The following is a 115,343-nucleotide window of genomic DNA, read 5'->3' as shown; positions in this document are numbered from 1 at the left end:
CAAGGCGTGGGCGCACTACACCGACGACGAGATGCTGCACGACCGGCTGTTCGCCGCCGACCTCGCCAAGGTCGGCGTCACCAAGGACCAGATCTACTCCACGGAACCACTGCTCTCCACCAAACTGCTGACCGGATACCTCCAGTACGGCATGGAGTTCGAGGACAGCCCGCTGGCGCTGATCACCAGCGTGTACTTCGTGGAGTACGTCACCACGCGCACCCAGCCCGAGTGGCTGGACAACCTGGGCGAGGTCCTCGGCGAGGACAACGTCAAGGGGGCCCGCGCCCACGTCAACACCGACCTCGACGACGACCACGACGACTTCGTGTGGCGGGTGCTGTCCACGCTGATCACGTCGGACGCCGAGGAGCAGAAGGTCGTCGAGCACCTCAACCACATCTACTGGCTGTGGAAGCTGTACTTCGTGGAGCTGCACCAGCTCACCGTGATCGGCAGGAGCGACGCGCAGATACCGCTGCCCACCGCGGCCGAGGCCTGAGCGGGGCCGCGGTGGCCGACGACGACCGCGGTAGGCGGTCCGAAGGGCGGCGGGTTGAGGTGCTGGCCCTGCCGCCCGGCCGGGAGCTGCCGACCGAGACCGAGAAGTGGATCGTGGACGGCCTGGTCCTCGCCATGCCGGGCCTGCACACCCGTCAGCTGTTCACGCTCCGGCGGGACATGCTGACCGAGGCCGATCATGTGATCGTCGGGGTGGACCGGGAGCGGGATCGTGTCGTCGCGCTGCTCACCTCGCGGTGGGCGGAGATCCCCTCGGGGCGGCCCTGCCTGCACATCATGATCCAGTTCGTGGGGGACGCGTACCGCAACGGCTCGGTCTTCAAGGAGAGCTGGGCCCTGCACTTCGACCGGCTGCTGGCCGCGGGCCGCCCGTTCCCCGAGGTGATCGCGCTCAAGACGTACAACCCCGTGGTGCACTGCGCGATGGCGGCGTTCAGCGGTCACCCGGACATCACCATGTACCCGGATCTCGCGGGCAAGGACGACAGCGGGGCGGCCCTGGCGGCGGAGGTGGCCGGGGCGCTCGCCCCCGGAGCCGCCTTCGACCCCGCACGGGGAGTGGTCCCCGGCATCGGCCGCCCGGTCGACCTGTACCGGGAGCGGCCCCTGAGCCACGCACCCGACGCCAACCGGTACTTCGCCGAGCACACGCGACCGGGGGACCGGGTGCTGTGCCTGCTGCACGTGCCGACACAGGCGGGGGCGGACTCGATCCTCACCGCCCTCGGGCTGCCGGCGCCCTCCGCCCGCCGCTGACACTCCCGGCCCACCGGGCCCGGCGCCCTCACAAGGCGCCGGGCCCGCCCCTCGTCCCGTGCCGCTGGTGTCGGGCGCCTGTCCGTGCCGCCGGTGTCGGACGTCCGTTCGTGCGGCCGGCTTCGGGCGCGTGTTCGCGTGGCGGTGCGGCCGCCGCCGCGTCGGCGCGCGGTCCCGGGCGGCCGTACCTCAGCCGTACGTCACCCGTACGCCATCCCACCCGGCACTCCAGCGATCGCGAGGCACCATGTCGGACGCATTTCCGCACGACTACTCCCGGGCACGCGCGGACTTCCTGGGCGCCGCGCAGGCGGCGGGCGCACGGCTGAGGACCTTCGTCCTGCCCGGGCACCGGGGGCCCGACGGCGGCGAACTCGCCGTCGACACCGCCTACCTGGGTCCGCCCGATCCGGTGAAGCTCCTGGTGACGGTGTCCGGGACCCACGGCATCGAGGGCTTCTGCGGTTCGGCCTGCCAGACCGGGATCCTGCTCCGCGAAGGCCTCGCCGAGGCCGCCGCCGGACCCACCACCGGCGTCCTGCTCGTCCATGCCCTCAACCCGTACGGCTTCGCCTATCTGCGGCGGGTCAACGAGGACAACGTCGACCTCAACCGGAACTTCGTCGACCACGATGCCCCGCCGCACAACGATGCCTACGACGCCGTGCACCGCACGCTGATCCCGCCGGACGCCGCCGCGTTCGACCCCGGCGAGCTGGTCGCGAACCTCACCGCGCTGCGCGACGAACTCGGCCCGGGGCGCCTCCAGGAGGCCGTGACCCGCGGTCAGTACCGCCACCCCGACGGCCTCTTCCACGGCGGGAGCGCACCGACCTGGTCCCGGCGGGTGTTCGAGACGGTGGTGGCCGAGCAGATCGCCGGCGCCGCCCACATCGGCTACATCGACCTGCACACCGGGCTCGGCGAGCGAGGCGTCGGCGAACCCATCTTCCGCGGCGGCCGTGACGCAGACGCCCACCAGCGGGCCCGCCGCTGGTACGGCGACGCGCTCACCGCCTCGGAGCACGGCACGTCGTCCTCCACACCCATCGTCGGCAACACGGCGACCGCGGTGGCCGACGGGATCGGCGCGGACAGTCGGCTGACCGCGATCACCCTGGAGTTCGGCACCCGGCCCGGCCCCGAGGTGCTGCTGGCCCTGTGCGCCGACACATGGCTGCACCGGCACCACACGCCGGCTGACGCCGTCCGCTCCGACCTCAAGCGGCTGATCCGGGACGCCTTCTGCCCCGCCGACGACGCCCGCTGGCGCGAACAGGTCCTCCGACGGGCGCGGGAGGTGTTCGACCAGGCCCTCACCGGCCTCGCCGACGCCAAGCCCGGCGACCACGGCTGACGCGTCGAGCACCGCGGCTACGCCGAACCTCCCGCAGTCCGCCGACGACTGCGGGAGGTTCGGCGTTTCGGCGGTGCCCTACGGGTCGAGCGGCTCGATCTCCACCTTGGCCTCGATCTCACGCACCCGCTGGGTGTCCTCGTCGAGGACGTCCTGGTCGGGAGTGGAGAGCAGGACCCAGCCGAGCGTGGTGAACAGGTCCTCCGTCTTCGGGACCCGGGAGCCGTTCGGGTAGCGGCAGCCCAGCTTCTGGAACGAGGCGAGGTCCCGCATCGAGTCCAGGACCTCCGCGTTGCGCATGATCCCGCTGTTCGCCGCGGAGAGCCAGGCCACCCGGGTGGGCTGCACGATCTCGTAGCCGGGGCTGAACGCCGAGTCCAAATGGTGCCGCACGGTGCGGTCGATCTGGGAGTCCCCCGTCGCGAGCCGCGCGGCCTGCTGCGCACAGCCGCCGTCGAGGCGCGCCGCGATCTCGATCAGACGGGGCCCCTGGTCCGTCAGCATGATCTCGGTGTGGGTGCACCCCGTTCGAATGCCGACGGCCTCGGCGACCTGGCGCGTGTACGCCTCCAGCACCTTGACCAGCGGGTCCTCGGGAAGGAGGTAGTCCTCGGCGTCGTAGACCCCGATGCGGGCGCCGCGGGCCGACTTGCTGTACCGGACCACCGCCACCAGCCCCAGTTCCCCGTCGACGGAGTAGGTGTCGACGACGAACTCGGTTCCCGACGCGAACTCCTGGACGAGGATGCTGTCGTTGGTCAGGTCGAACATGTTGACCGAGCCCAGCAGCCGCCTGAACGAAGGCCGCCAGTCCTCGCCCGCCTCCACCTTGTGCACGCCGTCCGTGCCGCCGCTGCACCGGGGCTTGAGCACCAGCGCCCGCCCCTCCAGGCCGGTCTCCCGAAGCCAGTCGGCCGCTTCCTCCTCGGTCGCGGCGGCGAACGTCCGCAGATGGGGGATGCCCGCGTTCGCCACGGCCTGGGCCATGGGCCACTTGTCGCGGCGGGCGGCGGAGAGTTCGGGCACGTTGCCCGTGCCGGGGAACAGTTCCTCGACGAGGGCGTCCACGAGCCTGACCGCGTGCTCGTTGCCGGGGATGACGGCGACGGGGTCATAGCCGCGCACGGTTTCCACCAGCTTCGCGAAGTCGCCGTCATGGAAATGGGTCGCGCTGAAGGACTCCGGCTTCCAGCCGTGCAAGTAGGACTTGAGGGGTGCCGGTGTGCTCAGGACGGCCACCGACGCGACCCCCCGCGCCCGGAAGGCGTTGGCGAACTCGGCGGCCTCGGAATAGGGATCGACCAGGATTACATGGCGTTGCATCTAATTGCTTCCCCTTCTGCGAATTTCCCGATGCTTGCGCGATCGCCGTTCCGCTCCTGTGGCTCCGCAGTAGGTTCCCGCCCTCCTGCGGAGCCGTCCTAGGTTCCTGTCCGGATCTCCGCGTCGGCTGTTCCGGAATCGCCGATCCCTTTCACCTCGTTCTCGGTGCGGTCCTCGTTCTTCTCCGTGGCCAGGGGTGGGCGCACACCGGCCCACGCGGCCGCCGCGGCGAGCAGACCCACCACACCGCAGCCGAGCCACAGGCCTTCCTCGTAGCGATTCCAGATCATCACTCCGATGAACGGGCCGACGGCACTGCCGAGTCCGTACAACGCGTTCGACGCGCCGAGATAACGTCCTCGGAGTGCGGGCGGGCCCGCTTGTGCGGGATAGGCGAAGAACAGCGACGGATAGCCGATGATTTCGCCGAGGGACCAGACGAGGGTGGCGATCACCAGTGCGGCCAGCCCCAGCGGCAGGGCGTAGAGGCTCATGCCGACGCCGGTCAGCAGCACCCCGATGATCACGGCCGTCCGGATCTGCCAGCGCTGCACCACCTTGGCGACGAGGAGTTCGCACGTGATCACGAGAAGACCGTTCAGCGCGATCATCGCCGCGTAGACCTCGATTCCCATACCCAGGTGTTTCACGGCCAGCGGCAGGGCCGAGATGTGCTGGATGTAGATCACCGAGCTCACGAACATCGCCAGCAGGAACATCAGATAGCGGCGGTCGGTCAGTACCGCCAGATACGAGGCCTTCGGCGCCGCCGCCTTCCCGTCGGCGCCCGTGGCGCCGGCCGCCGCCCCGCCGTCCTCCGTTTTTGTCGTGTCCGCCGTGTCCGCCGTCATGCGGTGCGGCAGGGTGACCGCGGCCACGGCGGAGAAGACCACCACGGCAAGCGCCTCGCCCCAGAACAGGAAGTCCCAGGAGACCTTGACGAGCGCCGCGCCCAGCAAGGGCGCGGCCGTCGTGCCCAGATTGATCGCCAACCGCCCCATGGCGAAGATCATCACGTGGCGTTCGACCGGCGTGAGAAGGCTGATCATGCTGGTGGACGCGGGCTGGTAGGCCAGGCTCGCCGCGCCGCTGATGGCGATGACCACGAGGATGGCCCAGTAATTGTCCAGGTAGAGGACGCAGGGGAGGAGCGCGGCCGAGCCCAGCAGGGTGCTCACGATCGTCAGCCGCGGGCCGAGCCGGTCGGACATCCAGCCTCCGACGAGCGTCCCCAGGACGGCTCCCGCGCCGTACACGCCGAGCGCCGCACCCGCCTGGCCGTCGGAGAACCCGCGTTCGGTCAGATACAGCACCATGAAGACCTGTACGAACCCGCCCAGGCGAATGATCATGGTGCCGGCCAGCAGGGACTTCACCGCCGTGGGGGACTCGCGCCAGACCTGCCGTACCCCCGCGTGCTGCTTGACCGCCCCGTCCGACGCTCTCGTCGCGTTGTCCTGTGCCATGCGTCTCACTGTGCGGAACCGGTCGGCACGGCAACAGGGCCCGCACTGACGATCACCATCGAATTACTGCCATCGCAGCCGTACCGTTCCTGATCGGCGAGGGCGGTGAAAACAGGGTGCGCGACCGGTTGCCGTCCTGCCGGAGCAGGAATTTCACCAGTACTGGCTCAAAGGTGCTGACCGATCCGGCCATAGGACTTCGGACCTATGGCGGGGCCGAAACCTACTGGCTAGTGTGGCCACCGATCGACAGGGCCATGGGACCCTGGTCCTATGGCAGCAGCGAAATCGACTGACTAGTGTGGCCCTCACCCGGTCGAAATTCCGCGTGAACGGCGACATCACCGTGCCGAGCGGCCACATCATCTGACCGTGCGTCATCCTTCGCGACAACTGTTTCGTGTTCGCGAAAAGTTTCGCGATCGAAGCCACCGAGATCGATCTGAAGACGGGGGTGGACTGTGGAGTCGTATGCGTATGGCGGAAATGGTCCAGAGCGGGAACGAATAATCAGCTGGCAGGCACCACCGATGAAATTCGGTGTCGGTGCCACCCGGGAGATCGGCCATGAACTGCGGAAAGCCGGCATCTCATCTGTGCTGCTGGTGACCGATCCCATTCTGGCCGAACTCGGTCTGCCCGCCCGTGTCGCCAAACAGATCGAACAGGAGGGGATCTCGGTCGCGGTGTTCGACCGCGCCCGGGTGGAACCCACCGACGAGAGCTGCGCCGAAGCGGCCCGTGAACTGCGGTCCCTCCAGGTGGACGGTTACGTCGGTCTCGGCGGCGGCAGTTCCATCGACACCGCCAAGATGCTGAACCTGCTGCTCACCCATCCCGGCCGCCCGGTCCGCGACTACCTGAACGCACCCATCGGCGCCGGATCCCCGATCCCCGGCCCGCTCAAGCCACTGGTGGCGGTCCCCACCACAGCCGGCAGCGGCAGCGAGTGCACCGCCATGGTCGCCCTTGGCGTCACGGGTCTGAACGTGAAGACCGGGATCAGTGACCTGCGGCTGCTGCCCTCCCTCGCACTGGTCGACCCGGTCAACACGCTGACCCTGCCGCCGGCGGTCACCGCGTCCTCGGGCTACGACGTCCTGACCCACGCCTGCGAGTCGTACACGGCCCGCGCCTACGACCGGCGCCCGCCCTACCCCACCCCCGGGGACCGGCCGCTGTACATCGGCGCCAATCCGATCAGCGACGTCTGGGCGGAGCAGGCGCTGGAACTGGTCGGCCGCTACCTGAGGCGCGCCGTCCTCAACCCGGACGACCTGGAGGCCCGGACGGGGATGAGTCGGGCGGCGAGCTTCGCGGGGATGGGGTTCGGCAACGCCGGAACCCACATCCCGCATGCCTGCGCGTACCCCATAGCCGGGCTGGTCCGCGACCACCGACCGGACGGATACCAGGTCGACCACGCCATGGTGCCCCACGGAGCGGCGGTCGTCTCCACCGCCGCGGCGGCCTTCGAGTTCACGTACCCGACCTCCCCCGAACGCCATCTGCGGGCCGCCGAACTGCTCGGGGCCAACCTCGCCGGCGTGACCGAGGCCAACGGCGCGGACGTGCTGCCGACGACCCTGCTCAGCATCGTCGCGGACACCGGAGGGCCCGCCGGACTGTCGGACTTCGGCTACTCCACGAAGGACCTTCCCGACCTCGTCGAGGGCGCGCTCAAACAGCAGCGGCTGCTGGTCTGTTGCCCCCGCGACGTCGCCCCACGCGATCTCAAGAGGATCATCGCCGGTTCGATGGCCGCCTGACCTTCCGACCGTCCGGCCGTCCGACCATGAAGCAATGCGGCCATCCCCCCAGGCCAAGGAGCTGGATGCACCCGTGAGTGAAGCAGTAATACCGGAATACACGGCTGTCATCGCGGGAAAGCAGGTTCCCACCACGCGGTGGATCGACGTCCTCGATCCGTCGAACGCCCGCCCCTTCGCACGAGTCGCCCGCTGCGGCGCGGCCGAGGTCCAGTCGGCCGTGCAGGCGGCCCGGCACACGTACGAGACGGTCTGGCGCTTCACGACGCCGGTCGAGCGCTCGCGGATCTGCCACCGCATCGCCGACGGGCTGCGCGCCGAACGCGAGGATCTGGCACGGCTGGAGACCCTCGACACCGGCAAGCCACTCGGCCAGGCCCGCGTGGACGCCGACATCGCCGCCCGCTACTTCGACTTCTACGCCAACGCCGTCGAAGCCCTGGGCGGGGACACGATCCAGCAGCAGCCGGGCCGACTGGCCTTCACCCTGCGCGAACCCTACGGCGTGTGCGGCCACATCATCCCGTGGAACTATCCGCTGCAGATCGCCGCAAGGACCGTGGCCCCCGCCCTCGCCGCCGGGAACTGCTGCGTCCTCAAACCGGCCGAGGACGCGCCGCTGACCTCGCTGCGCCTCGCCGACATCGTCGAACAGGCGGGACTTCCGCCCGGGGCCCTCAACGTCGTACCGGGCCTCGGGGAGGAAGCGGGCGCCGCGCTCGCCGCCCACCCCGATGTGGACCGCCTCGCCTTCACCGGCTCGCGGGAGGTCGGCGAGGCAGTGATGGCCGCGGCTGCGCGGAACATCGTGCCGGTCACTCTGGAACTCGGCGGCAAGTCGCCGCACCTGGTCCTGCCCGACTTCGATGTCGCACGCGCGGTGCCGCAGATCGTGGAGTCGATCACCGAGCACGCCGGACAGAACTGCTCGGCCGGCAGCAGGCTGCTCGTCCACCGCTCCGTGCACGACGAGTTGGTCGCCGCCCTCGCCGAGGAGTTCCGCTCCCTGCGCATCGGGCCGGGGATCGACGATCCCGACCTCGGCCCGCTCATCTCCGACCGCCAGCGCGACAGAGTGCTCGGACATCTCGCCGACGGCCGGCGCACCACCGAGGTCGTCGTCGGCGGGGGAGTACCACGCGGGGACCTGTACGACGAGGGCTTCTACGTGGAACCCACCATCCTCGACCGGGTGACCCCGGACCACCGGGTCTTCAACGAGGAGATATTCGGACCCGTCCTGTGCGTCTCGGTCTTCGACACGCTGGACGAGGCGGTCGCCCTCGCGGAACACACCACCTACGGACTGGCCGCCGGAATCTGGACGTCGGACGTGACGACGGCCCACTGGCTCGCCCAGCGTCTGCGGGTGGGGCAGGTGTTCGTCAACAACTACAGCGCGGCCGGTGGAGTCGAGTTGCCGTTCGGCGGCTACCGGCGATCGGGAATCGGAGTGGAGAAAGGCCTGGAGGCATTGCGCGAATACACGCGTTGCAAGACGGTGGCGATCCACGCGCAGCTTTCTTCCTGACCCGGTGCCCGAACTCACCCCCGCAGCCCCCGAATCCTATGGAGAAGCGCGTCTCATTTCATTCATATCGATGGAGGGAGTTCATGAATGTCACGTGTTGTGCGAGAGCCCGCCACCGAGTCGAGAGCCCGACGGTGCTGCGTGTTGTGCGGGGCGCCGGCGCAGCCCGTGGCGGCACTGGCCGAGGTCGTCGCCAACGTGCACAAGGCGCTGGACGAGGCGCAAGGTGCTCTGGAAGCCCAGGAGCAGGTGATCGAGGACTTACGGGCCGACGCCGACGCCGACGGCGGCCGCCGGACCGCCGTCGAACCGTCGCGTTCCGAGGAGGTCCTCGCGGCCCGGACCTCGCTCGACCTGCTGACGGCCCGTGAGCGCGAGATCCTGGTGCTCATCTCCCGGGGAAATTCGAATCGTCGCGTGGCCAAAGCACTCGGAATATCGGAGAAGACGGTGAAGAACCACTTGTCCGCCGTGTTCACGAAGGTCGGCGCATCCGATCGCACACAGGCCGTGGTAATGGGAATCCGCAGTGGGATCGTCTCCATTGGTGAGCCCTTCGACGATGCGCCTCCGCCCATGAACGCGAGTGAGTGACTCCCATCGCTCCAGGGCCCATGCCGAGAGTATGCGGGCCGATCCGGCCAGGCGACAGCGCAGGGACTGTCAGAAGACCACGCATTACTGCCACATTGGTTCCCATGCTGAAGAACGTAGCCGCGGTCCTGCTCGACAACGTCCATCCATTCGAACTCGGTGTCGTGTGCGAAGTATTCGGGATCGACCGCAGCGAGGAGGGGCTGCCCGCGTACGACTTCGCTCTCGTCGCCGCGGAAGCCTCGTCGGTGCGGGCGGTGCCCGGGTTCACCATCAGCACGCCCTACGGGCTCGACCGGCTGGAGGAAGCCGATCTCATCGCCATCCCGGTGGGGGACGACTTCCACACCAGGGACTTCCCGCCCGCTCTTCTGGAGGCACTGCGGCAGGCGGTGGCCCGCGGCGCCCGGGTCGTGAGCGTCTGTGTGGGCGCTTTCGTCCTGGGCGCCGCGGGACTGCTCGACGGACGGCGCTGCACGACCCATTGGCGGTACGCCGCCGCGCTCACCGAGCGCTACCCCAAGGCCCAGGTCGAACCGGGCGTCCTCTATGTCGACGAGGACCCGATCCTCACCTCCGCCGGCACGTCCGCGGGCATCGACGCCTGCCTCCACCTGGTGCGCAAGATCCAGGGCAGCGACGTCGCCAACGCCATCGCCCGGCGCATGGTGGTGCCCCCGCACCGGGAGGGCGGCCAGGCCCAGTACATCGAACGACCGGTCGCGCACGTCGGGGAGGACGGTGTGCGCGAGGTCCTGGCCTGGGCCGAGCGGCACCTGGACCAGGAGATCAGCGTCGAGCAGCTGTCGGCGCGGGCCTGCATGTCGCCGCGCACGTTCGCCCGCCGCTTCCGGATGGAGACGGGGACCACCCCCTACCGCTGGCTGCTGGCCCAGCGGGTGCTGAGCGCCCAGCGGCTGCTGGAGAACACCGACGACACCATGGAGATGGTCGCGGCACGGACGGGCTTCGCCAACGCGGCGGCCCTCCGGTACCAGTTCGTGCGCTCCCTCAACACCACCCCCAATGCCTATCGGCGTGCCTTCCGGGGCCGCTTACCCGACACGACCACGCACTGAGCCCCACACGGGGGGCCGACAGGAGGAACCGAATGCTGCGCATCGCGGTAGTGGGCGCCACCGGAGCGGTGGGCCGGGAGTGCCTGGCCCTGCTCGACGGCGGGATCGTGCCCGTGGAGCAGGTGACACCCGTCGGCTCGGCGCGCAGTGTCGGTCGTGATCTGGCCGCCGAACTGGCGCTCTCCCTGCCCATGACGGACGTGGTCACCCTCGACGATCTGGACCCGAGGGGTCTGGATGTCGCCATTTTCTCCGCGGGCGCGGAGGTGAGCGCCCGAGAGGCGGAGCGGCTCGCCTCGGCCGGGGTGCTGGTCGTCGACAACAGTTCTGCCTTCCGGATGCGCCCCGATGTCCCCCTCGTGGTGCCGCAGGTCAACCCCGGCGCCCTCGACGACCGCCCGGTGAGCGGCCTCGTGGCCAATCCCAACTGCTCGACCATCCAACTGGTGCGCGCCCTGCACCCGTTGCACGAACTGGCGGGCCTGGAGAGCGTCGTGGTGGCGACTTACCAGGCGGCGTCCGGCGGCGGAGTACGCGGTCTGCGGGAGCTGGCGGAGGGCTCCAGGACCATTTTGGACGAGCCCCGCGCGCAGGGTGCCCCCGGCGGGCGCTTCGGGCAGCCGCTGTCCTTCAACCTCGTCCCCGAGATAGGGCTGCGGGACGACACCGGGCTCACGCACGAGGAACGCAAACTCGTCCGTGAACCGCGCAAGATCCTCGGCCTGCCGGAGCTGCGGGTGAGCGCCACCGCGGTACGCGTCCCGGTCTTCGACTGCCACTCCGAGGCCGTGCACCTCCGGCTGAAGGAGCCGGTCACCACCGTGTCCGTCGAGGAGGCCCTGGCCGCCACGCCCGGCCTCCGTGCCTACCGCCGGTCGGACGATCCCTCCTACCCCATGCCTCGCACCGTCTTCGCCCGCCCCGAGGACCGGGCCCTGGTCCATGTCGGCCGTATTCGCGTCGAGCCCGAGGACGACCGGGCGGTGGCTCTGTGGGTGGTCGCCGACAACCTGTGGGTGGGAGCGGCACTGAACGCCCTGCAGATCGTGGAACTCGCCACCAAGAACGGGTGGCTCGGATGACCCCCCGCCGCGCCCCCGGCAGCCGTCCGCTGGTGCTGAAGTTCGGCGGCTCCGCCTTCGCCGACCTGGACGGCTATCACCGCGTCGCCCGGTACGCGGTGCGCCGCAGCGCCGAGGAGGAGCGCCCACTGGTCGCCGTGGTGAGCGCGATGTCCGGGACGACCGGCAGACTCCAGCAGACCTTGGACGCCCTCGCCGGCGACCCACCGGCCTCGGTCGCCGCGATGCTCCTGACCACCGGTGAGACCGTCAGCGTCGCCCTGCTCACGGCCGCGCTCGACGCCCAGGGCGTGGCCGCGCATCCGGTTCCCGCGGCGGGCACCGGTCTCCTCGCCGAGGGCCCGCCGGACCGGGCGACGGTGACCTCGGCCGACGCCACGGCGCTGTCCCGCGCCCTGGCCGACGGCGGGATCGCGGTCGTCCCCGGCGGCCAGGCGGTCGACGCGCACGGGCGGACCGTCATGCTCGGCCGCAACAGCTCGGACCTCTCCGCGGTGGCGACGGCGGCGATGGTGGGCGCCGACACCTGCGAACTCTTCTCCGACGTGCCCGGCGTCTGCACCGCCGACCCCTATCTCGTCCCGGAGGCCCGCACCCTCTCCCGGATCAGCTACGAGGGGGTGCGGCGGATGTCCCGCCACGGGGCCAAGGTCGTCCACGAGGGCGCTGTGCAGTGGGCGGAGCGCGCGGGGGTGAGGGTGTGGTGCCGTCCCTTCCCCTGGGGTGAGGGGGCGGCGGGCGACACCGGGGTGGGGGAGCGGTTGGGGGGCGAGCCGGAGGAGGGGGGCGTGGCCGGGGAAGGGGCCCTGGTGCGGGACCGGGCTGGTGTTGTGGGTGACGGGGTCGTGGTCGGCGAGCAGCGGGCCGTCGGCACCGTCGTGGGGGTGGGGCCGGAGGCGGCTGCCGTGGTGGTGCACCAGGGCAGCGATGTGTGGTCGTTCCGGTCCGGCCGCGAACGTCGGGCGGTGGCTGGGCGGTTGCGGGCCGAGGGCCTGCCGGTCACCGAGTTCGACACCGCGGGCGAGATCTGCCTGACGGTTCCGACAGGGGCACGGGGCGCGGCCCGGCACCTGAGCGGCGCGCGCCGCCTCGACGACCTGTGCCTGGTCACCGCCCTCCGGGCGGACGGCCGGGCGGATCACATCGCGGTGCCGCGCTCGGAAGCCGTCGCCGAGGCCCGCCGTCGGCACGCCGCGCTCTATCCGTCCCCCGTCGGACCCACGGCACCGCCCGCCGCCCCGCCGGTCAAGGCCCGTTCCCCGCACAGTGACGTCCTGGTTGGCTCGGGGCCGGCCCCCGCCCCCGACGACCAGCGGGTGGACTGAGCCGGATGCGGGCGGATGGTGGGGATCCGGGGTGGGCAGGTTCGGCAGGTTCGCGTCGTTCATGGCCCCATGCAAGCCGATGCCTCGGACATCGCGCCGACGAGCGGTGCGGACCTGTGGACAACCTCTGACGTGGCCATGGTCGGACTTATCCACAGGTCAAAGCGGAATTCCAAGATCCGCGAGATGGTCGCCGCATGACGAATCACAGCGAAGCGGCCGGGACCTCCGGCAACGGTGACATCAGCGGGCAGAACGGCTGGAGCGGGCGTGGGGAGACCACCGCCTACGAGGACCGCGAGCGGCGACCTCTCCCGGACCGTGACGACTGGGAGCCGCGGCCTCGGTCGGAGCGTGACGACTGGGGGCCACGACATCAGCCCGGGCACGACGAGTCCGCGGGGCACGGGGCGGTACCCGAGAGGGCGGTGCCGCTAGTGGGGCATGCGCCGGCACCCGAAGGGACTGTCCCGCTCATGGGTCACGGTGAATGCGGGGCGTACGCGGGGCACGGCGCGGCCGTCGGCCCCGGCGGCGAGCAACAGGTCACCCTGCGGACCCCGGCCGAGCTGGCCGACGCCCTGCCGTATCTGCTCGGCTATCGCCCCGAGGACAGCATCGTTCTCGTCGCACTGCACGACGGGGAGGCGAAGGGGCGGTTCGGCGGGCGTGCCCGGCTCGGGATCCCGGCCCACACGGACGACTGGCCGTCCGTGGCGCAGCAACTGGCCCACGGGCTGGTGACCGGCAGCGAGCGCCGGGGCGCCAAACCGGAGAGCATGGTCGCCTTCCTGTGCCAGGACCCGGCGGGCGGCGAGTCGGCGCGCGACGTCATGGAGCGCCTGCGGCCACTGGCCCAACTCCTGCGCAGGGCCTGCGGCGCCCTCGACGTCCCGGTGGTCGAGGCCCTGTGCATCTCCGACGGCCGCTTCTGGTCGTACTGCTGCCCGGGCAACGGATGCTGTTCCCCGGACGGCGAGGCGATGGGGCTGCCCGGCACTTCCGTGCTCGCCGCTGCCGCGACCTACGCGGGCCTTCAGGTGCGCGGCACGCTACGGGAGTTGCGGGCACGGCTGATGCCCTGGGAGACCGCGGCGGCTCTGCAGCAGGAGGCCGCGCTCGACGCCGCCCAGGCTGCCCTCGTCCCGCGCATCCTGGAAGCGGAGAGCCGCGCTGACGTGGCGGAGGAGACGCTCGCGGTGGTCCGGCGCGCCATGGAGCGCCTCGCGGCCGTACCGACCGTGTCCGGCACCCTCGACGCGGACCTGCGGGACGACGAGCTGATCGGTCATGACGACGCCGCGACCATGATTCTGGGCCTCCAGGACAGGGCGACCCGGGACCGGGCCGCGGAGTGGATGGAGGGTGACGAGGCGAGTCCCGCGCTCCGACTCTGGCGCGCTCTCGCCCGCCGCTGCGTGGGCCCCTATGGAGAACACGCCGCAGCTCCTCTCACACTGGCCGGCTGGGTGGCGTGGTCCACGGGCGACGAGCTGGAGGCCCGCGAAGCCCTGGCCATGGCCCTCGCCGCCGACCGCGACTACCTCTTCGCCCGCCTCCTCCACCAGGCCTGCAACGAAGGCCTCGACCCCGAGTCGATCCGCCGCTGCCTCCGCGCGGAACGCAGGGGGCGAGCGCTTCCGAGGACCACGACGGAGGCAGGCGCCGAGGCCGCACCGGACGTCGCGGAGCAGCCGAGCGAGGCGACAACGGCGGTCGAGCCGTCACCCGGTCGCGTGGCATCCGCGGACAAGGCATGCGGCACCGGCTCTCGGCGCCGGCGCCGGTCACGACCGGAGCGGAGCCCGGACACCCACGCCGGCCGGCGTTCACCCCGCGGTCCGGCCCAGCCACGTCGTCCGCGTTCCACCGACGGCGCCTCATCCGGAGGCCGACGCTCGGCACGCGCCGCCGACGGCCCCAGCGGCCGAGCACGGGCCCGCCGGGCCGTCGACGGCCAAGGTGCGAAGCCGGAGGGGACGCAGGCCGATGAACAGCCGTGACGTGGAAGGGACGCAGGCCCCGACGCACGGCCAGGAAGGGCGGTACGCCGATGAGCGGCTGTGCCCCGGAAAGGGACGCATGCCGATGAGCGGCCGTGCCCCGAAAGGCACGCAGGCCGATGAGTGGCCGTGCCTCAGAAGGGACGTACGCCGATGAGTGGCCGTGCCCCAGAAGGGACGTACGCCGATGAACGGCTGCACCGTGACCCGGAGTGGAGCCGTTCCGTTCACCTGAGTGGCGGTATCCGTGGCTTGTCCTCGCCGCCACCCCGTCCCGTCACACCGCCACCACTGTTCTCCACCAGGTGCCGAGCGCACCCACCGCGCGCCGAACGCAGAAGAAGCCACTCCATGTCCCTGCCCTCCTTGCCCGACGCCTACGACGACATCCCGTCGTTCGGCAGGCTCCGCCAGCCCACCCCCCGCACCCGCAGGGGGGACGGCATCCCGGCCCCACGCCCGGAGATCCGCAACCCGTCATCGCCCGCCATCGGCGTGCGCCCGAGGACCCCGAGCGGCCCCAAGCTCCCCACAACCGGCCCGGGCACCCCCACCCCACCGACCGCCACGCCTGGCGGAAACCAGGCGCGTACCTCACCGTCGCTTCCGGGCCCCCGACGCCCCACGGAGCTGCCCCCCGCCCACACCACGTTGACCTGCGTCGCTCTGCCGGGCCTCGCGATCTCCGGCGAACACGGCCAGCTGACCGGTGAGGGGCTGGAAGGCTTCTACCGCGGGGGACGGCGCATGCTCTCGCGCTGCCAGATCCGTGTGGCCGGACGGGAGCCCCTTCCGGTCCAGGCGCGGATGGTCACGGCCGACCGGGCCCGCATCGTGGGAACGCTGCGCGTCTCCGCCGACGCCGGTCCCGACCCGGACGTGATCGTCGAACGCACCCGCCACGCCGACGGCACCGAGCGGATCACCCTGCACAGTACGGCCCGCCGGCCACTGCGCCTGCCCGTCGAGGTGTCCCTGGGCACGGACCTCGCGGAACTGGGCGCCGTCGCCTCCGGCAGCGCCGGGCCGGAGCTGCCCGCCAGCGTCCGTGACGCGGGCCTGCGCTGGTCCTGCGCCACCGGTCATTCGACCGTCACCGCCTCCCCGCCACCCGCCGACGCCCTGGCCTCGGCCGGGCTGCTGCGCTGGGAGTTGGAACTGCCCCCCGGTGGCTCGCGCAGCGTGGAGCTACGGGTACGACCGGACGGGGCGGGCCCCATCAGACCGGTGGGACGCGGAGCCACGAGCCCCCTCGCCCAGGCGGACGCCGCAGGCGACGACCCGCGGGCCGGGGCGCTGCTGCACACATGCCTGGAAGACCTGGAATCTCTACTGCTGCGCGACCCCGCCCACCCGTCCGACATCCACCTCGCGGCGGGCGCGCCCTGGCGCTGCGGCATGGCCCCGGCCGACGCCCTGATCGCGGCCCGTATGACGCTGCCCCTAGGTACGCGTCTCGCCGCGGGCACCCTGCGCACCCTGGCCCGCACTCAACTCGCCGGCCCGATGGCCCGGTCGGGAATGATCCCCGGCCCACGGAGGGACGCGGGCCCTCATCTGCCGCCGGGCTGCACCGGCACCGAAGCCACCCTCCTCTTCCCCGCGCTCCTCGCCGAGGCCAGACGCTGGGGGCTGCCCGAGCAGGAGACCGAGGAGCTGCTGCCGGCCGCCGAGCGCTGTCTGCGGTGGCTGCGGGCCACCGTCGGAGCCGGGACCTATCTGCCCGACCCCGGCCCCGGCGGCCCGCTGCGCTGCGAGACCCAGGCACACGCCCACCGGGCCGCGCTGCTGGGCGCCGACCTGCTCGACGCGTACGGCCGACCCGGCGCGGACGAGCTGAGGGAGTGGGCGATACGGCTGCGCACCCGATTCCAGGCGGACTTCTGGGTGGAGGACCGCGGCGGCGGCCGGCCCGCCGCCGCACGCACCCTCGACGGGCGCCTCGTCCCACATCTGGGCGCGGCCACAGCCCACCTCCTCGACACAGGACTGCTCGGCGGGGGCCGCCAGGCTCCGGGCCTGCTCGACAAGGTGCAGACCGAGCAGCTCGCGCGGCTGCTCGGAGGACCTGCCATGGATTCCGGGTGGGGGCTGCGCAGCCTCGGTGCCAAGGAGGCGGCGTACAACCCGTTCGGGCATCGCAGCGGTGCCGTGCGCGTGCAGGAGACGGCGATCGCGGTCGCCGGGCTCGCGGCGGCGGGCTACGAGAAGGAGGCGAGCGCTCTGATGCGGGGAGTGCTGGCGGCGGCCGAGAGCTTCGGCCACCGGCTGCCGGAGATGTATGCGGGGGAGCAGCGCACGGCGGGCGGCGCGCCCCTGCCGCATCCGGCCGCGTGCAGACCGGCCGCGACCGCGGCGGCCTCGGGTGTGCTGCTGCTCGCCACCCTCGTGGGTATCCGGCCGGACACCCCGGCCGGCACGGTGACGCTGCGTCCGGTGAGCAGCGCGCCGCTGGGCGAGATCGGCCTGACCGGCCTGCGCGTGGCCGGCGCCCCCTTCGCCGTGCGCGTCAGCAGACTGGGGCTCGCCATGGTCGAGGAAGCGGCCGACGGTCTGCAGCTGGGAGGGTGACCTCGGCGGACGCATGATCGACCTCGCTCTGTGCGGATCTCGCGAAGGCACCGGGTGGATCATGAGTCAGGTGTCGGAGAGAAGCGGATCAAGAACGGAAGCGACCACTGAAGGGAGTGTTTATCGTCAGGAAGACGACTATGATCGCGGCATGCCCTACGACCCGTCGGACTACCCGCCCTTCGCCGTCACCGTCGACCTGGTCGTGCTGACCGTCCGCCGTCACGCGCTGTGCGCGCTGACCGTGCGGCGGGGCGAACAGCCCTTCCAGGGGCGGTGGGCGCTGCCCGGCGGCTTCGTACGGCCCGACGAGGATCTGGCACAGGCCGCCGCACGGGAACTGTCCGAGGAGACCGGGCTGACCGCCCACGACCCGTCCGCCCCGGCACAGGACAACGGTGCGCACCTGGAGCAGTTGGCGACCTACGGCGACCCGAAGCGAGACCCGCGGATGAGGGTCGTCAGCGTCGCCCACCTCGCGCTCGCCCCCGACCTGCCGGCACCCCGGCCGGGCGGCGACGCGAACAGCGCGCGCTGGGCGCCCGTCGAGGAGTTGCTGGCTGAAGGGGGCTACGGGCGCGACGGCGAGCCGGTGGCGCCGCTGGCCTTCGACCACGCGCAGATCCTTGCGGACGGCGTGGAGCGTGCTCGCTCGAAGATCGAGTACTCCTCGCTGGCGACCGCCTTCTGCCCGCCGGAGTTCACCGTCGGTGAGCTGCGCCGCGTCTACGAGGCGGTGTGGGCCGTGGCGCTCGACCCGCGCAATTTCCACCGCAAGGTGACGGGTACGCCCGGCTTCCTGGTGCCGACCGGTGGCACCACCACTCGGCAGGGCGGCCGCCCCGCCCAGCTCTTCCGTGCCGGTGGCGCCACCCTCCTCAACCCGCCGATGCTCCGCCCCGAGGTCTGACGGGACGAGGTCCAGGGAGCCGAGGTCTGTCCGGCGGCGTCGTCCGGCGCCGCCCGCTGCCTCGAAGCGAGCCGCGAGGTGCCCGGAAAACCGTACATATCGCGCTATCTTGCTTCGGGTGATCCAGGCCATCGGATTGACCAGCACCCCTCGCAAGGAGCTTCCGCGCGCCGTCGACGACGTGTCGTTCGAGGCGCACTCCGGCCGTGTCACCGCACTCCTCGGAACGTCGGGTGCGGGCAGGACGACCGTGCTCAGGCTGATGCTCGAACTCCAAAAGGGCCGCGGAATCACCTACTTCAGAGGCCGCCCCCTGCACCGCATCGCGCACCCCAACCGCGAAGTGGGTGCTCTGCTCGGCGAAGTACCGGGGCACCCGGCCCGCACGGTCCGCGGTCATCTACGGATGCTGTGCGCGGCCGCGGGACTGCCCGTGCGGCGGGCCGACGAAGTCCTGGAGGTGGTGGGTCTGGTCAGTCTGCGCGAGGCCCGGTTGAGCACTCTCTCGCGGGGCATGGACCGCCGACTCGGACTGGCCTGTGCGCTGCTGTCCGACCCGCACGCCCTCGTCCTCGACGAGCCCACCCACGGGTTGTCCGTGCGCGAAGGGCGTTGGCTGCACGGGATCATGCGGGCGCACGCGACCCAGGGCGGCGCCGTCCTGTTCACCACCGGCGACCCCAAGGAGGCCGCACGGATCGCCGACCGGGTACTCACCCTCGAACAGGGCCGACTCGTCGCCGACCAGGACGTCGCCGACTTCTCCCGCACCCGCCTCCGCCCCCGGGTGGCCGTCCGCACCCCGCACGCCGCCCGTCTCGGCGCCCTGCTGACCAAGGAGGCCCGGACCGCACGACGTTCCGTGGAGATCGTCCGCGAGGGCGGCAACCGGCTCTCCGTGTACGGCAGTACGTGCGCCGAGGTAGGTGAGACCGCGTTCCGGCACGGCATTCTCGTACACCAACTCGCCGACGAGATCGGTGACATGGGGCCGATGGCCGCCGCGACGTCGACACCGTCGCGACCTGGTGAAGGGGAACCGGGGGAGGAGGATTCCGGTGACTCCGCCGAGGAGGCTCATGGGGTGGACGGTGCCCCCGACCACTCCAGCCCCAGCAGCCACACAAATCACATCAACACCACCGATGCTTCACGGCACCTCACTCCTCGCCCGCCCCACCTGCCCCGCTCGGTCGAAGCCGGCACGCTGCCCCCGCTCCCGCCCCCCATCACCGTTCGCCCGGCGTCCAACCCCCTGCGTCCCGTGCTGTACGAGTTGCGCCGGGCCACGGGGGTCGCGACCGGTTATGTGACCGCCGTCGTCGTGATCGTCGTCTCCGCGTTCCTGGCCGCGGTGCTGGCCGCGATGGGGCACACTCCGCAGCCACGGCTGCTGGCCGCGTGGCCGCGGGAGCTTCCGCTGCCGCCCGCTGCCGTCGGGGCCGGGCTGCTCGGCGCGATCGCCTTCGGGGACGAGTTCCGGTACCCGGCGTTGGCCGTGGACCGTGGCCCCGTTCCCCGCCGTCTGGGCCTGCTCGCGGCGAAACTCCTCGTCTCGGCCGCCGCCGGGCTGCTGCTGGCCCTGTTCACCGTCGGCTGCGACCTGGAGGTGCTCTACCTGCTCCATGGACCGGAACTCACCTCGGTCCCCGGTGACTGGCTGCCGCTCGGTGCGAGTTGGCTCGGCCTCGTCGTGGGGTGCGCCTGGGCGGGAGTCCTCGCGGCGGGGGTCTTCCGTTCCACCAGTGCGGGGCTCGCGGCCGTGGTCGCCGTCCCCCTCCTCGTCGTCCCCCTGGTGCAGAAGGCGCTGGAGGGGCCGGCTGTGCGACATGCGATCGGATTTCCGATGCGGCTGCGCGAGCTCGTGCTGACGCAGTGGCCGTTCGGCGGTGAGCGCTATGTGGAGGCTGCGGCGCAGGTGATCGTCCAACCCGAGGGAGGCGCGCTGCTGTTGTCGCTGACCGCTTTGCTGGGGGCCTATCTGCTCACGACGGTACGCAGCGGGGTCCGATGATGATCGCCCTCACCCTTTCGTGCTCACCCTCCGTGCTCTTCCGTCGCCGCAATGTGCACAACTCCTCGTAGAACGCCCATTTCTTTCCGATAAGGCGTCAATTGCGACGGGGTGAGCGATCACCCTTTCGTGTGCTTTTCACCAAAGACCTCAAGGGAGTTGAGAACGCAGCCGACAAAGGATGCGTGAGTACCCTTGCGCACACCATGATGACCGCCGCCCGCTCCGCCGATTCCGGCCTCGCAGGACCGGGCGAACTCGACCGCTACCCCTACGCCGAGCACCCCGGCGTCGACCGTGTCGGCCTCCCCTCCTGGGACGGCGCGGACCCCGAGCTGGGGCGCGTGGGCCGTCGCGCCGCCGGGAGCCGTGGACGCGGGCTCCACGGCCAACTCGTCCAGCAGCTCGGCCAGATGATCGTCTCCGGCGACCTGGGGGCCGACCGCCCGCTCGTCCCCGAGGAGATCGGCCAGCGCTTCGAGGTCTCCCGCACCGTCGTCCGTGAGTCCCTCCGCGTCCTGGAGGCGAAGGGCCTGGTCAGCGCCCGCCCGAACGTCGGCACGCGGGTCCGCCCGGTCAGCGACTGGAACCTGCTCGACCCGGACATCATCGAGTGGCGGGCCTTCGGCCCCCAGCGCGACGACCAGCGCCGCGAGCTCAGCGAGCTGCGCTGGACGATCGAGCCGCTCGCCGCCCGCCTCGCCGCCGGGCACGGCCGCGACGACGTCCAGCAGCGGCTCGGCGACATGGTCGAGCTCATGGGGCACGCCATGGCCCAGGGTGACGCGCTGACCTTCTCCCGCGCGGACGCCGAGTTCCACTCGCTGCTCATCCAGGTCGCGGGCAACCGCATGCTGGAGCACCTCTCCGGCATCGTCTCGGCGGCGCTCCAGGTCTCCGGCGGCCCCGCCACCGGCTGCGACCGGCCGGGCGAGTCGACCCTCGTGCACCACGCCCGGATCGTCGACGCCCTCGCCGCGGGCGACGGAGGGGCGGCCGAGGCGGCCATGCGACAGCTGCTGACGGTCCACCCCGAGGTGGAACGTGTGGTGCCCGCGCCGCGCGAGCACTGAGGGCACGCAGAGCGCGACAGCGGCACGGTCGCGGTGTGAGCTCTCGACGACCCTGATCGGCCGGCGAACCGTGTGCCGGCGAACCGTGTGCCGCCGGACCCCATCGGATCCTTCCGGGATTCGGCGGGGCCCGGCGGCGCGACGGGCCGACGCGCCGCCGGGCCGACGGCCGGGGTGCCGCCGCCCGTGGGCCCCGGTGCGGGATCGCCGCGCCCCCGGGCGGGTCCTCCCCGGGTGGGCGAGACCCGTGCCGGACCCCGGTTCCCGTCGCCCCGGTTCCCATCGGCCCCCGGAACGGGACCGTAACGCTCCGCAAATCTGGCGGACCCCCGCCGGGTAGTTCGTTCGGGAATCGTGTGGGTACACGATGCATGAGCACCGGCTGTGGCCCTGCTCGACTACCTCTGGCCATATCTGACCGCTTTTGAGCGCTTACGGGGTGTGACTCGGGCCACGCAGATTGGGCGTAACGCTCGCGGGAACCACGCGATGACCTAAGAGGTGACAGCCGCGGAGGGAATACGGACGCCGTTCAGGGCGCTGTGCATCTTCCCGGCCCCCGCCCGCACCGTCGGCCCATCCCCAAGCCGGTGGTCGGCTCCTGTCCACAGTGGACGGGGCCGGAAGCCGTTTTCCAACGTTCCGAGAGGTTGTTCGTGTCGGCCAGCACATCCCGTACGCTCCCGCCGGAGATCGCCGAGTCCGTCTCTGTCATGGCGCTCATTGAGCGGGGAAAGGCTGAGGGGCAGATCGCCGGCGACGATGTGCGTCGGGCCTTCGAAGCTGACCAGATCCCGGCCACTCAGTGGAAAAACGTACTGCGCAGCCTCAACCAGATCCTCGAGGAAGAGGGTGTGACGCTGATGGTCAGTGCCGCGGAGCCAAAGCGCACCCGAAAGAGCGTCGCAGCGAAGAGTCCGGCCAAGCGCACCGCCACCAAGACGGTCGCGGCGAAGACGGTGACCACCAAGAAGGCCACCGCCGCCGCGCCGGCGGCACCCGCGGCCGAAGCCTCCGCCGAGGACGCCCCCGCCAAGAAGGCCGTCGCCAAGAAGGCGACTGCCAAGAAGGCGGCCCCCGCCAAGAAGACCGTCGCCACCAAGAAGACGGCGGCGAAGAAGACCACCTCCAAGAAGGACGACGTCGAGCTCATCGAGGAAGAAGTCCTCGAGGAGACCCCCGGCGGCAAGCCCGGTGACGAGCCCGAGGGCGCCGAGAGCGCCGGTTTCGTCCTCTCCGACGAGGACGAGGACGACGCGCCGGCCCAGCAGGTCGCCGCCGCCGGTGCCACCGCCGACCCCGTCAAGGACTACCTCAAGCAGATCGGCAAGGTCCCCCTGCTCAACGCCGAGCAGGAGGTCGAGCTCGCCAAGCGCATCGAGGCCGGTCTGTTCGCCGAGGACAAGCTGTCCAACGCCGACAAGCTCGCCCCCAAGCTCAAGCGCGAGCTGGAGATCATCGCCGAGGACGGCCGCCGCGCCAAGAACCACCTCCTGGAGGCCAACCTCCGTCTGGTGGTCTCCCTGGCCAAGCGCTACACCGGCCGCGGCATGCTCTTCCTGGACCTCATCCAGGAGGGCAACCTCGGTCTGATCCGCGCCGTCGAGAAGTTCGACTACACCAAGGGCTACAAGTTCTCCACGTACGCCACCTGGTGGATCCGTCAGGCGATCACCCGAGCGATGGCCGACCAGGCCCGCACCATCCGTATCCCGGTGCACATGGTCGAGGTCATCAACAAGCTCGCGCGCGTCCAGCGCCAGATGCTCCAGGACCTGGGCCGCGAGCCCACCCCGGAGGAGCTGGCCAAGGAACTCGACATGACCCCGGAGAAGGTCATCGAGGTCCAGAAGTACGGCCGCGAGCCGATCTCCCTGCACACCCCGCTGGGCGAGGACGGCGACAGCGAGTTCGGTGACCTCATCGAGGACTCCGAGGCCGTCGTCCCGGCCGACGCGGTCAGCTTCACGCTCCTCCAGGAGCAGCTGCACTCCGTCCTCGACACGCTCTCCGAGCGCGAGGCGGGCGTCGTCTCCATGCGCTTCGGTCTCACCGACGGTCAGCCGAAGACCCTCGACGAGATCGGCAAGGTGTACGGCGTCACGCGTGAGCGCATTCGTCAGATCGAGTCGAAGACGATGTCGAAGCTGCGCCACCCGTCCCGCTCGCAGGTCCTGCGCGACTACCTCGACTGAGCCCGTCGAGGCACCGTCCGCGCGGCAGGCCGAGACAGGCATCGAAGGCCCGGTTCCCCCGAAGGAGCCGGGCCTTCGGCGTGGGCGCGGCATGCGGGCGCCCGCCACGTGGATAACTCTGGGTGTGCCATTCATCTCCCGGAGTCAGGAGCGCGCATGCGTCCCACCATCGCCCGACTGCTGGCCCTCGCGGCCACCACGGCCGTCATACCGCTGGCCGCACCTCCGACCGCGACTGCCGATGTCGTCATCGGCGGTCATCCCGTCGAGATCTCCCAGGCGCCCTGGACGGTGGCACTGTCCAGCCGTGACCGGTTCGGGGGTACGAGAGCCGGGCAGTTCTGCGGCGGCGTCGTGGTGGGTCCCTCCACGGTCATGACGGCCGCCCACTGCCTCAGCGAGGACGTGCTGGGCGGGCCCCCGGCACGGCTCCCCGACCTGAAGGTCATCACGGGCCGCGCCGATCTGCAGTCGAACGAGGGTCAGGAGATCCCGGTGAGCGACACCTGGGTCAATCCGCGGTACGACGCCTCTACGAACGCGGGGGATTTCGCCGTGGTCACACTGGCGACACCGCTCCCCGAGAGTTCCGTCCTCCCGTTGGCGGAAGCCGGCGATCCGGCGTACGAGGCGGACACGGCCGCGGCCGTCTACGGCTGGGGCGACACCACGGGCGCCGGGGACTACGCGCTGAGCCTGCGGGCCGCATCGGTGCGGGTGCTGGCCGACTCCGTGTGCGAGAGGGCCTACCCGGGCGGCGCGGAGGGCCGGTATCGGGCCGACTTCATGGTGTGCGCGGGAGAGCTGAACGGCGGCCGGGACGCCTGCCAGGGGGACAGCGGAGGGCCGCTCGTCGCCCAGGGGAAGCTGATCGGACTCGTGTCATGGGGCAGCGGCTGCGGGCTGGCCGGGAGCCCGGGGGTGTACACCAGGGGCTCCTACGCGGCCCAGGTGCTCGCGGAGAGCCTCTGAGAGGTCGTTGAACGCCGTACCGGCGCTTGATGCCGCGTCCCCGACGGCGGCACCGCCACGGTGCCGTACAGGGCCACGGAACGAGTGCTTGTGCGGAACGAGAGCGGTCGTGGAGGAACGAGAGCGGCCGCGGAACGAGAGCGGGCGGCCACCCCGTGTGTGCGGGAGTGGCCGCCCGGTCACCGGCCTCGAGCCGGTGTCGGCTCGTCGTTGGTGCGAAGCGTCAGCGTTCGTCGGTTTCCGCGGTGGCGGGAACGGACGTCAGCCGCTCCGTCTCGTCCTGTATCTCCGCGGCGATCTTCTTGAGCTCAGGCTCGAACTTACGCCCGTGGTGGGCGCAGAACAGCAGCTCTCCACCGCTCAGCAGGACGACGCGCAGATAGGCCTGGGCGCCGCAGCGGTCGCATCGGTCAGCGGCCGTCAGCGGGGTCGCGGGGGTCAGAACAGTAGTCACGTCGCCTCTTCTCTAGCTCGACGAGCTGTCGTACCAGGGTCAACATCCAACCAGGCCGAAAACGTTCCCGCTCGCGGCTTTTCCTCGAAAAAATCTTTCCAGGCCGGCTGTCTGTTGCCGGTTGGCGGCGAATGAGCCGTAGTGCGTGTCTTCGTGTCGTACGGGTTCGCGCTGTCTGTCGGTGGTTCTGGCGGTTGCTCTCTCGGTTGTACGGTCCTCCCGGCTGGGTTGCCGGTTGTTCATGAGGACGTGCCCGGAGCCTAAATGGTTCATGCCTCGAAGGGAACGTGATATGTACTTCACCCCATCGAGGGATCGAACACGCATGCGAGCCTGGACTACCCTGAGTTTCCAGCGAGGGTGGCGTTACAACGGCTCTACCAGGGCTCGGTACCCTCGGACCGGCAACCGAGCCGGGCCCCTTACCCAAAAGGGCCTCACCTGAAATTCAGCGAGGAGCGAACCGCGTGACCGCCGAGACGTCCGTGCCGTCCACAGCGCTGCTGACCGGAGCAGACCGGGACGGTTCCAACTACACCGCGCGGCACCTGCTCGTCCTCGAGGGGCTCGAGGCCGTGCGGAAGCGCCCCGGAATGTACATCGGCTCGACCGACAGTCGAGGCCTGATGCACTGCCTCTGGGAGATCATCGACAACTCCGTGGACGAGGCCCTCGGAGGCTACTGCGACCACATCGAGGTGATCCTCCACGACGACGCCTCCGTGGAGGTCCGGGACAACGGCCGCGGCATCCCCGTGGACGTCGAGCCCAAGACCGGCCTGTCCGGCGTCGAGGTCGTCATGACCAAGCTGCACGCAGGCGGCAAGTTCGGCGGCGGCTCCTACGCGGCCTCCGGCGGTCTGCACGGCGTGGGCGCCTCCGTGGTGAACGCGCTCTCCGCCCGCCTGGACGTCGAGGTGGACCGCAACGGCGGCACCCACGCCATCAGCTTCCGGCGCGGTGTGCCCGGCGCCTTCGCGGGCAACGGCCCGGACGCGAAGTTCGAGGCCGCGGGCGGGCTGCGCAAGACCAAGCGGATCCCGAAGACGCGTACCGGCACGCGTGTGCGCTACTGGGCCGACCGCCAGATCTTCCTCAAGGACGCCAAGCTCTCGCTGGAGAACCTCCACCAGCGTGCCCGCCAGACCGCGTTCCTGGTGCCCGGCCTGACCATCGTCGTCCGTGACGAGTACGGGCTCGGTGAGGGCGGGAGCAAGGGCGAGGAGTCCTTCCGCTTCGACGGCGGCATCAGCGAGTTCTGCGAGTATCTGGCCACCGACAAGGCTGTCTGCGACATCCTCCGCTTCACCGGTGAGGGCACCTTCAGGGAGACGGTCCCCGTGCTGGACGAGCACGGCCAGATGACCCCCACCCAGGTCACCCGGGAACTCGGCGTCGACGTCGCGCTGCGCTGGGGCACCGGGTACGACTCGACCCTCAAGTCGTTCGTGAACATCATCGCCACGCCCAAGGGCGGCACCCATGTCGCCGGCTTCGAGCAGGCCGTGGCGAGCACGATGAACGAGGTGCTGCGCGCCAAGAAGATGCTCCGGGTCGCCGAGGACGACGTCGTCAAGGACGACGCCCTGGAGGGTCTGACCGCCGTCGTCACCGTGCGTCTGGCCGAGCCGCAGTTCGAGGGCCAGACCAAGGAGGTCCTCGGCACGTCCGCGGCCCGCCGGATCGTTGCGCAGGTGATCTCCAAGGAGCTCAAGGCGTTCCTGACCTCCACCAAGCGGGACGCCGCCGCGCAGGCGCGGGTCGTCATGGAGAAGGTGGTCGCGGCCGCGCGGACGCGTATCGCCGCACGTCAGCACAAGGACGCGCAGCGGCGGAAGACCGCCCTGGAGTCGTCGACGCTGCCCGCCAAGCTCGCCGACTGCCGCAGCGACGACGTCGACCGCAGCGAGCTGTTCATCGTCGAGGGCGACTCCGCGCTCGGCACGGCGAAGCTCGCCCGCAACTCCGAGTTCCAGGCGCTGCTGCCGATCCGCGGCAAGATCCTCAACGTCCAGAAGTCGTCCGTGACGGACATGCTCAAGAACGCCGAGTGCGGCGCGATCATCCAGGTCATAGGGGCCGGGTCCGGGCGCACGTTCGATATCGACGCGGCTCGGTACGGCAAGATCATCATGATGACCGACGCCGACGTGGACGGGTCCCACATCCGGTGCCTGCTGCTGACGCTGTTCCAGCGGTACATGCGGCCGATGGTCGAGGCGGGCCGTGTCTTCGCCGCGGTGCCGCCGCTGCACCGGATCGAGCTGGTGCAGCCGAAGAAGGGCCAGGACAAGTACGTCTACACGTACTCCGACCGGGAGCTGCGGGACAAGCTGCTGGAGTTCCAGAGCAAGAACATCCGCTACAAGGACTCCATCCAGCGGTACAAGGGCCTCGGTGAGATGGACGCGGACCAGCTCGCGGAGACGACGATGGACCCGCGGCACCGGACGCTGCGGCGGATCAACCTCTCGGACCTGGAGGCGGCGGAACAGGTCTTCGACCTGCTGATGGGGAACGACGTCGCGCCGCGCAAGGAGTTCATCTCCAGCTCGGCGGCCACGTTGGACCGGTCCCGTATCGACGCGTGAGCACCGCGCCCGCCCGGCTGTCGGTCGGGCGGGCGCGCCGTCTCAGGCGCGAAGTCGGCCCGCGCTTCACCTGATGGGGTGAACAATGGCGAAGGGGGTCGGCGGGGATCAGTGCGGTCTGTCCATGCTTGGGCATGCAGTCAAGTACCGGCCGGTCCCGCCGTCGCGCGGGTGGTTCCGAGAGTGCGGTCGAGGGGCAAGGGGCGGCCCCGGCGGACGTGCGGTTCGATGATCCCTGGTATGACGCGCTGGCCTCCGGCTGGGCAGGGGTGGACGGCGCGGGAGGGGTGCCGCCCGTCGTGCCGGCCGCTCGGGAGGAGGGGCGGGCCGCGGGCGACGTGTATGTGGAGGTGCAGCGCAGCGCCGCCTTTCAGGAGGTCCGTCGCCGGTACCGGAGATTCGTGATCCCGGGAGTCGCCGTCTTCTTCAGCTGGTACGTCGGATACGTGGTCACGGCCACCACCGCGCCGGGGCTGATGGCGCGGCCCGTGGCGGGCGCGGTCAACGTGGCGATGCTGGCGGGGCTCGGACAGTTCCTCACGACGTTCCTGTTCACCTGGGCCTACGCGCGCCACGCGCGGCTGCGGCGGGACCGGGCGGCCCTCGATCTGCGGTGGGACACACAGGAGTTGACGCGCGGCGTCGCAGGGGGCGAGCGGTGACCGGGAACCATCAGACACTTGCCCTGCTGCTGTTCAGCGTGTTCATCGCGATCACCCTGGGCATCACGACCTGGGTCAGTCGCAACCGGCATGGTTCGGCGGAGGAGTTCTACGCCGGCGGCCGTTTGTTCTCGCCGATGGAGAATGGTTTTGCCATTGCGGGCGACTACATGTCCGCCGCGTCCTTCCTCGGTATCTCAGGCCTCATCGCGCTCTTCGGGTACGACGGACTGCTGTACTCGGTGGGCTTCCTGGTGGCCTGGCTCGTAGTGCTGTTCCTGGTGGCCGAACTGGTGCGCAACTGCGGGCGGTTCACGCTCGCCGACGTGGTCGCGGCACGGATGAGCGAGCGGCCGGTCAGGGTCGCGGCGGGAACCTCCTCGGTCACCGTGTCCGTTCTGTACCTGGTGGCGCAGATGGTGGGCGCGGGCACCCTCGTCGCGCTGCTGCTGGGCGGCGAGGGCGAGGCAGCGCGGGCCTGGACGGTCATCGCAGTCGGCGCGCTCATGGTCGTCTATGTGTCGCTGGGAGGGATGCGGGCCACCACCTGGATTCAGATCGTGAAGGCGGTCCTGCTGATGGGCGGGGCGATCGCGCTGACCGTGCTCGTCCTGATGAGGTTCCACGGAGACTTCGACCACCTGCTGCGGACGGCCGCGGAGCGCAGCGGGCACGGGGCGGCCTTCCTCGCGCCGGGGTTGAAGTACGGCGGCGACTGGACCGACCGCCTCGACTTCATCAGCCTCGGGCTCGCCCTGGTCCTGGGCACGGCCGGGCTCCCGCACATCCTGTCCCGCTTCTACACGGTGCCGACCGCCCGCGCCGCGCGCCGCTCGGTCGTGTGGTCGATCGGCCTCATCGGTGGCTTCTACCTGATGACGATCGTGCTGGGCTTCGGCGCGGCCGCGATCGTCGGACCCGCGGCCGTTCGAGCCTCGAACGCGGCCGGCAACACGGCCGTTCCGCTCCTCGCCCTCGATCTGGGCGGCGGAGCGGGCTCCACCGGTGGAACGGTTCTGTTCGCGATCGTCGCCGCCATCGCCTTCGCGACGATCCTCGCGGTCGTCGCCGGTATCACCCTCGCCTCGTCCGCGTCGGTCGCCCACGACCTGTACGCCTCACTGAAGCGCCGACGCTCGAAGCCGTACAGCGAGGTGGCCGTGGCGCGTACCTCCGCCGTCGGGATCGGGGCCGTGGCCATCGCGCTCGGGCTGCTCGCCCGCGACCTCAATGTGGCCTTCCTCGTCGGGCTGGCCTTCGCCGTCGCCGCCTCGGCCAATCTGCCCGTGCTGCTGTATTCCCTGTTCTGGCGCGGCTTCACCACCCGCGGTGCCGTGTGGTCCGTGTACGGCGGACTCGTCCCGGCGGTGGTGCTGGTGCTGCTGTCGCCGGTGGTGTCCGGCAGCCCCGAATCCCTGTTCCCCGGCGTCGACTTCCAGTACTTCCCGCTGCGGAACCCGGGCCTCGTCTCGGTGCCCCTGGGCTTCCTCGCCGGCTGGCTGGGCACGGTCACCTCCGCCGAACCGGCCGACGAGGCGAAGCACGCCGAGACCGAGGTGCGGTCCCTGACGGGCGCCGGGGCGGTCTGACGGCCCTCCGGGGGCGCCCGTCGGCGGCGCTTGCCGCGCGCGTCTCCCGGGGGACGCCCAGGGGCGGGCGAGGCCAGGGGCGGGGCGACGTCCGGGGCGGGTGACGTCAGGGGCGGGTCGCCCACTCGTAGCGGTGCTCAGGGCGGCCCGCGTCGCCGTACTTGAGGGTCAGACGGGCGCGTCCGGTCCGCTCCAGGAGCTTCAGATAGCGCTGGGCGGTCTGGCGGCTCAGGCCGGTCCGATCGGCGATCTCCTGGGCCGACAGCGGGCCCTCGGCCGTCATCAGGGCCCGCCGCACGACCTCGGTGGTGGTGGCCGAGTGCCCCTTGGGCAGGTCCGGCTCGCCGCCCGCCGACAGCGCGCCGAAGATCCGGTCGACCTCCGCCTGCTCGGCCTCGCCACCGCCGTCCAGGGTGCGCCGCAGCTCCGCGTACGCCTCCAACTTGGCCCGCAGCCCCGCGAACGCGAACGGCTTCACCAGGTACTGCAGGGCGCCCTGCCGCATCGCCGCCTGGACCGTCGAGACGTCACGCGCCGCCGTCACCATGATCACATCGGTCTGGTGGCCGCGTCGGCGCATCTCCTGGACGACCATGAGGCCCGTGTCGTCCGGGAGGTAGTGGTCCAGGAGGACGAGGTCCACCCGGGGCAGCTTCTCCAACTGCTCCAGCGCGTCGGCCGCGTTGTGCGCCACGCCCGCCACCCGGAAGCCGGGGACCTTCTCCACGTAGGCGGTGTTCACCCGGGCGACCCGCAGGTCGTCGTCCACGACCAGGACCTCGATCATCGCGACTCCTTCTCGGCGGCTGGGACGGCGTCCTCCGGCTCGTGCGCCGTGCCCGGTCGCGCGTCACGGCCCGCCGTCGGCTCGTCGTGCGGGCCGGCTCCCTCGTCGGGTGCCGTAGACGTAAGCGCCGGCGCCGACGATTGCGTCACCGGTCCCGGCTCCGCCAGCGCCTCCGGCAGGACGACCGTGAACTCCGCGCCGCCGCCCTCCGCCTCGGTGGCCCGGGCGCTGCCTCCCTGCCGTTCGGCGAGCCGGCGCACCAGGGAGAGCCCGATACCGCGCTCACGGTGGGCCGGGGGCGTCTTGGTGGACCAGCCCTCCGTGAAGATCAACTCACGGTGTTCGGGCAGGACTCCGGGCCCGGTGTCGCGAACCCGGAGGATCGCCGTGCGTCCCTCGGCCCGCAACTCGACCTCCACGCGCGCGTGCGGGGTGCCCGCGACGGCGTCGAGGGCGTTGTCGACGAGGTTGCCGACGATGGTGACCAGTCCACGCGGATCGATCAACCTGTCCGGCAGCGGGGTCCCGCCGGTGACCGTCAGGGCCACGCCGCGTTCGGCCGCGACGGTCGCCTTGCCGACCAGTACCGCGGCGAGCAGCGGATCGTGGATCTTCTCGGTGACCTGCTCGGCGGTCGCGCGATGGTCACCGACCACTTCACCGACGAAGTCCACTGCCTCGTCGTACATCTCCAGTTCGAGCAGGCCGAGGAGGGTGTGCATCCGGTTGGCGTGCTCGTGGTCCTGGGCGCGCAGGGCGTCGATCAGGCCGCGCGTGGAGTCCAGTTCGCGGCCCAGCTGCTCCAGCTCGGTGCGGTCCCGCAGGGTGGCCACGGCGCCGCCGTCGTCGGTGGGCATCCGGTTGGCGACCAGGACGCGCCGGCCGCGGACGGTGAGCAGATCGGTGCCGGTGACCCGGCCGGCCAGCACATCGGTCGTACGACCCGCGCCGAGTGCCTCGTCGAGCGACCGGCCGACCACCTCGTCGCCGAGGCCCAGGAGGCGCTGCGCTTCGTCGTTCAGGAGGCGCACGCGGCCCGCGCGGTCCAGGGCGACCACACCCTCCCGGATGCCGTGCAGCATCGCCTCGCGCTCCGCGAGGAGCCCCGCGATGTCGGAGAAGGCCAGGTCACGGGTCTGCCGATGAACCCGTCGCGAGATCAGATACGCCGCCAGCGCGCCGACGGCCATGGCGCCGCCCGCGTACGCGAGGAGGCCGGGGATCGCGTGGATCAGCCGGGCGCGCACATTGTCGTACTCGATACCGACCGAGACGGCCCCGACGATCCTCCCGTCGGCGTCGCGCAGCGGCACCTTGCCCCGGGCCGACCGCCCCAGGGTGCCCGAGTCGATCTCCATGACCTCGTTCCCCGCGAGGGCGCGGCGCGGGTCGGTCGAGACGAGGCCGCCGATCTCGGTGGGGTCCGGGTGGGACCAGCGCACCCCGCGGTCGTCCATCACCACCACGTACTCGGCGCCGCTGGCCCTGCGGATCCGCTCGGCCTCCACCTGCACCGGCCCCTTCACGGACGGCTCGGTCGTGACCAGGTCCTCGGCGATCTGCGGCTGGGCCGCCGTGGTCTGGGCGATCGCGAGGGCGCGGCGCATCGCCTGGTCGTCCAGCTGGTCGCTGAGCGGTGCGAGGAACAGCCCGGTCGCGAGGACGGCGACACCGGCGGCGATCGCCACCTGCATCAGCAGGACCTGCGAGAACACCCGCCGCGGCATCCCGAGACGCAGGCGACGTGCGGGGGGAGTGGGGCTCATACCCTGACGGTACGTGGACGGCGTGCGCCGGACGTAGAGGGGTGTGGCGGGTATCTCAGGCGGGGCGCGGGGCGCCGGGCGCCGGGCGCGGGACGGGAGGCGTGAGGCGTGGCTGGGGCGCGCAGGGCGGACCCGGCGCGGGCCGGGCCCTAACCGGCGAGCGCCGTCGGTACCAGTGCGCGTACGGCCGTCACGTCCATGCGGGCCGGCGAGCCCAGGGGAGAGCCGCAGCTCTCGGGGCGGGGCGGCTGGGCCGCGCCCTGGGAGACGGTGACGTTCCAGCGGCGGCCGTCGATGTGGGCGACGGTGACCTCCCAGCGCGGGGCGGCGCCGTCCGTGCGCAGGACGGTGAGGGCGTCGGCCGCGTCCTCGCCCGACGCCGCGCGCACCGCCAGCTCCGCCGCCTGCCCGGGACGTTCCCAGGCGGAGTTCCCGCGGCAGCCCTCGGTGACGACTCGCCCCTCCCGCACGGCGTGGAGGACCTCCTTGACGTGGTGGGCCTCGGCGCGGCCGTACACGTAGCCGGAGGGCAGGACGAGGAGCGTGGGCGAGAAGCGGTGCCCACCCAGATGGGTGACCTCCCAGGTGCCCTCGACGCCGGAGGCGGCCAGCTCGGCGGCGAGCGGTCGGCCGAGGAGGGCACAGCAGCGGTCGCGTTTGCCGTTGGTGCACACGAGCGCGAGGGGCCGGCCGGTGTGGGGCCGACTGTGAAGGGCCGCCTCGAAGGAGCTGGGGTCGCCGTCGCCGAGCGCGGCGAAGTCGAGGTCGAGCAGGCGCTCCGGGGCGGTCGTGGTGGCGTGGTGCAGCCAGACGTTCCCGGGGACCGTGTGCGCCACGTACACCTGGCGCTCATGGACCTCGCGGCAGTCGGCGTGACGTCCCGGCCGCCGGATGAGCGCGACGCGCACGCCGGTGCCCTCGGCGGCGGCTTCGAGGGCGCGGCCGAGCGCGGGGTCCAGGTGGCTCGACGTGAGCGCCTGGGCGCCCCAGGGGCCCGGCTGTTCCAGCAGCAGCCATGTCCTCGCCGTGGCGGCGGTCCCCGCGAGAGGCTCGGCGAGGTGTCGGGACGCGGATGTGCACGTACTCACAGAGGTGAGCCTAACCTGACTTCGGTCCGCGCGGCCTCCGGGCGGGCCGAAGGGGTGGAGACCGGTGTGGCGAGCGGTGCGCTCGGCCCGCCTCGGCCGCGGCCACTCCGACGGGTCGCTACGGCAGGTCACTCCGGCAGTGGTTGCGGTGGTCGCACCCCCACGTACTGGCCGCTGGGGCGCATCCGCAGGGGGCGCTCTCCGTACTCCTCCAGTGCGTGGGCGATCCAGCCCGCCGTGCGGGCGACGGCGAAGATCGTCTCGCCGGCGGTGGGGGGCATGCCGCAGGAGGCCGTGAGGACCGCCAGGGCCAGGTCGACGTTGGCGTGCAGGGGAGTGTGCCGGGCGGCGGTCGACACGATGTCGCGGGCGGCCGCGAGCGCGGGGGCCGCGCGGGGCATGTCGGCCAGGAGCGCGAACAGGGCACGCGCGCGTGGGTCCTCGCCCGTGTAGAGACGATGGCCGAGGCCGGGGATGCCGCGGCCGGAGCGCAGTTCCTCCGCGATCACCGGGACGGCGCTGCCCTGGTCCAGCACATCGGTGAGCAGTCGGTGGGCGAGGGCGCTGGCCGAACCGTGCAGCGGGCCCTCCAGGGCGCCCAGCCCCGCGGAGACGGCCGCGTACGCGTGCGCGCGGGCCGAGGCGGCGACGCGGACCGCCAGGGTGGAGGCGGCGAGGTCGTGGTCGGCGAGCAGCCCGAGCGCGGTGTCCAGCGCCCGCAGGGCGGCTTCGTCGGGCGCGCGTCCGCTGAGCCGCGCCCAGAGGCGGTGGGCGAGCGGACCGGTGTCGCGATGGCCGCGGGAGGACAGGGGGAGGGCGGCCACGAGGGTGGGGATGAGGGTGCGCGCGGTGCCGAGCACCGCCTCCTCGGAGAGGTCGAAGCGCAGGGGGTCGGCGGCCGCCGCCGCGACGGCCGCGACCCGCAGCCGGTCGACGGGGCCGCTGTGCTCCGGCAGCGCGTCGACCGCGCGGCGGGCGGCGGTCACGGATGTCTTCGGCGCGGTGAAGGTCGCGCCGGGGCGCGGTTCACCGGTCCACAGCCACTCGGCGACCTCTTCGTAGGAGTGGCGCGCGGCCAGTTCCGCCGCGTCGACGCCGCGGAAGTAGTAGTGGTCGTGCTCGATGAGGGTCAGCCGGGTGCGGACGGACAGCTCGCCCCCGCCGGACGAGGTCGTGCCGCTCTCCCGCCGGTTGCGGCGCGCGAGTGCCGCGACTTCCTCGGCGTCGAAGGTGCTGCCCCGGCCCGCCGCGTCCCGGCGGCTGCTGAGCTGCCCGCGGCTCACATAGGCGTACACGGTCTCCGGCTTCACGCCGAGCAGTTCGGCGGTCTCCCTCGTGCTGAGCCGCCGCCCCGGGTGGGCGGAGGTGTTCGCCGGGTTCGTCGATGCGCGCGCGCCTTGCTCCGTCATGGGCGTCACCGTATCCGTTGAGCATGACATTGATTCAATCAATATTGACATAGATCGAGTCAAGCATGGACAGTCGAGTCAAGTCCAAGGAGGAGACATGCAGATCAACAGGGCCGCGACCGCCTCCGTCGACGTGCCGCGTGGACTCGCGGGCGTCGTCGTCACCGACACCGAATTGGGTGACGTCAGAGGGCAGGAGGGCTTCTACCACTACCGCCAGTACTCCGCTGTCGAACTCGCGCAGACCCGCGGCTTCGAGGACGTCTGGCACCTGATGATCCACGGCGAGCTGCCGGACGCCGCGCGGCGGGTCGCGTTCGCCGCGGAGGTCGGCCCCTTGCGCCGGCTGCCCGACGGCGTGCGGGTCGCCCTGCCCGCGATCGCGGCGGCGAGCGCGCACTCGGGGCCGCTCTCCGGTCTGCGCACAGCACTGTCGCTGCTCGGCGGCTCCAAGGGTTTCCGCCCGGTGTACGACCTCGACGAGGACCGACGCCGCGCTGACGTCCTCGCCGCCTCGGCAGCCGTACCGACGCTGCTCACCGCGCTGTACCGGCTCGGGCAGGGGCTCGACCCGATCGAGCCCCGCGACGATCTGCCGTACGCCGCGAACTACTTGTACATGTTGACGGGCACGGAACCCGACCCCTGGGCTGCGCGGGCGATCGAGCAATACTTGATCTCAACCATTGACCATGGATTCAATGCATCAACATTCACCGCGCGCGTGATCACCTCGACGGGTGCCGACGTCGCCGCCTGTCTGGTGGGCGCGGTGGGCGCACTCTCGGGGCCCCTCCACGGGGGCGCCCCCAGTCGCGCGCTGGACACGCTCGACGCGATCGGCAGCCCGGACCGCATCGACGCGTGGATCCGGGAACGTGTCCTCGCCGGCGATCGCATCATGGGCTTCGGCCACCCCGTGTACCGCACCGAGGACCCCCGCTCCCGCATGCTGCGTGGCATCGCGGAGCAGTTCGGCGGACCGCGTGTCGCCTTCGCGGTGGAGGTCGAGCGGCAGGTGGAGGCCATCCTCGCCGAGCTGAAGCCGGGCCGTGAGCTGCACACCAATGTCGAGTTCTACGCGGGCGTCGTCATGGAGCTGTGCGGGTTGCCCCGCGAGATGTTCACCCCGACCTTCGCCGCCGCCCGCGTCGTCGGCTGGAGCGCCAACATCCTCGAACAGGCCCGGGACTCGAAGATCATCCGCCCGGCGGCACGCTATGTGGGACCGGTGCCCCCGGCGGCCGTACCGCTGGTGGCCTGACGCCCTGGTCGCCTGACCTCCCCGGCCGCCGTATCGCTGCTGACCAGGCGTCCGCCGGTATCACCGCATGGACGGGGCCCGGCACCACGGGGGAGGTGCCGGGCTCCTGCGGCGCGCTCCGTCACGTGAGCGCGGCCGTCTCACGCATCGGGGATGTCGGCTTTGGCACGGACCAGGGTCTCGCGCGAGATGATCACGATGCGTTCGTAGGGAGCGCGCGCCGCGTCGGGCGGCAGCTCACCGTCGAGGGCGGCGGTGGCTTCGGTTCCGATGACAGCGAAGTTGCCGTCGCTGAGTTCGAAGATGTCGGGGCAGGTCTGGCCCGAGGCGCTGCCGCGCTCCCTGGGCGAGGCGCCAACGCGACGCACGATCTTCAAGTCCGGTCCTAGAGGCATTGAGCGAGAAGGGCCTCAGCCGGGGCGCTGCGCGAGTTGATGACCCATGGTGCGTCCGGTCGGGTTCATGAGCGGGCCCACGGATGCTCATGAACGGGCTGCTGCCTCGGGTGGGGATCTGCAGCCCTACGCCGCACATGCAAGGACCTGAGCAGGAGGTTCTTCCCGAGCAGGATGCGGAGAGATTACCGGTCCGGATGTCCCAACGTCTCGCCTCTTCACGGGACTTGAGGGTGAATCACTCGTCCGGCGGTTGCCCTATGACCCACCACTCGTCTCCGTCGTCCCGGTCCTCGACCAGATGGTTCATCTCCTCGACGAGCCCGTTCATCATGTCGCCCAGCGCCGCCTCCTCCGACGCGTCGGGCAGGCTGTCCCGGTGGTGACGCGTGGCCGCCCAGTACTCTCGGAAGATCGTGTTGCGTGCCATCACCCGCAGGTGCCCGTACAGCTCGCCCAGGCTGAGGGCACCGATGCGGTGGTAGTAGAGCGCGTTGACGTACAGGGCGTTCGCGAAGAGGTACTGGCGCTGCCGCTCCGGCGGGACATCGGTCTCGTACGTGTCCAGCACGGCCGCGAGGGCCGGGTCCTCCATGGCCTTGCACAGCAGGTCGAAGTGGAGCCGGTGCTGTTCGGCGAGCGCGGCGTGCCTGCGCTGTCGGGAGCCTCTCTCCGTCAGGGCCTGCGCGGCCGAGGCGAGCCGGCCCCGGGCGGCGGCGCCCAGCCTCCGTATCCCAAAGTTCTGTGTGGTCATGTCAACCCCCGGTTCAGGCGTCCATCCGCCCGTCGTCGGACACGGGTCGACAGGATGGGGACCGGCGAGCGGTGGGCGGCGCGCTTGCCGTCTCCCAGTGTCGCCGAGCGCCCCTGGTCGGCTGGGAGGCGGAGAGGAGGCGCACGGAAGGATGTGCGGGTGTCAGAAACCGGCGCCGTGCACATCGTGTGCCCCGCGGGCGCCGCTGACAATCGTTCCCTTCGTGTGGACCGTGTGCCCACTCGTATCCTGGGGCAGCAGTACAAAGCCGTACAGGAGCCGCGGTGTTCCGGCGAACGCCGGTCCGTGAGCCGTCCCGGTACGGCGGCCGGCCGCGAGCCGGCGCACGCAACGGTGTGAGAGAGGGCGCGCGTTGAGCCAGTCGTCGAGTCCGGGCCCCGGCGGGCCGCAGCAGATCCCGGTCGTGGTCCTCGCCGGATTCCTGGGCTCCGGTAAGACCACCCTGCTCAACCATCTCCTGCACCGCAGCGGCGGCACCCGCATCGGTGCCGTCGTCAACGACTTCGGGGCCATCGAGATCGACGCGATGGCGGTGGCCGGCGCGCTCGGCGACTCCACGGTGTCGCTGGGCAACGGGTGTCTGTGCTGTGCCGTCGACGCCAGTGAGCTGGACGTGTACCTGGAGCGGCTCGCCGACCCCGCCACCGGGATCGACGTCATCGTCATCGAGGCCAGCGGGCTCGCCGAGCCTCAGGAACTCGTGCGGATGGTGCTCGCCGGCGAGAACCCCCGGGTCGTGTACGGCGGGCTGGTCGAGGTCGTCGACGCGGCCGAGTTCCTCGACACCAGGCAGCGGCACCCCGAGATCGACCGGCACCTCGCCATCGCCGACCTCGTCGTCGTCAACAAGGTCGACCGGGCCGAGGACGGTGAGCGCGTCGTCGGACTCGTCCGGTCGCTGAGTGAGGGCGCCGCCGTCGTGGCCGCGACGTACGGGCGCATCGACCCCGCGTTCCTCTTCGACTGCCGCCCCAGCGAGGAACGCATCGGGCAGCTGTCCTTCGACGACCTTCATCGGTACGACGATCTCCAGGGGAACGACGGCGCCGACCCGCACGACGGCACCCACGGCGAGGGCGGCGACGCCCACGAGGATCATCTCGGGCATCTGCACACCGCGTACGACAGCGTCGCCTTCGTCTCCGACCTGCCGATGAACCCCCGGCGGCTGCTGGACTTCCTCGACGGCAGGTCGGACGGGCTGTACCGCATCAAGGGGTACGTCGACTTCGGGCCCCACGACACCCGCAACCGGTATGCCGTGCACGCGGTCGGGCGGTTCCTGCGGTTCTACCCCGAGCCGTGGACGCCGGGCGACGAGCCGAGGCTCACCCAGCTCGTCCTCATCGGCACCGGTATCGACGCCGCCGCCCTCACCAAGGAGCTGGAGGCCTGCAAGGACGACGCCCCCCGCGCCGACGAGCACAGCATGTGGGGCGTCCTGCGCTACGTACCGGACAAGGAGGAGCCGGAGGCCGGCGAACCGGAACCCTCCTACGACACCCCGTGAAGCGATGGCTGGGTCGCGACACCCTCCGAAACGGACCGTCGGGCCGCGACACCCTGTGAAGCGAGCGTTTGGCCGCGACCTTCTCTGAAACCGACCGATCGCGCCGCGACCCCCTCTCACGTCTTCCGATACGAGGGAGCCGCGGCCCGCCGTCCGTCTCGATCAGACGGGGCCCGCCACCGAGGCCACCGGCTTGCCCAGGGAGACGCCCGAGCCGTCACGGCGCGGGTCCATCTCCGGGAGGTCTGCCGGAGTGCCGTTCTTCTGGGCGGCGCGGGCCGGAGTCGGGCCCGCCCAGGCGAAGGACAGGCAGTCCTCGCCCTTCAGATACCGCTGGCAGCGGACACCGCCCGTGGCGCGTCCCTTGCGCGGGTACTGGTCGAACGGGGTGAGCTTGGCCGTGGTCTGGACGGAGTCGTCCAGCGTGCCGCGCGAGCCCGCCACCGTGAAGACCACCGCGTCCACAGCCGGGTCGACCGCCGTGAAGGAGATGACCTTGGCGCCGTCGGTGAGCTTGATACCCGCCATACCGCCGGCCGGGCGGCCCTGCGGGCGGACCTGCGAGGCCTGGTAGCGCAGCAGCTGGGCGTCGTCCGTGATGAAGACCAGGTCCTCCTCGCCCGTGCGCAGCTCGATCGCGCCGACGATCCGGTCGCCCTCCTTGAGGGTGATGACCTCCAACTCCTCCTTGTTGGAGGGGTAGTCGGGCACGACCCGCTTGACCACACCCTGTTCGGTGCCGATGGCGAGGCCCGGCGACGACTCGTCGAGCGTCGTCAGACAGACCACCGTCTCGCCGTCCTGGAGGGAGAGGAACTCCGCGAGCGGGGCGCCGCCCGCGAGGTTCGGGGCGGCCGCCGTGTCGGGCAGCTGGGGCAGGTCGATCACGTTCAGCCGCAGCAGACGGCCCGTGGACGTCACCGCGCCGATCTCGCCGCGGGCCGTCGCCGGGACCGCCGACACGATCACGTCGTGCTTGGTGCGCTTGGCGTCCGCGTCCGCCGCGAACGGCTCGGCGTCGGCCGTACGGGCGAGCAGCCCCGTCGAGGACAGCAGCACCCGGCACGGGTCGTCCGCGACCTGGAGCGGAACCGCGGCCACCGGGGCGCCCGAGGACTCCAGCAGGACCGTACGGCGCTCGGTGCCGAACTTCTTCGCCACCGCGGCCAGTTCCCCGGAGACCAGCTTGCGCAGCTCGGCGTCCGAGTCCAGGATGCGCGTCAGCTCCGCGATCTCCGCGTTGAGCCGGTCCTTCTCCGCCTCCAGCTCGATGCGGTCGTACTTCGTGAGACGGCGCAGCGGAGTGTCGAGGATGTACTGCGTCTGGACGTCCGACAGGGAGAAGTGCTCCATCAGGCGCTCCTTGGCCTGCGCGGAGTTCTCGCTGGAGCGGATCAGCCGGATGACCTCGTCGATGTCCAGCAGTGCCGTGAGCAGACCCTCGACCAGGTGCAGCCGGTCGCGCTTCTTGCCGCGGCGGAACTCCGAGCGGCGGCGCACGACGTTGAAGCGGTGGTCGAGGTAGACCTCCAGGAGCTCCTTGAGACCCAGGGTGAGGGGCTGGCCGTCGACCAGCGCCACGTTGTTGATGCCGAAGGACTCCTCCATCGGCGTCAGCTTGTACAGCTGCTCCAGGACCGCCTCCGGCACGAAGCCGTTCTTGATCTCGATGACGAGCCGCAGGCCGTGCTGGCGGTCGGTGAGGTCCTTGACGTCGGCGATGCCCTGGAGCTTCTTCGAGCCGACCAGGTCCTTGATCTTGGCGATCACCTTCTCGGGGCCGACGGTGAACGGCAGCTCCGTGACGATGAGGCCCTTGCGGCGCGCCGTCACGTTGTCCACGGCCACCGTGGCGCGGATCTTGAAGGTGCCGCGGCCCGTCTCGTACGCGTCCCTGACACCGGTGAGTCCGACGATCCGCCCGCCCGTGGGCAGGTCGGGGCCCGGGACGTGCTTCATCAGGGCGTCCAGGTCCGCGTTCGGGTATCTGATCAGGTGGCGGGCGGCCGCGATGACCTCGCCCAGGTTGTGCGGCGGCATGTTGGTGGCCATACCGACGGCGATGCCCGAGGCGCCGTTGACCAGCAGGTTCGGGAAGGCGGCGGGCAGCGCGACCGGCTCCTGTTCCTGGCCGTCGTAGTTCGGGGCGAAGTCGACCGTGTTCTCCTCGATCGACTCCGTCATCAGGCTCGTCGCGGCGGCCTGACGGCACTCCGTGTACCGCATGGCCGCGGGCGGGTCGTCGTTGCCGAGGGAGCCGAAGTTGCCGTGGCCGTCGACCAGGGGGACCCGCATGGAGAAGGGCTGGGCCATGCGCACCAGGGCGTCGTAGATCGACGAGTCGCCATGCGGGTGCAGCTTGCCCATGACCTCGCCGACGACGCGGGCGCACTTCACATAGCCGCGGTCGGGACGCAGCCCCATCTCGTTCATCTGGTAGACGATGCGGCGGTGCACCGGCTTCAGACCGTCACGGGCGTCGGGCAGGGCTCGGGAGTAGATGACCGAGTACGCGTACTCCAGGAAGGAGCCCTGCATCTCGTCGACGACGTCGATGTCGAGGATCTTCTCCTCGTACGCGTCGTCGGGCGGCGGGGTCTTCGTGCTGCGGCGGGCCATCGCTGCCGGCTCCTTGCTGCAAGTGAACGGACTCTGACGCGGACCATTGTGGACTGCCGCACTGACAACCCGGACACGACCCGGCATTCCCCGCCGGGGCGGGTGCCCGGCGCCACCGCGTCAACCGCGTGCGCCGACCTTAACCACTGCCCGCCGGTGACCACCGGCGGTCCCGCTCCCGGCATCCGGGGTTCTCGCTCTCGGCGTAAGGCGTTCTCGCTGTCGGCGTACCCGCTCCGGGAACTTCGCCGGGCGTCCGCACGCTTGCATACAGTGGCAGGACCGGCAGGACAACCGCGGTTCCAGCGACCGCGCTCGCCATCGAAGGGACGTACATGCCCATGGGTCACACGGCCACAGCCGAGGCAGGCTCCGAAGGCCTGACAGTGAAGGAGCACCGCCTGGACAACGGCCTGCGCGTGGTGCTCTCCGAGGACCACCTGACCCCGGTCGCCGCGGTGTGCCTCTGGTACGACGTCGGCTCCCGCCACGAGGTCGAGGGCCGCACCGGCCTCGCCCACCTCTTCGAGCACCTCATGTTCCAGGGCTCCAAGCAGGTCTCGGGCAACGGCCACTTCGAGCTGGTCCAGGGCGCCGGCGGCTCGCTCAACGGCACCACCAGCTGGGAGCGCACCAACTACTTCGAGACGATGCCCGCCCACCAGCTGGAACTCGCGCTCTGGCTGGAGGCCGACCGCATGGGCAGCCTGCTGTTCGCGCTCGACCAGAAGAACCTGGACAACCAGCGGGACGTCGTCAAGAACGAGCGTCGGCAGCGCTACGACAACGTGCCGTACGGCACCGCGTTCGAGCGGATCTTCCGGCTCGCCTACCCGGAGGGCCACCCCTACCGGCACACCCCGATCGGTTCCATGGAGGACCTGGAGGCGGCCAGCCTGGAGGACGCCCGTCAGTTCTTCCGGACGTACTACGCCCCCAACAACGCCGTCCTCTCGGTCGTCGGCGACATCGACCCGGAGCAGACCCTCGCCTGGATCGAGAAGTACTTCGGCTCCATCCCGTCCTACGACGGCAAGCCGCAGCCGCGTGACGGCGGGCTGCCCGACGTCATCGGCGAGCAGCACCGCGAGGTCGTCGAGGAGAAGGTCCCCGCGCGGGCGCTGATGGCCGCCTACCGCCTCCCGGAGGACGGCACGCGCGCGTGCGACGCGGCCGACCTGGCCCTCGCCATCCTCGGCGGCGGCGAGTCCTCCCGCCTCTACAACCGGCTCGTCCGCCGCGACCGTACGGCAGTGACGGCCGGGTTCGGTCTGCTGCGTCTGGCCGGCGCCCCCTCTTTGGCCTGGATGGACGTCAAGACCTCCGGCGACGTCGAGGTGCCCGTGATCGAGGCCGCCGTCGACGAGGAGCTCGCCCGGTTCGCCGCGGAGGGCCCCACGGCCGAGGAGATGGAGCGCGCCCACGCCCAGTTGGAGCGCGAGTGGCTGGACCGGCTCGGCACGGTCGCGGGCCGCGCCGACGAACTGTGCCGCTTCGCGGTCCTGTTCGGCGACCCCAAGCTCGCCCTGACCGCCGTGGACCGGGTGCTCGACGTGACCGCCGAGGAGGTCCAGGAGGTCGCCAAGGCGCGCCTGCGGCCCGACAACCGCGCGGTGCTCGTCTACGAACCCGTCGACGACGCCGACGACGACGCGACCGACGACGAGGCCGAGAGCGCGGCGACGGACGCCGACGCGACCACCGACGAGAACGAGGAGTCGGCGAAGTGACCGAGCTCGCGACCATGGACTTCCACCCGCAGCCCCAGGCCGGCGAGGCCAGGCCCTGGGCGTTCCCGGCACCCGAGCGCGGCACCCTGGACAACGGTCTGACGGTGCTCCGCTGCCACCGCCCCGGCCAGCAGGTCGTCGCCGTCGAGGTCCTCCTCGACGCCCCCCTGGACGCCGAGCCCGCCGGACTCGACGGCGTCGCCACGATCATGACCAGGGCCTTCTCCGAGGGCACCGACAAGCACTCCGCCGAGGAGTTCGCCGCCGAGCTGGAGCGCTGCGGCGCCACCCTCGACTCGCACGCCGACCACCCCGGCGTCCGCCTCTCCCTAGAGGTGCCCGTGTCGCGGCTGGGCAAGGCCCTCGGTCTGCTCGCCGACGCCCTGCGGGCCCCCGCGTTCGCGGACAGCGAGGTCGAGCGGCTCGTGGCCAACCGGCTGGACGAGATCCCGCACGAGACCGCGAACCCGGGCCGCCGGGCCGCGAAGGAGCTCTCCAAGCAGCTGTTCCCGGCGGACTCCCGTATGTCCCGGCCCCGCCAGGGCACCGAGGAGACGGTGGCGAGCATCGACTCCGCGGCCGTACGCGCCTTCTACGAGCGGCACGTCCGCCCGGCGACGGCCACCGCCGTGATCGTCGGCGACCTCACCGGCGTCGACCTCGACGCGCTGCTCGGCGACACCCTGGGCGCCTGGACGGGCTCCCCGGCCAAGCCCCGCACCATGCCGGCGGTGAGCGCCGACGACACCGGGCGCGTCGTCATCGTCGACCGCCCCGGCGCCGTCCAGACGCAGTTGCTCATCGGCCGCGTGGGCGTCGACCGGCACGACCGGGTGTGGCCGGCCCAGGTGCTCGGCACCTACTGCCTCGGCGGCACCCTCACCTCCCGCCTGGACCGCGTCCTGCGCGAGGAGAAGGGCTACACCTATGGTGTGCGCGCGTTCGGCCAGGTGCTGCGCTCCGCGCCCGACGGCTCCGGTGTCTCGATGCTCGCCATCAGCGGTTCCGTGGACACACCGAACACCGGTCCGGCGCTCGACGACCTGTGGACGGTGCTGCGCACCCTCGCCGCCGAGGGCCTGACCGACGCCGAGCGGGACGTCGCCGTGCAGAACCTCGTCGGGGTCGCCCCCCTCAAGTTCGAGACGGCGGCGGCCGTGGCGAGCACCCTGGCCGACCAGGTCGAGCAGCACCTGCCGGACGACTACCAGTCGACGCTGTACCGACAGCTCGCCGCCACCGGCACCGTGGAGGCCACCGCGGCCGTCGTGAGCGCCTTCCCGGTGGACCGTCTGGTGACCGTCCTCGTCGGTGACGCCGCGCAGATCGAGGAGCCCGTCAGGGCCCTGGGCATCGGCGAAGTCACCGTCGTTCCCGCCGAGTAGAAGCCGAGGGGAACCGGCTCGCGGGCGGGCTGGTCGACAAGGGGCCCCGGTGACGGAAGAGTCACCGGGGCCCCTGTTTGTCCCTATTGCTCGCATTGATGGGGGAGGTTGCGTGTCTGACCTGTGGCGTACGCCTCAAAACCCGTGATGCGTTTGTTATTTCGGAGGCGACCCGCTTAGCGTCGGTCCGGCTGTTCGCCAGCAGTTCGCCGCATCCGCGGCACCGGACAGTCATCGCCGAGTCCCCCCACGGCGCGAGCCAGGGGAGCCGGGGACCCACCGCAGTCCCTGGGGTGAATCGGGTGCCCTTCGCGAGCTTCGCGAAACGAGGGGTGTCCGTAGGAGACCTTCCTGCTCCGAACCCGTCAGCTAACCCGGTAGGCGAGAGGGAAGGAAAGGATCAGCCACTCCATGGCGTTCACCCGCGCTCCCGGGAAGCACCGCCGTCCCGGCCGCGTGAAGCGCACGACCACGAGGACCGTGGGCGTCGCCGCTCTCACCACCACCGGTGTCGTCGGAACCGTCGCCGTTCCGGCGCTCGCCGCGGAGCCCGCCCCCGAGCAGACGGGGCTGAACCAGATCATCGTCCTCGGTGACACCGTCGCCGAGCAGGTCGACGCCCAGGCCGCCGCGCAGCAGCAGGCCGCCGAGGTGGCCGCCGTCAAGCAGAAGGCGCAGGAGGAGGCCCGCAAGGCCGCCGCCGAGAAGGCGAAGCAGGAGCGCGCCGCCGCCAAGGAGCGCGAGGAGATCAAGGCACGGGCCGCCCGCGCCGCCGAGCGCGAGCGCCTGAACGCCTACGTCTCTCCCATCACCGGCTCCTACATCTCCACCGGCTACAAGTCCGGCGGCGCCGTCTGGTCCTCCGGCAGCCACACCGGTGTCGACTTCCACGCCGCCTCCGGCACGCCCGTCCACGCGGTGGGCGCCGGCACCGTCGTCGAGGCCGGCTGGGGCGGCGCGTACGGCAACAACGTCGTGATCAAGATGAACGACGGCACGTTCACCCAGTACGGCCACCTGTCGTCCATCAGCGTCTCCGTCGGCCAGACGGTCACCCCCGGCCAGCAGATCGGCGTCTCCGGGGCGACCGGCAACGTCACCGGCCCGCATCTGCACTTCGAGGCCCGCACGACGGCCGAGTACGGCTCGGACATCGACCCCGTCGCGTACCTGCGCTCGCACGGTGTGAACGTCTGACGAAAGCTTCACCGCTTCAGGAGGCCCCGGCTCACCGAGCCGGGGCTTTCCTTGTTCCCGGCGTACCCGCTGTCCAAAAAATATCCATGGATTCCGGCCCGCCATCGGAAATTCCGGCCCACTGCAATAGAGTCACCTGAACACACGTCAATCAATGACGTTTCACGGGGATTAAGGCGGAGGTCGGTCATGCGTATTCCGGCGCACTCGGTATGCACGGCGATCCGTGATGACATCGTCGCGGGTGTCTACGAGCGCGGCAGCCGGCTCACCGAGGAACTGCTCGCCCGCCGGTACGGCGTGAGCCGGGTCCCCGTGCGCGAGGCGCTGCGCACGCTGGAGGCCGAGGGCTTCGTGGTGACGCGTCGGCACGCGGGCGCGTGCGTCGCCGAGCCGACCGAGCAGGAGGCCTCCGACCTGCTGGAGATGCGCATGCTGCTGGAGCCCCTCGCCGCCGCCCGCGCCGCCCAGCGCCGCACGGAGGCGCACCTCAAGGTCCTGCGCGGCCTGGTCAGACTGGGCCAGGAGCGGGCCAGGCGGGGCAACAGCGAGGATCTGCGCTCCCTGGGCGGCTGGTTCCACGAGACCCTCGCCCAGGCCTCCGGGAGCCCCGCCCTGACCTCGACGCTCGCCCAGCTGCGGCACAAGATCGCCTGGATGTACGCGGTCGAGGCGCCGGCCAACCCCGTGGAGTCCTGGGCCGAGCACGGCGGCATCGTGGACGCCGTGGCCCGTGGCGACAGCGAACGCGCGCGGACGATCACCGCTCTGCACACCGAGCGGGCCACCTCGGCGCACCGGCTGCGCTTTCCCGGCCGGCCCGCAACGCCGGAGCGGCAGGAGCGACCGGACCGTGTGAGGACTTCGCAACACCCCGTAAACATGCCGAGTCTGCGGCATTAACACGAGGGCCGTATACAAAGAAGGTATGAATTCGAGGGGCGTAATTTCTGCTGCCCTCGGACGGATTTCCCGACGCCGTGGACAATTAAACCGCACCCTCTGCCCGGCGAAATGCGAAGGGCTCGCCCGATAAATCGGACGAGCCCTTCAGTGCTGCCGCGCATGGCCTTCAGGCCGCTGTCGCGTGGGTCAGACCGTCTCGGGGAGCTCCTCGAGCCCCTCGGCGACGAGCTTCGCCAGACGGTCGAGCGCGGCGTCCGCGCCCTCGGCGTCGGAGGCGAGGACGATCTCCTCGCCGCCCTGGGCGCCCAGGCCCAGGACCGCCAGCATGGAACCGGCGTTGACGGGGTTGCCGTCGGCCTTGGCGATCGTCACGGGGATACCGGAGGCCGTGGCGGCCCGGACGAAGATGGAAGCGGGGCGGGCGTGGAGGCCCTCGGCCCAGCCGACGTTGACGCGGCGCTCAGCCATGTGATGCTGCCCTTCAGGTGTGTCTCGGGTACCTCGAAGAGGTCTAGACCGGGTTGTCTAGACCAGTTTCCCATATCGTGAAGCGTCGCCGGAACGGGCCCACGGCCTGACCGCGCACCGGCTGTTGTGTCTCCCCAGACTGCCCCGCGCCGTTGTCGGACGCGAGCCGTACTCTGGGGCCCATGCAGACCTCGTCGGACCGGCATGAGTACCCCGCCCACTGGGAGGCCGACGTGGTGCTGCGTGACGGCGGCACCGCACGCATCCGGCCCATCACCGTTGATGACGCCGAGCGTCTGGTCAGCTTCTACGAGCAGGTCTCCGACGAGTCGAAGTACTACCGCTTCTTCGCGCCGTACCCTCGCCTGTCCGCCAAGGACGTCCACCGCTTCACGCACCACGACTTCGTGGATCGGGTGGGTCTCGCCGCCACCGTCGGCGGCGAGTTCATCGCCACCGTACGCTATGACCGGATCGGTGCCGACGGAATGCCCGCCTCGGCCCCCGCCGACGAGGCCGAGGTCGCCTTCCTCGTCCAGGACGCCCACCAGGGCCGTGGCGTCGCCTCCGCCCTCCTGGAACACATCGCCGCCGTCGCCCGCGAGCGCGGCATCCGGCGCTTCGCCGCCGAGGTGCTGCCCGCCAACAGCAAGATGATCAAGGTGTTCACCGACGCCGGGTACCAGCAGAAGCGCAGCTTCGAGGACGGCGTCGTACGCCTGGAGTTCGGCCTGGAGCCCACCGACCGCTCCCTCGCCGTGCAGCGCGCGCGGGAGCAGCGCGCCGAGGCCAGGTCGGTGCAGCGGCTCCTCGCCCCCGGCTCGGTCGCCGTCATCGGCGCCGGGCGCACACCGGGCGGAGTGGGCCGCAGCGTGCTCGCCAACCTCCGGGACGCGGGCTTCGCGGGCCGGCTCTACGCGGTGAACAAGGCTGTGCAGGACAAGGAGCTGGACGGGGTCCCGGCCTACCCCTCCGTCCGTGACATCGAGGGCCCCGTCGACCTCGCCGTCGTGGCCGTCCCCGCCGCGCAGGTCCCCGAGGTCGTCGCCGAGTGCGGTGAACACGGTGTACAGGGCCTCGTGGTGGTCTCCGCCGGGTACGCCGAGAGCGGCCCCGAGGGGCACGACCGCCAGCGCGACCTCGTCCGCCAGGCACGCGCGTACGGCATGCGCATCATCGGGCCGAACGCGTTCGGCGTCATCAACACCGCCCCCGACGTACGGCTCAACGCCTCGCTCGCCCCGGAGATGCCGCGCTCCGGACGCATCGGCCTGTTCGCCCAGTCCGGCGCCATCGGCATCGCGCTGCTGTCCCGGCTGCACCGGCGCGGGGGAGGGGTGACCGGCGTGACGGGCGTGTCCACCTTCGTGTCGTCCGGCAACCGGGCGGACGTCTCCGGCAACGACGTCATCCAGTACTGGTACGAGGACCCCGACACCGATGTCGTGCTGATGTACCTGGAGTCCATCGGCAACCCGCGCAAGTTCACCCGCCTCGCACGGCGGACCGCCGCGGTCAAGCCACTCGTCGTCGTCCAGGGAGCACGCCATGGGGCGGCCCCGCAGGGGCACGCGGTGCGCGCCACGCGGCTGCCGCACGCCACCGTGTCCGCGGTGCTGCGCCAGGCGGGGGTGATCCGGGTCGACACGATCACGGAGCTGGTGGACGCGGGGCTGCTGCTGGCCCGGCAGCCGCTCCCGGCGGGCCCGCGGGTGGCGATCCTCGGCAACTCCGAGTCGTTGGGGCTGCTCACCTATGACGCGTGCCTCGCGGAGGGGCTCCGTCCGCTGCCGCCGGTCGATCTGACGACCGCCGCCTCGGCGGACGACTTCCACCGGGCGCTGTCGGACGCCCTGGCCGACGACGCGTGCGACGCGGTCGTCGTGACGGCCATACCGGCACTGGGGGAGACGTCCCCCGACGACGCGGCCCTCGCCGAGGCGTTGCGCTCCGCGGCAGCGGCGACCCCGTCGAAGCCGGTCCTCGTCGTGCACGTCGAGCTGGGCGGCCTCGCCGAGGCACTGTCTGCCGCGGCGAGCACCGCACCCCAGGCCGGCGACCGGCCCCCGGCTGCCGCGAGCGGTGCCCCACAGCCCCCGGCCGCCCCGGACACACGGCACCCTGTGGAACGACCGCCCACTGAGTTGACGGCCACCCCGGCGGCACCCCCGTCCGCCTCCCCCCGTCCCCTGGCTGCGGAAGCCGCCGCGCCCGCGCCGCCGGCCGACTCCGGGCTCGCCCCTGTCCAGCCCGCCGACTCCCGGCTCATCCCCGCCTATCCCGCCGCCGAGCGGGCCGTCCGCGCCCTCGCCGAAGCCGTGAAGTACGCGCAGTGGCGGCGCGAGGCGGCGGAGCCGGGCAAGGTCCCCGAGTACGAGGACATCGACGAGAAGGGCGCCGCGCGGCAGATCGACGGGCTGCTCGCCCGGGACGAGGGACTCACCCTCGGCGCGGAGGACACCTGCGCCCTGCTCGGGCGGTACGGCATCCAGGTCCGGGAGGCGCGGCCCGCGCCCACCCCCGACGAGGCGGTGGCGGCGGCCGAGGCGCTCGGCTATCCCGTGGCGCTGAAGACGACCGCCCCGCACCTGAGGCACCGGGCGGACCTGGGCGGCGTACGGCTCGACCTGGCGGACGAGGAGCAACTACGGCGGGCGTACACCGAGTTGTCGGAGCTGTTCGGCGGGCCGGAGGAGCTGCGTCCGGTCGTCCAGGCCATGGCCCCGCGCGGTGTCGACACGATCGTACGGACGGTCGTCGACCCGGCGGCCGGAGCGGTGCTCTCCTTCGGTCTGGCCGGGCCGGCGTCGCAGCTGCTCGGGGACATGGCGCACCGGCTGATTCCGGCCACCGAACGGGACGCCGCCTCCCTGGTCCGGTCGATCAGGACCGCTCCCCTCCTCTTCGGCTGGAGAGGTTCGGCGCCGGTCGACACCGACGCCCTGGAAGAACTGCTGCTCCGGGTCTCCCGACTGGTGGACGACCACCCCGAGGTCGTGGCCGTCTCCCTGGAGCCGGTCGTCGTCGCCCCGCACGGGCTCAGCGTGCTCGGCGCCACCGTACGGCTCGCCCGCCCGCCCGCTCGCGACGACCTCGGCCCGAGGACCCTTCCGGTCTACTGAAGGCTATTCCGACTTCACCCGGAGGCGATTCGGGCACCCTTCCGGGGCGGCAGGTACATTCACACCTCACAAAGGCCCCTCAATTCCTCAATCGAAGCTCACATTCATTGCCCGCGCAATTACTCCCGGTCTATTTTCGCCCGACTGCGATGAGGGTGCCGCCCGGCCGGCGAGAAGGACCCGGCGCGAGGACTGCCCGGCCGCGTCGGCCCCCGGCCGGGCCGCGACGTGGGCGCGACCTGCCCGCCGACGCGGTCTTCGAGGCCCGCGTGTACGACGACGGCAAGGCCGTCGCCCGGTCGCTCGGTGTGGAGATCCGGCGAGGCGGTTCCGGTGAAACGCGGCCGCGGTCCCGCCGGTAAAGGGGACCGCGACCCTCTTCCAGGAATTCCCGAAACGGGCCCGGTGGACAGAATTCACTGTCGGCCGATGAAGGGTATTCGCCTTCTCGCAGTGCTGTGGGAAAGGGGCGCCGTGTCTTTCCCCCCGGCCCCAGAGGGGCCACCCCGGCAGATGGGGGTGGGCCCTCTGGGGCCCCTGCCGGCGCCGTCACCGCGCACCCTTCCGTGGGGAGGCGCCGCACCCCGGACGCCAGGAGGCGCGTCGGCCTGCTGTTCGAATGCCCCCGGGATGCCCTTGACTGAGCCGGACCGCCCTTGCCCACGGACTAGGATGGACGTCATGGCCAAGACCAGTACGACGACCCAGGGGCTGCGTGCGGCGATCGAGCGCAGCGGCTACTACCCGGCTCTCGTGGCCGAGGCGGTGGAGGCCGCTGTCGGCGGCGAGGCCATCAAGTCGTACCTGGTCCACCAGGAGACGACGTTCGACGCGAACGAGGTGCGGCGCCATGTGACCGTGCTCGTCCTCACGGCCAACCGGTTCATCGTCAGCCACACCGACGAGCAGGCCGCGGACAGCACGTCGCCGACGCCCTACGCCACCACGTCCACCGAGTCGGTGAAGCTCGGCCGGATCTCCTCGGTCGTGGTCAGCCGGGTCGTCGCCAATCCCGAGTCGTACACGCCCGGCACTCTGCCGCGCGAGGTCGTCCTGACCATCGGCTGGGGCGCCGTCTCCCGTATCGACCTGGAGCCCGCCGCCTGCGGCGACCCCAACTGCGAGGCCGACCACGGCTACACGGGCAGCTCCACGGCGGACGACCTCAGCCTGCGCGTCAGCGAGGCCGGGGACGGCCCGGAGACCGTTCGCCAGGCCCTCGTCTTCGCGCAGTCCCTCTCCGAGGCGACCGCGGACCTCGCCCGCTGATGGCACTGCCCACCTGGGACCACCCGGAACCCCTCGCCGTCGGCTCCGCGCCCGTCCCCGAGTACGGCGTCGGCTCGCTCGCCGACCTCCTGCCCACCCTCGCGGCGGGCATGGAGGTCCCCGGTGCGACCGCCGCGATACAGGAACTGGCGCCGGCCGACCGTGCCTGCGTCTTCCTGATCGACGGGCTCGGCTGGGAGCAGCTGCGGACCCACCCCGACGAGGCGCCGTTCATGACCTCCCTGCTGGCGTCCTCCCGCGGCGGCACCGGCCGCCCCATCACCGCCGGCTACCCCGCCACCACGGCGACCTCCCTGGCCTCCGTCGGTACCGGACTGCCGCCGGGCGCGCACGGGCTCCCCGGCTACACGGTCCGCGACCCCGAGACCCGGGAGCTGATGAACCAGCTCCGCTGGCAGCCCTGGACGGCACCCCACGTGTGGCAGCCGTACCCGACGGTCTTCCAGCTCGCCCACGAGGCCGGTGTGCACACCGCGCAGGTCTCGTCCCCGTCCTTCGAACACACCCCCCTGACCAAGGTCGCGCTGAGCGGCGGCACCTTCCACGGCCGCCTCTCCGGCGAGGACCGCATGGACCTGGCCGCCGCGCAACTGGGCGCCGGTGACCGCTCCCTGGTCTACACGTACTACTCCGAGGTCGACGGCGCCGGGCACCGCTACGGCCTCGACTCGGACACCTGGCGCGGCCAGCTCATGCACGTCGACCGCCTCGTCCAGCGCCTCGCGGAGCAACTCCCGCCGCGCAGCGCCCTCTACGTCACCGCCGACCACGGCATGATCGACGTCCCCTTCGACGAGCAGCACCGCATCGACTTCGACGAGGACTGGGAACTGCGCGCCGGGGTCGCCCTGCTGGGCGGCGAGGGCCGCGCCCGCCATGTGTACGCGGTGCCGGGCGCCGAGTCGGACGTCCTGACCTGCTGGCGCGAGGTGCTGGGCGAACAGTTCTGGGTCGCCTCGCGGGACGAGGCGATCGCCGCGGGCTGGTTCGGGCCGACGGTGGACGAACGGGTGTACGGCCGCATCGGTGACGTGGTCGCGGCCGCCCGCGACGACGTCCTGATCATCGCCTCCGAGCGGGAGCCCAAGGAGTCGGCGATGGTCGGCAACCACGGCTCGATGACCCCGGCGGAACAACTGATCCCGCTCCTCGAAGTACGCTCCTGACGCCCGCCGCACCCCTGCCGCACCACCCTGCCGTCCCGACCGTTCCGCTGCCCTCCTTGCCGAAAGGTGCTCACCTCACCATGTCCGAGCTGGTGTTCTTCTCCGGAACCATGGACTGCGGGAAGTCGACGCTGGCCCTCCAGATAGAGCACAACCGCTCGGCGCGGGGCCTCCAGGGCATGATCTTCACGCGCGACGACCGCGCCGGCCAGGGCAAGCTCTCCTCCCGCCTCGGCCTGGTCACCGACGCCGTCGAGGTCGAGGACGGCCAGGACCTCTACGCGTACCTCGTCGACCACCTCTCCCAGGGACGCCGCGCGGACTACGTCATCGCCGACGAGGCACAGTTCCTCGCCCCCGAGCAGATCGACCAACTCGCCCGCGTCGTGGACGACCTGGGCCTCGACGTGTACGCCTTCGGCATCACCACCGACTTCCGCTCCAAGCTCTTCCCCGGCTCCCAGCGCCTGGTCGAGCTGGCCGACCGCGTCGAGGTCCTCCAGGTCGAGGCCCTCTGCTGGTGCGGCGCCCGCGCCACCCACAACGCCCGCACCATAGGCGGCCACATGGTCGTCGAGGGCGCCCAGGTCGTCGTGGGCGACGTCAACCAGCCCGACGACATCGGCTACGAGGTGCTCTGCCGCCGCCACCACCGCCGGCGCATGACCGCCGCGACGGCCCACGCGGGAGCCCTCTCCCCAGACGTCCTCCCGGTCGAGACGGCCTGAGCCACCCCCCTCAGGGGCTGGTCACGCGCGGAAGGTCGCGCTCGGGCCGCGCCTCAACGCCCCCGCACGCCCGCCCCGTCGCTCCCGCGTCCTGCACCTCAGCGCTCCATGTGCACCAGCGCGAAGACAGCCCCCTCCGGGTCCGCCACCGTGGCCACACGGCCCAGCGGGGTGTCCTGGGGCGGGGTCAGGACATGGCCGCCGAGGGCGAGGACCCGCCCGGCCGCCTCGTCGGTGTCGGTGGCCTCGAAATACGTCAGCCAGTGCGGGCCGCGATCACGGGGAAGCGCGGCTCCCACGCCGTGGATCCCGGCGACGGGGCGGCCCTTGACATGGAGGGTGACGTGGTCGGTGCCGGGATCGGGGGACGCCACCGGTCTCTCCTCGTAGCCGAAGGCCACCTCGTAGAACTTGGCGACGCTCTCCGTGTCATAGGTGAGCAGCTCGTCCCACGCGGGGGTGCCCGGCACCCCGGCGATGTCCGTGCCGAGGAGTTCCGCCGCCTGCCAGATGCCGAAGACGGCACCCGTCGGATCCGAGCCGATCGCGAGGCGCCCCGCCTCCCCGGCGTCCAGCGGCCCGACCCCGACGGTCCCGCCGCAGTGCCGCACCGTCGCCGCCGTCAGATCCACGTCGCCGGAGGCGAAGTACGGCGTCCAGGCGATCGGAAGGTGCCGGTCCGGCGGCAGCTGCCCGATCCCCGCCACCTCACGCCCGTCGAGCAGTGCCCGCACATACGGGCCGAGTTGCTGCGGACCGGGCTGGAACTCCCAGCCGAACAACGCCCCGTAGAACTCCTGGGTCGCGGCCAACCCGTGCACCATCAGGCTCACCCAGCAGGGCGTGCCCGGCGGGTACGCCCCACCGTCCGGGCCGGTCGACCTCCATGCGTCGGTCATCGTCACTCTCTCCTCGGCCCCTCGCGGCCGCGTCCGTCCGCCCCGCCGTACACGTGTACCGCGTCCACCCGCGATCACGCCCCGTGCCGATGCTCGCACCAGCCGTGGTGCCCCACGCCCGCGCCGCACCGCCGAGTCCTGGCGCACGTACGTACGCGAACGGGACACGGTCGACCGTGAAGCGCCGCTTTCCGCGGGGCGGACGTGTGGTGGCCGTCGGCTGTACGGCATGTGTCCGATCCCGTACGCGCGGTGATCGGAACCGTCCGGCGGGCAGAGTAGCCGGACCCGGGCGAAGGGGCCACCCCGTGCGCGAGGATGGGGCCATGAACGCCATCATCACCGCATCCGAGCTCGCCGAGGAGTTGGCCGGACCCCGCCCGCCGGTCCTGCTGGACGTGCGCTGGCAGTTGGGCGGCCCGAACCTGCGGCCCGAGTACGACAAGGCGCACCTCCCGGGGGCCGTCTTCGTCGACCTGGACGCCGAACTCGCCGCCCCGGCGGGCGCGGCCGGCCGCCACCCGCTGCCGGACCCCGAGACGTTCGGCGCGGCGATGCGGGCGGCCGGGGTGTCCGCCGACCGCCCGGTCGTCGTCTACGACGGCGGCCTCAACTGGGCCGCCGCGCGCGCCTGGTGGCTGCTGAGCTGGTCGGGTCACCCCTCGGTGCGAGTCCTCGACGGCGGCCTTGCGGCCTGGGACGGCCCCGTGACGGCCGAACTCCCCGACCCCGAGCCGGGAACGTTCACCCCCGCCCCGGGCGCCCTCCCGCTGCTCGACGCGGACGGCGCCGCGGCGCTCGCCCGCGGCGGTCTGCTCCTCGACGCGCGGGCCGCCGAGCGCTACCGCGGCGACGTGGAGCCCATCGACCCGGTCGGCGGCCACATCCCGGGCGCCGTGTCCGCACCCACCACCGAGAACGTGACCGCATCCGGTCACTTCCGCTCCACCGCCGAACTCGCCGACCGTTTCAAGGCACTCGGCGCGACCGGGGAGACGGAGGTCGGCGTGTACTGCGGCTCGGGTGTCTCCGGCGCCCACCAGGTGCTCGCCCTCGCCGTGGCGGGCATCCCGGCCGCCCTGTACGTCGGCTCCTGGTCGGAGTGGTCCCGCGACGGCAGCCGCCCGGTCGCCACCGGGCCCGACCCCCAGTGACCCACCGCTGACAGGCATGCCGTGGGGCCCGCGTCTGAACGACACGGGCCCCACACACGTATGAGAGACCGAACCCCCGCCCACCGAAGAAGGACTCGGAAACAGAAGAAAGCAGAAACGGATCGGCATGCACGACCGTTCCTGCTCGCAGCCGCCGACCCCCCTCCTTACCGCTGTTTCCCGCTACTCCTGTTTCTTGCGGCGCGTGCCGAACACGATCTCGTCCCAGCTGGGCACCGCCGCGCGCCGGCCCGGTCGTACGCCGTCGGCCTCGGCCTGGCGGTCCGTGGAGCCGATGAGCCGGTCGCGATGGCCGTTGACCGACCGCGGCGGCATGAGGACGTCCGCGTAGGCGGAACCGGCCGAGGCCGCGGGGGCCGCGGACTCCTCGTCCACCTCCTCGACGGACTCGTCCTGCGGTTCGGCGGCGGGCAGTTCGGGCACCACCAGGTCGCCCCGATAGCTGGGAACGGCCTCCAGGATGCTCGTGAGCGAGTCGCGCTCGCTCACGCCCTCCTCGTCGGACTCCGGTGTCACGGCCGGCAGGACGGGACGTTCCGCCTGACGGTCGCGGGGCAGCCGGGCGATCCGCGGCACGAACGGGAAGCTCGGTTCGGGCGCGCCCAGATCGTCGGACTCGCCGATCAGGGAGCGCGCCTCGTCGTCGACGGCCTGGACCAACCGCCGGGGCGGGTCGTACGTCCAGCTCGCCGAGTGCGGTTCGCCCGCGACCCGGTACACCAGCAGGACCTCCCAGGTGCCGTCGTCGCGGCGCCACGAGTCCCACTGGACGGTGTCCTTCTCGGCGCCGCGGATCAACAGCCGTTCCTGGACGGCCTCGCCGAGCTGCGGGCCTGCGGCGTTCTCGCCGGGGCGGCGGACCGGGGTCTTGCGTGCCCGCTCGGCCATGAAGGCGCGCTCGGCCAGTACCGGCCCCTCGAACCGGCGCACCCGGTCGACGGGGATGCCGGCGAGCTGCGCGACCTCCTCGGCCGTGGCACCCGCACGTATACGCGCCTGGATGTCACGGGGACGGAGATGGCTCTCGACCTCGATCTCGATCTGGCCGAGACGTGGACGGTCGCCGCGCACGGCGGCACGCAGGCGCTCGTCGATCGGAAGCGTGTACTCCGTGGAATCGGCAGCCTTCAGCACCAGCCGTGTGCCGTCATTGGAGACGGCCACGACACGCAGTTCGGGCATGGGGACCTCCCGGGTGGTGCCTGCCGACGTCACGTGCGTCGCTGCTTCCGCTAGTCGAGTGTGGCCTGCCCGGGTGCAGCCTGCCACAACCTTGCCGAGTTGCCCGGCGTGTCGGGCATGGGCCCGAGGCTGCCGTTATGGCACGGTTACCTATTCGCAACGCTAAGTGACGAACCTCATCACCCTGTGCAACGATCCCCCTCCCGGCGGTCCTCGAAGGCCCCGGACACCCTGGCGGGAGTCCGGACCCAGGGCTCGCAACAGTACTCCATTCGGGCCACTTGCGTGGATCGGCACGCCGCTCGACTTCTGGTGAGAGACGGCAATCGGCCGCGGGGAAGGGCCCTTTCGTCACGCCGGGTAGGGGAGGTCGTCACGCGATCACCGGTACCGACCGCCCGGCTACGCCCCGAGGACGCGGCGCAAGTAGTCGTTCTGGAAGCGCCGTTCGGGGTCGAGTCGGTCGCGCAGTGCGGTGAACTCGCCGAAGCGGGGGTAGACCTTGGCGAAGTAGTCCGTGTCCCGTGTGTGCACCTTGCCCCAGTGCGGACGGCCCTCGTGCGCCGTGAAGATCCGCTCGGCGGCCGTGAAGTACGCCTGATAGGGCGTACCCCGGAACATGTGGACGGCGATGTAGGCGCTGTCCCGGCCGGAGGCGGTGGAGAGGGTGATGTCGTCGGCCGGCGCGGTGCGGACCTCCACGGGGAAGCTGACGCGGAGGTGGGAGCGGTCGACCATCGCCTTGAGTTCACGCAGTGTGTCCACCAGGGCCTCACGCGGAACGGCGTATTCCATCTCCACGAAGCGCACCCGGCGCGGAGAGGTGAACACCTTGTACGGGATGTCGGTGTAGCTGCGCGCGGACAGGGCGCGGCTGGAGATCTGGGCGATCGTCGGGATGGTGGCGGGTACGGCCCGGCCGACCAGGTTGGCCACCTGGAAGACGCCGTTGGAGAGGAACTCGTCCTCGAACCAGCTGTTCAGCTGCGGGACGGGCTTCTCCGGGCCGGCGCTGCGGTTGTTGCGCTTGGTGTTGGTGTTGCCGGTGTGCGGGAACCAGTAGAACTCGAAGTGCTCGTTCTCGGCGTGCAGTTCGTCGAACTCGGCCAGCACCTTCTCGAACGGCATCGGCTCCTCGCGGGCCGTGAGCAGGAAGATCGGCTCCACGGCGAAGGTGATCGCGGTGACGACGCCGAGCGCGCCGATGCCGACGCGGGCGGCCGCGAAGACGTCCGCGTTCTCCGTGGCGGAGCAGGTGAGGATCGAGCCGTCCGCGGTGACCAGCTCAAGTCCCTTGATCTGGGCGGCGATCGAGGCCGACTCACGGCCCGTGCCGTGGGTGCCGGTGCTGGTGGCCCCGGAGACCGTCTGCTCCATGATGTCGCCCATGTTCGTGAGCGACAGGCCCTCGCGCGCGAGCGCCACATTGAGTCTCTTGAGCGGAGTGCCCGCGCCCACCGTGACGGTCATGGCGTCACGATCGATGTTGCGTATGCCCGTCAACAGTTGAGGGCGGATCAATACCCCGTCGGTCGCGGCGGCGGCCGTGAAGGAGTGGCCCGTGCCGACGGCCTTCACCCTGAGGTCGTCCTCGGCGGCCCGGCGCACCGCCGCGGCGAGTTCCTCGACGGTGGCAGGGGTGACCTCCCGTACGGGCCGGGCGGTCACGTTCCCCGCCCAGTTACGCCACGTGCCGCTCTTGCCGATCACTGTGGTGCTCATGGGGCCCTCCCCGCTCCGGTGCCGGCCTGCGCAGCCGGCGGTACCCAAGGAAACCGACCGCGACCGCGACGGCACCGGACACCGCCGGAACCCCGTACCCGGCGTCCGCCCCGGCTGCGTCGATCACCCAGCCGGACACGGAGGAGCCGAGCGCGACGCCGACCGCGAGTCCGGTGCTCACCCAGGTCATGCCCTCGGTCAGTTGCGCGCGTGGTACGTGCTCTTCGATCAGCGACATCGTCGTGATCATCGTGGGTGCGATGGACAGCCCCGCGACGAAGAGCGCCACGGCCAGAAACAGCAAGTTTCCGACCAGTAGGAGGGGGATCATACTCACGGCCATGCCGCAGACGCCCAGCAGCCAGCGAAGCTCGGCCGCCCCGGAGAACCGCATCAGTCCGAACACGACGCCGGCGAGGCAGGACCCGGCCGCGTAGACGGCCAGGACGACGCTCGCGGCGGCCTTGTGGCCCTGCTCCTCGGCGAACGCCACGGTGACCACGTCGACGGCCCCGAAGATCGCCCCGGTCGCCACGAACGTGGCCACCAGCACCCGCAGTCCGGGCGAGCGCAGCGCCGAACGGCCGCGCCCCTGCTGCTCGCGCGGGTGCGGGGCGGGCTCGGTGGCCCGCTGGGAGGTCAGCCAGAACACCCCGACCGCGAGGAAACAGGCGGCGAGCAGCGGCCCGGCCTCCGGGAACCATGCCGTCGACAGGCCGATGGAGATGATCGGCCCGAAGATGAAGCAGACCTCGTCCACCACGGACTCGAACGAATAGGCGGTGTGCAGCCGCGGAGTGCCCCGGTACAGGGCCGCCCAGCGCGCCCGGGTCATCGCGCCGAGGCTCGGTACACAGCCGATGCCGGCCGAGCACACGTAGAGCACCCAGTCCGGCCAGTCGAAGTGAGCGGCGCACAGCAGTCCCGCGGCCGCGGTCAGCGCGACGAGCGTCGCCGGGCGCAGCACCCGCCGCTGCCCGTACTGGTCCACCAGACGGGAGATCTGCGGGCCGAGCACGGCGGCGGACAGCGCGATGGTCGCCGACAGGGCGCCGGCGAGGCCGTACCGCCCCGTGAGCTGAGAGATCATCGTGACCACGCCGATGCCCATCATCGACAGCGGCATACGGCCGATGAAGCCCGCGGCGGTGAAGCCCTTGGTGCCGGGCGTGGCGAACAGAGCGGTGTACGGGCTGGGCACGGAGGGTCTCCGAAAGGTGCGGGAAGCGGAGGGAACCGTTCCCTGGCCGGTCCTGTAAGGCGTGAAGGCAGCCGATACAGCTTACGGGTCAGGCAAACCTAAGTCATCTCCGAAAACGGGCCGGGATCCCGCCCGTCGGTGCCGGGTGGCAGGATCGACCCATGCCACACGCGCACGACGCCACCCCCTACGACGCCCTGCTCCTGCTCTCGTTCGGCGGCCCTGAGGGCCCCGACGACGTGATCCCCTTCCTGGAGAACGTGACGCGGGGGCGCGGCATCCCCAAGGAACGTCTCAAGGAAGTCGGCGAGCACTACTTCCGGTTCGGCGGGGTCAGCCCCATCAACGACCAGAACCGCGCCCTCCTCGACGCCCTCCGCAAGGACTTCGCCGAGCACGGGCTCGACCTGCCCATCTACTGGGGCAACCGCAACTGGGCGCCCTACCTCACCGACACCCTGCGCGAGATGGTCGCCGACGGCCGCCGCCGCATCCTGGTCCTCGCCACCAGCGCCTACGCCTCCTACTCGGGCTGCCGCCAGTACCGCGAGAACCTCGCCGACTCGCTCGCCGCCCTGGAGGCCGAGGGGCTGGAGCTGCCGAGGATCGACAAGATCCGGCACTACTTCAACCATCCGGGCTTCCTGGAGCCCATGATCGACGGGGTGATCGAATCCCTCGCCGACCTCCCCGAGGACGTCCGCGACGGCGCGCACATCGCCTTCTGCACGCACTCCATCCCCAACGCGTCGGCGGACACCTCCGGCCCGGTCGAGGGGCACGGTGAGGGCGGCGCCTACGTCGAGGAGCACCTGGACGTCTCCCGGCTCATCGTGGAGGCCGTGCGCGAGCGGACCGGCGTGGAGCACCCCTGGCAGCTCGTCTACCAGTCCCGTTCTGGGGCGCCCCACATCCCGTGGCTGGAGCCCGACATCTGCGACCACCTGGAGGAGCTGAGCGGGTCCGGCGCCCCGGCCGTCGTGATGGCGCCCATCGGGTTCGTCTCGGACCACATGGAGGTCCTGTACGACCTCGACACCGAGGCCATGGCCAAGGGCGAGGAGCTGGGACTGCCGGTGCGCCGCTCGGCCACCGTGGGCGCCGACCCGCGGTTCGCCGCCGCGATCCGCGACCTGGTCCTGGAGCGTGCCGCGGTCGAGCGGGGCCAGGACGTGACGCCCTGCGCCCTCGGCGCCCTCGGCGCGAGCCACAATCTCTGCCCGGTCGGCTGCTGCCCGGCCCGCGCCCCGAAGCCCGCCGCCGCGGGCGCCGACAGCCCGTACGCGTGAGGAGCACCGTGAACGACCAGCCGAACCACCCGGACGGGCTCAAGGCCGAACTGCTGGAGATCGCCCTGGAGGCGGCCCACCGCGCGGGCGCCTTCCTCCACGACGGCCGGCCCGAGGACCTCGGGGTGGCCGCCACCAAGTCCAGCGCGGTCGACGTCGTCACCGAGATGGACATCGCCTCCGAGAAGCTGATCACCGGCCTGCTGGCCGAGCGCAGGCCGGACGACGGCGTGCTCGGCGAGGAGGGCGCCAGTGTCGAGGGCACCAGCGGCGTCCAGTGGGTGATCGACCCGATCGACGGCACCGTCAACTACCTGTACGGCCTGCCGAGCTGGGCCGTGTCCATAGCGGCCCGTGTGGACGGCGACACCGTCGTCGGCGTGGTCCACGCCCCCGTGCGCGGCGAGACCTACCGCGCGGTGCTCGGCGAGGGCGCCTATGTGAACGACCGCCCCGCGCGCGTGCGGCCCGCCGTCGCCCCGGAGCTGGCCCTGGTCGGCACGGGCTTCGGCTACCGGGCCGAGCGCCGGGCCAGGCAGGCCGACGTGCTGCGCGAGCTGATCCCCGAGGTTCGCGACATCCGGCGCGGTGGCTCGGCCGCGATCGACCTGTGCGACGTCGCCGTGGGCCGGCTGGACGCGTACTACGAGCGCGGTCTGAACGCCTGGGACTACGCGGCGGGCGACCTCATCGCCCGGGAGGCGGGCGCCCTGACCGGTGGCCGCCCCGGACAGCCCCTCTCACCCGACCTGACCATCGCCGCCCCACCCGGCCTCTTCGAGGCCCTCCAGACCCGCCTGGAGGAGCTCGGCGCCTGGCACGACTGAGCGGGAGGGCGGAGGCCCACGCGTGAACACCGAGCGGGCCGACGGCACCCGCGCGAAAGCGGCACGCACACGAAAGAGCGGGACCCCAGGCCGGCTGCCTGGGGTCCCGCTCTCGTACGCGTGGGTCCGGATCAGACGCTGAACGCGCCGACCTCCACACCGTGGTCGGCGGCGAGGCGGTGCAGGTCGTCGAGCTCGGCCTGCTCCACTTCGACGAGGAAGTCGTCGCCCTCGTCACGAGCCCTGGTCAGGTCGGACTCGGTCGCCCTTATGCGCTGCAGAAGTCCTGCGGTGAATGCGTCCATGCTGCGCCCCCTCGTCCTGGTCGTGGGTCGATGGCACGGGGGTGTGCCGGTTCGGAAGGGACGATCACGCTTCTTGTGGATGCCCAGCGCCACCCGTGCCGGGCGGCGTCGGTGCCGGACACCCACGCCCGCTCTGCGGAAAGCGGATCGCTGTGTACCGCATGGTGGTGCGGCACAAGCAGAGCGTGATCGCGGGGTGTAAAGCCTGTCCTCCCCTCGCCGTCTCCGACGGAAACCTCAACCGGACGAAAAAATCCCGCATTCCCGGTCGGCTCCGGGCAGGAGATCGCCTTACCGCCGACTTACGGCCGAAAAAGGCAGGATGGAGGTCACACACCCACGAACACCCTGCCCGTGTGCGCCTTCGGCGCGCTACGCGGGTGGACACAGGAAGGACAAGCGACGTGCGCGTACTCGTCGTCGAGGACGAGCAGCTGCTCGCCGATGCGGTGGCCACCGGACTGCGCCGGGAGGCCATGGCCGTCGACGTCGTGTACGACGGTGCGGCCGCCCTGGAGCGCATCGGCGTCAACGACTACGACGTGGTCGTCCTCGACCGCGACCTCCCCCTCGTCCACGGCGACGACGTCTGCCGCAAGCTCGTCGAGCTCGGCCTGCCCACGCGCGTGCTGATGCTCACCGCGTCCGGCGACGTCAGCGACCGCGTCGAGGGCCTGGAGATCGGCGCCGACGACTATCTGCCCAAGCCGTTCGCCTTCAGTGAGCTGATCGCGCGCGTGCGGGCCCTCGGCCGGCGGACGAGCGTGCCCCTGCCGCCTGTCCTGGAGCGCGCCGGGATCAAGCTCGACCCCAACCGCCGCGAGGTCTTCCGCGACGGCAAGGAGGTCCAGCTCGCGCCCAAGGAGTTCGCCGTCCTGGAGGTGCTGATGCGCAGTGAGGGCGCCGTCGTCTCCGCGGAGCAGCTCCTGGAGAAGGCCTGGGACGAGAACACCGACCCGTTCACCAACGTCGTCCGGGTCACCGTCATGACGCTGCGGCGCAAGCTCGGCGAGCCACCGGTGATCGTCACCGTGCCCGGCTCCGGCTACCGGATCTGATCGCCATGGCCACCACCCCGGCACCCCCCGCCCCCGCAGCTCCCCCCAAGCCCACCTGGGACCCCCAGCGGCCCCAGGTCCCGTTCCCCTGGCTGCGCCCGACCATCCGCATACGGCTCACGCTGCTGTACGGCGGCATGTTCCTCATCGCCGGCATCCTGCTGCTGTCGATCATCTACCTGTTGGCAGCCCAGGCGATCAACACCGGCAACCAGCCGCTGTTCAAGATCGTCGGCGGCACCGACATCAGCGTCTCCAGCGAGCAGTGCCCCGCCGTCGACGCCGACTCGTCGGTCAACGTCCCGCTCACCGACTTCAACGCTGCGATCGCCAACTGCATCGACGACCAGCGCAGGGCTGCCCTGGACGCCCTGCTCAGCCGCTCGCTGCTGGCCCTGCTCGGGCTCGCCGTGATCGCGTTCGCCTTCGGCTACGCGATGGCGGGCCGGGTGCTCGCGCCGCTCGGCCGCATCACACGCACCGCGCGCGCGGTGGCCGGGTCGGATCTCTCCCGCCGTATCGAGCTGGACGGGCCGGACGACGAGCTGAAGGAGCTGGCGGACACCTTCGACGACATGCTGGAGCGGCTCCAGCGGGCCTTCACGGCCCAGCAGCGCTTCGTCGGCAACGCCTCGCACGAGCTGCGCACCCCCCTGGCGATCAACCGCACGCTGTTGGAGGTGCACCTCTCCGATCCGAACGCGCCCGCGGAGCTGCAACAGCTGGGCAAGACCCTGCTGGCCACCAACGAGCGCAGCGAGCAACTCGTCGAGGGGCTGCTGCTGCTCGCCCGCAGCGACAACCAGATCGTCGAGCGCAAGCCCGTGGACCTCGCCGAGGTCGCCTCCCAGGCCGTCGACCAGGTGCACGCCGAGGCGGACGCCAAGGGGGTGGAGATCCGCGGCGAGCGGGCCCCCGCGGTCGTCCAGGGCAATGGCGTCCTGCTGGAGCGGATCGCGCTGAACCTCGTCCAGAACGCCGTCCGGTACAACGTGCCGGGGCCGGGCGGCTGGGTCGAGGTGACGACGGAGCTCCAGCAGGGCCAGGCGGTCCTCGTGGTCACGAACACCGGCCCCGTGGTGCCGGCGTACGAGATCGACAACATCTTCGAGCCGTTCCGGCGGCTGCGGACGGAGCGCACGGGAAGCGACAAGGGCGTGGGCCTCGGCCTGTCGATCGTCCGGTCCGTGGCCCGCGCGCACGGCGGCCATATCGCCGCCCAGCCGCGTGAGGGGGGCGGGCTGGTGATGCGTGTGACACTGCCTGTCTGAGAAAATGTGCCGGCTTCCGGGACATGTTCGCTTCACGCGGAATTTCCCGGGGTACCCATGGGTTCTGATCAGAACAGTCGCGCACGACCAATGTGTGATCGATCACATGGGCGATTATTCAGCCATCTACTGAGCGTGATCATGTGCCTGTCGGAACGCCGGGAACATCCGGGTTTTCGGGGGTTGAGATCACGGGAAGTACATGCTGAGGCGCCTTTGAAAGCAGCCTGAGGACCGTGTACGGTCCCGTTCGCCATCCAAGCCGATCACTCTTGAGGGGTCCGGTTGGGTGTCGATTGAGTAACAGACCTTGATGTGAGGCAAAATCTCCGCCTCAGGTCGGGCACAAGTCCGGCCTCTCACGCGTTACGTGCGCTGAGACACCGCAGACACCCAGAGGGGGAGAGCGACATGGCAACGGATTACGACACCCCACGCAAGACCGACGACGACGTCGACTCGGACAGCCTGGAAGAACTCAAGGCGCGCCGGAACGACAAGTCGACCTCCTCGGTGGACGTCGACGAGTTCGAGGCCGCCGAGGGCCTGGAACTGCCGGGCGCCGACCTCTCGAACGAGGAACTGGCCGTCCGCGTCCTGCCCAAGCAGCAGGACGAGTTCACCTGCATGAGCTGCTTCCTGGTGCATCACCGCAGCCAGCTGGCCCGCGAGAAGAACGGTCAGCCGATCTGCCGCGACTGCGACTGAGGCAGGGTCGGCCGTGACTGGCTCGACCCCTCCTTGGAAGCGCCGCTTCCGCAAGGGGGCGGACCATGGGCCGTACAGCGGCTCTGACGGCGTGCGTGACGACGAGCGGGGCTCCTCCGATCCCGGAGCGGCCTCGCTCGAACGTACGTCGGACACGGCGTCGGGGGGCGCCACGGATGAGCAGGGGCGCCTGCCCGTACCGGTGGGCACTCCGGCGCCCGTCGCCAGAAGGCGCGCGGCGGTCGTCCGGGCGGGCATCAGACAGGGCCTGAGCGTCGGGGCCCGCAAGAGCGGTGACCGCGCGCGGGCGGGGCTCGCGTACCTCACCGACCGGATCATCGAGATGGCCCCGAGGATCCCCGTACGGGACCTCGCGACCCTGCGCGCACAGTTCCCGGGCCTCGGGCCCGAACAGCTCGCCGACAAGCTCGTGGCGGGCGCCGCGAACGCATCCTCCACCGTGGGTGCCGGGGTCGGGGCCGCCGCCATGCTGCCCACACCGCCGGCCATGCCCGCGGAGCTGGCCGCCGAGATCACCGGCGTCGCCGCGATCGAGCTGAAACTCATCGCCGAGCTGCACGAGGTGTACGGGGTAAGACCGCCCGGCAACCTCCGGCAGCGCAGCACCGCCTACCTCGACTCCTGGTCCGGTGAGCGCGGGATCGACGTGACCAGGCCCATGACGATCGACGCGGCGCTCGGCGGACAGCTGAAGCGGCAGCTGCGTCAGCAGATCATGAAGCGCATGGTGCGCAACCTGCCGAACCTCATGCCGTTCCTGGTCGGTGCCGCCGTCGGCGCCGTCATGAACCGCCGGGACACCAAGCACCTCGCCCAGCGCGTCCGCAAGGACCTGCGGCGGACCCAGGTGCCCTGGGAGGCGCTGCCGGACCTTCCGGCGCTGGAGAAGCCGACGGACCCCGTGGCGGTGACCGAGCTGCCGCAGAACCCCGACGAGGACTGACCGCGGCCCGGCCCGCCGGAGGTGGGAAAGCGCCAACCTTCGGTGCGTACCGAACGTGGGAGACCGCCGACCCTCAGAACGAATCCGCGAACCCGTCGGCTCCGGGAACGCCGATCGTAAGAATCAGGCGAGAAATCGGCGGACGGCCGAAGCCGTGCCTACGCCGCGGCCTTCGCCGCCTCCAGCGCGGCGATCAACCGCTGCGGCTGCCGGGTCGACAGATACAGGTACGGCGTCGGGTCGGCCGGGTCCGTGACCGGGATGCGCAGGGCGCCCGGGATGTAGGCGCGCAGCAGCATGAACGCCCGGGTGTCGGCCTTGTACGTGCGCCAGGCCCGCGCCTCCTCGGCGTCGAGGACCTCCGGCTCTCCGAGCGCGCTCACCGGGATCTTCGCCTCGCCCGCGATCAGGGCGTCCCCGACCACGCGGATGCGGACCGAGCCGTAGGAGCTGGCCACGACCGCCGCGGCGGCGGTGCCGCCCGCCAGGCCGCCGAGGAGCGGCAGGGTGCCGAAGGGCAGCAGGATCAGGGCCATGGAGACGCCGACCAGGAGGCAGACCAGCCACCACGAACGGGGCGCGGTGAGGCGTTCTTCGTACGGCGAGGCGGAGAGCTGCATGGCGTCAAGCTTGGCACGGGGAGCGCCGGCCCCCGGAAATGGGGGCACCCGAGGGGAAACCCTGTCCTCCGGGACGATGGCCGGAGGCTGACGGACGGGTAAGGTCTGCGGCTGTGAGAGGTACTTCCGCGGCCCTGCAGCCCCCGGCGGACGCCACGGCGCCCGTCCGGCACCCCGAGGCACCCGCCCCGGGCGAGCTGCTGGGCGCGCACTACGGGCAGTGTTTCGGCTGCGGCGACGAGCAGCCCCACGGGCTGCACCTTCAGGCCCGGGCCGGCGAGGGGGTCTCCCTCACCGCCGAGTTCACGGTCAAGGCCGCCCACCAGGGCGCGCCCGGCCTGGCGCACGGCGGGGTCCTGGCCACCGCCCTCGACGAGACGCTCGGCTCGCTCACCTGGCTGCTGCGCACCATCGCGGTGACCGGGCGGCTGGAGACCGACTTCGTACGGCCCGTGCCCGTCGGCGCCGTACTGCACCTCCAGGCGGAGGTGACGGCCGTGGCCGGGCGGAAGATCTACGCGAGCGCCACCGGGCGCGTGGGCGGCCCCGACGGCCCGCTCGCCGTCCGCGCCGACGCGCTCTTCGTCGAGGTGAAGGTCGACCACTTCATCGACAACGGCCGCCAGGAGGAGATCCAGGCGGCCATGAACGACCCGGACCAGGTCCGGCGGGCCCGCGCCTTCGAGGTGAACCCGTGACCGGCGGCCGTATCCCCGTCGACGTGCTGATCCGGCGCGTCGACCCGGACGTTCCGCTGCCGCAGTACGCGCACCCCGGTGACGCGGGTGCCGATCTGCGCACCACGGAGAGCCGTGAACTGAAGCCGGGCGAACGGGCCGTCCTGCCCACGGGAGTGTCCATCGCGCTCCCGGAGGGGTACGCGGCCTTCGTGCACCCTCGATCCGGTCTCGCCGCCCGCTGCGGTGTCGCTCTGGTGAATGCCCCAGGGACGGTTGATGCCGGGTACCGTGGGGAGATCAAGGTCATTGTGGTGAACCTCGACCCGCGGGAGACCGTGGTGTTCGAGCGCTTCGACCGGATTGCCCAACTGGTCGTCCAGCAGGTCGAGAAGGTGCGCTTCCAGGAGGTGGCGGAGCTTCCCGACTCGGCGCGGGCCGAGGGGGGCTTCGGGTCCACCGGCGGTCATGCCGCCGTGGGCGGCACAACGGGTGGGAATCGATACGCTTCGGTCGTATCCGACCGGGAAGGACAGTGACGTGTTCGGACGTCGCAAGAAGAAGGGTTCCGCCGAGGACGCGGCGGACGCGGCGAGCGAGGCCGAGCAGGTCGTCGACGCAGTCGGCACTGAGACGGACGAGGTCGAGCGGGAGCGGGTGCGGCTGGAGCCGGAGCCGCGGCCCGACGGACCCTGGGACAGCTCCGAGGTCTCCAACCCCGGCGAGGGCCGGGTCGACCTCGGCGGTCTCTTCGTGCCCGGGGTCGAGGGCATGGAGCTGCGGGTCGAGGTCGCGGGCGACGCGATCGTCGCGGCCACCGTCGTCCTGCGCGACAGCGCGGTCCAGTTGCAGGCGTTCGCAGCGCCCAAGCGCGAGGGCATCTGGGGCGAGGTCCGCGAGGAGATCGCCACCGGCATCACCCAGCAGGGCGGTGTCATCGACGAGGTCGAGGGCCCGCTGGGCTGGGAGCTGCGGGCCCAGGTGCCCGTGCAGCTGCCGGACGGCACGGGCGGCTTCCAGGTCGTCCGCTTCGTGGGCGTGGACGGGCCGCGCTGGTTCCTGCGTGGTGTGATCTCCGGCCGCGGCGCGGTCGAGCCGCAGACCGCCGGGCTGCTGGAGCAGATCTTCCGGGACACGGTCATCGTCCGCGGTGAGGGCCCCATGGCCCCGCGCGACCCGATCGTCCTGAAGCTCCCGAACGACGCGCAGATGGTGCCGGAAGGCGTCCAGCAGGAGGAGCAGAGCGGCTCCCGCTTCTCCGGCGGCATGGGCCAGCTGCAGCGGGGCCCGGAGATCACCGAGGTCCGCTGACCCACCGCACAGACGCACGGGCCGTACTCCCTCGGGTGCGGCCCTTCGTCGTACCGGGAGAGAAACGGGGCCCTGGCCAACAGAGGTGGCTCGTACGGGGGTGCGGGTCTGTCGGCGCTCCCCGGTAGGCTTTTTGCCATGAGTGCTGTTCCTCGTTCAGAGAAGCCGGCGGGCCGGTTCCGGCGCATGCTCGACCGGCTGTCCTCGTCCCAGGAGGACCTGGAGAGCGAGGAGCTGCGGGAGGACACGGACACCGCGGGCTGTACGCGGATCTGTGACTGCCACGACCGACAGATCGTGACGGTTACTGGTACCTTGCGCACGGTCACGCTGCGCCCGCGGGCCGGTGTGCCGGCCCTGGAGGCCGAGCTGTTCGACGGTTCGGCCGCCCTGGACGTGGTGTGGCTCGGCAGGCGCTCCATCGTCGGGATAGAGCCGGGGCGCAAGCTGATCGCATCCGGTCGGATCTCGATGAGCCGGGGCCGTAGGGTGCTCTTCAACCCGAAGTACGAACTCAGACCGCTCGGACGGGAGTAGCCGGTGACGTCGCTCGACAAGCCGACGGAGGACGCCGCCCGCGGCGCCCAGGACACGACCGGTGTCCAGGACGACCCCCAGGACTCCAGGGCGGTGACCGAGGCCGCGCTGTTCGAGGCCTTCGGCGGGGTGCGGGGCATGGTCGAGACGGTGGTGCCCGGCCTCCTCTTCGTCACCATCTACACGATCAACAAGGACCTGCACTCGTCGGCCCTCGCGGCCCTCGGTGTCTCCCTGCTGCTGGTCGTGGTGCGGCTGGTCAGGAAGGACACCGTGAAGCACGCCTTCAGCGGTGTCTTCGGCGTCGCCTTCGGCGTGGTCTTCGCGATGATGACCGGCAACGCGAAGGACTTCTACCTGCCGGGCATGCTCTACACGCTCGGCATGGGCCTCACGTACATCATCACCACGCTCGCGGGCGTGCCGCTGATGGGGCTGATGCTCGGGCCGGTGTTCAAGGAGAACCTCTCCTGGCGGACCCGCAACCCCGGCCGCAAGAAGGCGTACGCGAAGGCGAGCTACGCCTGGGGGGCGATCCTGCTCGGCAAGTGCGCCATCCTCTTCCCGCTGTACTGGTGGGCCGACACCGAGCAGCTCGGCTGGGTGCTCGTCGCGCTGAAGATCCCGCCGTTCCTGCTGGCCGTCTGGCTGACTTGGGTGTTCCTGGCCAAGGCGCCGGCGCCGATCGACGTGTTCGCGGAGATGGAGGCGGCCGAGCAGGCCGAGAAGGAGCGCAAGGCCGCCGAGCGGGCGGCCCACACGGGCGACTGAACCACGACACGAGGCACCGGCGGCCGATCCTCGGCCGAAGGCACCGCCGACCGCACCACGCGCCAAGGGGCGCCCGGAGGTCTCCGGGCGCCCCTTGGCCGTGTCCGGCGGGTCAGCTCGTCGCGTCCTCGCGGCGGACCGACAGCAGATCCTCCAGCTGTTCCTCGCGGGCCTGGGCGGCGACGAAGAGGAGCTCGTCGCCGGCTTCGAGGGAGTCCTCCTGGGTCGGGGTGAGGACCCGGGTGCCGCGGATGATCGTCACCAGGGAGGTGTCCTCCGGCCACTCGACCTCGCCCACCTGCGTGCCGGCCAGCGCCGACTCCGGCGGGAGGGTCAGCTCGACCAGGTTGGCGTCTCCGTGGCTGAAGCGGAGCAGACGCACCAGGTCGCCGACGCTCACGGCCTCCTCGACCAGGGCCGACATCAGCCGGGGCGTCGACACGGCGACGTCCACGCCCCACGACTCGTTGAACAGCCACTCGTTCTTCGGGTTGTTGACGCGGGCGACGACACGCGGGACGCCGTACTCCGTCTTCGCCAGCAGCGAGACGACCAGGTTGACCTTGTCGTCGCCCGTCGCGGCGATCACCACGTTGCAGCGCTGCAGCGCGGCCTCATCCAGCGAGGTGATCTCGCAGGCGTCGGCCAGCAGCCACTCCGCCATGGGGACGCGCTCGACCGAGATCGCGGTCGGCGCCTTGTCGATGAGCAGGATCTCGTGGCCGTTCTCCAGCAGTTCGCCCGCGATCGAGCGGCCCACCGCACCGGCTCCGGCAATGGCGACCCTCATCAGTGACCGCCCTCCTCGTCGGGACCCTCGGCGAAGGAGGCCTCGACCTTCTCGACGTCGTCCGTACGCATCATCACGTGCACCAGGTCGCCCTCTTGCAGCACCGTCTGCGAGGTGGGCAGGATGGCCTCACCCAGGCGGGTGAGGAACGCGACGCGGACGCCCGTCTCCTCCTGCATCTTGCTGATCTTGTGGCCCACCCAGGCCGAGGAGGCGTGCACCTCGGCGAGCTGGACGCCCCCGGTGGGGTCGCGCCACAGCGGTTCGGACCCGGCGGGCAGCAGCCGACGGAGCATCTGGTCGGCGGTCCAGCGGACCGTGGCGACCGTGGGGATGCCCAGACGCTGGTAGACCTCGGCGCGGCGGGGGTCGTAGATCCTCGCCGCCACGTTCTCGATGCCGAACATCTCGCGGGCGACGCGGGCGGCGATGATGTTCGAGTTGTCGCCGCTGGAGACGGCGGCGAACGCGCCCGCCTCCTCGATGCCCGCCTCACGCAGGGTGTCGCGGTCGAAGCCGACACCGGTGACACGGCGGCCACCGAATCCCGAGCCCAGACGACGGAAGGCCGTGGGGTCCTGGTCGATCACGGCGACCGTGTGCCCCTGTTGCTCCAGGGTCTGGGCGAGGGTCGACCCCACTCGCCCGCAGCCCATGATGACGATGTGCACGACCGTCCTTCCGGTGTCAATAGCTGGTGTTCAGCCGAAACGGCAAAAACAGGGTCTCAGACCGTGGCCCAAGCTACACACGCGCGGTCCACCAAGGGCACCCCTGTGCAGCACCCGTCAGGTGGGCGAGCGCCGGCGGCTGATCCGGCGGACGCTGATCATCGTCAGGACACCGAGGCCGACGAGTGACGCCAGCGCACCGATCAGCTCCGCGATCGCGGCCTGCATGGGGCCTCCAGGATGTGGGGGGACGGGATTCGTCATATAGAAATCAGGACGCCCTCATTAGGCCTGAGGATGCGTCACGTGACGCACCTCGCAGTGACGGCCGGGGAGATTTCACCCATGGGCCCGCCGGGATTTCACCCGGATGTGCCCAGAACCAGTCGCGGCGCTTACGATCCTCTGCGTGTCCAAACTGACCGACCTGCCCAAACGGATTCTGATCGGGCGCGCTCTGCGCAGCGACCGGCTCGGTGAAACGCTCCTGCCGAAGCGCATCGCACTTCCCGTCTTCGCCTCCGACCCGCTCTCGTCCGTGGCATACGCACCCGGCGAGGTCCTGCTGGTCCTCTCCATCGCGGGCGTGTCGGCCTACCACTTCAGCCCCTGGATCGCCGTCGCCGTCGTCGTGCTGATGTTCACCGTGGTGGCGTCGTACCGGCAGAACGTGCACGCCTATCCGAGCGGCGGCGGCGACTACGAGGTGGCGAACACCAACCTCGGTCCCAAGGCCGGTCTCACCGTCGCGAGCGCCCTCCTCGTCGACTACGTCCTCACCGTCGCCGTGTCGATCTCCTCCGGCGTGGAGAACCTCGGCTCGGCCATCCCCTTCTTCGTCGAGCACAAGGTGCTGTGCGCGGTCGGCATCATCGTGCTGCTCACGCTGATGAACCTGCGTGGTGTGAAGGAGTCCGGCAAGCTCTTCGCGATCCCGACGTACATCTTCGTCGTTGGCGTCTTCCTGATGATCGCCTGGGGCGCCTTCCGCGGTCTCGTCCTCGACGAGACGATGCGGGCGCCCACCGCCGACCTGGCGATCAAGGCGGAGCACCAGGGCCTCGCCGGGTTCGCGCTGGTCTTCCTGCTGCTGCGCGCCTTCTCCTCCGGCTGTGCCGCGCTGACCGGCGTGGAGGCGATCTCCAACGGCGTCCCCGCCTTCCGCAAGCCCAAGTCGAAGAACGCGGCCACCACGCTCGCCCTGATGGGCTTCTTCGCCGTCACCATGTTCTGCGGCATCATCGGCCTCGCCATGGCCACCGACGTGCGGATGGCCGAGAACCCGGCCGTCGACCTGCTGCGCGACGGCACCCCGGTGGGTGAGTCCTACGTCCAGAACCCGGTGATCTCACAGGTCGCGGCCGCCGTCTTCGGCGACGGTACGTTCTTCTTCATCGTGCTGGCCGCCGCCACCGCCCTGGTCCTCTTCCTGGCCGCCAACACCGCGTACAACGGCTTCCCGCTGCTCGGCTCGATCCTCGCCCAGGACCGCTACCTGCCGCGCCAGCTGCACACCCGCGGTGACCGCCTCGCCTTCTCCAACGGCATCGTGCTCCTCGCGGGCACCGCCGTCCTGCTGGTGTGGATCTACGGCGCCGACTCCACCCGGCTGATCCAGCTCTACATCGTCGGTGTGTTCGTTTCCTTCACGCTCAGCCAGACGGGCATGGTCCGGCACTGGAACCGGCACCTGCGCACCGAGAAGGACCAGGCCAAGCGGCGCCACATGGTCCGCTCGCGGGCCATCAACACCTTCGGTGCCTTCTTCACCGGCCTCGTCCTGATCGTCGTCCTCGTCACCAAGTTCACCCACGGCGCCTGGGTCGCCCTGCTCGGCATGGTGATCTTCTACGTGACGATGACCGCGATCCGTAAGCACTACGACCGGGTCGCGGCCGAGATCGCCGCCCCCGACGGCCCCAGCGACGACGTCGTACGGCCCTCCAGGGTCCACTCCGTGGTGCTGATCTCCAAGATCCACCGCCCGACGCTGCGCGCCCTCGCCTACGCCAAGCTGCTGCGCTCGCACACCCTGGAGGCGCTCAGCGTCAACGTCGACGCGGCCGAGACCAAGGCGCTCCAGGAGGAGTGGAACCGGCGCGGCATCGACGTACCGCTGAAGGTCCTCGACTCGCCCTACCGGGAGGTCACCCGGCCCGTCATCGAGTACGTCAAGGGGCTGCGCAAGGAGTCCCCGCGTGACGCGGTGTCGGTGATCATCCCCGAGTACGTGGTCGGCCACTGGTACGAGCATCTGCTGCACAACCAGAGCGCGCTCCGCCTCAAGGGACGCCTGCTGTTCACGCCGGGTGTCATGGTGACCTCGGTGCCGTACCAGCTGGAGTCCTCCGAGGTCGCCAAGCGGCGCGAACGCAAGCGGCAGGAGTGGAACGCGCCGGGTTCGGTACGGCGTGGTCCGGCGAACGACCGGTCCAAGCCACCGGCGAAGGAGTCCTCGGCCCAGCAGAGCTGAGTCACCCGGAGCGGCACCCTCGCGAGGGCGGGGCGCCGCTCCTGTGGTCGGCGGCCGGACGGCACCCACGTAGACTGGTGGGCTGTTGTCCGGCCGTTGTCGCATCCCTCTCTCCTGGAGTCACCCCGCCATGCAGGCAGAACCGAAGAAATCGCTGGTGGGGGAGGAGTACGAGGTCGAGGTCGGCCCCGTCGCCCATGGCGGCCACTGCATCGCCCGTACGGCGGAGGGCCAGGTCCTCTTCGTGCGGCACACGCTGCCCGGTGAGCGCGTCGTGGCCCGGGTGACCGAGGGCGAGGAGGGCGCGCGCTTCCTGCGGGCCGACGCCGTCGAGGTGCTCGACGCGGCCAAGGACCGCATCGAGGCGCCCTGCCCCTACGCCGGCCCCGGCCGCTGCGGCGGCTGCGACTGGCAGCACGTGAAGCCGGGCGCGCAGCGCCGTTTCAAGGGCGAGGTCCTCGCCGAGCAGCTGCGGCGGCTCGCGGGCCTCACGCCCGAGGAGGCCGGCTGGGACGGCACGGTGATGCCGGCCGAGGGCGACAAGGTTCCGGCGGGCGAGGTCCCGGCGTGGCGCACGCGCGTGCAGTACGCGGTGGACGCCTCGGGGCGCGCGGGTCTGCGCCGCCACCGCTCCCACGAGGTCGAGCCGATCGACCACTGCATGATCGCGGCGCCGGGCGTGAGCGAGCTGGGCATCGAGAAGCGGGACTGGTCCGGCATGGAGTCGGTCGACGCGATCGCGGCGACGGGTTCGCAGGACCGTCAGGTGATCCTCACGCCGAAGCCGGGGGCGCGGCTGCCGATCGTGGAGCTGGACAAGCCGGTGTCGGTGATGCGGGTGGGCGAGAAGGACCGGGGCGTGCACCGCGTCCACGGGCGCCCCTTCGTCCGTGAGCGCGCCGACGACCGCACGTACCGGGTCGGGAGCGGCGGTTTCTGGCAGGTCCACCCCAAGGCGGCGGACACCCTCGTCAAGGCCGTCATGCAGGGCCTGCTGCCCCGCAAGGGCGACACCGCGCTCGACCTGTACTGCGGGGTCGGGCTGTTCGCCGGCGCCCTCGCCGACCGGGTCGGCGAGAAGGGGGCCGTCCTCGGCATCGAGTCCGGCAAGCGGGCGGTCGAGGACGCGCGGCACAACCTCGCGGAGTTCGACCGCGTACGGATCGAGCTGGGCAAGGTCGAGGCGGTGCTGCCGCGCACCGGGATCACGGAGGTCGACCTCGTCGTCCTGGACCCGCCCCGCGCGGGCGCGGGCCGCAAGACGGTGGAACACCTGTCGACGCTGGGCGCGCGGCGCATCGCTTACGTCGCCTGCGACCCCGCTGCGCTGGCTCGGGATCTGGGGTACTTCCGGGAGGGGGGTTATCGGGTGCGGATGCTGAGGGCGTTCGATCTGTTTCCGATGACCTCGCATGTGGAGTGCGTGGCGATTCTTGAGCCTACAGCGAAAGGGCTTTGACCTGCGGTTTTCGTAAGTTTCTCGGCGGGGCCGGGCGCGCTCGACCTGTTTCCCGGAGTGCAAAGGGTGGAGCACGCCGCATGCCGTACGACCGCCTCTGACCTGCTGTTCTGGTCATGCTGGGAACACGGGCGTGTGGTGTCCGCGGCCGCCGCCGGGGCGGCGCAGGGCAGTCCTGACGCTCATGTGACGCTCACGCTGATGAGGCGTCAGGTTCTGGCGTGGCGATGTCTGTGCTTGTTCCTGTGATGCTCTCGGGGGCGCGGGTGATCCGCGATTGCACCCGCCCACCCGCCTTGCCCGGGACCCAGCGGTGGTCGTAGTGCCTTCTTCCGAGGCGCACCGCGTCGAGAGACCGATCCGCTTGCGAGTCGGCGTCCCTAGGGTCATCCACATGAGCGACGCAGCGCAGAAGACCGCCCGCGACCGGGCCCTGGACGTCGTCAGGGGTTACGTGGACCACGCCTCTGTCGCGGTGTTGTTGGTGATGCCCAGGACAGGTAGTGCTCGTTCGGGTTCATTGCGGATAGCCCAGGTGGCGATGTTGTCGGCTCCAAGGGTTTCCAGCACGCCGGGGCGAGGGGGCCTCCTTGGGACGCCTTCCAGGAGCTGTACCCATACGGCGCGCACGGTGCGCCCGACGAGTCCCGATGACCGCGCACGTTCCCGGTCAGACTCCCAGCAGGGGTCTATAACGGACCAGTAGCTTTGCGCCGGCGTCACACCGGGGCGGGGCGGCACCCAGGAACTCCTCCTCGACCCCCAAGAAGGAGCGGGATGGTTCCGGACCCGCGGTCCTCGCGCCGGCGGACGTACTAGGAGAACTCGTCGGCGCGCGTCCTTGCCGAATCGGAGGGTTGCTGGGGCTCCGGCAGGCCGGGAGCGGTTGAGGCACTCCGCCCCCTTGGCGGGGCGCCCCACGGCCGGCGGAGCCCCATCGCCTTCTGGGCCGCGGACACCATGTCATGGCGCCCCGTCGACGCCGCTGACAGCGCCTCCGCTCGCTCGGACGCGGACCCCGCGTCCTTCACTCGGCGTTGAAGACGAAGGAGCGTCTCGCCGGCGCGCACCACGTCGGGGGGCGACAGCAGACGCAGCCGCGTCAGCTGATTGCGCATCTCGCCGTACTGCCCGTCCATCGCCTCGGCCGATGAGATGTCAGGCGGCGTAGCCGACACCTTCGCGAGGTCGGAATGCTGCCAACTCGCCGCTAGGAACGCGACGAACGCGTCCGTCAGGGCCTCGCGCGCCCATTGACGTTTCTCCCTGCGTCCCCCGACGACCGTCGTCACCACCAACGTGGCGGCACTCGTCACCGCAGCGGCCCACGCCGCGTACCCACCCGCGTCCATCACTCCAGTATTCCTGGCCGCGCACCGCTGTCCAATCTGAGCAGACGCCTCATGCCCCACCTTGCACAAGGGTCAGCCAAGTAGGTTCGAACACTAAGTGGTTGGGAGGGCAAGGTTCTACGATCGGCCGCATGACGCGCCTCTTTGAGCAGGACGGTACCGGCACCGTGGACGAGGAGGAAGTGAAGTGGCGGGAACGGGTGGCCCAGATCGTCGAGCGTGAGCTGGGCATGCCTGTGAAGATCACATACCTGGACGGCTTCGCCGACGGGTTCACCGCCGCCCGGGTCACCCGCTGCGACCTGATGGGCGACGGGCGGGCCCGCCTGGAAGGCCAGTACATCCTGAAGGTGTCGGACGACCCCGACGACCGTCAGAACGAGGCGCACCGGCTCTTCACCGAGCGGCTCACCCCCTTCGCCGACCGGCGCGTGCCGCCGCTGGAGCTCTCCGGACACGACGAACAGCTCCGCGTCGACATCTACAAAGTCGCCGGTGAGACGCGTGGCGTGCGCCCAGCCCGCGTGGCGACCACGGCGGTCTCGATCGATGCACTGTCGGAAGTGAGCCGCGAACTGCTGAAAGCGCAGTTGGGGCACCACGCTGGCGGCGGGCCCATGACTGTCCGGCAGACTCTCGAAGCATGGATGGGAGCGGGGTTCTTCGGCGGCCAGAAGGGGGAGGCGCTTAGGGAGGCCCGGCGGTTGGCTGGCAGCGCCGGCACCATGTTCGCCTTCGCCACTCAGGTCCTGCCCGACCCTGTATCCGTACTGGAGCAGGACAACGAGCTCTCCCACGAGGTCGAGTTCGTCATGCGGGGCTACAACCACGGCGACCTGCACACGCGCAACATCCTTCTGGACGGCGTGAGTGCGGACGAGGTGGGGTACTGGCTCATTGACATCGCCTGGGATGGTGAGGCGCCGCTCCTGTACGACCACGCCTATCTGGAGACGGCCACCCTGCTCGTCGGGCAAGAGTTGCTGCGGCAACAACTCCCCCTCGAAATCCTCCAGGACTGCGACCTCCGCGACCCGAGAAGGGCCGTACCCCTCGTGTGGGAGGGCAACGTCAGGCTCGTCGAGAGCATCCGGCGGGGCAAGGACGAAACGATCGAGGCGCTCCAGCCGGCCCGTAAGGGATCGCTCCGACACCAGTACCTGGTCGCGCGGCTCGGCGCCGCGCTGAACTACGCGGCCAAGCGGAAGTCACCGGACCAGCAGCGTGTCACGGCGTACCGGCTGGCCGGATGGGCCACACACCTCCTCCTCACCGAGTACCACCCGACGCTCCTGGAACGGGTTCTCGCCGACGCCCACCAGCCGCAGACCCTCGTGCCCCGCAGGGAGGTCTCGGCAGCCGGCGCGAAGGCGGTCGCGGAGGAGATGGTGGAACAGGTGAAGCCTTTCGTCGCCGACACCCACAACGGGTTCGACCGCTTCCTCGTCGTCGAGCGCGGTGTGAGACACAAGGACCTCGCCTGCCTGCCCGACCACCGCTGGTCGGTGATCATCGATCTCAACCCCGACAGCGAGACGACCGGCCTCGCCCACGGATTCGATCGGGAGACGGCCGAGCACCAGATCGTCGTTTCGGGACGGCACGGGGGGCCCGCGCCCGGCCGCAACACGGTGTCGTGGCTGATGGCGGATGGCTGGGACCGTCTGGGCGAGCAAACGCCGCCGGACTTCCGGAGCTGGCGCTCGATCTATCAGGACCTCGTCCGTGAGGTCCTTGAGCGGCACAGCAGGAACAGCGTCAACCGTGCGGCCGCCGTCATGTGCCTCACCGCGGGAGACGAGCCGGACCAACGCGCGGAGCGGGTACTGGAGTTCATCGACGACCTCTATGAACCGCCGGTGAAGATCCTCCGCGCCAGACCCAGCGACGGACGGTTCGAGGCTCTCCTCAACGTCTTCGCGGACACCGGAGCCCTGCCGCGCCCCGAACGACTCGCCACGCTCCCTGGCGCGAAAGGGCCGATCCGTTTCTCCCGCCCCAGGCTCGCCGATCTGGAAGCCGACCTCGTCGTGCTGCACTCCCAGATCCTGGACGAGGAACTGCACGATCAGGCGGTCGACGCGTTCTGGAGGGGTCGCCCGGCGAACTGGCTGGACCTTGACGCCGGCCAGGACGTTCCCCGGGCGCTGCAGCCCTCGTTGCAGACGGCCATCGCCGACGTCCTGGGCCGCCAGAGCTCGGCCAGCTTCGAACTGTTCCACGCGCCCGGCGCGGGCGGCACCACGCTGGCCCGCCGCATCGCCTGGGACCTGCACCGCGAACATCCGGTGCTGCTGCTGCATCACTACAGCCCAGACACGGTCGAGCGCGTCGACAGCGTCTACCGGCGCACCGAGCGGTCGCTCGTGCTGGTGGCGGAGAGCGCCGACATGGGGCAGAGCGACCGGGAGGACCTCTACCGCAAGCTGCACGAACGTAACACCCCTGTCGTGGTGCTCTGGGTGACGCGGAGTAACGACTCGGCGCCGGACAACGGGGACGAGCTCACCAACAACGTCATGTACCGCCTGGCCGAGCCGATGACCCGGGACGAAGCGCGTGAGTTCCGTACCAGCTTCGGCCCCCGCGCCCGCTCTCCCAAGGCGAAGGCAGCGGTGGAGGCGCTGGTTCCATACGGCGTGCCGGACCAACAGGTAACCCCGTTCTACTTCGGTCTGTGCGCCTTCGAGACGGAGTTCTCGGGCACGGCTAAGTACGTGGAGAGCCACGTCAGCAAGTTCACCGAGGAACAGCGACGCGTGGCCTCCTACCTGGCCCTCGTGACACGGTACGGACAGATCGGGCTGCCATACTCGCTCGTCCACCGGTGGATCACCGGAGAGTGGGGCGGGCATGCCGCGTCCCTCGCGGAGTACACGGCCGACCTTGAGAACATCCTCGGCGCGGACCTTCGTCACCTGGTCGTCGAGGATGGCCGACAACTACGCATCCTGCACCCGTCCATCGCCGACACCCTCCTGGAGGTGCTTCTGGAGGCGAAGACCGGGGACGCCAGGTGGCCGTCGAGGCTGGCGAACACGGCCATCGAGTTCATCGGGCAGCTGGTCGGCCACCTCGGATCCGCCAACGTGGAGACGCGGGCGATCCTCGACAACCTCTTCATCCGTCGCGACAGATCAGGCTCCGGAACGCACCAGTTCGCCGAACTGATCAGAGCCTTCGGCACCGGTCAGCAGCCGGGCCGGGAGCAGGCGTACCGAATCTTCAAGGAGCTCACGCGCCGGTGCTCCGAAGAGCCGCACTACTGGCTGCACCTGGCTCGCTACCACCTGGACTTCAAAAAGCACGAGGACGGGCAGGCGGAGAAGTTCATCAACCGGGCGATCGAACTCTCCAAGGAACAGGATCACGTGCTGTTCCACGCCCTGGGGATGCTGCACCGGGAGTGGGTGTACGCGGGACTGCGTCAATTCAGTACCGGTACCGGCCGCGAGGCCGCCCTCATCGAGCACGTACGCGACCGGTACGACGCGGCGCTCAGCGTGTTCGCCAGGGCCCGCAAACTTAAACCGGAGGACGAGCACAACTACGTCTCTGCGATCCAGATGATCGTCAAGGTCCTCAGTAAGCTGGTCAGGGCCTCCCCATACAGGAGCCTCGTCGCCCTCCTGACCGCGGGCGGCGACGTCGGGAGCTGGGCGGACGAGCAGTTGAGGGTGGCGCTCTCGCTGTTGGACGAGTGCGAGTCGGTACGCCCCGACAGCGCCGACAGCCCGTACCTCCAGCGCTGTCGTGAGGAGATCGAGATCGCATATGGCGAGATCGAGACCATGGTCCGGGCCTGGCGCGAGGTGATCGTGAACTCCCGCAGTCGCTCGGGGCTGGCGCTGGTCCTGGCCCGCGAGTTCCTCAAGGAGCAGGGCCGCGACTGGAAGGAAACGCCCACCGAGGTCTTCCGGGCCGTCGTGGAATTCTTCGACGCGGCGTTCGAGGAGCGTGGCGATCTCGCCGACCATGATGTGGAGTTGTGGTTCCGCTGCTATCGCAGACTTCCCGAGTACGACGACCTCGCCGCTCTGGAACGTTTCTCGATCATCGCCGGATTGCGTACCAGTCCGATGTGCAGCTACTACCTGTATGTCGTGCACTTCCTGCGCTGGCTCAACCAGGAGGAATACTCGCAGGACGAGGCGCTGCGCCACTGCAACGAGGCCGCGCGGCTCAACCCCGGCCGCGATAGGCGGTGGAACTACGAGTGGGTGGCGAAGGGCGTGTCCGAGGGCCATGCGGCGGCGCGTCTGGCGAACTTCAGGGAGCTCGGGGAGTACCGGCCCACGAGTCGGGACTGGCAGCTTTCCGGGCAGGTCTGCCAGCGCGTCCGCGGCGTGGTCCGGCAGATCGAAGGACAGCGCTCGGGGCAAGTCGCCGTGGAGGACGGCGACATGAAGGCGTTCTTCGTACCCCGTGAGGACTTCACGAACTTCGAGCATCAGGGGAAGGTGGTCGAGTTCGACCTCGGCTTCGCCCATGACGGACTGAGGGCCTGGCGCGTGGAACTCGCCCAGGAGCAGGAGTTGTTCCGTAATGCCGGGGCACGGCTTCCGGAGGTGGCCGTCCCGCCGGTGCCGCAGCTCTCCCAGGGCGGTTCGGTGCGAGCTTCCGGACAGGTGGGTTTCGCAGGACGAGTGTCTTCATCCTCACACGCGCCGTCACTGGCGCCACGCCCGAGGCCCATGGCCTCGACGCCGGAGATTCGGCAGGAGGCCCGTCGGCGGGTGGAGACCGATGGCCCGGAGGAGGCAGGTCGGTTCGTCATCGGCCACTTGCTGTCCGCCGAGACCGGCGGACTCGATGTCACCTCCTTCCAGGTGGGCAAGGCCCTCACGGACACTCTCGGGAAGGAGACGTATCGGCAACTGCGCGGCGGTGCCTCGCTCGGTGCCCTCGTGGAACGGCTCGGCTTTGCTGTGCGCCCTACGGCGAACGGACAGTTCGTGGTGGAGCCCACAACGATGGGCTGACGGGGGGATCCCAAGGGGCGTCAGCGAGGCCGAGGGGGCGCGTGCGGTGTGAGGCGTGGCCAACTGGCGTCGGCCACCCCGGCGCCTCCGGGCACTTTCGGTGGGGAGAACGAAGCCGGAATCGGCAGGCCGCGATGGTCCTGGCCGCTGGGGCGGCCGGCGCCGCATCGCGATGGTACTGGTGTTCGCCCTTTGTCCCGTTGCTGATCTCCTTCCTACCTACTGATTTCTTGGCTCCTATCCTGGTCGGCATCGTGGGCAGCTTGGAGATCCGGTCCCGCCCGACCGTGATCAGTCGATGTCCGGTTCATCGGCCTCTTCGAGGAGACGAGCAGCGAGGTCGTCGGCCCACTCCACAGCCCAAGCACGGAGCGCGGTGATGGTGGCGTAATCGAGCCCATAGGCGGCGAAGGCTTCGTCGTCGGTCCACTCGGCGCCCGTGAGATTCGACTGCAGGTTTTCGCGCTCGAAGCGGCCGCGGGCGTGGCGGCGGCCGAACTCCTCGAGCTCGGCATTGGTCCAGCGGCGCGAGGCTGCGAACACGTCGATCAGATCACGGGTGCCCCGCGGTCGGCGAGGGCGCGGACCTTGGTCCCGATCACATCTTCCTCCGCGAGGACGGGTCCGTACGGGCTCTGGGCGACCGGCCGCCAGAAGATCTCCTTGAGGATGTCGACTTCGCATTCCTGCTTTGTGATCGGGTCGGTCACGGTGAAGCGGGCGGACAGCGGAGCAGTCTCCAGCGCCTGCACCTTCCAACCGCGGGCTTCCAGGCCGGCCCGGAGCGTGGCCGCGGTGTCGGCCATGGGCGCCGGGTTCTCGGTGGCGACGTCGAGGTCCTGGCTGGGGCGGTTCACGAGGTGGTGCGCCCGCACGGCGTACCCGCCGGTGAGAACCAGGGGGTACGGGGAGCCGAGGGCGATCACGTCCGCCAGGAGCCGCGTGTGCAGCTCCGGCATGTCCGTCACGCGGCTGCCCGGGTGCGGGAGGCGAGCTGGGGGAAGGTTTCTTCCCAGACGGCGCGTACAGTGCGGCCGACGAGGGTGCGCAGTACCGGCCACAGCTGGAGGAGCAGGTCCCGGTTGAGATACCGGGGCAGGTCATCACGCAGGCCCTCGTGCAGGACGGTGCGGTACAGGCCCATGCGCTGACGAGGCTTGCTCATGTCGTACGAGGTCATCCCGGACCAGGCCAGGTGCAGTGGCAGCTCCACGACCCCCTGGGTCGGGCCGTGCAACTCGTCCAGCGACTCCGGCAGACGCCGCCGGAACTTCTCCCGGTACAGCGCGAGGTCCTCGGCATCCGCGGGCGAGAAGCCCCTTGATTCGGATGCAGAGGGCTGTGGGCTGGAAGACATGAGTCCATTATGACGGCCGGAGAGGTGGGGCGGGTCTTGATGTGAGGACTGAGGTCTGGAGCGAGCGAGGCGGATCCCTCGGAGTGCTCTGGTTGCCGCAGTCTGTTCCGCCCTGAGCAGCACGGACTGTCCGCCGTGACGCTCGTTTGACGCTCTGGGCGCCTTCAAGCTGCACAGCGAGCCGGGAAAGCTCCTCTGACCTGGCCTTTTCTGCGGCTCGCTCAGGCCGACACCTTCCCGATGACGTCGCACGTGGAGTGCGTGGCGATCCTTGAGCCTGCCCAGAAGGGGATCTGACCTGCGGTTTTATCGGGTTCTTTAGGTGTGCTCGACGGTGCTCGACCTGTTTCCCGAAGTCCACTGCGTGGAGCATGTTGTAGGTTTCAGCCACGTGGCTCACCTGCGGTTTCGCAGCAGAGGCGTGGGGCTGGAACGTTCTGCCTCAACCGTAAGAGACGGGTTCGGGAGATGTCTTGACGCTCGGTCGACGCTGTTTCTGACGGAGCGTGAGGTGGACGTCCTGGATCAGATAGCGCGGGTCAATCGACTTATCGGGCTCAACCCATCGGGCAGCGCGGTAGGGCTGTTCTTTGGGCTCGGGTTATACGGCGACAGGTTTCGGGTTGAGGTGTGCTGATTCCGCTGGGCCTCGTTACCCTGTGTCGTAGGGAGTGCCAAGGTGCGCGGGGGCAGGGATGGGGTGCCGGGGATACGGTGCGTCGAACGGCCGTGGTGAAGCGGGGGGATTGCGTCCGCCCATGCGCTCTGCTCTCCGAAGGCCATCCAAGAAGGAGCCGTCGTACAAGAGCCGGAGGCATTGGCTGCGAATGAGGCAGCAGTCGAGCGACTCGGTAGACGGTTCGCCGGACTGGACGGTCAAGTACGGAACGCGCTGAGACGTACCCGAGATCACGCAGGCAATCTGATCAGGGACCGTCTCCAGGGACTCTCGGAGAGGCGCAGGCCGGCGCGGAGGCTGTCCATCCGTCGAGATCGGAAAGGGCCCGCCGCCGGTCTCTTCGGCCGCCATGGTCAACATCAACGTCCTCGCCCATGACCTGCGCAAGACGGTCGACCGACGCGTGCGCGACTTGGCCGAGGGAACCGCTCGGTGCCGCTACCGATTACGAGTGGGGGAGCGACGGGGGCGGGCTAGCTGTCACTGTTTGCGGGAACGGCGAGGGCTCCGGGCCGGTCAGCGGGACGCTCGAGGCCCGGCGGCTGGCCCGGAGGCGCGCAGTCAGATCGTGTGCGGCCCACAGCACCATGGCCGTCAGATGAAACACGGACTGTGATGACAGATCGTCCAGCGTCTCCATGACCTGCCAACAGGTCCAAGTGCTGCGCAGGACCGTCACCGCGATGCTCACGGGCGTCCGCCGCGGCGCGCCGCCCGTCCGAAGGCGGACAGCGGGACCGCGCAGGAGCCATGGCCCGACGCGGCGGGACCGGCCCGACCGGTGGCCGCGCCCGGCCCAAAGAAAATTGATCATCAGGTGATGCCCCTTCCGTACCTCAAGCCGGCTGGAGGGCCGGTCGAGTGGGAAGGCTAGAGCGGCATCGTCCCCCGTATGTCCTCAACTTCGCTGAGACGTAAGGAGACGCAGCGAGGACTGGCGGCTCCGCTTGCGTCACCACTCCCAGCGGAAGCCGATGACCGTCTGCTCCATGTGGTCCAGGCAGTAGGTGGCTGTACCGGAGTCCGACAACGCAAGCGGCGTCTCACGGATGTGCATGCCGAGGTAGTGGTCCTCCCAAACGGCGAACCACACTGATCGTGGAGGGGCGTTACGCGGAAAGTGCACGTGCAGTGAGGGGTTGTAGGTGCGCTTCCGCGCGGGTCTGCGCACCTCCGTGACGCGCCTGTCCGGCTCGTAGAAGGTCTGGTACTCGAGGGAGGCGCGCTCCCCCTTGCCCAGCACGCGGTCGAGGACGATGTCGTCGCTGATCAGGCCCTGCCCGTACTCGTAGTGCCGGCCGAGCCGGCCACCGTGGATCACTTCGATCTGTGTCGCGTGGGGTTCGTGGTTGTAGAGGTAGCTGTCGACGCCGTCCTCCAGCGCTTCCACACACTGCACGGTCCGGCGGTGGGACAGCGCCGACCGCTCGTCGATGTGCCAGTGCTCGAAGAGGGACAGTGTCCGGTGCCATTGACGCTTGCCGTGGGCGCGCGGGGTACGGATTGTTCCCTCGACCGCATGAGAGCCGGTCAACGTGCGCCACAGGTTGCCTTGATCGTCGGGGGTCATGTTGAAACCCTCGATGAAGTCCGCCAGGAGCTGACCGGGCAGGCTCCGTCCGGCGAAGGCGCGGTGGACGGAGTTCTTCAGCCGCCGGATCACCAGGGGATCGGTGGGGTCTGAGATGTCGCCCCTCTCGTACTCCACCTGCGCGAGCACGCGGGCCACCGCGCGCTGGTTCACCTCGCCCCGCGCCCGCTGCCCGTGGACGCGCCACGTGCGCATGTACTGCGGGGTGGTGGTGAGCAGGCGCTGGAGGAGGGCGGCGGTGGCGGCGACTCCCGCTGAACGCTTGTCGGTCATGCCAGCCTCTCGGAGACATAAGCGGGACATAGCTGTGATGGGGTGCGGCTGAGATCGGAGAGGGTCGCCGGGTCCGGTACTTCTGGGTGCGTGCCGGCGGGGTGGGAAAGGGAGATTTCCATGGTCTACGGCTCATCCAGCCTTATGGACAACCTCAGGGGAGCAGTGCGCTCGATCAGGCGGGGCGACGGGTACGGGCCGTTCGCGATCCGGCGGGCCGCCGACGAGATCCGCCGTGAGCGGGAGGCCCTGGAGGGACCGCGCTACCCGAGGCCCTCGCGTGCGGGCTGGTACTCGAAGTACCGGCAGGACGACGGCAAGGTCCATGTGATGGTCGACCGCCACGGGGAGCCCACGACCAAGTACCCCCACGTCCATGTCATCCATGATGAGCAGGGCGGTGAGGTGGTCGTGGTGATCTCCCGAGGGGGAGGGGTGCACGAGGAGAGGACCGTTCTCCGCGGGAGCCCCGGTGGCAATGAGGTGAATGCGGTTGTGGACCGGCTGCGCCGAAGGCTGTGAACCGGGATAAGTCCCATGGGCACTCCTGGGTGATGCTGCCGACGTCGACTTTTTGACGGCCCCAGGCCAGAGCGTGTCGGTACCAGTACGGACGACTGTCAGGCGTCTCGTACGGGTCGCCGGGGAACGGGGGAGAGGCGGGGCCGATCCACGAACTCGTGAGCAGGACGACTCCGCCGGACGTACCCAGCACCAAGGAGACGGTGTGCGACGGAACGGGCCGCCGGGACCTGGTGAAGCGAGTGTAGGTATCCCGGTTCGGGCGGCGGGCGTACACGATGTCGTCGGTGGCGTCCGTCGGGACGAGATCCTGCTCGCCCACCACACGGTCGAACATGACGGACACGACGGTGGACCCGTCGGACACCGTCAGGCGTGCCAGAGCCTCGCGAGTCAACGCCGCGAGTTGCGGGGTGTCGGCGAAGTGGGTGGCGGCGTGCGAGCCCACGGGGTCGTAGTGGACTCGCACGCCGTCGGCCGATATCCCCAGTAGCTCCAACGGAACTGCCACGCTCGTCGGCTCCCTCAGTCTCTCGGGCCTTCGGGCCTGCCTGCCCAGCCCACTTGCTGTTCACGCTCCACGGGGTCGACAGGGAGGATCAATTGATGACCGATGATCAGTTCTGCCGTCGGACCGTCCTCGCCCTGCTTCTCGACGACCTGCCAGAGCGGTGCGACGGTCGCACGGTAGTGGGAATGCACGGGCTCACTGACCGGTGTTCCGGCCTCGTCGACCTCGTGGAACCTGTTCTGCCCGGCGCCTTCGCGGAAACGCATGCTGCCGTCGTGGTTCAGCAGAGTGAAGACGTCGGCCGTTGCCCGGCCGTCGACGTCGGCGGGCCTGTAGCCCTCCTTCTGCGACTGCCCTTTCGGTACGTGCCATCCGGGCTTCATGACGATGAAGGAGTCGGAGGTCCTTGGCTCCTGCCGCTTGTCGTCCCGCTCCGGGAACCTGGGGCGGGCTGCCTCCCGGAGAGCGGCGGTCATCTCGGCGACCGCCTCAGGTTCCGCGGCAACGGGCACCAACACCGGCCGGCCTTCGATAGCGGCGCGCCGGGCCCGATTCGCGGCCGTGATCTCTGCGTCGACGCCACGCACTTTGGCTTTCATGGCCCGTGTCGTCTCTCTCAGCTGCGTCAGCCGTTCCGCCAGCCGGGCGACGGTCGCGGGGTCTGCCCGGGCCGTCTTCGCACGGTCCATGACGGACTGAGCTTGGCGCATCTCCTTCTCGGCCGCGGCCAGTTCAGCTGGAGAGGGCACATTCAGGTCGGTGGGGTGACGCTGCTCCCACGCGGCGTGCAACAGGGCTTGCTCCTCCAGGCTCGTGCCCGGCGGCACGGTCGGACCGAGGCTCTCCACGGCGGGCGTCGTCTCCCCGCCGGGCTTTGCGCAACCCATCGTCCTACCCCCTGCTCGTGCGTGTCCGACGCTCGTGCGCGCAGCCAAGAACAGCGCACTACCGACCGTAGTGTCAATTGTTTTGGGGATGTTTGAGGCATATACCGGAAAGAGTATCGACAGACTCCTGTCGTGTCCTAAAGTGCTCGCACCTAGGAGGTCATGCGTTGCCCATAGCGTCACCGCCGCCTGTGTTAATAGATTTCGTCCGCGCTGTGGAAGAGGCGCTGGAGGTTGTCCTCCCGGACGGTGTGCGCACTGTCTACGCCGCTCCTCCGGCCGGTTCGGAAGGGCTCCTCTACCGTCCTGACCTGGCATCCGACGACCCCATGTCGCTGGCCGCCGCGCTGAACGCGCTGGCCACCAGCGCTCAGACCGTGCCCCGCAACATCGTCCCCATTGCACCGGTCGACGACCGGTCGTTCGCGGTGGCCGTCTGCCGGAAGCCTGGCATGGCGACGGTCCAGGGGGAGGGCGCCGTGCTGCGGTGGCACCTGGATGACATCCCTCGTGACCGGCAGGGAGCACTGCTCGACATCACCGCGCCGGACTACCTCCGCACGAGAACCCAGGAACAGGCCGCACGCGGGCGAGGTCTCGCCGGGATGGCAAAAGCCCAGGCCGCCTACGCGGAACGGTACGGAGAGCCGGGCTCCCGGCCTCCCGGCTTCGCGTTGCGCCCCGTCCAACTCGCCTGCCAGAACGTCGTCGTGGGGCTAGCGGCCTTCCGGCACGACTCGACCTTCGACGGACTCAGTGTGCCCCTGTGGCAGACCTGCGACGTGCCCCATGTCGCCACGCACGAAGGCACGCGTGCCCTGTCGCTGCTCATGCTCTGCGACGCGTTCGCCTGTGGCGGCACCATGGAGATCCGGTTCCGCGGCCATCCAGAGCAGTCGGTGCCGGCCGCGCTCCTGCGCTTCGCCCGTACCAAGGGCATCGCCCTCGGCCAGGAACGCCGCGACCTGATCACACCGGAGGAAGCCAGGCGACTGTTCTGGGCGGTGACCGACATGCCGGCCGGACTGGCCGCGCGTGCCGCCGAGTTGACGGACGGCGGCCTGGTCGCCCCGGAGCGGCTGTGCTACATGCTGGCGGCCGGAGTCTGGCGGGACATCGAGCTGGACTTCATGCTGGCCACGAGCGGGCGAGCCGCGTCGGTGCTGGCGGGCGGTGCCCTGCCCGAGGAGCGCCGCGCCCGCGCCGCGGAGAGCGAGGTGTGCCGGGCCGCCGTGCTGACGGGGACGCTCCACCGGCGGCTCGACTCGGTGGACTCGGCGGGCCGTACTGGACAGGCCCGGGTCTTCGAGGACGGGCGGCGGGGCGTCACCTGGGTGGTGGACGGCCGCAACGCCGCAGTGGAGTTCACCGGCGTGGACGCTCCGTTGCCCTGGCTCCCGGACCCGGGGGACCTCACCCAGGCCGCGGACCGACCGCTGCTCGTACTCCCTAGGGCCCGGCCGACAGCCGAGGACGAGAGCCTCGGCGTCGATCTTGCCCGGCGTAGCGGGGCACGGGTGGCGCTCGTGGTCCCGGACGACGCACCTGGCCTCGACGGCTGCCGGCTGCCCGTGCTGCGCTGCCCGTACACCCTCTACGAACTGGACACCAGTATCGAGGGCAAGCTGCTGTCAGCGCGGGTGAGCCGGGCATGAGCGCGGAGCTCTTCCTGCTGATCGCGCTTGAGGGCGGCCAGCGTGACGAGGCGATGGCGCTCCACGACCGCTCCCGGAGCGCATTGACGCGTGCCGCCAGCAATCCGGCCGACAACGCGATTGACGTGGCGCGGTACGAGCGCGCGCAGAGTGCCCTCGAAGCGCTGGCGCTGGCGGCACGGGCGGCCGGGGCGCCCTGGACGATGAGCGACAGCCCGGTGGGCCAGGGGAGTTCGGCGCTGCTGGACACCGCCCCGCACTCGCCCCCCGCTCACCCGGCGGTCCGCCGTCTGCTGGAACGCGCCGCGGCACCCGGGGCGGTGGTGGTCGAGGTGGTCTGGCCGTTCGCTCCCGGGGCGACGGCGCTGCCCGAGAGGGGGGACGGGCAACTCCCGCCGGCCCGCCGTTGGTCCGCCCAGGGCATGCGGGCCAAGGAGGCCATACAGGTCAGGTTCCGCGGTCAGCTGGAGGTCGCCATGCGGACGGCCGCGGAGTCCCCGAACTGCAGCCGGGTACCGTCTGGCATGGCGGGACAACGCCCCGAGGCGATCGTGCCGAGCGGCATCCCGAACGCCGTGCTGACCGACACGCTGAGGGAGTTCGTCGCGCAGGTTCCTGGGCGAGGACCGGTCGACGTGCCGGTCCGCTATCGGGACGGGTCGTGCGCCAGGCCGTTCCCCCTCGGCACGGTTCCCATGGGCCGGACCTGGGAACCGACCGCACGACTGCTGAGCTTCGCGCTGATGTCGATCCGTCACGTCGAACTCGACGTGACGGTGGACGGGGCATGGCTGCGGAACAGCGAGATCAGTCGGCCCCGCCCCATGGCACAGACGGACGAACTCGTCTATGACACCAGCCGTCGGCAACTGGCGGCCCTGACCGGTGCAGGCCAGGTTGCCCTGGAGATCTATCAGAGCGGTCTGGAGCCGGCCGTCGTCGGCTTCTACCGCGCGGTCGTGGACCACCTGCGCGAACAGCCGGGTTCTCTCGCCGTGCTGCCCGTCTTCTACCGCGACGACGGACCCTTCGGTGAAGGCGTTCCATGGAGGTCACCGTGAACTCACAGCAGCCGCCCCCCTCCCGTGGAACGGCGACGACTCACAGCTGGACGGCGGGCTGCAAGGACTGCAAGAACGCCACCCGGGACGAGGAAGTGTTCGAGTACTCGGGCGAATGGTCCGACCGTGTGCTGGAACGCGGAGGATCGCGCTCGGACCGGTGCCCTCGCCATCGACGTGAACACCGCGATGCCATCCGGGCCATCGCCGTGCCGTACGTCGACCTGGCCGTTCTCGGCTCGGTGGCCGATCCGGCCGACCCCCGGGGGCCGCTCGGCGGACTGGGGCCGCTGCCTACGACCCACGAAGAGAAGTCCGTCGGCGTGGCACTGAGCGACCACGAATTCGGCCTTGAGGATCGGCACATCCTGAACCTGCTCGACGGCCTCGCCGACCACCCCGGGCGGGTCACCAAACGCGTCGCGGTGTTGGAGGCCGGGACGGGCACGGGGAAATCGACCTTCGCCCCCCTGAGACTGATGTATCCGCCCGACGGCGCAGCGCTCCGGCTCACGGACGCCGGTCCCATTGTGGTCACCGAACCGCGGATTCCGGCGGCGACGGGACTGGCTTCTTTCGTCGGCGAGGCGCTCTGCTACGGACACGACCCTGATTGCGGACGGCATACCGGGCCCGGCTTCCCCGTCGGCTTCCAGACGAGCGGCAACCAGCACTGGGACGATGCCTGCCGGCTGATCTACGTCACCGACGGCACGATGATCAACTGGATCCGGGACGGCAGACTGGCCCGGATCGGCGCGGTGATCGTCGACGAGGCCCATGAGCGCAGCGAGAACATCGACCTGATCCTCGCGCTCCTGAGGGAGCAACTGCCGCGATATCCGAGGCTGCGGGTCATCATCGCCTCCGCCACGATCGACAAGGACTTCTTCGTCGAGTACTTCGGCGGCCACGGACGTGTGCACCACCTGCCGGTGCCGTCCGTCAAGTCGTTCGGCTACGGCATCCCGTTCTTCCCGGACCTCGCTCTTGACGCGGCTGTACTCGCCGAAGGCATGGACGACGGACTCGACGGCCGGTTCGCCGGATTCGACGACACCGTGCTCGACGGCTCCGGCCAGACCGTGCACGAGCACGCCCTGCACCTGGCCGCCCTCCGTCCCACGACGGCGGTCGACCTCCGGGAATGGATCGAACGCCCCTCACCCGACGCCGAGAAGCGGGTGTCCGCGGCCGTCGCCGAACAGGCGTTGCGGGTTCTCGACGGTACGGAGGCCGGAGACATCCTCTGCTTCCTCCCCAAGTCCAGGATGATCGACGCGGCCGTGGCCGCCATCCAGGACGGCATCGACGAGCGGAACCCGGACGACGGCACCGTTCGGGTCCATCCGCTCCTGGCCTCCACCGACGATCGGATCAAGAAGCAGGCACTCGCCAGATCGAAGCCGGGACAGCGAAAGATCGTGGTCTCCAGCAATCTGGCCGAGACGTCCCTCACCGTGCGCGGTGTCCGGTACATCATCGACTCCGGACTGATCTGCCAGTCGGAATGGGACCCGGCCCTGGCCAAGGGCGACATCGTGACCAGGCAGCACAGCCGGTCCGGTGCCCGGCAGCGCTGGGGGCGGGTAGGACGGGACGCCCCCGGCTTCGTCTTCCCTCTGTACGACCACGAACAGTTCCTCCGGGTGATGCCCCGGAACACCCCGCCCGAGTCCACGCGCACCAACCTGGAGCAGTTCGTTCTCAGGCTGAGGTCGGCGGATGTGGACGACCCTGCCGCTATGACCCTGCCGGCCAACTTCACCCACGAGGACTACGAGCCCGACGCCGACGGCAGGCGCAGCGCCACCCTGTTCACCACCGAACTGACCCGCGCCAGAACCGCGTTGACGGCATCAGGCGCCTTCGATACGGAGGGGAACCTGACCGCGCTCGGCCGGGAACTGGAACGCGCCGAGGGCTCCGCACAGCGTGCCGTGGCCATCATGCTCGCCGACCGCCTTACCTGCCTGCACGAGGTGGCTGCCGCGCTGCATCTCCTCGACGGCCCCCTCACCGGACGCTCCGGTCTGTTCCGCTTCGACCTCTCCTGGTCGGCCGCGTGGCGCGCGCACGCCTACTCCTGCCACCGGGCCCTGGCGGTCGGCTGCGGCGACGATCTCGAACTGGTCCTGCGGGTGTTCAGCGCCTGGCAGAACGCCGAGAACCGCGAGGAGTGGGCGCGCACCTGGTGGCTGGACCACGACGTGCTGGTGGAGGCCGAGAACCGGGTGAAGGAGACAGTGGGCGGCTTGTCCTCGCACATGAAGAAGTCGGCCGACCGCTCCGTGGATCTGAGGCTCCTCGGGCGGGCCAGGGGTGTACTCAGCCGCGCCTACGCCATGACCGGCTTCACGTTCGGCAACAGTGGTGAGGCGTGGACGGACGCCCAGGACCCGGGGAAGACGGTGACGCTCGCGCCGTTCCAACTGACCCGCCCGGAAGGGCGGGTCGTCGCCTTCAGACGCACCCGACCGCTCGACAGGACGGCAGTCGGCGGGGAAGGCGATGGCCGGGAGACCGTCATCGGGCAGCTGCTCAGCATCGCAGGGTGGGCGGTCGAGGGTTCACCCGACCCCTTCGCGCTGCTGGAACGAACTTCCCGCCACGCTCCGCCTCTTGCTGAGCCAGCCGACCGGCGCACTCTCGATCTGTTGCGTGAGGCGCTGCCGGTGGGCGTGGTTGTCGACACGTCCTCGGGCCGCCCCCGGGCGGTGAGTGCCCCGCTCCCGTACCCCGGCGACAGCGCCCAGCCGGCCGAGGCCCCGACAGACGGCGCCCGGACTCGCCGGCCGAAGCGTGGGAAGCGAGTCAGGACCGCCGTACAGGGGCGTGGCCGGTCAGGAGGAACACCAGGAGCGAACCGCTCGGCGCAGTCGGACATCGAGGTGAACGTCCCCCTGGGACCCGTGCCGCAGGGAGAGGTGCCGGAGGAGGAGACCGCCCTCGCGCTGACGGCGCTGGAGGAGACCAACGACGAAGGCCCCGCCGCAGAGTGGCCGGAGGATCGCGAGACGGACACGGGGCCGCGGGGCGGGTTCCCCGACGGCGTGCTTCTGCGGTGGACAGGAGACCCCGAGCTGTACGACGTCGCCGACGAACACGGATGGTACGACCAGTGTCTGGGCAAGGTGGCCGGCTATGACCTTGCCGACGGCCAGGTGACCCTGCTCCTCGAACCGCTACAGGAGGCCGGCGCCGCGAGCCTCGACCTGGACGAGCGGTTCGGCACCGAACTGACGCTGAGAGCGGGCGGCTGGACCAGGGACTACCTGGACGAGTTCCGCGTCCTCTGGGCGGCCGACGGTCGGAGATTCCTGCTGCATCCGCAGACCCGGGGCCTGGGAGCCAGGCACGTGGACCTGCCGGGCATGCTGGCACGGGACACGGAGGTGGCCTGGACGGTCGTCCCAGGCCCGCGTGACAGGGACCCAGCCGAGTTGAGTCCGCTCCCCGCGCTGCGCTGGGCCCTGAGCCGGGCGCGTATGACCCCGGACGGCTGGTACCCGGCCCTTCTGGAACCAGCTGATGACCGGCAGGATGGCACCGGCCCGCTGATACGCCTCACCCTCCCGGGCCGAGACACCGGACTGTCCGCGCTCACCGTGTCCCCCCGCCTGATCGAGGGACTGGCGGCACGGGACACGTACGCGGAGAACGGTATGACCGGAGAGCCGGCGAAGACCCGGGAGGTCGAGGTGCGACTCGGCTCCGAGAAGGACCCTTCCCTCACCTGGCAGGGGAATCCCGCCGCTCTCACTCGGCTCGTGTCGGCGCACGCCGCCTTTCTGCGACTGGACGGTGCCCGCACGCTCAAGCCGACGGCGGACACGCTTCCCCGGGCCACGGTCGACGGGCTGCTGAGAGCGGACGACGACAACGGCTGGCAGCGGCGTGTCTGGCGCTTCTGGCTCGAAAGCCAGCGGCTGGGCGTGCGCGAAGTGCGCGTCACCGGGTCCTCGGACGTGGTACCCGCGCCGCCGTGGCTCCATGAAGCGTGGCCGTCCGCCGCCCGCAAGAAATGGGCCGAGCAGTTCGGTCTGGACCGGCTCGTCTCGCGGCCCGCGGAAATCACGCTGGTGGGACCCCCCGCCGCGGTCGAATCCGCTCGAGCGGAACTGGCGGACGCGCAAGCCTGGGCCGGTGTACGCATCGAGGTGGACCCCGCCGTCATCGGCCGGGTGCGCGGCAGACAGTCCCGGTACCTGGACGAACTCCTCGCCCTGCCGGATGTCCTTGCCTGTGAGATGCGGGGAAACAGCCTGGTGCTCATCGGCCGGCGGCGCGCGGCACTGGCCCCCGCCGTCACCCGTGTACTGCGGAAAGCGAGGATCGTTGACGCGGTCATCACGCTGGACCCCGCGTTCCGGGGCCGCCCCATCCTCAACGGCACGGAACGACGCTCCCTGCTCACCCTGAGCGGCTGCACCTTCCTCCGGCAACGCGAAGCCGATCCGGTACTCGAAGCCACGGCTTCCGACATCGGCCAGATCCGTGTCCTGGTGGAGTTGATCCGACAACGGGTCGACAGGTGGGCCGACTTGAGCGCGGCAGACGTCCACTCCGTGCAGAGCACGGATCTGGCAACCGGGCGAGCGTGGGAGCACACCGAGTACGAAGCCACTGACCCGTTCCGCGACTTCCGCCCGCCGCCGGTGCCGACGGCGCGCCGCCCGTCACCGCGGGGTCCTCAACTCCGTCCGTCGACAGGATCCGGCTCCACGCCGCCGGTGCCAGTGCCCCCCATCGAGCAGGAGGGCCCCACAACCGAGCAAGCCGTACAGGTCGGCCTCGCCCGCCTGGGGCTGACGAGCGACCAGGTGAGTATCGAGGTCCTCCGCGAGGCTCGGTATTCCTTCTTCCGTAAGATCCTCCAGGAAACGGCGCTGGTACGGCTCACGCCGCGCTCGAGGCGGTAGCGACAGCGCGTGTCTGCTCATGAGGGCATTCGATCAGTCCGGGCCCGGAGGAGTAGGGGAGAAGTCGCCGGGCGGGGTTGGTCGGCAGTTGTGCGGGAGGTTTGCTCATATGCGGAAAGTATGGTCGGCGCGCCTGTCCCACGTGGGGGAGTTGCTCAGCGCGAGCGGGCGGCGATAGGGCGGGGGCGGGCCTGACGACGGTGTTGTGTGAGGGCTGGGTCCGTGGTCACGGCCGGGCTTGGTCCAGCCCAGAAGGTCCACGTGGCCAGGTTCCGCGTCGGATGCTGAGCGGCGAAGGCGTCGAACTGCATGCCTGCGTCCCCAGCGGGCAGCTTCCAGCGGACGTGTCGCCCGTGCACGGTGCAATTCGACCCGGCTTCGGAGAGGTTTCGCGTGCCGATGGGGAGCATAGAGGTCGGAGGCGCCACCGAGGCGTCCCTCAAGGATCGCCTCACCCTCGCGGAGGAAGGCGTGGTCACGGTAGTGGTGATTGTCGACGCGGACACCGGCGCCCTCACCGAGGCCCCCGACTTCCTGGCCCGCGGCTTCGTCCACGACGACACCACCTTCGAGCCGGTCATCCCCCTCATCGAGAAGGCCCTGGCCACCGCAGTCGAGGAAGGCGTCGGGGACGCGCGCCAACTCGAACAGCTCCTCGCCCGCGCCGTGGCGAACTGGGCGTTCCGCACCCACCGCCGCAAGCCCCTCATCATTTCCGTCATCATCGACGCCTGAGCCACACCCGGGCAGGCGCCCGGGGGCGGACGCCGATGCGCACGGGGGCGGAACTCGGCGACGGGTCGTTGCTGATGTCCTGCCTTGTCACCGGCCCACCGGGTCGGCCCGTACGGATAGCGCCCGGGTCGGCTCGGTGGCGGGAGGGCGCTGCGCCGGGCATTCCGCGGCGCCTCCAGCAGCTGACCTGCCGCCCGAGCAGCAACATGACGGCCATGGGGATCAGAGACGTGGACAGTCTGGTGCACCGGCTAACGGAGGAGAGAAAGTCCGTCAGACATGACGCTCATTTGACGCTCCGGCCGCCTCACAGCCCGTGCCGAAGGCAGGAAAAGCCCATGTGACCTGCAGATTCTCCCGTCCGCGCACCTTGTGACGTGTTTCCGATGACGCATCACTTGGAGTGCGTGGCGATTCTGGAACCTGCCGCGAAGGGCTCCTGACCTGTATCGGCACCGTCCAGACGTCGTCGTCGGCGTGCCAGCCACGTGCTGTTCGGCGCCGCCCCGCGCTCCCCGAAACGTGGGGATCCGGCTGGATCAATATCTGTTCCCGCGGGCTTAGATTCCAACAGAACGTGCGGACAGATTCTCTCTGAAATAAGTGCACTGGGATTTTTCGCCGCACACAGGCCGCCGTGGCGTGCTGCCGCACACAGGCCGCCGTGGCGTGCTACTGTCGATCCAAGTTGCAGTTGTGGTTCCCGAAACTTCAAGCGCCCTCCGGTCGGCCTCCGTGCCACTGGGAGCACTTTTGTATATCCGGTCTTTTTCCCGGCGGGGTGATCATCGCGGCGACACGGTGTCCGTGCAGTGCGGACCCCGATGTACTGCCCCAAAGGAGAAACGACATGGCTACCGGCACCGTGAAGTGGTTCAACGCGGAAAAGGGCTTCGGCTTCATCGAGCAGGACGGTGGCGGCGCTGACGTGTTCGCCCACTACTCGAACATCGCCGCCCAGGGCTTCCGCGAGCTGCTCGAGGGCCAGAAGGTGACCTTCGACATCGCGCAGGGCCAGAAGGGTCCGACGGCCGAGAACATCGTTCTCGCCTGACGCTCACGCGTACTTTGCAGCTGGGGCCCGCATCCCTCGGGGTGCGGGCCCCAGCTGCGCCGTTTCCCGCAGTGGTTTCACGGGTGGATGACAAGCGGTACCCCTGGGCTCACCGCGTACGAAGCATCCTTCAGGGGTGCACACAATCCTTTGTAGCCGCATCGCGGTGGATGTCCGACCATCGCGTCCACTTCGCGCCTCGATTTCAGTGACTGCGCCCGCGCCAATTTCTCGTCGGCCAGATTCGCTTTCCCGCCCCACCGGCTCATTCTTGCAATTCTCCGTGCTGCTCATTGCTGCGGGAATTCCTTGACCTGTGCCGCATCCAGGAAGGTTCCGCATGAACCGCACACGCACGAACGACCGCTTCGCCCGTACCCGTAACGGCAGTGCCGACTCCGGAAAGGGCGGCGGCCGCTTCGGTCCGTCGGCCTCGAGTCGCTCTGGCGGGCCGAGTCGCTCCGGTGGACCGAGCCGTTTCGGTGGTCACAGCCGTCGGCCCGCCGCCGTCCAGGGGGAGTTCGCCCTGCCCAAGACGATCACTCCCGCGCTTCCCGCCGTGGAGGACTTCGCCGGTCTCGACATGCCCGGGGCACTGCTGGCCGAGCTCGGTGCGCAGGGCGTGACCGTGCCGTTCCCGATCCAGGCCGCGACCCTGCCGAACTCCCTCGCCGGCCGGGACGTCCTCGGCCGTGGCCGCACCGGTTCCGGCAAGACCCTCGCCTTCGGGCTGGCGCTGCTGGCCCGTACGGCCGGGCAGCGCGCCGAGGCCGGGCAGCCTCTGGGGCTGATTCTCGTACCCACGCGTGAGCTGGCGCAGCAGGTCACCGACGCGCTCGCCCCGTACGCCCGCTCCGTGAAGCTGCGGCTGGCCACGGTGGTGGGAGGAATGCCGATCGGCAGGCAGATGAGCGCGCTGCGCGGGGGCGCCGAGGTCGTCGTCGCCACGCCGGGGCGCCTCAGCGACATCATCGACCGTGGCGGCTGCCGGCTGAACCATGTTTCCGTCACGGTCCTGGACGAGGCCGACCAGATGGCCGACATGGGCTTTATGCCGCAGGTCACCGCCCTTCTCGACCAGGTCCGCCCCGAAGGCCAGCGCATGCTGTTCTCCGCGACCCTCGACCGCAATGTCGACCTGCTCGTGCGCCGCTACCTCAGCGACCCCGTCGTGCACTCCGTCGACCCCTCGGCCGGCGCGGTCACGACGATGGAACACCACGTGCTCCACGTGCACGGCGCCGACAAGCACACGGCCACCACCCAGATCGCCGCACGCGACGGTCGTGTGATCATGTTCCTCGACACCAAGCACGCCGTCGACGGCCTCACCGAGCACCTTCTGAACAGCGGGGTACGGGCCGCCGCCCTGCACGGCGGGAAGTCGCAGCCGCAGCGCACCCGCACGCTGGCGCAGTTCAAGACCGGGCACGTCAACGTGCTGGTGGCGACCAATGTCGCGGCGCGCGGCATCCATGTCGACAACCTCGATCTGGTCGTCAACGTGGATCCGCCGACCGACCACAAGGACTACCTCCACCGCGGCGGCCGTACGGCCCGCGCCGGCGAGTCCGGCAGTGTCGTCACCCTCGTCACCCCCCACCAGCGCCGCGGCATGACCCGCCTCATGGCGGCGGCCGGCATCGTCCCGCAGACCACCCAGGTCCGCACGGGCGAAGAGGCCCTGCACCGCATCACCGGCGCCCAGGCCCCCACCGGCATCCCGGTCGTCATCACCGCACCGGTGGTCGAACGCCCCAAGAAGCGCGGCGCCACCTCACGCGGCCGACGCCGCCCTGCCGTGGCGGCCCGCCGCGCATCCGTACGGCAGTCCACCGCTGGTGCGACGGCATAGAACCGTCGCGGTCAGGAAACCGGCCCCACTCCGTAGGAGGAACCCTTTGAAGCTGGACCAGACGCATTTCCGCCCGGCGACCGCCCACGCCGCGCACGGCACGACGGCCGACACCATGGACGCGACCGGACCGCAGGTCTGGGAGGACATGACCGTGGAGGTGGCCCTGTCCGTGATGGCCGCCGCCCGCACAGGCCATCTGGCCGTCTGCGACGAGGACGGGCTGTACACCGGCCTGGTCACCCGGGCCCGGCTCACGGCCGTGCGTGACGGCTCCGGATACAGCGACCGGATCCGCCTGCGTGACATCGCCGATGTCGTCGGGCCTTCGCTTCACCGCTGACAACGAGAGCCGAAGCCGAGCGCGTGCCGCGCTGCCGCCAGTACGGGGTCCCGCCCGGGGGCGACGAACACCGCAAGGCTTGAGGGCCCTCGCCCTCTCCCGCTGAACGACTTCGACGGAGGTCGGCCCCGTCTCTCCTTCTCCCTGTGAGGCATCATGCGCTGTGTCATCGCCCGCTTCCCGTTCGAGCTGTCCAAGAGCGGGGTGCTGGAATCAATGAAGGGCGTCAAGCCCGAACCGGTCACCGGTGAGTCCGTGATCATCGGACGGCGCCACTACCCGGTCAAGCAGGTCGGCCAGGTCATCACCCGCCAGGACCGCCGCGATTTCAGTGGCGCCGAAGTGTTCAGGGCAATGGCCCGCCTCGGCTTCACCTGTCGCACCCTCCCCGAACCCGCACCCAGCCGCGTCGAAAGCCCGTTGCAGAGGGCTTCCGCCATGCTCGGCACCCCCCTGTCCGTCTGAAGGACGCGACGGGCGCGCGCCTACACCGGTACAGCGCTGGGTGAGTGGTCGGAGGAGCTGAAGTCGCCGACGGTCAAGGCACTGACGTCCTCGACAGCAACGCGGGACATCCCGCCCGTCTCCGGGATCCCCGCCGTGGCCTGCAGGATGCCGTGCCCTTCAGGATCCGGACGCCATGGAAGTGCAGATGCCTGGGCGGCCCGTCCTTCTGCACCGGGGCGTCGACGGCAGCGGAGAACTTGCCCGCATCGGCGCAGTCCGATCGTCCCTGGCCATCAGGTGCGGGTGAGCCGCTCCGTCGCGAAGAAGATCACCGCCCAATGGATCAACCCGCCCCACTCTCCCGGTACCGTCAAGGTATGAGCCATCCGCACCCCGAACTGAAAGCCGCACCCCCTCTTCCCCAAGGAGGGCTGCGGGTCATCGCCCTGGGCGGTCTGGGTGAGATCGGCCGCAACATGACCGTCTTCGAGCACGCCGGCAAGCTGCTCATCGTCGACTGTGGCGTGCTGTTCCCCGAGGAGAACCAGCCCGGCGTGGATGTGATCCTGCCGGACTTCACCTCGATCCGGGACCGGCTGGACGACATCGTGGCCGTGGTGCTGACCCACGGGCACGAGGACCACATCGGCGGAGTGCCGTACCTGCTGCGTGAGCGGGCGGACATTCCCGTCGTCGGCTCGAAGCTGACGCTGGCGTTCCTGGAGGCCAAGCTCAAGGAACACGGCATCCGGCCGCGCACGGTGCGGGTGCGGGAGGGCGACCGGCGCGCCTTCGGACCCTTCGACTGCGAGTTCGTGGCGGTCAACCACTCCATCCCGGACAGCCTCGCGGTCGCGATCCGTACCGGGGCCGGGATGGTGCTGCACACCGGCGACTTCAAGATGGACCAGTTTCCCCTCGACGACCGCATCACCGATCTGCGCGCTTTCGCCCGTCTCGGCGAGGAGGGCGTGGACCTGTTCCTCACCGACTCCACCAACGCCGAGGTGCCCGGTTTCACGACCTCCGAGCGTGAGCTGAACCCGGCGATCGAGCAGGTGATGCGCACCGCGCCGCGGCGGGTCATCGTCTCCAGCTTCGCCAGCCATGTGCACCGCATCCAGCAGGTCCTGGACGCCGCCCACCAGCACGGCCGAAAGGTCGCCTTCGTCGGCCGGTCGATGGTCCGCAACATGGGAATCGCCCGTGACCTGGGCTATCTGAAGGTCCCCTCCGGTCTGGTCGTGAGCACGAAGGAGCTGGAGAAGCTCCCGGACCACAAGATCACGCTGGTGTGCACCGGATCCCAGGGCGAACCGATGGCCGCGCTGTCACGGATGGCCAACCGCGACCACGTGATCCGCATCGGCAAGGGCGACACCGTCCTGCTCGCCAGCTCCCTGATCCCCGGCAACGAGAACGCCATCTACCGGGTGATCAACGGACTCACCCGGTGGGGCGCGCACGTGGTCCACAAGGGCAACGCCAAGGTGCACGTCTCCGGGCATGCCAGCGCCGGCGAACTCGTCTACTGCTACAACATCGTCAAGCCCCGCAATGTCATGCCCGTGCACGGCGAATGGCGCCACCTGCGGGCCAACGCCGACCTCGCCATCCGTACCGGCGTCGACCCCGAACGGGTCGTCATCGCCGAGGACGGCGTCGTCGTCGACCTCGTCGACGGGCGCGCGTCCATCACCGGCAAGGTCCCCGCCGGCAACGTCTACGTGGACGGCATGGAAGTCGGCGGCGCCACCGAAGCGTCCCTCAAGGACCGCCTCACCCTCGCCGAGGAGGGCGTGGTCACGGTGGTGGCGATCGTCGACGCGGACACCGGCGCTCTCGCCGAGGCCCCCGACTTCCTGGCCCGTGGCTTCGTCCACGACGACACCACCTTCGAGCCGGTCGTCCCCGTCATCGAGAAGACCCTGGCCACCGCGGCCGAGGAAGGCGTCGGGGACGCGCGCCAGCTCGAACAGCTCATCGCCCGCGCCGTGGCGAACTGGGCGTTCCGCACGCACCGCCGCAAGCCCCTCATCATCCCCGTCATCATCGACGCCTGAGCCCCGGCCCGGCAGGCGTCCGAGGTCACTGGCCTGCCGGGGCTGGAAGAGGAGAGGCAGGCCGCCGACCACGACGCTCGTTTGACGTTCCGGCCGCCTCACCGCCCGTGCCTGAGGCAGGAACCCATGTGACCTGCGGATTCTCTCGTTCTCATACTTTGTGGCGTGTTTCCGATGACGTATCACTTGGAGTGTGTGGCGATTCCGGAGCCAGCCGCAAAGTGCTCCTGACCTGCGGTTGCGCCGATGGCTGGGCGATTCGATCTGTTTCCGGTCCGCCGTCGGACGGAGTGGGTCGGCTGCTTGCCTCAGTCGGTCCGGGCGAAGTGCCGAAGCTGTGGCCAACGGCGAACGGACAGTTCGCAGGGGGAGCCCTCCACGACGAGCTGACGGACATCCTGGGGGCGTCAGCGAGGCCGATGGCGGCGGGTGCGATGTGAGCCGGTGCCTGCCAGCCAGCGTCTCCGGTCAGTGTCGGTGGGGAGAATGAACCCGGTATTGGAGGGCCGCCACGGCGCCGGGCGTGGCCTCGCTGTAGTGCGGCCGACCTCACCAGAGACCGTGCTGTCAGTGCATGGCGGTAGGCCCACCAGGGATTTGTCGGATCCTGAGGGACGACTCGGTGAGGAGGCCGACGCAGTGGCAGCAACGGGAGGGGACCCGCGGCGGACACCCGGTCCGGCCGTGCCCAAGCCGGGGCCGGTCAAGCCCGCCCAGCAGTGGTTCCAGGAGCGTCCCTCTCCCTGCTCCTGGGAACAGGACGCGCTGGACCATGTCAGGCGTCTCATGCCGGCCGCCGAGCCGTACCGTGCCTGGGCGACCTTCTCCTTCACCGCCCAGTCGGGTCGGGTCAACGAATGCGATCTGCTGATCGCGGTTCCCCCCGGATTCGGCTCGGCGGGCTCCTACGAGCTCACCCGCGCGGAGCGCCGGGTACTGCTGGGTGAGGACCCGCCCGTGAACATGACGGGACGGGCGGTCAGTACTCTGCGGCGGACTCGTGAGGAGTACCTGGAGCGGGTGCATCCCGGAGGCACCTTGATCGTTCAGGACACGGCGGGACAGATGCGCTGGTGGACCTGGGCCGGCCACCGTGCGAACGCCACACTCGCCGCGACCCTCGACACCGTCGCCGTGCCGGGACAACACATCAACGACCGCTGGATCCGGCTGCGGGAGGACGTCACTGTGCACACCTGGGGTGATGTGACGAAGGACGCGACCGACCGGCTGTGCCTGCCGGACGTGGACGAACGCGCGGTACGGGGACTGAAGTTCGGTGAGGCCCTTCCGCCACGTCTGGCCGAGGCCACACTGTCGGCCCGGCTGGCCGACACGGAGTCCGCCGCGGCCGTGCTCACGGAACCGGTGCGCTTCGTCCGGCACGAGCGATGACCCACCCGGGGTGCCGTTCGGGCTGGACGAGGGAAAGGGCACATGGACGGAGTGAGCATGCGAAATCCAGACATGGGACACAGTCGCTGCCATACATCCGGAACAATGAACCGACGATGACTTCGCAGACGTCCCCGACTCCCCGCCGCCACGGCTCCACCCTTGCCGACTACACCCCCTTCGCTCACCTCAGCACCCCCAACGCCCCTCTCTACCGCCAGGTCATGCGGGCCTTCCTCGTCGCCAAGGAGCGGTTCGCGGTGCATCTGCGGCCGGAGGACGTGTACGCCGCCCTGGACGCGGGGAGCCCGCCCGCCGACCTCGAAGCGGTGACGCAGGCGCTGGACAAGCTCGTGGAGTGGGGCAACCTCCGGGCCGATCCGGACCACGCGCGGGTGACGGCGGTCGAGGACTTCTACCGCAGGCGGTTCATCTACCAGCTCACCCGGGCCGGTGAGGCGGCAGAGGCGGCGCTGGGGACGTACGACGAGGTGCTGGGGCGGCGCGGGGAACTCCAGGCGGTCGCGTTGCACGACATCGTCACGCAGCTGAGGGCGCTCCTGGTGATCGCCATGGAGGACGAGCCGGACCCGGCCAAGACGTACGTGGCCCTGTCCGTGCTGACGGCGCGGTTCACCGACCTCGCCGACAACGCCCGTGCCTTCATGGGCTCGCTGCAGCGCACCATCGACCTGCACGACATCGAGGTTGAGGCGTTCCTCGCCTACAAGGACCGGCTGATCCAGTACCTGGAGCGTTTCATCCAGGACCTCATCACCCTCGGCGGGCGGATCGCCCTGCTGATCGGGGAACTGGAGGAGCAGGAGCGGGTCGGTCCGCTGCTGAGGCTCGCCGCTGCCCGCGAGGCCGCCGACGCCGCTCCCGAGGAGGCCGAGCGGGCTGAGGCGGTGGCGTACGAGCGGTGGTCCGCCCGGTGGTCCGGCCTCGCCGAGTGGTTCGTGTCGGGGGAGGGACGGGAGTCGCAGGCCAGGCTGCTGCGCGGGCGGGCGCTCAACTCGATCCCGCAGCTTCTGGCCGTCGTACGGCAGCTCAACGAGCGGCGGGCCGGACGCTCGGACCGTTCCGCCGACTTCCGTACCCTCGCGCGCTGGTTCGCCCAGGCGCCGGACGACGCGGCGCGGCACCGGCTGTGGCGCGTGGCGTTCGGGCTGCACTCCTCCCGGCACCTCACCGTCGACGCCGACACCCTTGCCGAACGGGCAGCCACCCCGGAGCCCGCCTCGACCCCGTGGAGCGAGGCGCGACCGCTGCGGATCAGCCCCCAACTGCGCCGTACGGGCAGTTACGAGCGGCGTGGCAAGCCGCGCAAGGTGGCCGACCGGGGTGAGGCGAAGCGCCGGCTCGCCGAGATCGCCGCCCGGCAGACGGAAGAGACCAGGCGGGCCCGGGACCGTCTCGTGACGGGCGGACCGGTGCGGCTGTCCCGGCTCGGCGAACTCGACCCGCCCGCCTTCCAGTTGTTCCTGCGGCTGCTCGGCGACGCGCTCGCCACCTGGCGGCCGGGCATGACCACCACCGCGGCCACCAGCGGGGATGGTTCGATGGAGATCCGGCTGACCGCCGTCGATGACGGATCGACAGCCGAAGTGCACACGCCCGACGGTGTGTTCAGCGGCCCCGACCACCTGATCGACATCGTCGACCTCACGGTCGGGCACGGTCACGCCGCCGCGTCGGCATCGGCGCCCGTTCCCTTCCCCGTCCCCCGACGGGACACCGCTCCCCAGCCCGCGGAGGACCGATGAGCGGCCCTCTCGCCGAGGTCCTCGACGGCCAGCGGCAGGCCGACCTCCAGAAGGCCGCACGCGCTCTGCTGAAGGAGCCGCTGCTCACCGCCGACGGGCCGTACGCCGACGAGTTCCGGCTGGTGCGCCGGCACACCACCGAACTGCGGGAGTGGTTCGAACGCAACGTCGGCTGGACGCTGCGCACGGACGCCGACGCCGCACGGCTGCGCAAGACGCCGGGCACCCTCACCGACGCCACGCACCCCGCGCGCGAGGCCGCCCGCAGTGCCCTGCCCTTCACCCGCCGCCGCTACGTCCTGCTCTGCCTGGCCCTGGCCGCGCTGGAACGCGGCGAGTCGCAGGTGGCGCTCGGGCGCCTCGCCGAGCAGGTCGTCCTGGCCGCCGCCGATCCCGAACTCGTCGCCGCCGGGATCGCGTTCACTCTGGAGCGGCGCGACGAGCGCCTCGACCTCGCGGCCGTCGTCCGCCTGCTGCTGCGGCTCGGGGTGCTGCGGCGGGTGGCCGGCGACGAGGACGCCTACGTCAGTGGATCGGGCGACGTGCTGTACGACGTGCGGCGGCGTGTGCTGGCCGGGATGCCGGCGTCCCTGCGAGGGCCCTCCATGGTCGAGGCCGAGGGCTTCGAGGAGCGCCTGGTGGAGATGACCGCGTGGACCGCGCTCGACATCGACGAGCTCAGGTTCCGGGCGGTCCGCTGGAAGTTGACCCGCATCCTCCTGGACGACCCGGTGCTGTACTACGACGACCTGACCGACGACGAACTGGCCTACCTCACCCGGCAGCGCGGCTTCATCACCGCCCGTATCAACGAGCTGACGGGACTCGTCCCGGAGGTCCGGGCCGAGGGCATCGCCATGGTCGACCCGATGGACGACCTCACGGACGTGCGCATGCCGGAACAGGGCACCCACGGTCACATCACCCTGCTGCTGGCGGGGCACCTGGCCCGGGCGGCCGGGCCCGTCCAAGCGGCGGAGCTGGCGGCCCGCGTACGAGAACTGGCCGAGGAGCACGGCGGATTCTGGTCCAAGTCGGCGAGGGAACCGGGAGCGGAGCCCGAACTCGTCGAGCAGGCGCTGACCAAGCTGGTGGCGCTGGGACTCGCCGAGCGCACCGAACGGGGCGTCGTACCGCGGCCGGCCCTCGCCCGGTACGCGGTCGGCGAGCCCGTCGTCAGGGAACCCGGAGGGGGTCGACGGCCCCTCGCCACGACCGTGCAGCCCGTGCAGGACGAAAGGTGAACCACCCAGTGACCGCGCTCCCCGCTCCCGTTCCCGGCCGGTGGCGGCCCCTGCGCATCGGACTTGTCGATCTCTTCCACTACGACATCGAGGAGTTCTGGTTCCGCGACGGCCGTCTGCTGCTGCGCGGCAACAACGGCACGGGCAAGTCCAAGGTGCTCGCCCTCACCCTGCCGTTCCTCCTGGACGGCGACCTTTCCGCCCGCCGCGTCGAACCCGACGGCGACCCGGGCAAACGCATGGAGTGGAACCTGCTCCTGGGCGGCGCGCACCCGCATCCCGAACGGCTCGGCTACACCTGGATCGAGTTCGGACGGCTCGACGGCACCACGGGCGAGGCGCACTTCCGCACGCTGCTGTGCGGACTGAAGGCGGTCGCCGGACGCGGCATCGCCCGCCACTGGTTCGCGGTCACCGACCAGCGGATCGGCGCAGGCCTCGACCTGCTGGACGCGACCGGGACGGCACTGTCCCGGGACCGGCTCGCCGAGGCCGTAGGGAGCCACGGCATGGTGTACGACACGGCGAAGGCCTACCGCAGGGCCGTCGACGAAGCCCTCTTCGGGCTGGGGGAGCGGCGCTACGGAGCCCTCGTCGACCTCCTGATCCAGTTGCGTCAGCCCCAGCTGTCCAAGCGCCCCAGTGAGGCCGCCCTCTCCCGGGCACTGACCGAGGCGCTGCCGCCGATGGACCAGGCGGTCGTCGCCGACGCGGCGGAGGCGTTCCGGTCGCTGGACGAGGAGAAGGAGGAACTGCGGGCGGCCCGCGATGCCGAGCAGGCGTCCTCGGCGTTCCTCGACCACTACCGCCGCTACGCCCGCCTCGCCTCCCGGCGACGCGCCCGCCTGCCCCGCCGCGAACACGCCCGGTACGAGAACCTGCAACGGGAGCTCGCCAGGGCGCAGACGGACCGGGACCGCGCGGTGGCGGACCGCGAAGAGGCCCGGGCGAGCGGCGCCGCCCTCGACGAGCGGGCCGCGCGGCTGGCCGCCCAGGACGCCACGCTGCGGTCCCGGCCCGAGATGCGTGACGCCCGCGCGCTCGACCGGGCGGCGGACGACGCCTCCCGCACGGCCGCGGAGCTGAAGCGGGCCGAGGCGGACCGGCGTACGGCGTCCGAGGCGCACACTCGGGCCCTGGGCCGGCTCGCCACCGCGGACAACCGGCTCACGGCCGCCCGGGAGACGCTGGACGGCATCCGGGACCGGGTGGCCGAGAGCGCCGCGGCAGCCCGGCTCGACCTCCCCAGGACGGAGGGAGCCCCCGACACGGTTCTGCGCCGGGAGGCGGACGAGGCCACCGCGAGCAGGCGGCGCGCCGTCGAGCACGTGGCGGAACTCGCCACGCGGGCCGAGCAGGCCGAGGAACTGCACCGGGCGGCCCGGCTGCGCGTCGACGAGGCCGACGAGGAGGCCGTGCACGCCGAGGAGCGGCTGGCCGAGGCGGAGGAGGGTGTCGCCCGGGAGGGGCGGGCGCTGGTCACGGCCGTACGGGAGCACCTCTCCGGGTGCGTGGAGCTGCGCGTGTCCGGGCTGCCCGGGGTCCTGGACGCCGTGCAGGACTGGGCGAGCTCTCTGGACGGTCCGCCGCCGGCCCGTACGGCGGCGAGCGAGGCGCATCGCACCGCCGCCTCCCGCCTGGCCGACCGGGCAGCCGGACTGGCCCACCGCGAGGCGGCGACGGCGGAGCGGCAGCGGCTGGCGGCGCAGGAACTGACCGCCCTGGAAACGGGTGGGGAGCGCGGCCCCGCGGCTCCCCCGACGCGGACACCCGGCGTGCGGGACCGCGGCCCCGGTGCTCCGCTGTGGCGGCTTGTCGACTTCCGCCCGCACGTCACCCAGGCCGACCGCGCCGGACTGGAAGCCGCGCTGGAGGCGTCGGGACTCCTCGACGCCTGGGTGCGGCCGGACGGTTCCGCGGTCGCGGCGGACGGCCACGACGTGCTGCTCGACCCGGTCGGGCTGCTCGGCGGAACCGGCCTCGACCGCGTGCTGTGCCCGGCGGTCGACCCCGGGGACGCGGGGGCCGCCGCTGTGGGGGAGGAGACGGTCGCGCGCCTGCTCGCCTCGATCGGGCTGGCCGCAGGCGGTGGGCCCGGGCCCGGCGAGGCCTCCTGGGAGGCCGGTGGCCACGACACCTGGGTCTGCGCGGACGGGCACTTCCGCGTCGGGGCGCTCACCGGAAGCTGGGCCAAGGACAGCGCCCAGTACGTGGGGGAAGGAGCGCGGGAGCAGGCGCGTCGCGTCCGGCTCGGAGAACTGCGCGCAGAGATCGACGGCTTGACGGCGGAGCGGGAACGACTGGCCGAGGAGTCCCGCGCCGTGGCCGGGCGTCGTGCCGTGCTGGACGCCGAACTCGCCGCACTGCCCGGCGACGACGACCTGCGGCACGCCCACGCCCGCGTCACCGCCGCGGCCGAGGCGGTCCGCCGCGCCCGCACCCGGCGGGACGAACGCGCCGCGGAACTCGCTCCGGCGGCGCGACAGGCCGAGCGCGCCGCGACCGAACTCGCGGACACCGCGGCCGCCCTGAACCTCCCCGCCGATCACACGGCACTGGGTCTCGTGCGCCAGGCGCTCGCCGACCACACCGCCCTCCTGGCGGCCCTCTGGCCCGCGATGCGCGAACGCGCGGAGGCCGAACGCGCGGTGACCGGCGAACAGGAGGAGACCCACCGGGCCGAACTCCTCGTGTCCGAACTCGCGGAGCGCGCCACGGAAGCGGCCCGGGTGGCCGCGGCGGCGGACGAACACCTCACGACGCTCCGCTCCACCGTCGGAGCGGCCGTCGCCGAGCTGCAGAGGCAACTGGAGGAGACGGCCGAGGCGGCCCGGGTCTGCGAGCACGAGCAGCGGCAGGTCCGGGAGGACTTTGGTGACGCGGACCGGCGGGCCAGCCGCGCCGAGGGACGCATCGAGCGGCTCGCGGAAGACGTCACGGAGGCGACCGCCGCGCGTGAGGAAGCCGTCGCGGCGCTCCAGCGGTTCGCCGCGACGGGACTGCTCGCCGTCGCGCTGCCCGACATCGAGGTACCGGACGACGGCGGAGGGACGTGGGCGGCGACCCCCGCCATCACCCTCGCGCGGGCCGTGGAGTCCCGGCTCTCCTCGGTCGACGACACCGACGCGGCCTGGGAGCGCGTGCAGAAGCGGCTGAGCGAGGAGTTCGGCAGGCTCCAGGACGCGCTGTCGCGGCACGGCCACACCGCCACCGCCCGCCCGAGCGAGGACGGCATGCGCGTCGACATCGTCTACCAGGGCCGGGAACGGGCCGTGCCGGAACTCGCCGAGGCACTGGCCGTGGAGGTCGCGGAACTCACCCGCATCCTGTCCGCACACGAGCGCGAGATCCTCCAGACCCATCTGATCACCGAGGTCGCCGGGACGCTCCAGGAACTGATCGGGGCGGCCGAACGGCAGGTGGCCGCCATGAACAGGGAGCTGGAGGAGCGCCCGACCTCCACAGGCATGAAGCTGCGGCTGGTGTGGAGAGCGTCGCGCCGCGCCCCGCAGGGACTGGCCCAGGCCCGCGAACGGCTGCGTCAGTCCGCCGACGCGTGGTCGCCCGAGGACCGGGCCGCGGTCGGCGCGTTCCTCCAGGAGCAGATCGCCCGCCGACAGGCCGACGACAGCGCCGGCAGCTGGCTGGAGGACCTCACCGCCGCCCTCGACTACCGGTCCTGGCACGAGTTCGGCGTCGAACGCCACCAGCACGGCAAGTGGGTGCCGGCCACCGGCCCCGCCTCGGGCGGGGAGCGGGTGCTGGCCGCGTCCGTGCCCCTGTTCGCCGCCGCGTCCTCGCACTACGCGAGCGCGGGCGGCGCGCACGCCCCGCGCCTGGTCACCCTGGACGAGGCGTTCGCCGGTGTCGACGACGACTCGCGCGCCAAGTGCCTCGGTCTGCTGCGCGCCTTCGACCTCGACGTCGTCATGACCAGCGAACGCGAATGGGCCTGCTACCCCCAGGTGCCGGGCATCGCCATCGCCCAGCTGTCCCGCGTCGACGACATCGACGCCGTACTGGTGACACGGTGGGAATGGGACGGCAGCGAACGGCGGCGCGGCACGGAGCCCGGTGCCCCGCGGGACGCGCTCGGGGCGGCTGCCGGCGCCGGCGACTTCGGCGAGGGGGCCGACGGGCCGGTGACTCCTTTCGGTGAGCCGGGGCGGACGGCCGTCGTCGACAGCGTCGGCGGACAGGGGGCCCTGTGGACGTGAACCATGCGGCGAGCCCGCCTGACCGCGACGAGGGAGGCCGGGCGGCGGCCGGACGCACGACACCGCCGGACGCCACCGCGGACGCGGTGCCGACCGGGCCGTCACCGGCACAAGCCCGGACCGATGTCGACACCGAGCGCCTCGGACGCCTGCTCGGCGATCCCGGCCTCACCTGGTTCGTGGACCGCGTGCGGCAGCGGATGGCACGCGGCCGGCCGCTCACCGGTGCCGTCACCTTGTCCGGCCCCGACGCATCCCAACGGCGCGCCGCCGATCGCCTGCTGGGACGGGCGCCGCGATCCAGTGGCTCCCTCAGCATTCGCCTCGACACCGTGGATGAGATCCTGCGTCGCTCCGGTGTCAGCCCCGACGGACTGGCGGCGGCCGTCATCGCCCTCACCGGCCCGGTCATACTCCACGCCGAGACACGGAACAGGGAGGAACGGGCCTGGGAGGAGGCGTACGCCCCGCTGAACAGCCTCGACGCGGAGCTTGCCCGCTGGGCTGAGCGGGTCCGCCGTGACGGTCTCGTACGGCGCCTCGCCCGTACACCGGAGGCCGCGGGCCCCCTGGTGGAGGCCGCCGTCCGCGCGTTGCGTGCGCTGCCCGCGTCATCGCCGACATCGCGGGCGACGTTCGCGGCACAGAACCTCTCCGGCGCCCATGCCCTGGACGAAGGGACGCCGCTCGCCACCCTCGTCCTGTCCGGCATCCGCTGCCTCACCGGCTTCCCCGACGGCTCGGGTGCGCAATGGCGGCGGGAGGCGTGGGCCTCGGCGGGCTTGCTCAAGGACGACCTGTCATCGACCGTCCTCACCCTCAACCTGCGCGGTACTCCCTCCCTCGACTGGATGGCCGACGCGGGGGAGCCGGCGGTGCTGACGCTCCGCTCCCTCACCCGTCGCGCACCGGTTGCCTCCGTTGCGGCGGCGTCAACCGTTCACATCTGCGAGAACCCGGCCGTGCTGTCCGCCGCCGCCGACGCCCTCGGCCCGGCGTGCCCGCCGATGGTGTGCCTCCAGGGGCAGCCGTCGGCCGCCGCGCTCATCTTGCTGCGCGACCTGTCCATGCGGGGAGCCCGTCTCCTCTACCACGGCGATTTCGACTGGGGCGGTGTGCGCATCGCCGCGGCACTGGCGCGAAGTGTCCCTTGGCAGCCGTGGCGCTACACGGCCGCCGACTACCGAGCGGCAGTCACCGCAGTGGCCGAAGCCCCGGACCTGACGGGTCCGCCCGCCGCGACTCCCTGGGATCCTGCCTTGGCCGTCGCTCTCGCCGACTGCGGTGTCCGGGTCGAGGAGGAAACGGTGCTGGACGCCTTGCTTACGGACCTCGGATCGGGCCCCCGCCGAGCCGCATCCCGAGGCGCGGTGGGCGCCGATCCGACGAGGACCGAGCCAGTGGCGAGCAGAGCTCTGCCGGCCTGGGAGTCGTGACGCCCGTTCGACGCTCCAGTACCTGGCAGTCCCGCTGAACGTGGCGATTCTGGAGCCGGTCGGCAAGAGGGGCCTGAGGGGCTCCTGAGCGGCTAGCACCCCGCCGAGCCGGGTTCCCGGTCCGGGAAGCCCCGCGAACGCAGGCCGGTGGGAGGTGGAGTCGCTGTGCTGGTTGCGGCGCTCTTCGCCGTGCTGAGGCCTCGGCAGTGCCGTATGGGGCAGGCGTGGGTGGGCCGAGCCGTGCTGACCGCTCTTGCGTGCCGCCCCTTCTGCGGGTCGGCCTGCCCTGCCACCGCAGCCTTTCCCCATTCCAGCCCCCACTCTCTCCCCCGGTGAGATGCTGGTCACTCGAACTTGTCAGACGATCCAGTTGAATGACATGGTCGACTGACCATGTCATTCGCTTGAAGCATTGGAAGGATCGAGGTCCGTCATGAAGACCATGCTTGCCGGGCGGCTCCGCCTGGACACCCGCACGTTCGCCGTTGAAGAGGTACCCGTGCCCACGCCGGGGCCGGGCGAGGTGCTGGTCGAGGTGCGGGCCGCCGGGGTGTGTCTGTCCGACGTTCATCTGATCGACGGCAGTATCGGCCCGGCGTTCCCCGTCGACTCCGTCGCCGCGGCCCGTGCCGTCACGCTCGGGCATGAGGTCGCCGGTGTCATCCATGCCGTGGGGCCGGGGGTGGCCGGTGAGTGGGTGCCCGGCACCCGAGTCGTGCTACAGGCCGGGCAGGCGTGCGGCGCGTGCGGTGGCTGTCTGCGCCGCACCGCGTGTCGGCAGCCGCTCACCCGTGGTGTGGACTACGACGGCGGCTGGGCCCAGTACGCCCTGGCGCGCGAGGACACCCTGCTCGCCATCCCGGACGACCTTCCCTTCGATCAGGCCGCCATCATTCCCGACGCCGTCTCCACCCCGTACGCCGCGATCGTCGAGACGGGTGCGGTGCGTCCCGCGCAGGCAGTCGGGATCTGGGGGGCGGGCGGTCTCGGCGCGCACGGCGTCCGGCTTGCCCGCATGGTCGGCGCGGCGCCGATCATCGCCGTCGATCCCCTGCCCACCGCCAGGGAGCGGGCCCTCGCCTTCGGCGCCGACTTCGCTCTCGACCCGACGGCGGACGGCTTCGCCGAAGCGGTGGCGGAGGCAACGGCAGGGCGGGGGATCGACGTGGCGTTCGACTTCGCCGGCGTTCCCGCCGCTCGCGCTCAGGCGGTCGCCGCGCTCGGGGCCGGCGGCGTCCTGGTGCTCGCGGGGCTCACGCCCGAGCCGATCGTCGTCGGCGACAGCACCGGGTTCTGCTTCCAGGGCAGCCAGATCCGCGGCCACTACGGCTCCGGCTTCGAGCATGTGGAGCAGCTCATCGGCCTGACCTCCGCCGGGCGGATCGATCTGGCCCCTTCCATCACCGCTCACGTCCCGCTGGTCGACGCCGCGGACGCCGTCCACCGGCTGGAGAAGAAGATCGGCGATCCGATTCGGTTCGTCCTCACCCCCTGAGTCCTCTGCGCGCCGCGCTCGGTCCTCCCAACTCCCTGGCCGGTCCTCCGAATCCCTGGCCGGTCCCGTGAACTCCCTGCCCGGTCCTCCGGAGTCCCTGGCCGGTCCTCCCCATCCCTGACCGGTCCCGTGAACTCCGTGCCCCGTCCTCCGAAGTCCCTGGCCCCGATCCCGTGAACTCCCTGCCGGGCCCCGTCCCGTGAAGGCCCTGGGTTCTGCCCCCGTGGGCTCCCCGCCGACTCCCGGCGGTCTTTGAGGGGGCGACAAGCCTCTCCCGCGACACCGCGTCGCGGGAGGGGCTTTGTCTGTTTGGTGCGCCTTTGCGGCCCTCCCGCTAGGCGGCCCCGACGGTCAATCGATCGACTGTGTCAGGCGCCACAATCGAGCGACATTGTCGAGTGACAATGTCGCCTGTATGGTTCTAGCCAGTGGACAGCCTGTGCGGCAACGAAAGGCAAGCTCATGACCCACGAGACCCTGCGTGGAACCGAACCGATTCCTCAGCGCCCGGCCCTGCCCCTGGTGGGACACGCGTTCGACATCCCCAGTGGGGCCGACGGCCTGCTCTATGTGATGAAGGAGGCCAAGGAGCTGGGGCCGCTGTTCAAGCTCCGCGTCTTCGGCAACGAGATCAACTTCGCGTCCGGTCTCGACCTGGTCACCGAGCTGGCGGACGAGAGCCGGTTCCGCAAGAACGTCCACCCCGACCTGGTGATCCTCCGGGGGATCGGTGGCGACGGGCTGTTCACCGCGTACAACGACGAGCCCAACTGGCGCAAGGCGCACGACGTCCTGATGCCGGCGTTCTCACTCGGCGCGATGCGCGGCTACCACGCGACGATGCTCCGGGTCGCGCGAAAGCTGATCGGGAAGTGGGACCGGGCGGCGGGCGAGGAGTCCGTGGACGTCGCCGACGACATGACGCGCCTGACGCTCGACACGATCGGACTGTGCGGCTTCGGCTACGACTTCGAGTCGTTCGAGCGCGACGAGCCGCACCCCTTCGTCACCGCGCTGTCCAGGGCGCTGGCCTTCGCCCAGGACAAGGGCGAGTCGATCCCGGGCGCGGAGCTGTTCAAGTGGAAGCAGGCGGAGCGGTTCCGTGAGGACGTGGCCCTGATGGAGGGCCTGGTCGACGATGTGATCCGGCAGCGCCGGGCGTCCGGGGACATGAGCACCGACGACCTGCTCGGGCGGATGCTGCACACCACTGACGCGGTGACGGGCGAGCCGTTGGACGACGTCAACATCCGCTACCAGGCGATCACGTTCCTCATCGCCGGCCACGAGACCACCAGTGGTGCCCTGTCGTTCGCCCTTTACTACCTGACGAAGCACCCCGAGGTCCTCGCCCGGGCCCAGGCCGAGGTCGACGCCCTGTGGGGCGACTCGGACGCCCCCGAGCCCGACTACGGGGACATCGGCAAGCTGACGTACATCCGCCAGGTGCTCAACGAGAGTCTGCGGCTGTGGCCGACGGCGCCCGCCTTCGCGGTGGAGCCGATCGAGGACACGGTCATCGGCGGGAAGTACGCCGTGCGCAAGGGCGAGTCCATCCAGATCCTCATCCCGCAGCTGCACCGCGACCCCGCCTGGGGCGAGAACGTCGAGCTGTTCGACCCGGACCGGTTCCTGCCGGAGCGGGAGGAGGAGCGGCCGGTCCATCTGTTCAAGCCGTTCGGCAGCGGTGAACGCGCCTGCATCGGGCGGCAGTTCGCGCTGCACGAGGCCACACTGGTCCTCGCGCTCGTGATCCACCGCTACCGCCTGATCGACCACACCAACTACCAGCTGAAGATCAAGCAGTCGCTCACCCTCAAGCCGGACGAGTTCACCCTGAACCTGGCCCGGCGCACCAGCGGGGAGCGGCGCTCGCCCGCCGCCGCGGCCCTCGTGGCGGGTAGCGCTCCCGCAGGCCAGGACCGCCCCGTCGTCCGGCGCGCCACCGGTACCTCGCTCACGCTCCTGCACGGCTCCAACCTGGGCACCTGCCTGGGCATCGCCCGCGACCTGGCCGACGACGGCGGCGAGCGCGGCTTCACCGCCTCCGTCGCCCCCCTCGACGACGCCGTGGGCAAGCTCGCCGGGGCCGACGGGCCCGTTGTGATCGTCGCCGCCTCCTACAACGGCAGGCCCACCGACGACGCC

Annotated in this window: 83 protein-coding genes, 3 pseudogenes and 1 riboswitch (2 of these 87 only partly in view); of the genes and pseudogenes, 61 read left to right on the top strand and 25 right to left on the bottom strand. The window is 70.8% G+C overall.

Annotation, left to right across the window (positions count from 1 at the left end):
* The 3 genes from M8J73_RS02125 to M8J73_RS02115 all read left to right on the top strand — a co-directional run.
* Window positions 1–502, top strand: partial view of a hypothetical protein gene (locus tag M8J73_RS02125; RefSeq protein ID WP_240501211.1) — the 3' portion only. Its footprint begins 227 nt before the window's first position; only the last 502 of its 729 coding nucleotides appear in the window; its start codon lies off the left edge, out of view; it ends in the stop codon at window positions 500–502.
* Window positions 503–513: 11 nt separating this feature from the next.
* Entirely contained in the window at window positions 514–1,278 is a 765-nt protein-coding gene (locus tag M8J73_RS02120; protein WP_157873123.1) for a hypothetical protein, read from the top strand.
* 247 nt (window positions 1,279–1,525) lie between these two features.
* Complete coding sequence (locus M8J73_RS02115; protein WP_055538469.1) at window positions 1,526–2,635, top strand: M14 family metallopeptidase; 1,110 nt, start codon at window positions 1,526–1,528, stop codon at window positions 2,633–2,635.
* A gap of 78 nt (window positions 2,636–2,713) precedes the next feature.
* Here the strand turns inward: M8J73_RS02115 and M8J73_RS02110 are convergent, their stop codons facing one another.
* Window positions 2,714–3,958, bottom strand: a complete 1,245-nt coding sequence (locus tag M8J73_RS02110) for an ATP-grasp domain-containing protein (protein ID WP_055538470.1) — start codon at window positions 3,956–3,958, stop codon at window positions 2,714–2,716.
* A 98-nt stretch (window positions 3,959–4,056) separates the two neighbouring features.
* The gene (locus tag M8J73_RS02105) at window positions 4,057–5,424 is read right to left on the bottom strand and encodes an MFS transporter (RefSeq protein WP_055538471.1); all 1,368 of its coding nucleotides are present in this window, start codon (window positions 5,422–5,424) and stop codon (window positions 4,057–4,059) included.
* A 530-nt stretch (window positions 5,425–5,954) separates the two neighbouring features.
* On the opposite strand from M8J73_RS02105, the gene M8J73_RS02100 reads away from it, so the two are divergent.
* The 13 genes from M8J73_RS02100 to M8J73_RS02040 all read left to right on the top strand — a co-directional run bounded on the left by M8J73_RS02100 (window position 5,955) and on the right by M8J73_RS02040 (window position 24,542).
* Window positions 5,955–7,193, top strand: coding sequence for a hydroxyacid-oxoacid transhydrogenase (locus tag M8J73_RS02100; protein ID WP_055538472.1), 1,239 nt, complete (start codon window positions 5,955–5,957; stop codon window positions 7,191–7,193).
* A 73-nt stretch (window positions 7,194–7,266) separates the two neighbouring features.
* Window positions 7,267–8,724 carry an aldehyde dehydrogenase family protein gene (locus M8J73_RS02095; RefSeq protein WP_240501212.1) on the top strand — a complete coding sequence of 486 codons (1,458 nt, stop codon included), beginning with the start codon at window positions 7,267–7,269 and terminating at the stop codon, window positions 8,722–8,724.
* Window positions 8,725–8,892: 168 nt separating this feature from the next.
* A complete protein-coding gene (locus M8J73_RS02090) occupies window positions 8,893–9,318 on the top strand; it encodes a LuxR C-terminal-related transcriptional regulator (RefSeq protein WP_055538473.1) in 426 nt (141 codons plus the stop codon).
* Window positions 9,319–9,422: 104 nt separating this feature from the next.
* Window positions 9,423–10,397 carry a GlxA family transcriptional regulator gene (locus M8J73_RS02085; RefSeq protein ID WP_055538474.1) on the top strand — a complete coding sequence of 325 codons (975 nt, stop codon included), beginning with the start codon at window positions 9,423–9,425 and terminating at the stop codon, window positions 10,395–10,397.
* A gap of 32 nt (window positions 10,398–10,429) precedes the next feature.
* The gene (locus M8J73_RS02080) at window positions 10,430–11,479 is read left to right on the top strand and encodes an aspartate-semialdehyde dehydrogenase (protein WP_055538475.1); all 1,050 of its coding nucleotides are present in this window, start codon (window positions 10,430–10,432) and stop codon (window positions 11,477–11,479) included.
* Window positions 11,476–12,804 (top strand): amino acid kinase family protein, encoded by a 1,329-nt coding sequence (locus tag M8J73_RS02075; protein WP_249828150.1) that lies wholly within the window; start codon window positions 11,476–11,478, stop codon window positions 12,802–12,804. Before M8J73_RS02080 ends, M8J73_RS02075 begins: the two co-directional genes overlap by 4 nt.
* A 197-nt stretch (window positions 12,805–13,001) precedes the next feature.
* Window positions 13,002–14,807 (top strand): DUF4192 domain-containing protein, encoded by a 1,806-nt coding sequence (locus tag M8J73_RS02070; protein ID WP_372503875.1) that lies wholly within the window; start codon window positions 13,002–13,004, stop codon window positions 14,805–14,807.
* Window positions 14,808–15,158: 351 nt separating this feature from the next.
* Complete coding sequence (locus tag M8J73_RS02065) at window positions 15,159–17,378, top strand: glycogen debranching N-terminal domain-containing protein (RefSeq protein ID WP_249828149.1); 2,220 nt, start codon at window positions 15,159–15,161, stop codon at window positions 17,376–17,378.
* A 151-nt stretch (window positions 17,379–17,529) separates the two neighbouring features.
* On the top strand, window positions 17,530–18,288 hold the full coding sequence (locus M8J73_RS02060) for an NUDIX hydrolase (protein WP_055542950.1): 759 nt from the start codon (window positions 17,530–17,532) through the stop codon (window positions 18,286–18,288).
* A 118-nt stretch (window positions 18,289–18,406) separates the two neighbouring features.
* The gene (locus M8J73_RS02055; protein ID WP_249828148.1) at window positions 18,407–20,302 is read left to right on the top strand and encodes an ABC transporter ATP-binding protein; all 1,896 of its coding nucleotides are present in this window, start codon (window positions 18,407–18,409) and stop codon (window positions 20,300–20,302) included.
* Between the two features lie 185 nt (window positions 20,303–20,487).
* Complete coding sequence (locus M8J73_RS02050) at window positions 20,488–21,375, top strand: FadR/GntR family transcriptional regulator (protein ID WP_079055105.1); 888 nt, start codon at window positions 20,488–20,490, stop codon at window positions 21,373–21,375.
* Between the two features lie 656 nt (window positions 21,376–22,031).
* Window positions 22,032–23,570, top strand: coding sequence for an RNA polymerase sigma factor (locus M8J73_RS02045; RefSeq protein ID WP_055541357.1), 1,539 nt, complete (start codon window positions 22,032–22,034; stop codon window positions 23,568–23,570).
* Between the two features lie 156 nt (window positions 23,571–23,726).
* Entirely contained in the window at window positions 23,727–24,542 is an 816-nt protein-coding gene (locus M8J73_RS02040; RefSeq protein WP_055541353.1) for a serine protease, read from the top strand.
* A gap of 223 nt (window positions 24,543–24,765) precedes the next feature.
* Here M8J73_RS02040 and M8J73_RS02035 read toward each other — a convergent pair whose 3' ends face one another.
* Entirely contained in the window at window positions 24,766–24,996 is a 231-nt protein-coding gene (locus tag M8J73_RS02035) for a DUF7455 domain-containing protein (RefSeq protein ID WP_055512778.1), read from the bottom strand.
* 467 nt (window positions 24,997–25,463) lie between these two features.
* On the opposite strand from M8J73_RS02035, the gene M8J73_RS02030 reads away from it, so the two are divergent.
* The 3 genes from M8J73_RS02030 to M8J73_RS02020 all read left to right on the top strand — a co-directional run bounded on the left by M8J73_RS02030 (window position 25,464) and on the right by M8J73_RS02020 (window position 29,838).
* Window positions 25,464–27,587 (top strand): DNA gyrase/topoisomerase IV subunit B, encoded by a 2,124-nt coding sequence (locus M8J73_RS02030; protein WP_055541352.1) that lies wholly within the window; start codon window positions 25,464–25,466, stop codon window positions 27,585–27,587.
* Window positions 27,588–27,721: 134 nt separating this feature from the next.
* Entirely contained in the window at window positions 27,722–28,249 is a 528-nt protein-coding gene (locus tag M8J73_RS02025; protein WP_079055104.1) for a DUF485 domain-containing protein, read from the top strand.
* A complete protein-coding gene (locus M8J73_RS02020) occupies window positions 28,246–29,838 on the top strand; it encodes a monocarboxylic acid transporter (RefSeq protein ID WP_055541351.1) in 1,593 nt (530 codons plus the stop codon). Before M8J73_RS02025 ends, M8J73_RS02020 begins: the two co-directional genes overlap by 4 nt.
* Window positions 29,839–29,944: 106 nt before the next feature.
* Here M8J73_RS02020 and M8J73_RS02015 read toward each other — a convergent pair whose 3' ends face one another.
* The 4 genes from M8J73_RS02015 to M8J73_RS02000 form a co-directional block, all read right to left on the bottom strand.
* Complete coding sequence (locus M8J73_RS02015; protein ID WP_249828147.1) at window positions 29,945–30,625, bottom strand: response regulator; 681 nt, start codon at window positions 30,623–30,625, stop codon at window positions 29,945–29,947.
* Window positions 30,622–32,391, bottom strand: coding sequence for an ATP-binding protein (locus tag M8J73_RS02010; protein ID WP_249828146.1), 1,770 nt, complete (start codon window positions 32,389–32,391; stop codon window positions 30,622–30,624). The genes M8J73_RS02015 and M8J73_RS02010 overlap by 4 nt, the downstream gene beginning before the upstream one ends.
* Window positions 32,392–32,540: 149 nt before the next feature.
* Entirely contained in the window at window positions 32,541–33,479 is a 939-nt protein-coding gene (locus M8J73_RS02005; protein ID WP_249828145.1) for a ferredoxin family protein, read from the bottom strand.
* Window positions 33,480–33,607: 128 nt separating this feature from the next.
* Window positions 33,608–34,888 carry a citrate synthase gene (locus M8J73_RS02000; protein WP_249828144.1) on the bottom strand — a complete coding sequence of 427 codons (1,281 nt, stop codon included), beginning with the start codon at window positions 34,886–34,888 and terminating at the stop codon, window positions 33,608–33,610.
* 97 nt (window positions 34,889–34,985) lie between these two features.
* Between M8J73_RS02000 and M8J73_RS01995 the strand changes: the two genes are divergently transcribed.
* Window positions 34,986–36,152, top strand: a complete 1,167-nt coding sequence (locus M8J73_RS01995; RefSeq protein WP_249828143.1) for a citrate synthase/methylcitrate synthase — start codon at window positions 34,986–34,988, stop codon at window positions 36,150–36,152.
* A gap of 140 nt (window positions 36,153–36,292) precedes the next feature.
* Here the strand turns inward: M8J73_RS01995 and M8J73_RS01990 are convergent, their stop codons facing one another.
* Both M8J73_RS01990 and M8J73_RS01985 read right to left on the bottom strand, forming a co-directional pair.
* Window positions 36,293–36,529, bottom strand: coding sequence for a hypothetical protein (locus M8J73_RS01990; RefSeq protein ID WP_055541664.1), 237 nt, complete (start codon window positions 36,527–36,529; stop codon window positions 36,293–36,295).
* Window positions 36,530–36,785: 256 nt separating this feature from the next.
* Entirely contained in the window at window positions 36,786–37,301 is a 516-nt protein-coding gene (locus tag M8J73_RS01985) for a DUF6082 family protein (protein WP_055541663.1), read from the bottom strand.
* Window positions 37,302–37,674: 373 nt separating this feature from the next.
* Between M8J73_RS01985 and M8J73_RS01980 the strand changes: the two genes are divergently transcribed.
* The gene (locus tag M8J73_RS01980; RefSeq protein ID WP_055541662.1) at window positions 37,675–38,832 is read left to right on the top strand and encodes a CobW family GTP-binding protein; all 1,158 of its coding nucleotides are present in this window, start codon (window positions 37,675–37,677) and stop codon (window positions 38,830–38,832) included.
* 162 nt (window positions 38,833–38,994) lie between these two features.
* On the opposite strand, the gene M8J73_RS01975 is transcribed toward M8J73_RS01980, so the two are convergent.
* Window positions 38,995–41,451, bottom strand: coding sequence for a DNA gyrase/topoisomerase IV subunit A (locus tag M8J73_RS01975; RefSeq protein ID WP_055541661.1), 2,457 nt, complete (start codon window positions 41,449–41,451; stop codon window positions 38,995–38,997).
* 341 nt (window positions 41,452–41,792) lie between these two features.
* Between M8J73_RS01975 and M8J73_RS01970 the strand changes: the two genes are divergently transcribed.
* From M8J73_RS01970 to M8J73_RS01955, 4 genes are all read left to right on the top strand, one after another.
* On the top strand, window positions 41,793–43,181 hold the full coding sequence (locus M8J73_RS01970) for a M16 family metallopeptidase (protein ID WP_206187992.1): 1,389 nt from the start codon (window positions 41,793–41,795) through the stop codon (window positions 43,179–43,181).
* Window positions 43,178–44,566 (top strand): M16 family metallopeptidase, encoded by a 1,389-nt coding sequence (locus tag M8J73_RS01965; RefSeq protein WP_055541660.1) that lies wholly within the window; start codon window positions 43,178–43,180, stop codon window positions 44,564–44,566. Before M8J73_RS01970 ends, M8J73_RS01965 begins: the two co-directional genes overlap by 4 nt.
* Before the next feature lie 225 nt (window positions 44,567–44,791).
* Window positions 44,792–44,965, top strand: a riboswitch (cyclic di-AMP (ydaO/yuaA leader).
* A 12-nt stretch (window positions 44,966–44,977) separates the two neighbouring features.
* Complete coding sequence (locus M8J73_RS01960) at window positions 44,978–45,763, top strand: M23 family metallopeptidase (protein WP_055541659.1); 786 nt, start codon at window positions 44,978–44,980, stop codon at window positions 45,761–45,763.
* A 189-nt stretch (window positions 45,764–45,952) separates the two neighbouring features.
* Window positions 45,953–46,666 carry a GntR family transcriptional regulator gene (locus M8J73_RS01955; protein ID WP_055541658.1) on the top strand — a complete coding sequence of 238 codons (714 nt, stop codon included), beginning with the start codon at window positions 45,953–45,955 and terminating at the stop codon, window positions 46,664–46,666.
* Window positions 46,667–46,855: 189 nt separating this feature from the next.
* Here the strand turns inward: M8J73_RS01955 and M8J73_RS01950 are convergent, their stop codons facing one another.
* Window positions 46,856–47,137 carry an HPr family phosphocarrier protein gene (locus M8J73_RS01950; protein ID WP_055541657.1) on the bottom strand — a complete coding sequence of 94 codons (282 nt, stop codon included), beginning with the start codon at window positions 47,135–47,137 and terminating at the stop codon, window positions 46,856–46,858.
* 182 nt (window positions 47,138–47,319) lie between these two features.
* Here M8J73_RS01950 and M8J73_RS01945 point away from each other — a divergent pair, with 182 nt between their 5' ends.
* The 4 genes from M8J73_RS01945 (at window position 47,320) to M8J73_RS01930 (ending at window position 53,443) form a co-directional block, all read left to right on the top strand.
* Window positions 47,320–50,259: a bifunctional acetate--CoA ligase family protein/GNAT family N-acetyltransferase gene (locus M8J73_RS01945; protein WP_249828142.1), complete on the top strand. Its 2,940-nt coding sequence runs from the start codon at window positions 47,320–47,322 to the stop codon at window positions 50,257–50,259.
* 681 nt (window positions 50,260–50,940) lie between these two features.
* Entirely contained in the window at window positions 50,941–51,528 is a 588-nt protein-coding gene (locus M8J73_RS01940) for a DUF5998 family protein (protein ID WP_055543300.1), read from the top strand.
* Window positions 51,528–52,715 (top strand): alkaline phosphatase family protein, encoded by a 1,188-nt coding sequence (locus tag M8J73_RS01935; protein ID WP_055543298.1) that lies wholly within the window; start codon window positions 51,528–51,530, stop codon window positions 52,713–52,715. The genes M8J73_RS01940 and M8J73_RS01935 overlap by 1 nt, the downstream gene beginning before the upstream one ends.
* A gap of 80 nt (window positions 52,716–52,795) precedes the next feature.
* A complete protein-coding gene (locus M8J73_RS01930; RefSeq protein WP_055520731.1) occupies window positions 52,796–53,443 on the top strand; it encodes a thymidine kinase in 648 nt (215 codons plus the stop codon).
* Window positions 53,444–53,541: 98 nt separating this feature from the next.
* Here M8J73_RS01930 and M8J73_RS01925 read toward each other — a convergent pair whose 3' ends face one another.
* The gene (locus M8J73_RS01925) at window positions 53,542–54,342 is read right to left on the bottom strand and encodes a VOC family protein (RefSeq protein ID WP_055543299.1); all 801 of its coding nucleotides are present in this window, start codon (window positions 54,340–54,342) and stop codon (window positions 53,542–53,544) included.
* A gap of 326 nt (window positions 54,343–54,668) precedes the next feature.
* Between M8J73_RS01925 and M8J73_RS01920 the strand changes: the two genes are divergently transcribed.
* Complete coding sequence (locus tag M8J73_RS01920; protein WP_249828141.1) at window positions 54,669–55,496, top strand: sulfurtransferase; 828 nt, start codon at window positions 54,669–54,671, stop codon at window positions 55,494–55,496.
* A gap of 183 nt (window positions 55,497–55,679) precedes the next feature.
* Here the strand turns inward: M8J73_RS01920 and sepH are convergent, their stop codons facing one another.
* From sepH to M8J73_RS01905, 3 genes are all read right to left on the bottom strand, one after another.
* Entirely contained in the window at window positions 55,680–56,699 is a 1,020-nt protein-coding gene (gene sepH, locus M8J73_RS01915) for a septation protein SepH (RefSeq protein ID WP_055537337.1), read from the bottom strand.
* Between the two features lie 402 nt (window positions 56,700–57,101).
* Entirely contained in the window at window positions 57,102–58,421 is a 1,320-nt protein-coding gene (locus M8J73_RS01910; RefSeq protein WP_055537336.1) for a D-arabinono-1,4-lactone oxidase, read from the bottom strand.
* Window positions 58,381–59,622 carry an MFS transporter gene (locus M8J73_RS01905; RefSeq protein ID WP_055537335.1) on the bottom strand — a complete coding sequence of 414 codons (1,242 nt, stop codon included), beginning with the start codon at window positions 59,620–59,622 and terminating at the stop codon, window positions 58,381–58,383. The genes M8J73_RS01910 and M8J73_RS01905 overlap by 41 nt, the downstream gene beginning before the upstream one ends.
* A gap of 161 nt (window positions 59,623–59,783) precedes the next feature.
* Here M8J73_RS01905 and M8J73_RS01900 point away from each other — a divergent pair, with 161 nt between their 5' ends.
* Complete coding sequence (locus tag M8J73_RS01900; RefSeq protein ID WP_055537334.1) at window positions 59,784–60,911, top strand: ferrochelatase; 1,128 nt, start codon at window positions 59,784–59,786, stop codon at window positions 60,909–60,911.
* An 8-nt stretch (window positions 60,912–60,919) separates the two neighbouring features.
* A complete protein-coding gene (locus M8J73_RS01895) occupies window positions 60,920–61,738 on the top strand; it encodes an inositol monophosphatase family protein (protein WP_055537333.1) in 819 nt (272 codons plus the stop codon).
* A gap of 131 nt (window positions 61,739–61,869) precedes the next feature.
* Here the strand turns inward: M8J73_RS01895 and M8J73_RS01890 are convergent, their stop codons facing one another.
* Window positions 61,870–62,043 carry a hypothetical protein gene (locus tag M8J73_RS01890; protein WP_167738856.1) on the bottom strand — a complete coding sequence of 58 codons (174 nt, stop codon included), beginning with the start codon at window positions 62,041–62,043 and terminating at the stop codon, window positions 61,870–61,872.
* Window positions 62,044–62,447: 404 nt separating this feature from the next.
* On the opposite strand from M8J73_RS01890, the gene M8J73_RS01885 reads away from it, so the two are divergent.
* From M8J73_RS01885 to M8J73_RS01870, 4 genes are all read left to right on the top strand, one after another.
* Window positions 62,448–63,101: a response regulator transcription factor gene (locus M8J73_RS01885; protein ID WP_009340866.1), complete on the top strand. Its 654-nt coding sequence runs from the start codon at window positions 62,448–62,450 to the stop codon at window positions 63,099–63,101.
* A gap of 5 nt (window positions 63,102–63,106) precedes the next feature.
* Complete coding sequence (locus tag M8J73_RS01880; protein WP_249828140.1) at window positions 63,107–64,372, top strand: sensor histidine kinase; 1,266 nt, start codon at window positions 63,107–63,109, stop codon at window positions 64,370–64,372.
* 411 nt (window positions 64,373–64,783) lie between these two features.
* A complete protein-coding gene (locus M8J73_RS01875) occupies window positions 64,784–65,080 on the top strand; it encodes a DUF4193 domain-containing protein (protein ID WP_003997302.1) in 297 nt (98 codons plus the stop codon).
* A gap of 13 nt (window positions 65,081–65,093) precedes the next feature.
* On the top strand, window positions 65,094–66,044 hold the full coding sequence (locus M8J73_RS01870; protein WP_206187827.1) for a hypothetical protein: 951 nt from the start codon (window positions 65,094–65,096) through the stop codon (window positions 66,042–66,044).
* Between the two features lie 158 nt (window positions 66,045–66,202).
* On the opposite strand, the gene M8J73_RS01865 is transcribed toward M8J73_RS01870, so the two are convergent.
* Window positions 66,203–66,664 carry a DUF3093 domain-containing protein gene (locus tag M8J73_RS01865; protein ID WP_055538644.1) on the bottom strand — a complete coding sequence of 154 codons (462 nt, stop codon included), beginning with the start codon at window positions 66,662–66,664 and terminating at the stop codon, window positions 66,203–66,205.
* A 113-nt stretch (window positions 66,665–66,777) separates the two neighbouring features.
* On the opposite strand from M8J73_RS01865, the gene M8J73_RS01860 reads away from it, so the two are divergent.
* The 5 genes from M8J73_RS01860 to M8J73_RS01840 all read left to right on the top strand — a co-directional run bounded on the left by M8J73_RS01860 (window position 66,778) and on the right by M8J73_RS01840 (window position 69,960).
* The gene (locus M8J73_RS01860; RefSeq protein WP_055538643.1) at window positions 66,778–67,362 is read left to right on the top strand and encodes a PaaI family thioesterase; all 585 of its coding nucleotides are present in this window, start codon (window positions 66,778–66,780) and stop codon (window positions 67,360–67,362) included.
* Window positions 67,359–67,880 (top strand): dUTP diphosphatase, encoded by a 522-nt coding sequence (dut, locus tag M8J73_RS01855; protein WP_055538642.1) that lies wholly within the window; start codon window positions 67,359–67,361, stop codon window positions 67,878–67,880. The genes M8J73_RS01860 and dut overlap by 4 nt, the downstream gene beginning before the upstream one ends.
* 1 nt (window position 67,881) lies before the next feature.
* Complete coding sequence (locus M8J73_RS01850) at window positions 67,882–68,652, top strand: DUF3710 domain-containing protein (protein WP_055520743.1); 771 nt, start codon at window positions 67,882–67,884, stop codon at window positions 68,650–68,652.
* A 138-nt stretch (window positions 68,653–68,790) separates the two neighbouring features.
* Complete coding sequence (locus M8J73_RS01845) at window positions 68,791–69,189, top strand: OB-fold nucleic acid binding domain-containing protein (protein WP_079054818.1); 399 nt, start codon at window positions 68,791–68,793, stop codon at window positions 69,187–69,189.
* 3 nt (window positions 69,190–69,192) lie between these two features.
* A complete protein-coding gene (locus M8J73_RS01840; protein WP_055538641.1) occupies window positions 69,193–69,960 on the top strand; it encodes a DUF3159 domain-containing protein in 768 nt (255 codons plus the stop codon).
* A gap of 112 nt (window positions 69,961–70,072) precedes the next feature.
* On the opposite strand, the gene M8J73_RS01835 is transcribed toward M8J73_RS01840, so the two are convergent.
* Together M8J73_RS01835 and M8J73_RS01830 are read right to left on the bottom strand one after the other, a co-directional pair.
* Complete coding sequence (locus M8J73_RS01835) at window positions 70,073–70,750, bottom strand: potassium channel family protein (RefSeq protein ID WP_055538640.1); 678 nt, start codon at window positions 70,748–70,750, stop codon at window positions 70,073–70,075.
* Entirely contained in the window at window positions 70,750–71,421 is a 672-nt protein-coding gene (locus M8J73_RS01830) for a potassium channel family protein (protein WP_055520747.1), read from the bottom strand. Before M8J73_RS01830 ends, M8J73_RS01835 begins: the two co-directional genes overlap by 1 nt.
* Window positions 71,422–71,830: 409 nt before the next feature.
* Here M8J73_RS01830 and M8J73_RS01825 point away from each other — a divergent pair, with 409 nt between their 5' ends.
* Both M8J73_RS01825 and M8J73_RS01820 read left to right on the top strand, forming a co-directional pair.
* The gene (locus M8J73_RS01825; protein WP_055538639.1) at window positions 71,831–73,894 is read left to right on the top strand and encodes an APC family permease; all 2,064 of its coding nucleotides are present in this window, start codon (window positions 71,831–71,833) and stop codon (window positions 73,892–73,894) included.
* A 130-nt stretch (window positions 73,895–74,024) separates the two neighbouring features.
* A complete protein-coding gene (locus M8J73_RS01820) occupies window positions 74,025–75,353 on the top strand; it encodes a class I SAM-dependent RNA methyltransferase (RefSeq protein ID WP_055538638.1) in 1,329 nt (442 codons plus the stop codon).
* Window positions 75,354–76,168: 815 nt separating this feature from the next.
* On the opposite strand, the gene M8J73_RS01815 is transcribed toward M8J73_RS01820, so the two are convergent.
* Entirely contained in the window at window positions 76,169–76,705 is a 537-nt protein-coding gene (locus tag M8J73_RS01815; protein ID WP_157873130.1) for a hypothetical protein, read from the bottom strand.
* Between the two features lie 131 nt (window positions 76,706–76,836).
* On the opposite strand from M8J73_RS01815, the gene M8J73_RS01810 reads away from it, so the two are divergent.
* Complete coding sequence (locus M8J73_RS01810) at window positions 76,837–81,687, top strand: P-loop NTPase (RefSeq protein WP_055538636.1); 4,851 nt, start codon at window positions 76,837–76,839, stop codon at window positions 81,685–81,687.
* Between the two features lie 291 nt (window positions 81,688–81,978).
* Here the strand turns inward: M8J73_RS01810 and M8J73_RS01805 are convergent.
* From M8J73_RS01805 to M8J73_RS01795, 3 genes and pseudogenes are all read right to left on the bottom strand, one after another.
* Window positions 81,979–82,646 (bottom strand): annotated as a pseudogene (locus M8J73_RS01805) (nucleotidyl transferase AbiEii/AbiGii toxin family protein).
* A gap of 5 nt (window positions 82,647–82,651) precedes the next feature.
* On the bottom strand, window positions 82,652–83,044 hold the full coding sequence (locus tag M8J73_RS01800) for a hypothetical protein (RefSeq protein WP_055538635.1): 393 nt from the start codon (window positions 83,042–83,044) through the stop codon (window positions 82,652–82,654).
* Window positions 83,045–84,675: 1,631 nt separating this feature from the next.
* Window positions 84,676–85,587, bottom strand: coding sequence for a hypothetical protein (locus M8J73_RS01795; protein ID WP_055538633.1), 912 nt, complete (start codon window positions 85,585–85,587; stop codon window positions 84,676–84,678).
* A 120-nt stretch (window positions 85,588–85,707) separates the two neighbouring features.
* On the opposite strand from M8J73_RS01795, the gene M8J73_RS01790 reads away from it, so the two are divergent.
* Window positions 85,708–86,109: a hypothetical protein gene (locus M8J73_RS01790; protein WP_055538632.1), complete on the top strand. Its 402-nt coding sequence runs from the start codon at window positions 85,708–85,710 to the stop codon at window positions 86,107–86,109.
* Between the two features lie 525 nt (window positions 86,110–86,634).
* On the opposite strand, the gene M8J73_RS01785 is transcribed toward M8J73_RS01790, so the two are convergent.
* Window positions 86,635–87,468 carry a hypothetical protein gene (locus M8J73_RS01785; protein ID WP_055538631.1) on the bottom strand — a complete coding sequence of 278 codons (834 nt, stop codon included), beginning with the start codon at window positions 87,466–87,468 and terminating at the stop codon, window positions 86,635–86,637.
* 254 nt (window positions 87,469–87,722) lie between these two features.
* On the opposite strand from M8J73_RS01785, the gene M8J73_RS01780 reads away from it, so the two are divergent.
* The 8 genes and pseudogenes from M8J73_RS01780 to M8J73_RS01745 all read left to right on the top strand — a co-directional run bounded on the left by M8J73_RS01780 (window position 87,723) and on the right by M8J73_RS01745 (window position 99,597).
* Window positions 87,723–89,162, top strand: a complete 1,440-nt coding sequence (locus M8J73_RS01780) for a hypothetical protein (protein ID WP_055538630.1) — start codon at window positions 87,723–87,725, stop codon at window positions 89,160–89,162.
* On the top strand, window positions 89,159–90,223 hold the full coding sequence (locus tag M8J73_RS01775; protein WP_055538629.1) for a hypothetical protein: 1,065 nt from the start codon (window positions 89,159–89,161) through the stop codon (window positions 90,221–90,223). Before M8J73_RS01780 ends, M8J73_RS01775 begins: the two co-directional genes overlap by 4 nt.
* A complete protein-coding gene (locus M8J73_RS01770; RefSeq protein WP_169797836.1) occupies window positions 90,220–95,145 on the top strand; it encodes a helicase-related protein in 4,926 nt (1,641 codons plus the stop codon). Before M8J73_RS01775 ends, M8J73_RS01770 begins: the two co-directional genes overlap by 4 nt.
* A 411-nt stretch (window positions 95,146–95,556) precedes the next feature.
* Window positions 95,557–95,880 (top strand): annotated as a pseudogene (locus M8J73_RS01765) (RNase J family beta-CASP ribonuclease); the annotation flags it as partial.
* Between the two features lie 850 nt (window positions 95,881–96,730).
* Window positions 96,731–96,934, top strand: coding sequence for a cold-shock protein (locus M8J73_RS01760; protein WP_031045667.1), 204 nt, complete (start codon window positions 96,731–96,733; stop codon window positions 96,932–96,934).
* A gap of 340 nt (window positions 96,935–97,274) precedes the next feature.
* Window positions 97,275–98,789 (top strand): DEAD/DEAH box helicase, encoded by a 1,515-nt coding sequence (locus M8J73_RS01755; protein ID WP_055538626.1) that lies wholly within the window; start codon window positions 97,275–97,277, stop codon window positions 98,787–98,789.
* 46 nt (window positions 98,790–98,835) lie between these two features.
* Entirely contained in the window at window positions 98,836–99,132 is a 297-nt protein-coding gene (locus tag M8J73_RS01750; RefSeq protein ID WP_055538625.1) for a CBS domain-containing protein, read from the top strand.
* 156 nt (window positions 99,133–99,288) lie between these two features.
* The gene (locus M8J73_RS01745) at window positions 99,289–99,597 is read left to right on the top strand and encodes an SCO5918 family protein (protein ID WP_055538624.1); all 309 of its coding nucleotides are present in this window, start codon (window positions 99,289–99,291) and stop codon (window positions 99,595–99,597) included.
* A 20-nt stretch (window positions 99,598–99,617) separates the two neighbouring features.
* Here the strand turns inward: M8J73_RS01745 and M8J73_RS01740 are convergent.
* Window positions 99,618–99,859: pseudogene (locus M8J73_RS01740) on the bottom strand (hypothetical protein); the annotation flags it as partial.
* 97 nt (window positions 99,860–99,956) lie between these two features.
* On the opposite strand from M8J73_RS01740, the gene M8J73_RS01735 reads away from it, so the two are divergent.
* From M8J73_RS01735 to M8J73_RS01700, 8 genes are all read left to right on the top strand, one after another.
* Window positions 99,957–101,642: a ribonuclease J gene (locus M8J73_RS01735; protein WP_055538623.1), complete on the top strand. Its 1,686-nt coding sequence runs from the start codon at window positions 99,957–99,959 to the stop codon at window positions 101,640–101,642.
* 639 nt (window positions 101,643–102,281) lie between these two features.
* The gene (locus M8J73_RS01730) at window positions 102,282–103,037 is read left to right on the top strand and encodes a hypothetical protein (protein WP_157873128.1); all 756 of its coding nucleotides are present in this window, start codon (window positions 102,282–102,284) and stop codon (window positions 103,035–103,037) included.
* 116 nt (window positions 103,038–103,153) lie between these two features.
* Window positions 103,154–104,803 carry a TIGR02677 family protein gene (locus M8J73_RS01725; RefSeq protein WP_079054815.1) on the top strand — a complete coding sequence of 550 codons (1,650 nt, stop codon included), beginning with the start codon at window positions 103,154–103,156 and terminating at the stop codon, window positions 104,801–104,803.
* Complete coding sequence (locus tag M8J73_RS01720; RefSeq protein ID WP_055538621.1) at window positions 104,800–106,047, top strand: TIGR02678 family protein; 1,248 nt, start codon at window positions 104,800–104,802, stop codon at window positions 106,045–106,047. The genes M8J73_RS01725 and M8J73_RS01720 overlap by 4 nt, the downstream gene beginning before the upstream one ends.
* Window positions 106,044–110,264, top strand: a complete 4,221-nt coding sequence (locus M8J73_RS01715; protein WP_240501243.1) for a TIGR02680 family protein — start codon at window positions 106,044–106,046, stop codon at window positions 110,262–110,264. The genes M8J73_RS01720 and M8J73_RS01715 overlap by 4 nt, the downstream gene beginning before the upstream one ends.
* Window positions 110,255–111,700: a TIGR02679 family protein gene (locus M8J73_RS01710; protein ID WP_063799204.1), complete on the top strand. Its 1,446-nt coding sequence runs from the start codon at window positions 110,255–110,257 to the stop codon at window positions 111,698–111,700. Before M8J73_RS01715 ends, M8J73_RS01710 begins: the two co-directional genes overlap by 10 nt.
* Before the next feature lie 433 nt (window positions 111,701–112,133).
* The gene (locus M8J73_RS01705; protein WP_055541431.1) at window positions 112,134–113,195 is read left to right on the top strand and encodes a zinc-binding dehydrogenase; all 1,062 of its coding nucleotides are present in this window, start codon (window positions 112,134–112,136) and stop codon (window positions 113,193–113,195) included.
* Between the two features lie 462 nt (window positions 113,196–113,657).
* Window positions 113,658–115,343, top strand: partial view of a bifunctional cytochrome P450/NADPH--P450 reductase gene (locus tag M8J73_RS01700; protein WP_055541432.1) — the 5' portion only. The gene runs 1,536 nt beyond the window's last position; 1,686 of the gene's 3,222 nt are visible here — the first part of the coding sequence; its start codon is at window positions 113,658–113,660; the stop codon falls past the right edge of the window.

The organism is Streptomyces neyagawaensis, assembly GCF_023516595.1.
Lineage (GTDB): Bacteria > Actinomycetota > Actinomycetes > Streptomycetales > Streptomycetaceae > Streptomyces > Streptomyces neyagawaensis.
This window is presented reverse-complemented; position numbering and strand designations above follow the sequence as displayed.

Bases quoted from the DNA above. Each gene is read 5' to 3' on its own strand.
- M8J73_RS01985 (WP_055541663.1), bottom strand. From the start codon at position 37,301: ATGACCACACAGAACTTTGGGATACGGAGGCTGGGCGCCGCCGCCCGG.
- M8J73_RS02105 (WP_055538471.1), bottom strand. From the start codon at position 5,424: ATGGCACAGGACAACGCGACGAGAGCGTCGGACGGGGCGGTCAAGCAG.
- M8J73_RS01705 (WP_055541431.1), top strand. From the start codon at position 112,134: ATGAAGACCATGCTTGCCGGGCGGCTCCGCCTGGACACCCGCACGTTC.
- M8J73_RS01940 (WP_055543300.1), top strand. From the start codon at position 50,941: ATGGCCAAGACCAGTACGACGACCCAGGGGCTGCGTGCGGCGATCGAG.
- M8J73_RS01920 (WP_249828141.1), top strand. From the start codon at position 54,669: ATGAACGCCATCATCACCGCATCCGAGCTCGCCGAGGAGTTGGCCGGA.
- sepH (WP_055537337.1), bottom strand. From the start codon at position 56,699: ATGCCCGAACTGCGTGTCGTGGCCGTCTCCAATGACGGCACACGGCTG.
- M8J73_RS01925 (WP_055543299.1), bottom strand. From the start codon at position 54,342: ATGACCGACGCATGGAGGTCGACCGGCCCGGACGGTGGGGCGTACCCG.
- M8J73_RS01945 (WP_249828142.1), top strand. From the start codon at position 47,320: ATGCAGACCTCGTCGGACCGGCATGAGTACCCCGCCCACTGGGAGGCC.
- M8J73_RS02075 (WP_249828150.1), top strand. From the start codon at position 11,476: ATGACCCCCCGCCGCGCCCCCGGCAGCCGTCCGCTGGTGCTGAAGTTC.
- M8J73_RS02110 (WP_055538470.1), bottom strand. From the start codon at position 3,958: ATGCAACGCCATGTAATCCTGGTCGATCCCTATTCCGAGGCCGCCGAG.
- M8J73_RS01955 (WP_055541658.1), top strand. From the start codon at position 45,953: ATGCGTATTCCGGCGCACTCGGTATGCACGGCGATCCGTGATGACATC.
- M8J73_RS01910 (WP_055537336.1), bottom strand. From the start codon at position 58,421: ATGAGCACCACAGTGATCGGCAAGAGCGGCACGTGGCGTAACTGGGCG.
- M8J73_RS01725 (WP_079054815.1), top strand. From the start codon at position 103,154: ATGACTTCGCAGACGTCCCCGACTCCCCGCCGCCACGGCTCCACCCTT.
- M8J73_RS01735 (WP_055538623.1), top strand. From the start codon at position 99,957: ATGAGCCATCCGCACCCCGAACTGAAAGCCGCACCCCCTCTTCCCCAA.
- M8J73_RS01970 (WP_206187992.1), top strand. From the start codon at position 41,793: ATGGGTCACACGGCCACAGCCGAGGCAGGCTCCGAAGGCCTGACAGTG.
- M8J73_RS02100 (WP_055538472.1), top strand. From the start codon at position 5,955: ATGAAATTCGGTGTCGGTGCCACCCGGGAGATCGGCCATGAACTGCGG.
- M8J73_RS01810 (WP_055538636.1), top strand. From the start codon at position 76,837: ATGACGCGCCTCTTTGAGCAGGACGGTACCGGCACCGTGGACGAGGAG.
- M8J73_RS01890 (WP_167738856.1), bottom strand. From the start codon at position 62,043: ATGGACGCATTCACCGCAGGACTTCTGCAGCGCATAAGGGCGACCGAG.
- M8J73_RS01960 (WP_055541659.1), top strand. From the start codon at position 44,978: ATGGCGTTCACCCGCGCTCCCGGGAAGCACCGCCGTCCCGGCCGCGTG.
- M8J73_RS01950 (WP_055541657.1), bottom strand. From the start codon at position 47,137: ATGGCTGAGCGCCGCGTCAACGTCGGCTGGGCCGAGGGCCTCCACGCC.
- M8J73_RS01930 (WP_055520731.1), top strand. From the start codon at position 52,796: ATGTCCGAGCTGGTGTTCTTCTCCGGAACCATGGACTGCGGGAAGTCG.
- M8J73_RS01845 (WP_079054818.1), top strand. From the start codon at position 68,791: ATGAGTGCTGTTCCTCGTTCAGAGAAGCCGGCGGGCCGGTTCCGGCGC.
- M8J73_RS01775 (WP_055538629.1), top strand. From the start codon at position 89,159: ATGAGCGCGGAGCTCTTCCTGCTGATCGCGCTTGAGGGCGGCCAGCGT.
- M8J73_RS01875 (WP_003997302.1), top strand. From the start codon at position 64,784: ATGGCAACGGATTACGACACCCCACGCAAGACCGACGACGACGTCGAC.
- M8J73_RS01975 (WP_055541661.1), bottom strand. From the start codon at position 41,451: ATGGCCCGCCGCAGCACGAAGACCCCGCCGCCCGACGACGCGTACGAG.
- M8J73_RS02025 (WP_079055104.1), top strand. From the start codon at position 27,722: ATGCAGTCAAGTACCGGCCGGTCCCGCCGTCGCGCGGGTGGTTCCGAG.
- M8J73_RS01800 (WP_055538635.1), bottom strand. From the start codon at position 83,044: ATGTCTTCCAGCCCACAGCCCTCTGCATCCGAATCAAGGGGCTTCTCG.
- M8J73_RS01760 (WP_031045667.1), top strand. From the start codon at position 96,731: ATGGCTACCGGCACCGTGAAGTGGTTCAACGCGGAAAAGGGCTTCGGC.
- M8J73_RS01795 (WP_055538633.1), bottom strand. From the start codon at position 85,587: ATGACCGACAAGCGTTCAGCGGGAGTCGCCGCCACCGCCGCCCTCCTC.
- M8J73_RS02060 (WP_055542950.1), top strand. From the start codon at position 17,530: ATGCCCTACGACCCGTCGGACTACCCGCCCTTCGCCGTCACCGTCGAC.
- M8J73_RS02010 (WP_249828146.1), bottom strand. From the start codon at position 32,391: ATGAGCCCCACTCCCCCCGCACGTCGCCTGCGTCTCGGGATGCCGCGG.
- M8J73_RS01745 (WP_055538624.1), top strand. From the start codon at position 99,289: ATGCGCTGTGTCATCGCCCGCTTCCCGTTCGAGCTGTCCAAGAGCGGG.
- M8J73_RS01880 (WP_249828140.1), top strand. From the start codon at position 63,107: ATGGCCACCACCCCGGCACCCCCCGCCCCCGCAGCTCCCCCCAAGCCC.
- M8J73_RS01865 (WP_055538644.1), bottom strand. From the start codon at position 66,664: ATGCAGCTCTCCGCCTCGCCGTACGAAGAACGCCTCACCGCGCCCCGT.
- M8J73_RS01720 (WP_055538621.1), top strand. From the start codon at position 104,800: ATGAGCGGCCCTCTCGCCGAGGTCCTCGACGGCCAGCGGCAGGCCGAC.
- M8J73_RS02065 (WP_249828149.1), top strand. From the start codon at position 15,159: ATGTCCCTGCCCTCCTTGCCCGACGCCTACGACGACATCCCGTCGTTC.
- M8J73_RS02040 (WP_055541353.1), top strand. From the start codon at position 23,727: ATGCGTCCCACCATCGCCCGACTGCTGGCCCTCGCGGCCACCACGGCC.
- M8J73_RS01815 (WP_157873130.1), bottom strand. From the start codon at position 76,705: ATGGACGCGGGTGGGTACGCGGCGTGGGCCGCTGCGGTGACGAGTGCC.
- M8J73_RS02115 (WP_055538469.1), top strand. From the start codon at position 1,526: ATGTCGGACGCATTTCCGCACGACTACTCCCGGGCACGCGCGGACTTC.
- M8J73_RS02070 (WP_372503875.1), top strand. From the start codon at position 13,002: ATGACGAATCACAGCGAAGCGGCCGGGACCTCCGGCAACGGTGACATC.
- M8J73_RS01935 (WP_055543298.1), top strand. From the start codon at position 51,528: ATGGCACTGCCCACCTGGGACCACCCGGAACCCCTCGCCGTCGGCTCC.
- M8J73_RS01820 (WP_055538638.1), top strand. From the start codon at position 74,025: ATGCAGGCAGAACCGAAGAAATCGCTGGTGGGGGAGGAGTACGAGGTC.
- M8J73_RS02015 (WP_249828147.1), bottom strand. From the start codon at position 30,625: ATGATCGAGGTCCTGGTCGTGGACGACGACCTGCGGGTCGCCCGGGTG.
- M8J73_RS01790 (WP_055538632.1), top strand. From the start codon at position 85,708: ATGGTCTACGGCTCATCCAGCCTTATGGACAACCTCAGGGGAGCAGTG.
- M8J73_RS01900 (WP_055537334.1), top strand. From the start codon at position 59,784: ATGCCACACGCGCACGACGCCACCCCCTACGACGCCCTGCTCCTGCTC.
- M8J73_RS01755 (WP_055538626.1), top strand. From the start codon at position 97,275: ATGAACCGCACACGCACGAACGACCGCTTCGCCCGTACCCGTAACGGC.
- M8J73_RS01835 (WP_055538640.1), bottom strand. From the start codon at position 70,750: ATGAGGGTCGCCATTGCCGGAGCCGGTGCGGTGGGCCGCTCGATCGCG.
- M8J73_RS02000 (WP_249828144.1), bottom strand. From the start codon at position 34,888: ATGACGGAGCAAGGCGCGCGCGCATCGACGAACCCGGCGAACACCTCC.
- M8J73_RS02080 (WP_055538475.1), top strand. From the start codon at position 10,430: ATGCTGCGCATCGCGGTAGTGGGCGCCACCGGAGCGGTGGGCCGGGAG.
- M8J73_RS02085 (WP_055538474.1), top strand. From the start codon at position 9,423: ATGCTGAAGAACGTAGCCGCGGTCCTGCTCGACAACGTCCATCCATTC.
- M8J73_RS01995 (WP_249828143.1), top strand. From the start codon at position 34,986: ATGCAGATCAACAGGGCCGCGACCGCCTCCGTCGACGTGCCGCGTGGA.